The 112438-nt window shown below is 74.7% G+C and carries 110 protein-coding genes and 1 pseudogene (2 of these 111 cut by a window edge); 52 read left to right on the top strand and 59 right to left on the bottom strand.

Annotation, left to right across the window (positions count from 1 at the left end; genetic code table 11):
* On the top strand, positions 1-855 hold the 3' portion of the coding sequence (locus tag OU787_RS28510) for a TerD family protein (RefSeq protein WP_268661075.1). Its footprint begins 333 nt before the window's first position; 855 of the gene's 1188 nt are visible here — the last part of the coding sequence; its start codon lies beyond the left edge, outside the window; the stop codon is at positions 853-855.
* Positions 856-957: 102 nt separating this feature from the next.
* Positions 958-1899 (top strand): DMT family transporter, encoded by a 942-nt coding sequence (locus OU787_RS28505; RefSeq protein WP_268661074.1) that lies wholly within the window; start codon positions 958-960, stop codon positions 1897-1899.
* 67 nt (positions 1900-1966) lie between these two features.
* Here OU787_RS28505 and OU787_RS28500 read toward each other — a convergent pair whose 3' ends face one another.
* The 3 genes from OU787_RS28500 to OU787_RS28490 all read right to left on the bottom strand — a co-directional run bounded on the left by OU787_RS28500 (position 1967) and on the right by OU787_RS28490 (position 4847).
* Complete coding sequence (locus OU787_RS28500) at positions 1967-3076, bottom strand: hypothetical protein (protein WP_268661073.1); 1110 nt, start codon at positions 3074-3076, stop codon at positions 1967-1969.
* Positions 3077-3177: 101 nt separating this feature from the next.
* Positions 3178-3912 (bottom strand): aminoacyl-tRNA hydrolase, encoded by a 735-nt coding sequence (locus OU787_RS28495; RefSeq protein WP_030463160.1) that lies wholly within the window; start codon positions 3910-3912, stop codon positions 3178-3180.
* 17 nt (positions 3913-3929) lie between these two features.
* Entirely contained in the window at positions 3930-4847 is a 918-nt protein-coding gene (locus OU787_RS28490; RefSeq protein ID WP_051817634.1) for a hypothetical protein, read from the bottom strand.
* Between the two features lie 142 nt (positions 4848-4989).
* Here OU787_RS28490 and OU787_RS28485 point away from each other — a divergent pair, with 142 nt between their 5' ends.
* On the top strand, positions 4990-5361 hold the full coding sequence (locus OU787_RS28485; protein WP_268661072.1) for a YbjQ family protein: 372 nt from the start codon (positions 4990-4992) through the stop codon (positions 5359-5361).
* A 99-nt stretch (positions 5362-5460) separates the two neighbouring features.
* Here OU787_RS28485 and OU787_RS28480 read toward each other — a convergent pair whose 3' ends face one another.
* Positions 5461-6600 (bottom strand): vWA domain-containing protein, encoded by a 1140-nt coding sequence (locus OU787_RS28480; RefSeq protein ID WP_268661071.1) that lies wholly within the window; start codon positions 6598-6600, stop codon positions 5461-5463.
* A 160-nt stretch (positions 6601-6760) separates the two neighbouring features.
* Positions 6761-7252, bottom strand: coding sequence for a hypothetical protein (locus OU787_RS28475; RefSeq protein WP_268661070.1), 492 nt, complete (start codon positions 7250-7252; stop codon positions 6761-6763).
* Between the two features lie 245 nt (positions 7253-7497).
* On the opposite strand from OU787_RS28475, the gene OU787_RS28470 reads away from it, so the two are divergent.
* Positions 7498-8397, top strand: coding sequence for an ATP-grasp domain-containing protein (locus OU787_RS28470; RefSeq protein ID WP_268661069.1), 900 nt, complete (start codon positions 7498-7500; stop codon positions 8395-8397).
* The gene (locus tag OU787_RS28465; protein ID WP_268661068.1) at positions 8394-9518 is read left to right on the top strand and encodes an NAD(P)-binding domain-containing protein; all 1125 of its coding nucleotides are present in this window, start codon (positions 8394-8396) and stop codon (positions 9516-9518) included. Before OU787_RS28470 ends, OU787_RS28465 begins: the two co-directional genes overlap by 4 nt.
* Positions 9519-9893: 375 nt before the next feature.
* Here the strand turns inward: OU787_RS28465 and OU787_RS28460 are convergent, their stop codons facing one another.
* The 12 genes from OU787_RS28460 to OU787_RS28405 all read right to left on the bottom strand — a co-directional run bounded on the left by OU787_RS28460 (position 9894) and on the right by OU787_RS28405 (position 19201).
* A complete protein-coding gene (locus tag OU787_RS28460) occupies positions 9894-10538 on the bottom strand; it encodes an L-threonylcarbamoyladenylate synthase (protein WP_268661067.1) in 645 nt (214 codons plus the stop codon).
* Positions 10539-10596: 58 nt separating this feature from the next.
* Positions 10597-11343, bottom strand: a complete 747-nt coding sequence (locus tag OU787_RS28455; protein WP_268661066.1) for a phytanoyl-CoA dioxygenase family protein — start codon at positions 11341-11343, stop codon at positions 10597-10599.
* 179 nt (positions 11344-11522) lie between these two features.
* The gene (locus tag OU787_RS28450) at positions 11523-12158 is read right to left on the bottom strand and encodes a creatininase family protein (protein ID WP_268661065.1); all 636 of its coding nucleotides are present in this window, start codon (positions 12156-12158) and stop codon (positions 11523-11525) included.
* Positions 12155-12946 carry a class I SAM-dependent methyltransferase gene (locus OU787_RS28445; RefSeq protein ID WP_268661064.1) on the bottom strand — a complete coding sequence of 264 codons (792 nt, stop codon included), beginning with the start codon at positions 12944-12946 and terminating at the stop codon, positions 12155-12157. Before OU787_RS28445 ends, OU787_RS28450 begins: the two co-directional genes overlap by 4 nt.
* On the bottom strand, positions 12943-13608 hold the full coding sequence (locus OU787_RS28440) for an HAD family hydrolase (protein ID WP_268661063.1): 666 nt from the start codon (positions 13606-13608) through the stop codon (positions 12943-12945). The genes OU787_RS28445 and OU787_RS28440 overlap by 4 nt, the downstream gene beginning before the upstream one ends.
* Positions 13605-14045, bottom strand: coding sequence for a hypothetical protein (locus OU787_RS28435; protein ID WP_268661062.1), 441 nt, complete (start codon positions 14043-14045; stop codon positions 13605-13607). The genes OU787_RS28440 and OU787_RS28435 overlap by 4 nt, the downstream gene beginning before the upstream one ends.
* On the bottom strand, positions 14042-15082 hold the full coding sequence (locus tag OU787_RS28430) for an enolase C-terminal domain-like protein (RefSeq protein ID WP_268661061.1): 1041 nt from the start codon (positions 15080-15082) through the stop codon (positions 14042-14044). The genes OU787_RS28435 and OU787_RS28430 overlap by 4 nt, the downstream gene beginning before the upstream one ends.
* On the bottom strand, positions 15079-17124 hold the full coding sequence (locus OU787_RS28425) for a hypothetical protein (protein ID WP_268661060.1): 2046 nt from the start codon (positions 17122-17124) through the stop codon (positions 15079-15081). Before OU787_RS28425 ends, OU787_RS28430 begins: the two co-directional genes overlap by 4 nt.
* Positions 17118-18155, bottom strand: coding sequence for a hypothetical protein (locus OU787_RS28420; RefSeq protein WP_268661059.1), 1038 nt, complete (start codon positions 18153-18155; stop codon positions 17118-17120). Before OU787_RS28420 ends, OU787_RS28425 begins: the two co-directional genes overlap by 7 nt.
* Before the next feature lie 366 nt (positions 18156-18521).
* Positions 18522-18749 (bottom strand): hypothetical protein, encoded by a 228-nt coding sequence (locus OU787_RS28415; protein WP_268661058.1) that lies wholly within the window; start codon positions 18747-18749, stop codon positions 18522-18524.
* The gene (locus OU787_RS28410; RefSeq protein ID WP_268661057.1) at positions 18746-18883 is read right to left on the bottom strand and encodes a hypothetical protein; all 138 of its coding nucleotides are present in this window, start codon (positions 18881-18883) and stop codon (positions 18746-18748) included. Before OU787_RS28410 ends, OU787_RS28415 begins: the two co-directional genes overlap by 4 nt.
* A 36-nt stretch (positions 18884-18919) precedes the next feature.
* Positions 18920-19201, bottom strand: coding sequence for an ATP-binding protein (locus OU787_RS28405; protein ID WP_268661056.1), 282 nt, complete (start codon positions 19199-19201; stop codon positions 18920-18922).
* Between the two features lie 242 nt (positions 19202-19443).
* Here OU787_RS28405 and OU787_RS28400 point away from each other — a divergent pair, with 242 nt between their 5' ends.
* The 3 genes from OU787_RS28400 to OU787_RS28390 all read left to right on the top strand — a co-directional run bounded on the left by OU787_RS28400 (position 19444) and on the right by OU787_RS28390 (position 21954).
* On the top strand, positions 19444-20661 hold the full coding sequence (locus OU787_RS28400; protein ID WP_268661055.1) for a helix-turn-helix domain-containing protein: 1218 nt from the start codon (positions 19444-19446) through the stop codon (positions 20659-20661).
* Positions 20662-20688: 27 nt separating this feature from the next.
* Positions 20689-21162, top strand: coding sequence for an NUDIX domain-containing protein (locus tag OU787_RS28395; RefSeq protein ID WP_268661054.1), 474 nt, complete (start codon positions 20689-20691; stop codon positions 21160-21162).
* A 288-nt stretch (positions 21163-21450) separates the two neighbouring features.
* On the top strand, positions 21451-21954 hold the full coding sequence (locus tag OU787_RS28390; RefSeq protein WP_268661053.1) for a hypothetical protein: 504 nt from the start codon (positions 21451-21453) through the stop codon (positions 21952-21954).
* A 182-nt stretch (positions 21955-22136) separates the two neighbouring features.
* Here the strand turns inward: OU787_RS28390 and OU787_RS28385 are convergent, their stop codons facing one another.
* The gene (locus OU787_RS28385) at positions 22137-22442 is read right to left on the bottom strand and encodes a hypothetical protein (protein WP_268661052.1); all 306 of its coding nucleotides are present in this window, start codon (positions 22440-22442) and stop codon (positions 22137-22139) included.
* A gap of 60 nt (positions 22443-22502) precedes the next feature.
* Complete coding sequence (locus OU787_RS28380) at positions 22503-23465, bottom strand: helix-turn-helix transcriptional regulator (protein ID WP_268661941.1); 963 nt, start codon at positions 23463-23465, stop codon at positions 22503-22505.
* 247 nt (positions 23466-23712) lie between these two features.
* Here OU787_RS28380 and OU787_RS28375 point away from each other — a divergent pair, with 247 nt between their 5' ends.
* Positions 23713-24399, top strand: coding sequence for an alpha/beta fold hydrolase (locus OU787_RS28375; protein WP_268661051.1), 687 nt, complete (start codon positions 23713-23715; stop codon positions 24397-24399).
* An 88-nt stretch (positions 24400-24487) separates the two neighbouring features.
* Here the strand turns inward: OU787_RS28375 and paaE are convergent, their stop codons facing one another.
* The 11 genes from paaE to OU787_RS28320 all read right to left on the bottom strand — a co-directional run bounded on the left by paaE (position 24488) and on the right by OU787_RS28320 (position 33691).
* Complete coding sequence (gene paaE / locus OU787_RS28370) at positions 24488-25564, bottom strand: 1,2-phenylacetyl-CoA epoxidase subunit PaaE (protein WP_268661050.1); 1077 nt, start codon at positions 25562-25564, stop codon at positions 24488-24490.
* A complete protein-coding gene (gene paaD / locus OU787_RS28365) occupies positions 25564-26103 on the bottom strand; it encodes a 1,2-phenylacetyl-CoA epoxidase subunit PaaD (protein WP_268661049.1) in 540 nt (179 codons plus the stop codon). Before paaD ends, paaE begins: the two co-directional genes overlap by 1 nt.
* Positions 26097-26978, bottom strand: a complete 882-nt coding sequence (paaC, locus tag OU787_RS28360) for a 1,2-phenylacetyl-CoA epoxidase subunit PaaC (RefSeq protein WP_268661048.1) — start codon at positions 26976-26978, stop codon at positions 26097-26099. Before paaC ends, paaD begins: the two co-directional genes overlap by 7 nt.
* A 32-nt stretch (positions 26979-27010) precedes the next feature.
* A complete protein-coding gene (gene paaB, locus OU787_RS28355; protein ID WP_030913761.1) occupies positions 27011-27304 on the bottom strand; it encodes a 1,2-phenylacetyl-CoA epoxidase subunit PaaB in 294 nt (97 codons plus the stop codon).
* Positions 27301-28293, bottom strand: coding sequence for a 1,2-phenylacetyl-CoA epoxidase subunit PaaA (gene paaA / locus OU787_RS28350; RefSeq protein ID WP_268661047.1), 993 nt, complete (start codon positions 28291-28293; stop codon positions 27301-27303). Before paaA ends, paaB begins: the two co-directional genes overlap by 4 nt.
* 252 nt (positions 28294-28545) lie before the next feature.
* Positions 28546-29724: a M20 family metallopeptidase gene (locus tag OU787_RS28345; protein ID WP_268661046.1), complete on the bottom strand. Its 1179-nt coding sequence runs from the start codon at positions 29722-29724 to the stop codon at positions 28546-28548.
* A 671-nt stretch (positions 29725-30395) separates the two neighbouring features.
* Positions 30396-30662: a GlsB/YeaQ/YmgE family stress response membrane protein gene (locus OU787_RS28340; protein WP_268661045.1), complete on the bottom strand. Its 267-nt coding sequence runs from the start codon at positions 30660-30662 to the stop codon at positions 30396-30398.
* A gap of 183 nt (positions 30663-30845) precedes the next feature.
* The gene (locus tag OU787_RS28335; RefSeq protein ID WP_268661044.1) at positions 30846-31895 is read right to left on the bottom strand and encodes a terpene synthase family protein; all 1050 of its coding nucleotides are present in this window, start codon (positions 31893-31895) and stop codon (positions 30846-30848) included.
* Between the two features lie 283 nt (positions 31896-32178).
* The gene (locus OU787_RS28330; protein WP_327059430.1) at positions 32179-32382 is read right to left on the bottom strand and encodes a hypothetical protein; all 204 of its coding nucleotides are present in this window, start codon (positions 32380-32382) and stop codon (positions 32179-32181) included.
* A gap of 112 nt (positions 32383-32494) precedes the next feature.
* Positions 32495-33109 (bottom strand): RNA polymerase sigma factor, encoded by a 615-nt coding sequence (locus tag OU787_RS28325; RefSeq protein WP_268661043.1) that lies wholly within the window; start codon positions 33107-33109, stop codon positions 32495-32497.
* Positions 33110-33322: 213 nt separating this feature from the next.
* Positions 33323-33691 carry a VOC family protein gene (locus tag OU787_RS28320; RefSeq protein ID WP_030464114.1) on the bottom strand — a complete coding sequence of 123 codons (369 nt, stop codon included), beginning with the start codon at positions 33689-33691 and terminating at the stop codon, positions 33323-33325.
* A gap of 145 nt (positions 33692-33836) precedes the next feature.
* On the opposite strand from OU787_RS28320, the gene OU787_RS28315 reads away from it, so the two are divergent.
* The gene (locus tag OU787_RS28315; RefSeq protein ID WP_268661042.1) at positions 33837-34253 is read left to right on the top strand and encodes a DUF4440 domain-containing protein; all 417 of its coding nucleotides are present in this window, start codon (positions 33837-33839) and stop codon (positions 34251-34253) included.
* Positions 34254-34280: 27 nt separating this feature from the next.
* Here OU787_RS28315 and OU787_RS28310 read toward each other — a convergent pair whose 3' ends face one another.
* Entirely contained in the window at positions 34281-35510 is a 1230-nt protein-coding gene (locus OU787_RS28310; protein ID WP_268661041.1) for an MFS transporter, read from the bottom strand.
* Positions 35511-35676: 166 nt separating this feature from the next.
* Here OU787_RS28310 and OU787_RS28305 point away from each other — a divergent pair, with 166 nt between their 5' ends.
* The 4 genes from OU787_RS28305 (at position 35677) to OU787_RS28290 (ending at position 40186) form a co-directional block, all read left to right on the top strand.
* The gene (locus OU787_RS28305; RefSeq protein ID WP_268661040.1) at positions 35677-36285 is read left to right on the top strand and encodes a TetR/AcrR family transcriptional regulator; all 609 of its coding nucleotides are present in this window, start codon (positions 35677-35679) and stop codon (positions 36283-36285) included.
* A gap of 352 nt (positions 36286-36637) precedes the next feature.
* A complete protein-coding gene (locus OU787_RS28300) occupies positions 36638-37336 on the top strand; it encodes a response regulator transcription factor (RefSeq protein WP_268661039.1) in 699 nt (232 codons plus the stop codon).
* Complete coding sequence (locus OU787_RS28295) at positions 37333-38787, top strand: sensor histidine kinase (protein ID WP_268661038.1); 1455 nt, start codon at positions 37333-37335, stop codon at positions 38785-38787. The genes OU787_RS28300 and OU787_RS28295 overlap by 4 nt, the downstream gene beginning before the upstream one ends.
* A gap of 172 nt (positions 38788-38959) precedes the next feature.
* The gene (locus tag OU787_RS28290; protein WP_268661037.1) at positions 38960-40186 is read left to right on the top strand and encodes a glycosyltransferase; all 1227 of its coding nucleotides are present in this window, start codon (positions 38960-38962) and stop codon (positions 40184-40186) included.
* Between the two features lie 22 nt (positions 40187-40208).
* Here the strand turns inward: OU787_RS28290 and OU787_RS28285 are convergent, their stop codons facing one another.
* Complete coding sequence (locus OU787_RS28285) at positions 40209-40529, bottom strand: hypothetical protein (RefSeq protein ID WP_268661036.1); 321 nt, start codon at positions 40527-40529, stop codon at positions 40209-40211.
* Positions 40530-40881: 352 nt separating this feature from the next.
* Here OU787_RS28285 and OU787_RS28280 point away from each other — a divergent pair, with 352 nt between their 5' ends.
* The 9 genes from OU787_RS28280 (at position 40882) to OU787_RS28240 (ending at position 48897) form a co-directional block, all read left to right on the top strand.
* Positions 40882-41265, top strand: a complete 384-nt coding sequence (locus OU787_RS28280; RefSeq protein ID WP_030463579.1) for a hypothetical protein — start codon at positions 40882-40884, stop codon at positions 41263-41265.
* Positions 41262-41531, top strand: coding sequence for a hypothetical protein (locus OU787_RS28275; protein ID WP_268661035.1), 270 nt, complete (start codon positions 41262-41264; stop codon positions 41529-41531). The genes OU787_RS28280 and OU787_RS28275 overlap by 4 nt, the downstream gene beginning before the upstream one ends.
* 395 nt (positions 41532-41926) lie before the next feature.
* On the top strand, positions 41927-42478 hold the full coding sequence (locus tag OU787_RS28270; protein ID WP_268661034.1) for a cysteine dioxygenase: 552 nt from the start codon (positions 41927-41929) through the stop codon (positions 42476-42478).
* A complete protein-coding gene (locus OU787_RS28265; RefSeq protein WP_030463576.1) occupies positions 42472-42870 on the top strand; it encodes a rhodanese-like domain-containing protein in 399 nt (132 codons plus the stop codon). The genes OU787_RS28270 and OU787_RS28265 overlap by 7 nt, the downstream gene beginning before the upstream one ends.
* 130 nt (positions 42871-43000) lie before the next feature.
* Positions 43001-44173 (top strand): ABC transporter ATP-binding protein, encoded by a 1173-nt coding sequence (locus OU787_RS28260; RefSeq protein ID WP_268661033.1) that lies wholly within the window; start codon positions 43001-43003, stop codon positions 44171-44173.
* On the top strand, positions 44160-44822 hold the full coding sequence (locus tag OU787_RS28255) for an ABC transporter permease (RefSeq protein ID WP_030463574.1): 663 nt from the start codon (positions 44160-44162) through the stop codon (positions 44820-44822). The genes OU787_RS28260 and OU787_RS28255 overlap by 14 nt, the downstream gene beginning before the upstream one ends.
* Positions 44819-45601, top strand: coding sequence for an ABC transporter permease (locus OU787_RS28250; RefSeq protein WP_232795185.1), 783 nt, complete (start codon positions 44819-44821; stop codon positions 45599-45601). Before OU787_RS28255 ends, OU787_RS28250 begins: the two co-directional genes overlap by 4 nt.
* Positions 45598-46524 carry an ABC transporter substrate-binding protein gene (locus OU787_RS28245; RefSeq protein WP_268661032.1) on the top strand — a complete coding sequence of 309 codons (927 nt, stop codon included), beginning with the start codon at positions 45598-45600 and terminating at the stop codon, positions 46522-46524. Before OU787_RS28250 ends, OU787_RS28245 begins: the two co-directional genes overlap by 4 nt.
* A gap of 330 nt (positions 46525-46854) precedes the next feature.
* Entirely contained in the window at positions 46855-48897 is a 2043-nt protein-coding gene (locus OU787_RS28240) for a glycosyl hydrolase family 18 protein (protein ID WP_268661031.1), read from the top strand.
* Between the two features lie 84 nt (positions 48898-48981).
* Here the strand turns inward: OU787_RS28240 and OU787_RS28235 are convergent, their stop codons facing one another.
* The 3 genes from OU787_RS28235 to OU787_RS28225 all read right to left on the bottom strand — a co-directional run bounded on the left by OU787_RS28235 (position 48982) and on the right by OU787_RS28225 (position 52201).
* Complete coding sequence (locus OU787_RS28235) at positions 48982-50253, bottom strand: multidrug effflux MFS transporter (RefSeq protein WP_030463570.1); 1272 nt, start codon at positions 50251-50253, stop codon at positions 48982-48984.
* An 89-nt stretch (positions 50254-50342) separates the two neighbouring features.
* A complete protein-coding gene (locus OU787_RS28230) occupies positions 50343-50810 on the bottom strand; it encodes a hypothetical protein (protein WP_268661030.1) in 468 nt (155 codons plus the stop codon).
* 203 nt (positions 50811-51013) lie between these two features.
* Positions 51014-52201, bottom strand: coding sequence for an acyl-CoA dehydrogenase family protein (locus OU787_RS28225; RefSeq protein WP_030463568.1), 1188 nt, complete (start codon positions 52199-52201; stop codon positions 51014-51016).
* Between the two features lie 173 nt (positions 52202-52374).
* Here OU787_RS28225 and OU787_RS28220 point away from each other — a divergent pair, with 173 nt between their 5' ends.
* Positions 52375-53814 (top strand): class II fumarate hydratase, encoded by a 1440-nt coding sequence (locus tag OU787_RS28220; RefSeq protein WP_268661029.1) that lies wholly within the window; start codon positions 52375-52377, stop codon positions 53812-53814.
* A 27-nt stretch (positions 53815-53841) separates the two neighbouring features.
* On the opposite strand, the gene OU787_RS28215 is transcribed toward OU787_RS28220, so the two are convergent.
* From OU787_RS28215 to OU787_RS28200, 4 genes are all read right to left on the bottom strand, one after another.
* Positions 53842-55191 (bottom strand): lanthionine synthetase C family protein, encoded by a 1350-nt coding sequence (locus tag OU787_RS28215; protein WP_268661028.1) that lies wholly within the window; start codon positions 55189-55191, stop codon positions 53842-53844.
* 250 nt (positions 55192-55441) lie between these two features.
* Positions 55442-58537 carry a lantibiotic dehydratase gene (locus OU787_RS28210; RefSeq protein ID WP_268661027.1) on the bottom strand — a complete coding sequence of 1032 codons (3096 nt, stop codon included), beginning with the start codon at positions 58535-58537 and terminating at the stop codon, positions 55442-55444.
* A 93-nt stretch (positions 58538-58630) separates the two neighbouring features.
* Positions 58631-58786 (bottom strand): SCO0268 family class II lanthipeptide, encoded by a 156-nt coding sequence (gene lanA, locus OU787_RS28205; RefSeq protein WP_063765064.1) that lies wholly within the window; start codon positions 58784-58786, stop codon positions 58631-58633.
* A 434-nt stretch (positions 58787-59220) separates the two neighbouring features.
* Complete coding sequence (locus tag OU787_RS28200; RefSeq protein ID WP_232795118.1) at positions 59221-59637, bottom strand: SPW repeat protein; 417 nt, start codon at positions 59635-59637, stop codon at positions 59221-59223.
* A 172-nt stretch (positions 59638-59809) separates the two neighbouring features.
* Between OU787_RS28200 and OU787_RS28195 the strand changes: the two genes are divergently transcribed.
* The 8 genes from OU787_RS28195 to OU787_RS28160 all read left to right on the top strand — a co-directional run bounded on the left by OU787_RS28195 (position 59810) and on the right by OU787_RS28160 (position 68188).
* Entirely contained in the window at positions 59810-61114 is a 1305-nt protein-coding gene (locus tag OU787_RS28195) for a phosphoribosyltransferase family protein (RefSeq protein WP_268661026.1), read from the top strand.
* Positions 61115-61247: 133 nt separating this feature from the next.
* Positions 61248-62459, top strand: coding sequence for a 4-hydroxyphenylpyruvate dioxygenase (gene hppD / locus OU787_RS28190; protein ID WP_030462495.1), 1212 nt, complete (start codon positions 61248-61250; stop codon positions 62457-62459).
* 34 nt (positions 62460-62493) lie between these two features.
* Positions 62494-63681, top strand: a complete 1188-nt coding sequence (locus OU787_RS28185) for a homogentisate 1,2-dioxygenase (protein ID WP_268661025.1) — start codon at positions 62494-62496, stop codon at positions 63679-63681.
* Entirely contained in the window at positions 63660-64472 is an 813-nt protein-coding gene (locus tag OU787_RS28180) for a hypothetical protein (RefSeq protein WP_232795119.1), read from the top strand. Before OU787_RS28185 ends, OU787_RS28180 begins: the two co-directional genes overlap by 22 nt.
* Positions 64469-65689 (top strand): fumarylacetoacetase, encoded by a 1221-nt coding sequence (gene fahA / locus OU787_RS28175; protein ID WP_030462498.1) that lies wholly within the window; start codon positions 64469-64471, stop codon positions 65687-65689. The genes OU787_RS28180 and fahA overlap by 4 nt, the downstream gene beginning before the upstream one ends.
* Positions 65690-65936: 247 nt before the next feature.
* Complete coding sequence (locus OU787_RS28170; protein ID WP_030462499.1) at positions 65937-66119, top strand: hypothetical protein; 183 nt, start codon at positions 65937-65939, stop codon at positions 66117-66119.
* A gap of 128 nt (positions 66120-66247) precedes the next feature.
* Positions 66248-67303, top strand: coding sequence for an enoyl-CoA hydratase/isomerase family protein (locus OU787_RS28165; protein WP_268661024.1), 1056 nt, complete (start codon positions 66248-66250; stop codon positions 67301-67303).
* Positions 67304-67411: 108 nt separating this feature from the next.
* Positions 67412-68188 carry an enoyl-CoA hydratase gene (locus tag OU787_RS28160; protein ID WP_030462501.1) on the top strand — a complete coding sequence of 259 codons (777 nt, stop codon included), beginning with the start codon at positions 67412-67414 and terminating at the stop codon, positions 68186-68188.
* A gap of 168 nt (positions 68189-68356) precedes the next feature.
* On the opposite strand, the gene OU787_RS28155 is transcribed toward OU787_RS28160, so the two are convergent.
* The 3 genes from OU787_RS28155 to OU787_RS28145 form a co-directional block, all read right to left on the bottom strand.
* Positions 68357-69427: a hypothetical protein gene (locus tag OU787_RS28155; RefSeq protein WP_268661023.1), complete on the bottom strand. Its 1071-nt coding sequence runs from the start codon at positions 69425-69427 to the stop codon at positions 68357-68359.
* A gap of 135 nt (positions 69428-69562) precedes the next feature.
* Positions 69563-70606 (bottom strand): hypothetical protein, encoded by a 1044-nt coding sequence (locus OU787_RS28150; RefSeq protein ID WP_268661022.1) that lies wholly within the window; start codon positions 70604-70606, stop codon positions 69563-69565.
* Between the two features lie 263 nt (positions 70607-70869).
* Complete coding sequence (locus tag OU787_RS28145; RefSeq protein ID WP_268661021.1) at positions 70870-72705, bottom strand: NAD-binding protein; 1836 nt, start codon at positions 72703-72705, stop codon at positions 70870-70872.
* A gap of 178 nt (positions 72706-72883) precedes the next feature.
* Here OU787_RS28145 and OU787_RS28140 point away from each other — a divergent pair, with 178 nt between their 5' ends.
* Entirely contained in the window at positions 72884-73483 is a 600-nt protein-coding gene (locus OU787_RS28140) for an HdeD family acid-resistance protein (RefSeq protein WP_268661020.1), read from the top strand.
* 150 nt (positions 73484-73633) lie between these two features.
* Positions 73634-73972 (top strand): hypothetical protein, encoded by a 339-nt coding sequence (locus OU787_RS28135; protein WP_268661019.1) that lies wholly within the window; start codon positions 73634-73636, stop codon positions 73970-73972.
* Positions 73973-73994: 22 nt separating this feature from the next.
* On the opposite strand, the gene OU787_RS28130 is transcribed toward OU787_RS28135, so the two are convergent.
* A complete protein-coding gene (locus OU787_RS28130) occupies positions 73995-75326 on the bottom strand; it encodes a lipase family protein (protein WP_268661018.1) in 1332 nt (443 codons plus the stop codon).
* A gap of 156 nt (positions 75327-75482) precedes the next feature.
* Between OU787_RS28130 and OU787_RS28125 the strand changes: the two genes are divergently transcribed.
* The gene (locus OU787_RS28125) at positions 75483-76748 is read left to right on the top strand and encodes a PucR family transcriptional regulator (protein WP_035956600.1); all 1266 of its coding nucleotides are present in this window, start codon (positions 75483-75485) and stop codon (positions 76746-76748) included.
* Positions 76749-76755: 7 nt separating this feature from the next.
* Here the strand turns inward: OU787_RS28125 and OU787_RS28120 are convergent, their stop codons facing one another.
* Complete coding sequence (locus OU787_RS28120) at positions 76756-77646, bottom strand: hypothetical protein (RefSeq protein ID WP_268661017.1); 891 nt, start codon at positions 77644-77646, stop codon at positions 76756-76758.
* Positions 77647-77721: 75 nt separating this feature from the next.
* Complete coding sequence (locus OU787_RS28115; protein ID WP_442788573.1) at positions 77722-78198, bottom strand: LysE family translocator; 477 nt, start codon at positions 78196-78198, stop codon at positions 77722-77724.
* Between the two features lie 277 nt (positions 78199-78475).
* Here OU787_RS28115 and OU787_RS28110 point away from each other — a divergent pair, with 277 nt between their 5' ends.
* The gene (locus OU787_RS28110; RefSeq protein WP_030462510.1) at positions 78476-78931 is read left to right on the top strand and encodes an Lrp/AsnC family transcriptional regulator; all 456 of its coding nucleotides are present in this window, start codon (positions 78476-78478) and stop codon (positions 78929-78931) included.
* A gap of 89 nt (positions 78932-79020) precedes the next feature.
* Here OU787_RS28110 and OU787_RS28105 read toward each other — a convergent pair whose 3' ends face one another.
* Positions 79021-79359 carry an antibiotic biosynthesis monooxygenase family protein gene (locus OU787_RS28105; protein ID WP_051817396.1) on the bottom strand — a complete coding sequence of 113 codons (339 nt, stop codon included), beginning with the start codon at positions 79357-79359 and terminating at the stop codon, positions 79021-79023.
* A 168-nt stretch (positions 79360-79527) separates the two neighbouring features.
* Between OU787_RS28105 and OU787_RS28100 the strand changes: the two genes are divergently transcribed.
* A complete protein-coding gene (locus tag OU787_RS28100) occupies positions 79528-79785 on the top strand; it encodes a hypothetical protein (RefSeq protein WP_030462512.1) in 258 nt (85 codons plus the stop codon).
* 55 nt (positions 79786-79840) lie between these two features.
* On the opposite strand, the gene OU787_RS28095 is transcribed toward OU787_RS28100, so the two are convergent.
* From OU787_RS28095 to OU787_RS28080, 4 genes and pseudogenes are all read right to left on the bottom strand, one after another.
* Positions 79841-82216, bottom strand: coding sequence for an ATP-binding protein (locus OU787_RS28095; protein WP_268661016.1), 2376 nt, complete (start codon positions 82214-82216; stop codon positions 79841-79843).
* A gap of 90 nt (positions 82217-82306) precedes the next feature.
* Positions 82307-83452 carry a cytochrome P450 gene (locus OU787_RS28090; protein WP_268661015.1) on the bottom strand — a complete coding sequence of 382 codons (1146 nt, stop codon included), beginning with the start codon at positions 83450-83452 and terminating at the stop codon, positions 82307-82309.
* A 75-nt stretch (positions 83453-83527) separates the two neighbouring features.
* Positions 83528-84493: an EI24 domain-containing protein gene (locus OU787_RS28085; RefSeq protein ID WP_268661014.1), complete on the bottom strand. Its 966-nt coding sequence runs from the start codon at positions 84491-84493 to the stop codon at positions 83528-83530.
* 118 nt (positions 84494-84611) lie between these two features.
* A pseudogene (locus tag OU787_RS28080) lies at positions 84612-85886 on the bottom strand (MFS transporter); the annotation flags it as partial.
* A gap of 78 nt (positions 85887-85964) precedes the next feature.
* Here OU787_RS28080 and OU787_RS28075 point away from each other — a divergent pair.
* Together OU787_RS28075 and OU787_RS28070 are read left to right on the top strand one after the other, a co-directional pair.
* Positions 85965-86726, top strand: coding sequence for a DeoR/GlpR family DNA-binding transcription regulator (locus OU787_RS28075; RefSeq protein ID WP_030462517.1), 762 nt, complete (start codon positions 85965-85967; stop codon positions 86724-86726).
* A 94-nt stretch (positions 86727-86820) separates the two neighbouring features.
* The gene (locus tag OU787_RS28070; RefSeq protein ID WP_035956603.1) at positions 86821-87282 is read left to right on the top strand and encodes a nucleoside deaminase; all 462 of its coding nucleotides are present in this window, start codon (positions 86821-86823) and stop codon (positions 87280-87282) included.
* A gap of 81 nt (positions 87283-87363) precedes the next feature.
* Here OU787_RS28070 and OU787_RS28065 read toward each other — a convergent pair whose 3' ends face one another.
* Together OU787_RS28065 and OU787_RS28060 are read right to left on the bottom strand one after the other, a co-directional pair.
* Entirely contained in the window at positions 87364-89208 is a 1845-nt protein-coding gene (locus tag OU787_RS28065; RefSeq protein WP_268661013.1) for a hypothetical protein, read from the bottom strand.
* Between the two features lie 253 nt (positions 89209-89461).
* Complete coding sequence (locus OU787_RS28060; protein WP_268661012.1) at positions 89462-90973, bottom strand: lipase maturation factor family protein; 1512 nt, start codon at positions 90971-90973, stop codon at positions 89462-89464.
* Between the two features lie 246 nt (positions 90974-91219).
* Here OU787_RS28060 and OU787_RS28055 point away from each other — a divergent pair, with 246 nt between their 5' ends.
* Together OU787_RS28055 and OU787_RS28050 are read left to right on the top strand one after the other, a co-directional pair.
* Positions 91220-92215, top strand: a complete 996-nt coding sequence (locus OU787_RS28055; protein WP_268661011.1) for an EamA family transporter — start codon at positions 91220-91222, stop codon at positions 92213-92215.
* Positions 92216-92376: 161 nt separating this feature from the next.
* On the top strand, positions 92377-93471 hold the full coding sequence (locus tag OU787_RS28050; RefSeq protein ID WP_030462522.1) for a sugar ABC transporter substrate-binding protein: 1095 nt from the start codon (positions 92377-92379) through the stop codon (positions 93469-93471).
* Here the strand turns inward: OU787_RS28050 and OU787_RS28045 are convergent.
* Positions 93465-94952: an MFS transporter gene (locus OU787_RS28045; RefSeq protein ID WP_081967167.1), complete on the bottom strand. Its 1488-nt coding sequence runs from the start codon at positions 94950-94952 to the stop codon at positions 93465-93467. The two genes, OU787_RS28050 and OU787_RS28045, sit on opposite strands and share 7 nt — an antisense overlap.
* Before the next feature lie 143 nt (positions 94953-95095).
* Between OU787_RS28045 and OU787_RS28040 the strand changes: the two genes are divergently transcribed.
* Both OU787_RS28040 and OU787_RS28035 read left to right on the top strand, forming a co-directional pair.
* Positions 95096-95659: a hypothetical protein gene (locus tag OU787_RS28040; protein ID WP_051817399.1), complete on the top strand. Its 564-nt coding sequence runs from the start codon at positions 95096-95098 to the stop codon at positions 95657-95659.
* Positions 95660-95715: 56 nt separating this feature from the next.
* Positions 95716-96186 (top strand): hypothetical protein, encoded by a 471-nt coding sequence (locus tag OU787_RS28035; protein WP_051817400.1) that lies wholly within the window; start codon positions 95716-95718, stop codon positions 96184-96186.
* On the opposite strand, the gene OU787_RS28030 is transcribed toward OU787_RS28035, so the two are convergent.
* Positions 96147-97115, bottom strand: coding sequence for a DMT family transporter (locus tag OU787_RS28030; RefSeq protein ID WP_051817401.1), 969 nt, complete (start codon positions 97113-97115; stop codon positions 96147-96149). The two genes, OU787_RS28035 and OU787_RS28030, sit on opposite strands and share 40 nt — an antisense overlap.
* Before the next feature lie 57 nt (positions 97116-97172).
* Between OU787_RS28030 and OU787_RS28025 the strand changes: the two genes are divergently transcribed.
* On the top strand, positions 97173-98600 hold the full coding sequence (locus tag OU787_RS28025) for an aminotransferase-like domain-containing protein (protein WP_030462527.1): 1428 nt from the start codon (positions 97173-97175) through the stop codon (positions 98598-98600).
* 7 nt (positions 98601-98607) lie between these two features.
* Here the strand turns inward: OU787_RS28025 and OU787_RS28020 are convergent, their stop codons facing one another.
* Complete coding sequence (locus OU787_RS28020; RefSeq protein ID WP_030462528.1) at positions 98608-99456, bottom strand: DMT family transporter; 849 nt, start codon at positions 99454-99456, stop codon at positions 98608-98610.
* 252 nt (positions 99457-99708) lie between these two features.
* On the opposite strand from OU787_RS28020, the gene OU787_RS28015 reads away from it, so the two are divergent.
* The 4 genes from OU787_RS28015 (at position 99709) to OU787_RS28000 (ending at position 103021) form a co-directional block, all read left to right on the top strand.
* Positions 99709-100641, top strand: coding sequence for a 1-phosphofructokinase family hexose kinase (locus tag OU787_RS28015; protein WP_030464002.1), 933 nt, complete (start codon positions 99709-99711; stop codon positions 100639-100641).
* A 145-nt stretch (positions 100642-100786) separates the two neighbouring features.
* Positions 100787-101482 (top strand): alpha/beta hydrolase, encoded by a 696-nt coding sequence (locus OU787_RS28010; RefSeq protein WP_035957377.1) that lies wholly within the window; start codon positions 100787-100789, stop codon positions 101480-101482.
* 351 nt (positions 101483-101833) lie between these two features.
* Positions 101834-101971 (top strand): hypothetical protein, encoded by a 138-nt coding sequence (locus OU787_RS28005; RefSeq protein WP_232795221.1) that lies wholly within the window; start codon positions 101834-101836, stop codon positions 101969-101971.
* A gap of 105 nt (positions 101972-102076) precedes the next feature.
* The gene (locus tag OU787_RS28000) at positions 102077-103021 is read left to right on the top strand and encodes an ROK family protein (protein ID WP_030464004.1); all 945 of its coding nucleotides are present in this window, start codon (positions 102077-102079) and stop codon (positions 103019-103021) included.
* 94 nt (positions 103022-103115) lie between these two features.
* On the opposite strand, the gene OU787_RS27995 is transcribed toward OU787_RS28000, so the two are convergent.
* Positions 103116-104066: a hypothetical protein gene (locus OU787_RS27995; protein WP_157852578.1), complete on the bottom strand. Its 951-nt coding sequence runs from the start codon at positions 104064-104066 to the stop codon at positions 103116-103118.
* A 240-nt stretch (positions 104067-104306) separates the two neighbouring features.
* Here OU787_RS27995 and OU787_RS27990 point away from each other — a divergent pair, with 240 nt between their 5' ends.
* On the top strand, positions 104307-105146 hold the full coding sequence (locus OU787_RS27990; RefSeq protein WP_030464006.1) for a helix-turn-helix domain-containing protein: 840 nt from the start codon (positions 104307-104309) through the stop codon (positions 105144-105146).
* A 134-nt stretch (positions 105147-105280) separates the two neighbouring features.
* Entirely contained in the window at positions 105281-106000 is a 720-nt protein-coding gene (locus OU787_RS27985) for a class I SAM-dependent methyltransferase (RefSeq protein ID WP_035957379.1), read from the top strand.
* 85 nt (positions 106001-106085) lie between these two features.
* Here OU787_RS27985 and OU787_RS27980 read toward each other — a convergent pair whose 3' ends face one another.
* Both OU787_RS27980 and OU787_RS27975 read right to left on the bottom strand, forming a co-directional pair.
* The gene (locus tag OU787_RS27980; RefSeq protein WP_030464008.1) at positions 106086-107078 is read right to left on the bottom strand and encodes a YdcF family protein; all 993 of its coding nucleotides are present in this window, start codon (positions 107076-107078) and stop codon (positions 106086-106088) included.
* Between the two features lie 178 nt (positions 107079-107256).
* Positions 107257-109320 carry an MDR family MFS transporter gene (locus tag OU787_RS27975; RefSeq protein ID WP_030464009.1) on the bottom strand — a complete coding sequence of 688 codons (2064 nt, stop codon included), beginning with the start codon at positions 109318-109320 and terminating at the stop codon, positions 107257-107259.
* Between the two features lie 110 nt (positions 109321-109430).
* On the opposite strand from OU787_RS27975, the gene OU787_RS27970 reads away from it, so the two are divergent.
* Positions 109431-109958, top strand: coding sequence for a SigE family RNA polymerase sigma factor (locus tag OU787_RS27970; RefSeq protein WP_030464010.1), 528 nt, complete (start codon positions 109431-109433; stop codon positions 109956-109958).
* 65 nt (positions 109959-110023) lie between these two features.
* The gene (locus OU787_RS27965) at positions 110024-111223 is read left to right on the top strand and encodes a hypothetical protein (protein WP_030464011.1); all 1200 of its coding nucleotides are present in this window, start codon (positions 110024-110026) and stop codon (positions 111221-111223) included.
* Between the two features lie 24 nt (positions 111224-111247).
* Here OU787_RS27965 and OU787_RS27960 read toward each other — a convergent pair whose 3' ends face one another.
* Positions 111248-112438 carry the 3' portion of a serine/threonine-protein kinase gene (locus OU787_RS27960; protein ID WP_051818022.1) on the bottom strand. 432 nt of this gene lie beyond the right edge of the window, so only the last 1191 of its 1623 coding nucleotides appear in the window; the start codon falls outside the window, past its right edge; it ends in the stop codon at positions 111248-111250.

Below are 112438 nucleotides of genomic sequence, written 5' to 3'. Positions count from 1 at the left end.
GGCGACTACGTCTCGGCGCCGCCGCCGAAGGGCGCCAGCGAGTTCGTCGACCTGGACTTCGCCGCGCTGGAGGCCGCCGGGGCGCGCTACGCGGTGATGGTCGTGTTCAGCTACAACGACGTGCCCTTCGACCGCCTCCCGGAGGCGTTCACCGGCTTCGCCGGGCTGGACGACGCCCGCCCGGGCGGCAGCCCGCTGTCGGCCCGGGCCGTCCGCCAGCGGATGGACCTGACGGGGGACGCCAAGGTGTCCGTCCCGCTGATCGTCGACCTGGCGGAGCGCCGCTTCACCTGGACCGACCTCAACACCACGGCCACCAGCGGCTACCACAGCGTCGCCCGGCACGGCGACACGATCGCCGCGCTGTGCGGCGACGTGCTCGACCACTTCGCCCCGGACCGGCGCGCCACCCTGTGGGACGTGGCCTGCGCCCGGGCCGCGCACGCCACCGGCGAGGTGCTGGTCCGCGGCCTGGACGGCGCCGTCCGGCGGTGGCGGCGCGAACCGGCCGAGCCGGTGGGCGGGTTCGCCGAGCGGCTGCGCCTGCGGCACGCCCCGGACGGCCCGCCGGTCACCGTCCCGCTGCCCGAACTGCTGGCCGGGCGGCGGGCGTTCCTCGCCCTGCTGGACGCCGACCTGCCGGTGCCCCCGGCCTCCACGGCGAGCTGTACCGCCTGCACCCGGGCCCGCTGGACGCCGCCCCGGACGCCCTGCGCCGCCTCGCCGCGGGCGACCTGGTCGCCACCCTCGCCCCGGCCCCGTGAGCCGGGGCGCGCGCTCGCGTACAGTGGCGGGCATGCATCGCGGCGTCCTGCCCCCTCCCGCTCGCTGAGCGGGCGGCCGGCCACTTCCTGAGCCCGCCCGGGCCCGTCCCCTCCGTGGACGTCCGCCCCGGGCCGGTCGGTGCTGCCCGCTTCCGTGGCCCACCGACCATGACGGCTTTCCGGGAGTCCACCCGTGTCCTCGTTGCATTCCTCCGCCCTGCCCGCGCGGCGGGGCCTGCTGTACGTCGCCCTCGCCGCCACCGCCTGGGGCACCGCCGGGGCGGCGGCCGCGCTGCTGTTCCGGCACAGCGGCCTGGGCCCGCTCGCGCTGACGTTCTGGCGCTCGGTCGGCGGCGCGGCCGTGCTGCTGGCGCTGCGCCCGTTCACCCGCCGGGCGGGGCGCCCCGCCGCGCGCCCGGCCGCGGGCCGGATCCTGCTCAACGGCCTGGGGCTGACGCTGTTCCAGAGCGCGTACTTCCTGGCCGTCCGGCACACCGGGCTGGCCGTGGCCACCGTGGTCACCCTCGGGTCGGCGCCGGTGCTGGTGGCGCTCGGCGGGCGGCTGCTGATGGGCGAACGGCTGGGCCGGGCCGGTCTGGCCGCCGTCGCCGGGGCGCTGCTCGGCCTGGGCGTGCTGGTGCTGGGCGGCTCCGGCGACGGCGGCCCCGGCGGCAGCGGCGGTGCCGAACCGGCGGGCCTGGCCTGGGCGTTGGCCTCGGCGGCGGGCTACGCGGCGATCACCGTCGCCACCCGGCACCGGGCCGCGCGCACCGGCGCCGCGGACGACCCGGCGGCCACCACCCTGTGGTCGTTCGCGGTCTGCGCGGTCTGCCTGTTCCCGTTCGCCCTGGCCGAGGGCCCGCTCCCGGCCGCCGGTTCGCTGCCCTCGACGCTGCTGCTGCTCGGCTACCTCGCCACCGTGCCGACCGCCCTCGCGTACGCCCTGTACTTCGCGGGCGCGGCGGTCATCCGGGCCGCGACGGCCTCCGTGGTCGCCCTGATCGAACCGCTCAGCGCCACCGTGTTCGCCGCCGCCGTCCTGGACGAACCGCTCACCCCCGCCGCCCTGCTCGGCACCGCGGTCCTGCTGCTCTCGGTGACGGCCCTGGCCCGGACCGAACTGCGCGCGCACTGACCGCCGGCCCGGCCGCGCGGCACCCGGGACGGGGGAGGTCGGCGGCCGGGTCGCCGCCCGGCCGGAGTCAGTTCTCGCCGGCCGGCTTCCACAGGTGCACGGACGTCCGGTCCTCGGAGACCGTGTACCACGCGCCGTCCCCCGCGGAGCGGACGGGACCGGAGACGGGGAAGGGGTAGGAGACCTCGCCGCGGAGGGCCGTTCCCCGTGCGTCGACCAGCCAGTGGCGGGCGGCGCCGTACCGGGCGGCGCACTCGGAGGTCCCGGCGACGATGGTGTCCTGGTCCACGAAGGCCGCGTCGCAGTCCCAGTACACCCTGCCCTCCCCGGTGCTTCGCGGGTGCGGCGGCACCGCGTCCCGGGCGTCCAGCTCCCGGAGGAGCGAGCCGTCCTCCGCCCGGTGCAGGGAGAGCGACCACTGCCCGACGTCGACGGTCAGGAGGTGCCCGCCGGACGGGCTCACCGCGAGGAGGACCAGTTCGGTCCCGATCTGCACGGCGGTCAACCGCTGCCCGTCCCAGCGCCCCCACAGCGCGGGCGAGCCTTCTTCGCCCTCGCCGACGCTCAGTCCCATCCGCGTCGGGTCGGGATGCGGCGTGTGCTCGGAGCCGGAGGCCGCGGTCATGGTGTCCACCCGCCCCAGGACCCTTCCGTCCGCGGCGTCCAGGACCGCCCACAGTTCCTGGTCGCCCTCCGCGCCCGCGTCGCCGCCCAGCGGGGCGCGGACGTGGGCCCAGACGAGCCCGCCGTCCGCACCGACGGCGACCGAGCCGCTGTCGGCGTAGCGGTGGTCCTCGTCGAGCGCGTACTCGTCGAAGGACGAGTGCGCGAGGGAGCAGCCGCCGTACCAGCAGCCGTGCCGCACCTCCCAGCGCGTCGCACCGCTCGCCTCCACCGAACGCACCGCGTGCACACCGGCGAACACCGCGGCGTCCCGCCCCGGCGACACCGCCACCGTGCCGAAACGGCGCGGCCAGGGCGCCGGGAAGCGGACCTCGGAGGCCCGACCGGCCAGGCACGCGTCCAGGTCGAGGGCCACCACCTCGGTGTCACCACGCTGCACGAGCAGCCTGCGGCCGGGCCAGTGCAGGACCCGCGGGGCCTCCGAGGACGCCGGATCCAGCGGAGCGGCAATGGTGGTGACGAGACGAGCAGCGACGACCACAGTTCTTCCCACCACCCTTCCGACCACGGACGACGAACGATGCGGGAGCCTGACGCCCCGTCCCGCGGGGGAACGACGACGTCACCGGGCGGACCGGCAGCACGCTTTCGAGCTCAGTGGCGGGTGCCGACCTCGGCGACGACGGTGCAGCTGCCGGGGGCGATCTCGGTGAAGCCGGCGTCGCGGACCACCGGGAGGCGGCCGTCGGTGAGGGCGGGCCAGGCGGCGGCGGGGGCGGTGCGGACGGCGAGGGGGAAGCCGTCGGCGGCCCACTCGGCGCGCTGGTCGTCGTCCAGTTCCCACCAGGCGAGCTGGGCGGCGTGGCCGGTCTGGGCCATGGTCTTGCCGGCGCTCATCTCGAGGTCGGGGTTGAGCCAGAGCACGGGGCGGCCCTCGGGTGCGGGGCCGGGCGGTTCGGGGTCGTCGAGGTCGGTGCCGGAGACCTGGAGCTTGGCGAGTTCCTTGGGCCAGCCGTCCAGCGGGATCGGCGGGAAGACCCGCACCTCGGCGCCGTGCTCGCCGGTGACGGTGATGCCGGGCAGTTCGCCCGCCCTGCGCCACTCGCCGCCGCGGGCGCGCCGGACCACCTTGCGGATCCGGGCGTCCTCCCAGGCGGCGACCCGCTCGGCCCACTCGCCGTCCGGCTCGGTGACCCGGGGGTCGGCGAGCAGGGTGAGGACGGCGCGCGCCGAGGTCTCCAGCGCGTCGGTGCGGGCGGGCGGGTCGGTCCGCTCCAGCCGGACCACCAGCGGCAGGACGTACTGCGGGCGGGTGTCGCGGTCCTCGGCGTGCCCGCCCACGGCGGGGGCGGCGGGCTGCTGAGGGGGGAGGTCGAAGGGTGAGCTCACCCCCTCAGCATGCCAGTTCAGCGGCGGTAACCGCGGCCGGGGTCGCGTTCCTCGGCGTCCTCGTAGCCGAGGAACCAGCCCTCGGGGTGGGTGGCGGCGAGGAGTTGGTCGATCCGCTGGCCCGCGTCGAGGTCGCCGTCCTCCTCGTCCGGGCCGTAGACGCCGAACAGTTCGTCCGCGCAGCCGTCCCAGTCGTAGTCGTACAGGTCGGCGGGCAGGTCGCCCATCATGTCGGCGACCGACTCGGGCTGGGCACCGAGCAGGGCGCGGGCGTCGGCCAGGGCCAGCCGCAGCGCGACGTCCTCGGCGGGGCAGCGGGGCAGCGGCCACTCGCCGATGGCGAGGTCGTCGGCGAGGTCGTCGAAGGCCCGGGCGAAGGCGCGCCGCCAGCCGCGGTGCAGGTTCCAGGTGCGCTGCTGGAGGCGGCCGAAGACCGTCCAGTCGCCTTCGTCGGCGACGGTGACGGGGTCGTCGCCGTGGTCGTCGAGGTCCTCGTAGGCGGCGTCGGAGAGGCTGATCAGCTGGGTGTGCAGCAGGCAGGCGGTGCGCGGGGTGAGGGTCCAGTCGCCGGTGTCGCCGTCGTCGTCGAGCGGGAACAGCTCGGCGAAGTCGGGGGCGAAGTCGTCGGTGACGCTGATCTCCAGGGTGCCGCCGAGCGCCTCGATGCCGGGCAGCGACGCCACCAGCCGGTCGGGGTGGAGCAGCGCGCCGAGGGCCGCGTTGGGGTCCTCGGCGACCTCGCGCAGCAGTTGGGCCCGCTGGCCCTCGGGGTCGATGCCGTCGAACTCCAACTCCTCGACGGCCGCCCGCGCGGCGGCCCGCAGCGCGGGCCAGTCGGTGATCCGCAGGCCCAGCACCACCGTGGCCTCGATCTCCTGCGCGCCGGACTCCTCCGCCGCGTGCGGCCCCTGTGGCTGATCGTTTCGCTCGCCCATGCGACAAGGTTGACAAACCCGGTGCCCGGTGTCCATCAGCTCCGGTGATCCGGTGTCCGCCGGCGGTGGCGCGCGGGCGCGGAACGCGGCTCCCCGGCGCGCCGGGGCGGGCGGCGGGCCGGTCGGGCGGGAGGCTGGGGGCATGAGCGAACTCAACGACTTCGGCGGCGGGCAGGACCCGGCCGGCGGCGTGCTGGTGGTGACCACGAACGACGTGCCGGGACACCGGGTGGTCCGGGTGATCGGCGAGGTGTTCGGCCTCACCGTGCGCTCCCGGCACATCGGCTCGCAGATCGGCGCCGGCTTCAAGTCCCTGATGGGCGGCGAACTCAAGGGCCTCACCAAGACCCTGGTCGAAACCCGCAACCAGGCCATGGAGCGCCTGGTCGAACAGACCAGGGCCCGCGGCGGCAACGCCGTCCTGATGATGCGCTTCGACGTCACCGAGGCCGCCGACGTCGGAACGGAGGTCTGCGCCTACGGCACCGCCGCCGTCATCGAACCCCTCGCCTGACCTCACCCGCCCGCCCCGGGCACCGCCGCAGGCCCCGGACGTCCACCGCCCGGGGCCTGCCACCCGCCACCTGCCACCCGCTACTTGCCACCTGCGCGGCTACAGCATGACGAGCACCTGGGTGCCCGGCACCAGCTTGCGGTTGACGGAGGTCGACTGGACGAACACGGTGTACGTCGGATTGTCGCCGGGCTTCACGGTGCTCTCCGCGGCGGGCAGGCCGAGCAGGCCGCGGGCGGCCGGGCCGGCGAACACCCGGCCGGTCATCAGGCCGGTGGCAGGGTCCTTCTCGGCGACGGCGATCTGCTTGGTGGCCTGGATCTTCTCCCGCTTGGAGAGCTCGTAGTAGGAGCAGCCCGTCCGGTACGGGTGCCCGGCGCCGGTGACGAACTCCCGGATCGGGGCCTGCCGGTCGACCGGGACGAGGGCGTAGGCGGCGGTGTCCAGCGCGTCGAGGTTGGCCTTCACGTCGTCCGCGCTCAGGTCCTTCCCCATGGTGAACAGCGACCGGGTGCCGCGCACGCCCTTCTCTCGGCCGCGCAGGAAGCTGGTGGCGGCGGTCTTGACGGTGCCGATGGCCTCCTCGACTCCGCCGCTGGAGTCGGCGTCCCAGATGGCGATGTTGCCCGCGGGGAAGCCGTACTCCTGGGCGGTGCGCTTGGCCAGCGAGTTGGGCACCAGGATCGCCGACGTCCAGTGCTCGGGGAGGTCGGCCATCGCGCCGCGGATGCGGTCCATCCAGCCGCGCAGCGCGGCAGAGCCCTCGGCGGCCTTCATCCGGGTGTGCATCGTGCCGGTCTCCGAGTAGCCGGAGGCGTTCTCCTCGCCGTCGGTGACCACGACCTGGAGGAAGGAGTGCTCCCCGTAGCCCTCCCAGATGTTCTTCAGGTCGTCGACGGACTTCACGGCCGCCTCGATCAGCGCCGTCGCCCCGTTGTCGACCGCGTAGAGGCCCTTGAGGGACGGCAGGTGCTTGACGTCCATGTCCCAGACCAGGTTGTGCACTTCGTGGTCGAAGGCGTAGAGGCTGATCCGGGTCTCGTGCCCGAGCCGGTCGGACTCCTCCTGGAGCCCCTTCACGAACTCGTCCACCACCCGGACGAGTTGCGCCTCGTGCCGGCGCATCGAACCGGACTTGTCGACCACCAGCGAAACGTGGTTGACCTTGTGGTGGATCCTGTTCGCAGAAACGTTCCCGGAGACATTCCCGGAAACGTTCGCAGCAGCGTTCGCGGACATGATTGCGCCCCTTTTCCCACGCCCTTATCGGCACCTTTCCCGGCGCCCCCTCCAGCGTTGTTCCCACACTACGGCGCCCCACTGACAATTCCGCCGGTCCCGACGCCCCGTCAATTCCGCCGCCCCGCACCGTCCGCCGCTGCCGGGAAATTCCCGGCCGCTACCCGGAGAAATCTGGCGAGGCGAGGTCGAGGGTGAGTGACCGGCCGCAGTTGTTGGTGAAGGTCGCCAGCGGCCAGTCGACGGCGATCCGGACGAACTCGTTGGACCGGCCGAGGTGCATCAGCCAGACCACCGACCCGTCGGCACCGAGGCGGGCCAGGAAGCCCTCGGACCCGTGCGACCCGCCGCCGCCGACCACCCGCCCCGCTCCACCCGGCAGTTCCGCCTCGACGTGGATGTCGGCCGGTACCGGCTCGTCCAGCTCGTCCGGTTCGTCCGGCTCGTCAGGCCCGTCCGGCTCACCCGGTTCGTCCGGCCCGTCCCCCGCTCCCGCCTCCCCCGCGCCGTCCAGGTCGATCGGCCCGCCGAGCCGGAAGTGCTCCAGGTCGGCCCCTTCGACGGCCGCCTCGCGGGAGCGCCCGTCCGCCCGGAACAGGCCGTCCCGGAGCGGCATCCGGCCCGCGGCCCACAGTTCGTCCAGCCGGTTCATCCGTCTCCCCTTCCACCGGTCCGTCGCCGGGCGTGAACCTACCGGGCCGCGGGCCCGGGCGGCGGCCGTTCCCGGGCGGTCACGTTCCGGAGGCGTCCGGGCACTCGGGCGGTCATCTCGTCGGCCGGTCCGAAATAACGATTGACACTGGTCAGGGCCCCGTACGACGCTCACTGCGCAGCCCTCCCCGGCACCCCCTGCCGCCCCCGGCACCCCCTGCCGCCCCCGACACGCCTGGAGCCTCCGTGAGCACCGCCCTGCACCCGCCCGTCCGCCGGCCCGCGAGGGTCGCGTACGCCACCTGCCGAGGGGTGGAGGACGTGGAGGTGCTGCCGGTGCTGGCGGCGTTCGCGCGGGCGGGGGTGAGTGCGGAGGCGGTGTTCTGGAACGACCCGGAGGTGGACTGGGCGGGGTACGACCTGGTGCTGATCCGCAGCGTCTGGGACTACATCCTGTACCGCGAGGAGTTCCTGGCCTGGACCCGCCGGGTCTCCGCGCTGACCCGGCTGGCCAACCCGGCGCGGGTGCTGGAGCGCAACACCGACAAGACGTACCTGCGCGCCCTGGCCGCCGCCGGGGTGCCGGTGGTGCCGACGCTCTGGGTGGCGCCCGGCGATCCGGTGGAGGAGGTCGCGGCGGTCGACTGGCCGGAGCTGGTGGTCAAGCCGACGGTGTCCTCCGGCGCCCGGGACACCGTGCGCACCGCCGACCGGGCCGCGGCGCTGGCGCAGGTCGCGGCGCTGACGGCGGCCGGGCGGACGGCGATGGTGCAGCCGTACCTGGCGATGGTGGAGGACGAGGGCGAGACCTCGCTGCTGTACCTGGGCGGGGAGTTCAGCCACGCGGTGCGGCGCGGCCCGATGCTGGGCGGCGGCTTCGCGGACGTCGCGCGCGAGCCGGACGCGGACCAACTGGCGCTCGCCGAGCGGGTGCTGGCGGTGGCCGCGGAGCCGGGCGAGCTGCTGTACGCCCGGGTCGACCTGGTGCGGCTGGCGGACGGCTCGCCGGTGCTGATCGAACTGGAGCTGACCGAGCCCCGGCTGTTCCTGGACCTGTGCCCGGACGGCCCGGACCGGCTGGCCGCCGCGACCTCCGCCCTGCTGCCGGGGAACACCCGGTCGCGCCCCGGTGTTTCACCGGCGTGACCGTTGAACGTGCAAGCACCCACGGGGACGGCCCCGTCCGCGAGGTCGACGCCCTGGTGATCGGCGCGGGCCAGGCCGGCCTGTCCGCCGCCTACCACCTGCGCCGCCGCGGCTTCGCCCCGTACACCGGCTTCGTGGTGCTGGACGCGGACGACGCCCCCGGCGGGGCCTGGGCGCACCGCTCCCCCTCGCTCACCATGGCGACGGTGCACGGCTTCCACGACCTGCCGGACTTCGAGCTCCCCGCCACCGACCCGGCCACCGAGGCCCGGGTCGCCGTGCCCGGCTACTTCGCCGCGTACGAGGCGAAGCACGCGCTGCCGGTGCTGCGCCCGGTGAAGGTGCTCGCCGTGCGCGAGCGGCCCGACGGCCGGCCCGACGGCGGCCCCGACGGGCGGCTGCTGGTGGAGACCGACGCCGGCCGCTGGGCCACCCGCGCCCTGCTGAACGCCACCGGCACCTGGACCCGCCCGTTCCTCCCCCGCTACCCGGGCCGCTTCGCCGGGCGCCAGCTGCACTACGCCGACTACCGCGGCCCGACCGCCTTCGCCGGGCAGCGGGTGGTCGTGGTGGGCGGCGGCGCCTCCGCGGTGCAGGTGCTCTCCGAACTCGGCGCGGTCGCCGAGACGGTGTGGGTGACGCGCACCCCGCCGGTCTTCCACGAGGGGCCGTTCACCGAGGAGTTCGGCCGCGAGGTGGTCGCCAAGGTCGACGAGCGGGTCCGGGCCGGCCTGCCGGTGCGCAGCGTGGTCTCGGTGACGGGCCTGGGCCCGAGCGTCGCCTACCGCCGTGCCGAGGAGCTGGGCGTGCTGCACCGCCGCCCGATGTTCGACCGCCTCACCGAGCGCGGGGTCGCCTGGGGCGACGAGGAGCTGCCCGTCGACGCGATCGTCTGGGCCACCGGCTTCCGGGCCGAACTCACCCACCTCGCCCCGCTCGGCCTGCGCACCCCGGGCGGCGGCATCCGGATGGACGGCACCCGGGTCGCCGACGACCCCCGCATCCACCTGCTCGGCTACGGCCCCTCCGCCTCCACCGTCGGCGCCAACCGCGCGGGCCGCACCGCCGTCAACGAGGTCCTCCACCTCCTCCACCCCACCCCGCAACCCGCCACGGCCTGAGGGCCGCTCCCCCCGCGAAGGCCCGGTGCCGACGTCGACCGCCCCGGTGGCCGGAACACCCCTGCCCCTGTCCTGACGCGCAGGAACGCGATACGCCCGCCAGGGGTGCGTTTGTCCAGCATCCTTGGAACCAGGTGGAATCAGCCAGGCAGTGGAGGCCGACGCGGAGACGATCCGTGCAGCCCAGATCGTCGCCCAGCACCTCAACCGACTTCACGGAGTGTCAGAAAGTGCAACCCCCGGCGCGTAACGCACTTGCTCGGGCCCAGCGGACCGCCGTCCACCTTGCGATGCGCGACGCCTACATGCTGGACGACCCGGAGTTCATCACCCGGAAGGGCGGCAAGCGGCTGGACCGAGCCCGACCGTACGAAATCACAGCACCTGGTGCCCGAGGACAGCGGCAAGCGCCCGCTCGTGAACGAGGCCGGGGCGGACGAGGCGTGCGGCGGGCGCCGAGCAGTCGACGATGGTGAGGTGATGCGCGGCCGGCGAGACCCCGCCGTCGAGGAGGACCGTCACCCTGACACCGGTGAACTCCAGGAAGCCCCGGACCTCCTTGGCCGTGATCGCCGGGCCCGGCGCGTCGGTACCCGCGTCGCCCGAGATGTTGACAGTCGTCGCGGCCACCAGGGTGCGAACCGCCGCTGCGAGGGCGCCGAGCGGGCCGGAGGAGAGGGTGGTGAGCGCGGGCGACCCGACGGCGGGGTGGTGTTCGCCGATCTCGGTGCTGCGCCAGGGCAGGAGCATGGCGAGGTTGCCCGGCCAGAAGGCGTCGGCCAGTTGCCGGGCCTCGGGGTGAACGACGAACTGCTTCTCGCACTCCTCCATGGAGGGGAGTACGAGTACGAGGGACTTGGTGCGGGGGCGCTGCTTGCCGTCGAAGATGCTGTTGCAGGCGATCGGGTTCGTGGCGTCGGCACAGATCATGTACCAGCGCTCGGTGGGCACGACGACGAGTTCTCCAGCCTCCAACGCGCGGGCTGCGGCGTCGAGTTGTTCTGCTGGGATCGGTCTCACAGGGGTCCCTCCGTCTCGGGAGTCAGTGGATGGGCTCGGTTCCGGCCCTGCTCGGCGTTCACGCCGCCTGCGGCAGTCCCTGGTAGTCGAACCACGGGTTCTGCAGCGCCTGCAGCCGTCGCCGCGCATGGTCGGGGTGCTCGACGCGGAAGTACGCCATGAGCCGGGGCTCGGGGCCGAGGTTGCGGCCGACGGCGTGGGGGACGAGGTGGTGCATCAGCAGCAGGTCTCCGGGGCGGCCGAGGAACGGGGTGCCGACCTGGGCGTCGAGGTCCGGCGGGACCTGTTCGGTGATGCCGAGCGACCACTGGGTGCGGAACCACTCGGCCATGGCCAGGTGGCCGCCCGGCTGGTAGCGCAGGGCGCCGGCCTCCGGGTCGGTGATGTCGGACAGCACCACGCCGACGAGCAGCGAGAAGGTCCGCAGTTCCTCGGGGTCGAGGTGCGGGCAGGCGACGCCGTCCACGTGCATTGCTTTCTCCGGCTGGCCCTGCTCGAACTGGCCGTCGGGGATGCGGATCTGGAGTTGGACGGTGGAGACGGGCCGCACGTCGCCGAGCAGGTCCTGGGCGAGTTCGGCGGCCGGGGACTCGGCGAAGAGGGCGAGCAGGTCGGGGTGGCTGCCGAGTTCCGGGGCGAAGGTCCGCTGCGTGTAGGCACTGATGAGTTCGGGGTTCATCGACTCCCGGTACCAGGTGGTGACCAGATCGCGGGCCCGGGCGATCCGGTCGGGGGCGACGGCACCGCGCTTGATGTGCAGGCCGTCGCGCATGAAGTCGCGCTTCTCGGCTGAGGTGAGGGCCACTGGGTCTCCAGGTGGGCGTAGGACTGCTACTGGTGGCGATCGGTCAGGTGCGCAAGGACGGGCCCGGCCGCGTCGAGGGCGCTGTCGAGGACGGCCCGGCCTGCCTCGGCGGTCGCCTCGCGGGGGTCGCCCCCGATGACGCCGCAGGTGGCAATGCGGCTGTCCTCGGACGTCCACGGTCAGGTCGTGCCGCGCTCCATGACGAGCCGCTGCACGTCGCTGCCGCTGGCGGTGAAGTCCGCCGGGAGGCGGTGGAGGTGGACGTCGTCCGGGGCGAGTTCGAGCATCATGGCCGTCTCCCGGATGCCCGCGTGCACCTCCGGGGCGGTCCTGCTGGCTGCCAGACCGGGAGACAGCGACGTCGGATGGATGACGCAGGCGGAGAGCGCGTGCGTGCGTTCCAGCTCGTAGAGCGCGGGCTCCAGGATTCCCCGGTTGCCGCCGTGGCCATTGACGATCAGGAGCCTTCGGGCCGGGGTCGCCCGCAGGTACTCGGTGACCACGGCTTCGAGCAGAGACATGAAGCTCGCGATCCGTAGCGACACGGTGCCTGGCGACCAGGCGTGTTCGAGCGAGAGCCCGTACGGGACGGCCGGCAGTGCCCACAGGTCGTGCTGTTCGCCGTACCGCTCGATCAGCAGGCGGGTGAACTGCTCCGCGATCACGGTGTCCGTGTTGAGCGGCAGGTGGGGGCCGTGCTGTTCGTGGGAGCCGATGGGCAGGCAGAGCACGGACTCGGCGGTGAGCTCGGTGAGGACCGCGAGTGCGGCCAGCCGCCCGAACTGGCGGGCGACTGGTCCTCCGTTCGGTATCACTCGGTGCCCCGCCGACCGATCCGGATGAGGAACTCGTTGTCCTCCGGGAACACGTCCTCGGTGCTGTGCTGCGCGAGGGCCTTCTCCACGGCCGCCTCGAACTCGCCGAGGCGGTCGCCGAAGAGGTGCGGCGCGGCGAAACTGGTGGAGTAGAGGTAGCCGAGGATGCCCTTGGTGCTCCACGTCCGGTGGACGGGTACCCGGACCTCCTCGACCCGGTTGAAGGGCGACTCCTCCATGATCTCGCTGTAGGGCCGGTCGTGGTGCTTGAAGGTGCTGTTGCCCGCACGCCGTTCCTCGCCGAGGAAGCTCTGGACGACCGCGCGCACGGACTGCTTCCAGGGGCTGTCGGCGGCCCAGAAGCTGTTGTCGCCGAAGATGGCGACGGCGCCGCCGGGGGCGACCTGCTCGTCGAGGAGGGCGAGGACGGTGGCCTGGTCGAGCCAGTGGAAGGCCCGGCAGATCGTCACGAGGTCGGCCTGCCAGCCGGCCGGTGGCTTGAAGTCCTCGGCCGTCGACTCGACGAGCACCAGGCTTGCTCCGCCGGGGAGTTGGGGCCGGAGGGCTTCCTCGGCGGCGGCGAGCATGTCGGGGTCGTTGTCGATGGCGATGATGTCGTCGAACTGGCCGAGGAGGGCCTCGGCGACGAGTCCGGTGCCGGTGCCGACGTCCAGGAGCCGGCGGGGCCGACCGGGCGCGACGGCCCGGTCGAGGACGGTCGCGACCTCCTCGGGGATGCCGGGACGGTACTGGCGGTAGTAGCTGGAGGTGCCGGCGAACAGGCTCATGGGTGCCTCATGTCGAGTAGGTGGCGGACGTGCTGGACTGCGTCGGTGAGGTCGTGGGCGACGAGTACGTCGTGCTCAACGAGGTCGTGTTCGTCGGGGACCGCGCGGCCGTGCGAGAGCCAGACGGCGGCGAATCCGGCTGCCGCAGCGCCGCGGATGTCGCACTCCCAATCGTCGCCGACGTGGACCACGTCCGAGGCCGGGACCTGGCAGGAGTCCGTGACGGCCCGGAACGCGCGGTGGTCGGGCTTGGCGAAGCCGGTGCGGCAGGAGGGGAAGTGGGCGCTGACCCACGGGGAGAGCAGGGCGAGGAGCCGATCGGGGTCGGCCTCGGTGCAGGTGACGTTCGAGAGCGTGACCACGGTGGCCCAGCCGCTGAGCTGCTGGAGCGCCTCGACGACCCCGGGGAACAGGACGAGCGGGGGGACGGGCAGGTCCGTCGGGAAGTCGGACGGGTCGATGCCCAGCGCGGCGCTGACCTTCTCGATCACGTCCTCGGTGATCTCGGGGGCCGTGTGCAGGCGGTCCCGCATGACGCGCCGGGCCTGCTGCGGCCCCAGCGGCGAGAGGGCCGCGAGTCGAGCCGCGAGGCCGGGGCCCTGTGCGATGCCCAGCGTTCCACCGATGTCCAGGCTGACCAGGGGACGGATGGTCTCCCTCATGCCGCCTCGCCTTCCACGGTGGGCAGAGCGGAGACGATGACCTCGACCCGGGCGATGCGGATCTGCTCCGTGGTGGACTCGCCCAGGAAGGTCAGCGCGTACCGCAGCTCGGCCGCGTCGAGCGCGTCCAGGTCCCGGTGGGTGGTCCGGGCGGCGTCGGTCAGGTCGCCGGGGATGCTGCGCGGGCGAAGTCCGTGCGGGAGGTGGAGAGTTCCGGCCCAGGATGGGGTGGTCACCTCGATCGTCTCCATCGGGCGGAGGACAGTAACGTCGTCGAGGGTGATGATCCTGACGGCCGCCTGCCCCTGGCCGAGGTCGAGACGACCGGACAGGAAGGTGTCGTGGCCGTCGAGCCGGTGGTCCAGGACGAGCAGCAAGCCGTGTTCGTCGTGGCGGGTCGTTCCGTGAACGGGGAAGTGGTCGGTGGTTCGGGTCATCGGGTGCTCCGGGGTTGGGTGCCGAGCCCGGGGGCCTCGGGTGCGGGGAATCTGCCGTTCTCGGGTATCCACGGTTCGGCATAGAGGAGCTGCCGGCGCGGCTCCCACTGGTGGCGGTACTCGACGGCTCGAACCGCGTCGGGGAACGCCGTCGCGAGGTGGATGCCGGGCACCATCGAGCGGCCGTGGGGGTAGACGGGAACGCCGACGCCGTGACTCGCTGCGGTGATTTCGGCGGCGCGGGTGAGGCCGCCGCAGCCGACGACGTCGATGGTCAGCGCGGTGGGCCGGGCAACGCCGAGGAGGGCGCTCAGATCCTCATCGGGCCTGATGCGTTCACCGAGCGCGATCGGCACTCCGGCAGCGGCCAACTGGCTGTAGGTGCGCAGGTAGTGATCCGGCAGGGGATCCTCCAGCCAGGCGAGGTGCGGCTGGCCCAGGAGGGGCACGACAGCGGCAGCGAGTTGCGGGCTCCAGGTGCCCACCGCGTCGACGGCGAAGGGCGCGTCGATGACCGAAGCGGCGCGCTCCAGTGCCTCGACCAGGTCTCTGGCCTCGGCCGCGATGCTCGGCCCCGGGCGGCGGCGCAGTCCCCACTTGGTGAACGCCCATCCCTCGTCGAGGACTTGAGTGAGCGCACTGCGGTTGGCGGGGCCGCTGAGGTCCGTCCGCAGCCAGGAGGCGTACGCCGGTACGGCCCGCGCCTTCCGTCCCGGTGCGAGCAGGTCGGCCACCGGCCAGCCGACCAGGCGGCCGTGAAGGTCCCACGCAGCGCAGTCGATTGCTCCGACCGCCCAGTCCGAGACTGCGGGGGCGCTGGCCCGAAGTCGCGGCCGGAGAGCGTGGTGGTCGAGCAGGGAGGCCCCTGCAACTGCGGGCCCGATCGCTTCCACCGCCTGGGCGACTGCCAGGCCCACGGGCCCGTACCACCCTGTCTGCCCGCCGCCGTGGACCGCGACGAACACGGTGTCGTCCCCGGTCTCCGTCCCGCCACTGGTCAACAGCGTCTCGACCTTGTCGATGAGCAGGTCCGTCATCGCGCTGCCTCCGACCTGCCGGTCAGCCGACGGGCTGCCTGGAGCAATCCCTCGGCGTCGAAGCCGAGTTCATGCGCGAGCACGTCCTGCGGCATCGGTCCGGAGGGCTCCCGCCAGCCGATCACCTCGACCTGCCGCCGCAACCGCCCCGCCAACAGCCCCCACACCGCTGCCGGATGTCCGAGCGTGACGACCAGAAGCGCAGCACGCTCGCCGAAGTAGTGATCGGCCTCGGCCTCGTTCAGGCCCTTCGGCCAGTGCAGCGGATCACCGAGGACGGTCAGGTCGAGAACACCCACGACCCTTACCCGGCAGCCCAGTTGGGCGCGGATAAGAGGTGCCGCCGCCGTGACCACCTCGGCCGAAAGGTCCCCGGCCGCGACGATGGTGAGGTCGGGCGCCTCCTGATCGCTCAGGTGCGGCCAGATCGCGAGCCCCCGCCCCAACTCCTGCTCGACGGTCTCGTAAGGAAGTTGCAGTTCGCCGTGCTTGCCCGCGATCAGCACGTTGACCTGGCCCGTCGAGTTCAGCGCCGCGTCGAGCACGGCGGCGGTGCGCCGAGCATCGGCCGGCGCCAGCACACTCACCGCGGGGTCTTCCGTCGCGAGGAGCGCGGTCGACAGCGACGAGTCGCCGTGGGTGAAGACGTTGTGCCACCCGTACGAGGTCAGCAGCAGGTTGAGGCTCGGGGCCTCCTGTTGCCCTGCGAGCCGCCGGTGCTTGAGATGGCCGACGACCCCGGAAGTCATGAGCGGCGCGAACGCCTCGTAGGACACCAGCACACCGCGACGGCCGCTGCTGATCCAGCCGGACAACCAACCCAGGAGCACCTCCTCGGCCAACACCTCGGACACCCACGGCTCGTCCCGCAGCGCGTCGAGGCGGTTCGAAGAGAACTCGTCCGGACTGAAGACCCGGAAACCGCCGGCCTCGGCGTGCCTGCGGAGCACACCGCCCACCGCTTCACCGAACCGGTCGGCACGAACGGGCACGACCTGCCTCGGCGCTTCGAGCGTGGCGCGTCCGGCGCCTTCGGCGGAGTGCCAGGCGGCCGAGTCGATGGCTTCGGCCAGTGCGCCGATCGGCCGAGCGTCGCGGTCGAAGAGTTCGGCAGGCCGGTACGACGCCAACCACCCTTCCAACTGGGCACGTTGGCCTTCGTCCGAGTGGGCGCCGCCGAGGGGCGTCTTGTGCGCCGCAGCGGTACCGAGCACCGGCCGTCCGCCGACCGACTCCGGCCCGCTCCAGCCCTTCACGCAGCGCAGGAACACGGCCGTCCGCGCGCCGTCGGCAACCGCATCGGCCGCCCCTGCCAAGGCTTCCCGGAACGCCTCGTGCGCGTCCACCGTGGCCACCTCGACATACACGACATGGGCGCGCCACCCCAACCCGGCTGCATAGGCGACGAGTTCGGAGTCCGTCATCATCCCGAGCAGCGATCGGGCACCCATCCGGAAGCCGTTGACGTGCACGATCGGGAGGACCGCACTCGACTCCAGGGCCCGGGCCGCGAGCCACGAGGCCGCCGTCGTAGGGGTCTCGCACTCGCCGTCGCCGATGATCGGCACGACGATCCGCCCGGGCACGTCGAGCGCCAGGCCGTGGCTGAACGCGAGTGCACTGCCGAGGCAGCCTCCGGGCGCCGCTCCCGCCACCAGCAGAGGGTGGGTCTCGGAGCCGAGGCCGTCGACGTGCGGGAAGTCGCGGGCGAGGCGGCGCAGCCCTGCCGCGTCACGGGAGTACTGGGGCCGTACGGAGGCCAACTGGCCGCTGAGCCAGGCACAGGCCAGTTGGACCACCCCGGCGTGGCCGGCCCCGATCACCGGGACCAGCTCACGACCGGGCCCCACCTCACCGGCGGCGAGAACCGTGTGGACGAGCGCCCATGCCGTACCGGGAACGGTGCCCCAGTGCCCTGCTGGACGGGGCTTCACGTGCTCGGCCTTGAGCGGTTCGGCCAGCAGCTGGTTGTCGTCGAGGTGCAGCAGCGCCACCGCCACGTACGTGGCGGCCCTCCACAGCGCATCGGCGCGGTTCAGCACGGCGGGACCAACTGTTCCTCGCCGAACGTGAAGTACCACAGCGGCCGGTAGCACTCCCACGCCACGGGACGAAGGCCGGTCGGACCGACTATCTCCTCGATGTCCCGACGCGCCCGCAGGTAGTAGTCCAGGGACTCGGACCCGCCGGTTCGAAGCCCCGCCATGATCGAGTTGTGCGCCTGGTACACCTGGAAGTTGGGGAACTCGGTGACGAACGGCATCAACTCAGCTACTCCGGCGCGGAGTTCGGTGAGCCTGTCCAGGCCGACGATGTAGGTGAACGAGGTCGCGTGGCCGGCACGCATCGCCCGTTCCAGGACGTGCGGCATCTCCTGAGCGGTGAGGGCCGCCTTGCTGGCCTTGAGGAGGAGGTCGCGTCGGCTGAAGCACTCGGCGGTGAGCCGCAGCACCAACGGGGCGACGCGCTCGGCCAGTTCCTCGAACGCCCCGATGCTGTGGATGACCGAGGTGAGGAACCCGATCCGGGCGCCGATCCCATGGGCGGAGAGCACCTCGCGGAGCCCTGTCAGGTGGTCGACCGCCGCTCGCTCCCGCTCGAAGCACCCCGTTGACACGGTGACTTCCTGGAGCTCGGTCAGGTCGTGGCGGGGGTGCTGCTCGACCAGCGCGGCCAGCAGCTCGTTCAGCTCCCGCTCCTCGGCGAGCCGCGGATCGGCAGCAGTCTCCAGGGTGTTCGGGCAGAACGCGCACCCCACACAGCGGCTCCGGGCGTTGGGGTTGAGCGTCGCGGCCCGCCCGCCGTCCCGGAAGTACCCACCGACCGCCTCGTCGGCGGCGACCCGGTCGATGGTGCCGACGACCTCGTGGCCCAGCGACAGTTCCTCACCGATCAGGCGGAACAGGGATGCCTCGGCGTTGAGCGGAACGATCACCATCCAGGCGACGTCCGGCCGGGTTGCGAGGCGGACGGAGATCCGGGCCCGGTGCCGGCCGTGGACGGAAGAGATTCCGTACAGGTTGATCGCGATGAGCAGGGAGTCCTCCACCGGCACCCCGTGCTGCTCCGCCATCTCCCTGACGGTCGGCAGTGTGAGCACCGCTGCCGGTGTGCCGTCGAGCGCCGCCTTCATGATCCACTCTCCGTAGCTGTCTCGGCCGGGCGATGCCGCCACGGGCGTTCTTCTCTGCTGGTCTGTCGTGCTTCCCCTGCGATTCGGTCCGGGGCTGGGCCGGGTGGGCCTGCCGACATCCGTCCGGCAGGCCCACCCGGTTCCTCCGTTCAGCGCCCCGGATAGGGCGGGGTCGGTGGAGTCGGCGGCGGTGGGGCCGGAGGGGGCGGATGGGGTGGCTGTGGCGTCCGAAGACGCGCGGTGAGCAACAGGGCGGTGCTCCCTTCTCTTCGGTGGCGCATGTGCTGACGAGGCGTGAGTCCGTCGTCAGGTCCCGTCATCGGCTGCGGCGCAGTCCTCGAAGCCGCAGTCGGACTCGTGGTCGGCCGCCAAGGCGGGGCCGAAGCGGTCGAAGGTGAGTTGGTGGTAGGCCGTCACACCGAGCAAGGCGAAGACGATCAGGTGGCCGAGGCCCCAGAGCCAGGTGAGTTTCTGGTCGAACGAATCCTGGCCGGTCCGACGATGAATGCCGTGGTGCAACTGGTAGTCAGTCATGCCGCATCGGTCCTGAGCTCGGCCCAGACCACGGTGCCGTTGCGGGTCTCCTCGACGCCCCAGTACTCGCACAGGCAGTCGACGAGGAGCAGCCCCCGACCGCCCTCGGCCGTCGGCGAGCACTCCGGTTGCACGACCGCCGTCCCGGTCCCCGCGTCCGCGACCTCGATTCAAAGCCCGTTGAGCTGCGGCACCAGCCGAACGTCGAAGCACCCAAGGCTCGACATCACGCCGTGGAGCACCGCGTTCGTGGACAGTTCGGATGCCACGAGTTCGATGTCCTGAACGAACAGTTCGCCGAAGTCCCAGATGCCGACGATTCCCCGAACCAACGTCCGAACCTGGGGCACCGAGGCAGGAGCGCGCAGGAAACTCATCTGCACCGCCGTGCAGGCGACCGCCCTGGCACCGGCTACCTCGGACTCGCCGGTGCGCGGCGGGGCTGTGCCCACACCACTGTCCCGAGGGGACACTGTGCGAAGACGGTCGGCGGATGCCGGTCTCTCCTCGGTGGTCGCACCGACCCGCAGATACTGAGATACCACGATGATCACCCCTCCGCATCGCTCAATGCCCCATCAGGCAGAGATGCTTGATGGCACGTCAGAACGCTAGGAGGATGCGGGGAAGGGAACCCGGAAAATCCTTCCGGGGTAAGGAGCCGAGCTTCCCCGAGGCTGGGAGCATGCGAGGGATGACGGAGACGCTGACCATCGGCGAGCGCGTCGGCTGGTACCGCCGTCGACGCGGCATGCCGCAGGAGGTCCTGGCCGGCCTGGTCGGGCGGACGGCCGACTGGCTGAGCAAGGTCGAGAACGGCCGGATCGAACTCGACCGGCTCACGGTCATCAAGTCACTCGCGAGCTCACTCGACGTCCAACTCGGCGACCTACTGGCCGAACCGTCGCTCCTCGACGGGGCCGCCGACTCCCAGGGCGGGGCGGTCACGAAGCTCCGCGAAGCGCTCATGGACTACAAGCACATGTCGCCGCTCCTCGCCGCCGACGACGTCGAGCAACCACCCGACCTCGACATCCTGCGCGCCGAGGTCGGCTCCGCCTGGTCCGCCTACCAGGACGCCAGGTACTCCCGGGCCACCAGGCTCGTCCCCGACATCCTCGCCCAAGCCCAACGCGCGGTTCGCGTGCACGAGGGCGACCAGCAACTCCAGGCCAAGGCCCTGCTCGCCATGGCCTACCAGGGCGCCGCCATGGTCCTGACGAAGATAGGCGAAGCCGACCTCGCCTGGATCGCCGCCGACCGCGGCCTCACGGCCGCCCAGGAGTCGGGCAACACCGTCGTCACCGGCTCCCTCTTCCGCTCGGTCGCCCACTGCCTGCTCACCAATGGGCGCCTCACCGCAGCCCGCGACCTGGTCGTGGACTCCGCGACCTACCTGGAAGCCGGCCTCGACGACGCCTCCCCGACCTACCTCTCGATCTACGGCACCCTCTTCCTGGTCGGGTCGATGGCCGCCGCCAGGACCGAGGACCGCAGCACCGTCCACGAGTTCCTCGCCGAAGCGAACAGGGCCGCGCAGCGCCTCGGCCACGACGCCAACCACATGTGGACCGCCTTCGGCCCCACCAACGTGGCCATCCACCGGATCTCGACCGCGATGGAACTCGGCGACGTCCAGATCGCCGCCGACCAGGGCCCCCGCGTGGACTCCTCGACCCTCCCGCTCGAACGCCGCGTCCGGCACACGCTCGAAATCGCCCGCGCCTACAGCGCGCAGAACCGCACGGACGAGGCGCTCGCCCTCGTCCTGGACGCCGAGGAACTCGCTCCAGAACAGGTCCGCTACCACTTCATCCCGCGACACCTCGTCACCACCTGGGTACGCCAACAACGAGGCAGGCCGAGCCACTTGCTCGCCGGCGTCGCCCAACGGCTCAGCATCGTCGCCTGACCCCGGCGGACGACTACAGTCGTCGCCATGAGCGACTCCCAGTCCCAAGAGGTCGTAGCCCAGCCCCGCACCGCCGCCGGCGTGCTCTTCTTCGACGAGGACGACCGCGTCCTGCTCGTGAAGCCGACCTACAAGCCCGGCTGGGAGATCCCCGGCGGCTACCTACGCGCCGGCGAGACGCCGAGTGAGGGCGCGGCCCGGGAAGTCAAGGAAGAACTCGGCATCACCCCGCCGATCGGCCGCCTCCTGGTCGCCGACTGGGCCCCCCACCCCACGGAGGGCGACAAACTCCTCTTCGTCTTCGACGGCGGAGTCCTCCCGACCGACGAACTCGACCGCATCACCGTCGACCAGGTGGAGATCGGCGAGTACGCCTTCCACTCCAGCGACCAGCTCGACACACTCCTCATCCCACGCTTGGCCCGCCGCATCCACGCCGCCTGCACCGCCAAGACACAGTCCGAAACTGTCTACCTGGAACACGGAGTGACACACCCATAAGCCCAAGTACCGTCTTGGTCATACATCCGGGCGCCGCAGCGGCGCTGCCAGCTACTTGCTGAAGAGCCGGCTGTTATCCCGCTTAATACCGGCGCAATCCGTTTCACGCGGACAAGCCGATGGAGGCACACAACCGTACCGGCCGGGCATCCGTTCGCCGGGTCTCGTGCTGGAGCGGTGGTCAGTCTTCCGAATCAGAGCAGATCTTCCTCCGTCGACTGAACCAGCCGACGCCCGTCGTGCTGTAGCCAAGGTCCGCAGCAGGCCCTGGCCCGCCTCGGCGCTCGCGTGACGGGCGTGTTGGGGGTGCGGATCGCGCCGAGCGCCGCCACGATCCGACGAGTCGTCAGTCTGGCCTGTCCCGGCGGCCTGGCCGATCTGACCGGGGTCACCGTCACCGCCGACGCCCTGCATACCCAGCGCGACCACGCACGCTTCCTCGTGGAGGAGAAGAAGGCCCACTACCTGCTGGTGGTCGAGGCCAACCAGCCCGAACTCCACCGGCGACTGCGATCACTGCCCTGGAAGGACGTCACCGCCCGCCGCTACGACCGCGAGATCGGCCACGGCCGCCGGGAGGCCCGAGCCAACCAGGGCACTCACCGTCACCGGTCTCGGGCTGGACTTCCCCACGCCGCCCAGGCCGTACGCATCCTGCGGCACCGTACCGATCCGGCCAACGGCACGGTGAGCCGCCAGACCATCTCCGCGATCACCGGCCCGAGCTCACAAAAGCGTCGCCCCAGTGTCTGGAACGACTCGCCAGGTCACAGTGGATTATCGGGACTTTGAAACAGCCCTGCCCCAGCGGCAGGGTAGCCTCTCGAAAGCTCTATCGGGCACTGCCCGGCGGAATCATCCCACTTGAGCGTTCCGCTTCCCAAGCTCAGGTCTCTGCTGAGGCGGGCGGAACCAGTTGACGCCAACCGACCTGGCCTGTGACGTCCACCGTCGGCTCTCCACGGACGACAGAATCATTCAAACAGGGATATCTCGACACCGGGCTCGGCCTGGACGGCGTACAGCGGTGCCAGCCGGGCCCGGTCGGCCGGGTGGGCGTGCGGCAGCCGGGCGGCCCGGCTCACCAGGGCGTCCAGCAGACCGGTCCGGCGGGCGCCGGTGAGCCGGTCCAGCAGGTCGAACGACTCGGCCAGCAGCGGGGGCAGTTCGGGCGAGCCGTCCCACCCGGGGAGCTTCGGCCAGTCCTGCTCCCGGCCCCGGTCGGCGGTCGACTCCCGTGCCCGGTCGGCCGGTTCGCCCGGCGGCTGCTCCTGCGTCACGATCGACAGCGTAACCGGGCGGTCGGCGGCTCAGCCCGGGGCCACCGGCTCAGCCCGGGGTCACCGGCCCCCGGCTCGGCCCGGGACGTCCGCTTCCCCCGCCGGCCCGGCTGCCGCCGCGAAGCGGGAGGCCAACGCGGCCACCGCCTCCCGGAGTTCGGGGCCGTCCAGGATGCGGAACGGGAAGGGGACGGCGGCCAGCCATTCGCCCGCGTACATCGCCGGGTTGCGGGTGCTGCCCTCCAGCAGGCAGCGTTCGCCCGCCGGTTCGAGGCGGCCCATGGTGGGGCTGATCCAGGGGGCGACCCGGTCGAGCGGGGCGTCGAACAGGACGCGGGTGCGGAACGCCCAGCCGGTGCCGAGGTGGTGTTCGAGGACGGCGACGGGGTCGAGGCCGTCGGGCGGGTCGAACGGCACGGTGGTGCGTTCGGCGGCGCGGACCCGGTCGATCCGGTAGGTGCGGACGGCGTCGGCCCGGTGGGAGTGGCAGAGCAGGTACCAGCGGGAGCGGCGCACCACCACCGCCCACGGGTCGACCTCCGCCCGCCACTCGCTGCCGCCGGCGCCGCGGTAGGTGATCACCGCCCGGCGGCGGGCCGCGATCGCCTCCACCAGCGTGCTGGCGACGGCCGGGTCGGGGTGCGCCGGGTACGGGTCGGGAGCGGCGGCGGCGTGCGCCCGCAGCGCGGCGGCCTGCCGTCCGATCGGTTCGGGCAGGGCCCGGACCACCTTGCCGAGCGCGGAGCCCACCAGGTCGTCCGGGTCGGTGGCGGCGGGCCGCCCGTCCAGCACCGCCATGACCAGCCCGAGCGCCTCCTCCTGGGTGAAGGACACCGGGGCCAGCCGGGCGCCGCGCCCGAGCCGGTAGCCGCCGTACGGCCCGCGCTCGGACTCCACCGGCACCCCGGCCTCGCGCAGGATCGCCACGTAGCGGCGGGCGGCCCGGTCGGTGACCCCGAGACGTTCGGCGAGCTGCTCCGAGGTCACTCCGGGCCGGTCCCGGAGGATCTCCAGCGCGCGCAGCGCGCGGGCGGTCGGACTGGTCGGACTGGTCGGACCGGCCGAGCCGGTCGGACTGGTCGGGTTGGTCGAGTCGGTCCCTGTGGTCGGCACGTCCGACAGCCTAGGGAACCCCGGGCAGGCCGATTTCCGATGGCCGGTAATTCAGGAAGTATTTCGTCCGGAACCATCCCTAGCATGGGCACTGACCTGCTCGAACGGGCTGCGGCGCACGATGCCCGCGGCCCCTGTGCGCAAAGGGGTTCCCCTCATGGACGTCCTGTTGATCGGTGGTCTCTGGCTGGACGGCAGCGCCTGGGACGCGGTGCTCCCGGCGCTCGCCGAGCGCGGCCACCGCCCGGTGCCGCTGACCCTGCCCGGCCAGGGCGACGGCCGTTCCTCGGCCACCCTGGCGGAGCAGTTGGCGGCCGTGGTGGCGGCCGTGGACGCGGCGGCGGGCGAGCCGCTGGTGGTGGCGCACTCGGCGGCCTGCACGCTGGGGTGGATGGCGGTGGACGCCCGCCCGCAGGGGGTCGCGGGGCTGGTGCTGGTGGACGGCTTCCCGCACGCGGACGGGCAGCCGTACGCGGAGTGGTTCCCGCCCCGGGACGGCGCGGTACCGTTCCCCGGCTGGGAGCCGTTCGAGGGGCCGAGCAGCGCCGACCTGGACGATGAGCTGCGGGCCCGGATCGCCGCGAACGCGGTCCCCGTCCCGGCGGACGTCGCACTGGCGCCGGTCCGGCTGGCGGACGAGCGGCGCTACGGCGTGCCGGTGACGATGCTGTGCGCGGAGGCGTCGCCGGAGGACGTCCGGGGGTGGGTCGCGGCGGGCGCGGCCCCGGAGGTGTCCCGGATGGAGCGGATCGAGTACGTCGACCTGGACGCCGGCCACTGGCCGATGTTCAGCCGGCCCGCCGAGCTCGCCGCCCTGATCGACGCGGCGGCCGCCCGCAACTGACGCGCCGCCCACCCGTCCACCCGTCCCCTGTCCACCCGGCCCCCGCCTCCCGGAAGCAGCCCACCGGCTCCCGGAAGCGATCCGCCGCCTACCGGTCGTAGTCCACCGTCACCCGGTCGGAGACCGGCCGGGCCTGGCAGGTGAGGACGTAGCCGGCTGCCAGTTCGGCCTCCTCGAGGGCGAAGTTGCGCCGCATCTCGACCTTGCCCTCGCAGACCAGGGCCCGGCAGGTGCCGCAGACGCCGCCCTTGCAGGCGAACGGCAGGTCGGGGCGGGCCCGTTGGGCGCCGTCGAGGATGGCCCGGTCGCGCGGCAGGGCCAGGGTGCTGGCGCGGCCGTCGAGGACGAGGGTGACCTCGCTGGCGGCGGCGTCCGGTTCCGGCTCGGGGTGCCGCTGCTCGACGATGCCGTCCTCGTCGTCGTCCGCGTGGAACAGCTCCTGGTGCACCCGCCCGGCGGGAACGCCGAGTCCGGCCAGCAGCTGCTTGGCGCCGGTGACCATCGCGTAGGGGCCGCACAGCCACCAGTGGTCGACGGCGGGGGTGTCGACCAGGGCGGCCAGCAGGGCGGCGACCCGCTCGGGGTCGAGGCGGCCGCTGAGCAGTTCGGCGTCGCGGGTCTCCCGGGAGAGCACGTGGACGAGCTGGAAGCGTTCCAGGTAGCGGTCCTTGAGGTCGGCCAGCTCGTCGGCGAACATCACCGTGTCGCTGCGCCGGTTGCCGTACAGCAGGGTGACGGTGGAGTCGGGGTGGCCGGCCAGGACGGAGCCCGCGATGGAGAGCATCGGGGTGATGCCGGAGCCGGCCGCGAGCAGCACGTGCGTGCCGGGCACGGCCGGGTCGGCGGTGAACGCCCCGGAGGGGGGCAGCACGTCGACGGTCTCGCCGGTCTTCGCCTCGCCGACCAGCCAGTGCGAGAACAGCCCGCCGGGCACTTCGCGCACCGCGATCCGCAGCGGTCCGCCGACCGGGGAGCAGAGCGAGTAGGAGCGGCGCTCGTCGGCGCCGTCGACGATCCGGCGCAGGGTCAGGCTCTGGCCGGGGCGGAAGGCGTACTCCTCGGCCAGGTCGGCGGGGACGTCGAAGGTGACCGCGACGGCGTCCTCGCAGAGCCGTTCCAGGGTGCCGATCGGCAGCGGGTGGAACCGCGGGCGGCGGACGGCCATCAGATCTCCTTGATCCGGTCGAAGGGTTCGCGGCAACTGCGGCACCGCCACAGCGACTTGCAGGCGGTGGAGCCGAACCGGGAGAGCTCCTCGGTGTCCTGGGACCCGCACTGCGGGCAGGCCACCACCCGCCGGGTGGGGCCGAGTTGCAGCACCCCGCCGGACTGCCGCATTCCGTCGGACTGCCGCATCCCATCGGGTTGCCGCATCCCGCCGGGCACCGGCGGGGCGATGCCGGCCGCGGCGAGCTTGCGGCGGCCCTCGGCGCTGATCCGGTCGCTGGACCAGGGCGGGTCGATCCGCAGCCGCACCTCGACCCGGTCGAACCCGGCGGCCCGCAGCCGGCGGGACACGTCGGCGGCCATCTCGGCGATGGCCGGGCAGCCCGAGTAGGTGGGCGTCAGCCAGGCGGTGACCGCCCCGTCGGCCTCCTCGACGTCGGCCAGCACGCCCAGGTCGGCCAGGGTCAGCATGGGCAGTTCGGGGTCGGGCACGGCGGCGGCGACCTCCCGGGCCCGCTCCAGCACGGTGCTCACCACGTCGCCCCCGGGTGCGCCCGGGCCACCACCTGCAGCTCCGCGAGCAGCGGCCCCAGCGCCTCGGTGTGCACCCCGTGCCGCCCGGCCCGCCCGTCCACGTACGCCCGGCCCGCGGTCTCGGGGACGGGCAGCGTCGCCTCGGCCAACACCCGCTCCAGGGAGGCGAGTACGGGCGCGCGCAGCTCCGACGGGTCGACGCCGAGCCGCAGTTCGACCTCGTGCGGGGTGAACAGCTCCTCCAGCCACGGCCACAGCGCCTCCAGCGCGGCGAGCATCCGCCGGTGCGACTGCTCGGTGCCGTCGCCGAGCCGCACCGTCCAGGAGCTCGCGTACTCCCGGTGGTACGCCAACTCCTTGACGCCGAGCGCCGCGACGGCCGCCAGCACCGGGTCGGCGTGGTGGGCCAGCCGCCGGTACAGCTCCTCCCGGGCGGTGGCGAACAGCAGCAGCCGCACCACGCACTGCGCGAAGTCGCCGTTCTCCAGCTCCACCAGCCGCACGTTGCGGTAGTCGAAGTCCTCCCGCCAGTAGGCGAGTTGGTCCTCGCCGCGGCCGCTGCCGTCGAGCTGTCCGGCTCGGGTGAGCAGTCGGCGGGCCTGGCCGAGCAGGTCGAGGCCGAGGTTGGCGAGCGCCACCTCCTCCTCCAACTCCGGTGCCCGGGTGATCCATTGGATCAGCCGCTGGGAGAGCACCAGCGCGTCGTCGCCCAGCATCAGGCAGTACGCGGCGAGGTCGGCCGGGTCGATCCCGGCCGGCGGCGCGGCGTCCACCCCCAGCAGCGGATCGGCGAACCCCGTGCCGTACGCCCAGCGGGCCTCGCCGTCCGGCTCCGGGCCCGCCTCGGCCAACGAGAGGTACACGTGTTCGTCGGTCATGTCGCCTTCCCTGCCAGTTCGTTGACGGTTCGTCAGATGTGCGGGACGTCCTCGGGGATCGGGTAGAACGTCGGGTGCCGGTACACCTTGTCGCCGCTCGGCGCGAAGAACGGGTCCTGCTCGTCCGGGCTGGACGCGGTGATCGCGTCCGAGCGGACCACCCACAGGCTCACCCCCTCGTTGCGCCGGGTGTACAGGTCGCGCGCCGCGAGCAGCGCCATCTTGTCGTCCGCCGCGTGCAGCGATCCCACGTGCACGTGGTTCAGCCCGCGCCGGGGCCGCACGAACACCTCGTACAGCGGCCAGGAGGCCCGCTCCCCGCTCATCCCTCGTTCTCCTTCCGCGCCGCTCGTCCGGCCTGCTTGGCCGCGTACGCCGAGGCCGCCTCGCGCACCCAGGCGCCGTCCTCGTGGGCCGCCCGCCGCCGCTCGATCCGCTGCGCGTTGCACGGGCCGCCGCCCTTGATCACCTGCTGGAGCTCCGACCAGTCCGGCTCGCCGAAGTCCCAGCTGCCGCGCTCCTCGTTCCAGGCGAGCGCCGGGTCGGGCAGCGCCACACCCAGGTGCTCGGCTTGCGGGACGGTCATGTCGACGAAGCGCTGGCGCAGTTCGTCGTTGCTGTGCCGCTTGATCCGCCAGGCCATCGAGCGCTCGCTGTTGGGCGAGGCCCCGTCCGGCGGGCCGAACATCATCAGCGACGGCCACCACCAGCGGTCCACCGCGTCCTGCACCATGGCGCGCTGCGCTTCGGTGCCGGCCATCAGCGTCATCAGCAGCTCGTAGCCCTGCCGCTGGTGGAAGGACTCCTCCTTGCAGATCCGCACCATCGCCCGGGCGTACGGCCCGTAGCTGCACCGGCACAGCGGCACCTGGTTGCAGATCGCCGCGCCGTCCACCAGCCAGCCGATCACGCCGACGTCGGCGAAGGTCAGCGTCGGGTAGTTGAAGATCGACGAGTACTTCTGCCGCCCGTCGATCAGCTTCTCGGTCAGTTCCGCGCGGTCCACCCCGAGGGTCTCGGCCGCCGCGTACAGGTACAGCCCGTGCCCGGCCTCGTCCTGCGCCTTGGCGAGCAGGATCGCCTTGCGCCGCAGCGAGGGCGCCCGGGTCAGCCAGTTGCCCTCCGGCTGCATGCCGATGATCTCCGAGTGGGCGTGCTGCGCGATCTGCCGCACCAGCGTCGCCCGGTACGCCTCCGGCATCCAGTCGCGCGGCTCCACCCGCGCGTCCGCGGCGACCACCGCCTCGAACCGCGACTGCGCCTCCGTGCTGGCCTCCACCGCCCACCTCCCGACTGACCGTTCGGTCGGTTCCATTCTGTACACAGGGACCGGGCGGTGGCAAGGAGGTCGGGGCCCGGTGATCGGGCACAGCAGGCACGGTGATCGGGAGCGGCAGACCCTGTGATCGAAAACAGCCGCCCCGGTGATCGGACACAGCAGGCCCCGCGATCGGGAGCAGCCGGCCCGGTGATCGGGGAGACAGCCGGAGGCGGCGGCCGACGACCGGGGCCCGGGGGACGTGCCCCCGGGCCCCTGGTGCGGTCGGCCGCCGCCTCCGGCCGGTCCTCAGCGCTCGCGCAGGCGCGGCAGCGGCACCGCCAGCAGCGCGGCCAGCAGGGCGATCCGCGGGCCGAGTTGGTCGACCCGGAGGTGTTCGTGGCGGGCGTGCGGACCGGCGCCGACCGCGCCGAGGCCGTCCAGGGTGGGCAGGCCCCGCGCGCCGGCCAGGTTGGTGTCGCCCGCCCCGCCGGCGGGGGCGCCGTCGAGGTGCTGGCCGAGGGCGGCGGCCAGCGAGCGGACGTGGCGCAGCAGCAGGTTGCCGGAGCGCTCGGGCCAGGCGGGGCGGCTGGAGAGCACCTCGGTGCGGACGTCCGCGCCGGGGCGGGTCGCGGTGAGGTGGGCGAGGGTGTCGAGGGTGCGGCGCTGGGCCTCGGTGGTGGCGAAGCGCAGGCCGAGTTCGGCCTCGGCGTGGCCGGCGATGACGTTGGCGCGGGTGCCGCCGTCGATCCGGCCGGTGTTGAGCTCGGTGCCGGGCTGGCGGGCCAGGCCGCGGACGGCGATCAGCTGGTCGACCAGTTCGTCGATCGCGGAGAGGCCGTCGGCGGCGTCGAGGCCGGCGTGGGCCTCGCGCCCGGTGACGGTGAGCCGGACCCGGGTGGAGCCGCGGCGGGCGGTCTTCAGCCGGCCGTCGGGGTGGCCGGGTTCGAGGCCGAGGACGGCGGCGGCGCCGCGCAGGTGGCGCTCGACCAGGCCCCGGCCGTCGGGGCTGCCGATCTCCTCGTCCGAGACGATCACCATCCGGACCGGGCGGTGCGGGCGCTGCCCGAGGTCGGCGAGCAGCGCGAACGCGCCTTCCAGCAGGGCGAGTCCGCCCTTCATGTCGAGGATGCCGGGGCCGCTGAGCCGCCCGTCGCGCTCCTCGACCGGCCAGTCGGCGAGGGTGCCGACCGGCCAGACGGTGTCGTGGTGGCCGACCACCAGCAGGTGCGGGAGGTCCTCCTGCTGTCCGGGCCAGTCGAGGACGAGGTGGTCGCCGTGCTCGCAGGGGTGCCGGACGGCGGTGGCCCCGGTCGCGGCGTAGCCGGCGGCGAGCTCTTCGGCGAGGGCGTCGAGCCGGGGGGCGTCACCGGAGGGGGATTCGATCCGGGCCAGGTCGGCGCAGCGCTTGCGGACGGCCGCGGTGAGGGTGCGGGCCCGGCTGGTGAGGGTGCGCGGCAGGCCGGGCAGGGCGGCGGTCGGGGTCACCGCCGGTGCGGCGGCGGGCAGTTCGGCGGCGGGGGCGCCGCTGCGGTGGCGGCGGAGGTGTCCGCGGCCGCTGTGGCGGGTGGTTCGGCGGTGTCCGCGGCCGCCGTGGCGGGGGCTCCGGCGGTCACCGCGGCGGACGTCCCGGTGGGATGCGGCTCGGGGGCCACGGTATGCGGACTCACCGTTCACCTCCGGCGGGTCGCGGGGCACTCGGCGGTATCGGCGGGGCGGGCGTCCAACGGCTCCTGCCCGGGGTCGGGCTCGGTCGCGGCGTACGGTACGACCTGGGGCTGGGCAACACTGCGTCCTCCTCGCTCGGTCCACGGCTCCGGCTCGGCCCGGGGCGCGGGGACATCGGTCTTCTGTTCCTCGGCACGGGCGGGCACCGTAACAGGGGGCCGATGAGCGAGCCTAGAAGATTGGTTCGCCTCCCTGCGAGGTGGCCTGCCGCTCAGCGCGCCGCGGCGGGTCCGGGTGCGTCCTGCTCCTACCTTGGACCCCCGGGGGAGGTTCGGCAGCGCGAATCGCCCACGATCGAGCGAACCCCGCCCGATGGGTGACCGTGAATCAGCCTTTGGTACCAGTCGGGGCGTCCGCGGCCGGGCGCGCCGGAGCCCCCGCCGCCGCGTCGAGCGGGGGCAGGGGCTCCGGGCGGGCCGTGAACGGCCCGGTCAGTCGCGGGACTTGCCGAACACCAGCCGGTAGGCGATCAGCAGGACGAGTGCGCCCGCGATCGCGGAGATCCAGGTCGGCAGGTCGAAGAAGTGCACGTTCACCGACTTGTGCAGGATCTTCGAGGAGAGCCACCCGCCGATGAAGGAGCCGGCGATGCCGATCAGGGTGGTGACGATGATGCCGCCCGGGTCCTTTCCGGGCAGCAGGAGCTTGGCGATGGCTCCGGCGAGGAGCCCGAGGATGATCCAGCTGACGATTCCCATGGCCTTCTCCTGCCCTCCGTCGCGGCGGGCAACCTCCCGTGCCCGCTCACCGGGGGTGACGCTCGTCTCCACCCACCCGGTTCCGGCCACCGGCGCGACGGGCCGTGCCACCGGGCCGTGGCACTCCGCGGCTCACCGAGCCGTGCCACCGGACCGTGCCACCGGGCCGGGACGCTTCGCGGCTCAGCGGGCCCGGGGCAGCGGCACCGCCTCGGGGCGGTAGCGGACGGTGGTCGCCATCCAGTGCAGCAGCGCGTGCGCGAAGCGGACCAGCGCCCGCACGTAGCAGCGCACCTGGGGCGGCCAGTGCGAGCCGCGGGCGATGCCCTCGGCCAGGAACTCCAGGGTGGTGAGCTCGGCCCCGCAGAGCGCGGCGACCTGGGCGGCCGCGGCGGCCTGCGGCAGCCGCTCGTGCACCTCCAGCGCGCACAGCAGGTTGTTGCCGTGGCCGGTGGCGGTCTCGGCCCGGTACGAGCAGAGGTCGTTGGCCCAGCCGACCAGGTGGTCGAACCGGCTGCGCAGGTCGACGAGTTGGGGGTGGTGGTGGAACTGCTCGGGCAGGTCGAGGCGGTGCGCGAGCTCGACCGTGCCGGCCGCGCAGCGGGTGGCGCCGCCCCGCTCGCGGTGCGAGAGGTACTGCGGCACGGTGGGGGTGGCGCCGCGCAGCCGCAGGAAGTCCAGCGAACTCTCCAGGTAGCAGCGGAAGTCGGCGGTCTGCCGGGCCCGCCAGGCCGGTCCGGTGAGGGCGACGCTGTCCTGCCAGAGGGTGCGGAAGGCCCGGGCCAGGGCGGTCCGCGGGGCGGGCGCGACGGCGTCGGGGGCGAGTTCCGGGGCGAGCAGCGCGGCGAGTTCGCGGACGGTGCGGTCGGCCTCGTCGGACGGGTCGCCGAGCCAGTGTCGGTCGAAGTGGTCGTCGAGGATCCAGCCGAGCAGCAGCCACTGGGTGGCGGTCCGCAGCCCGGGCCCGGCCGGGAGGTCGCCCCAGCAGCGCGAGGCCAGCTCCAAGTGGCCCTGTTCCAGCAGGCGTTCGGTGCCCTCGTGGTCGAGCAGGCCGGTGCCGGCCAGCCAGTGCGCGAGTTCCTCGCGCAGCGCGTCGGCGTGCGGGTGCGGCGCCGGGACGGGGATCCGGTCGAGCAGGCCGGCGAGCGGCCCGCCGGACGGCCCGGCCGACGGTCCGGCGGGCTGTCCGCCCGGTTGTCCGGCCGGGAGGCGCTGCGCGGTGGCTCGGCTCATGGCGGGATCCTCCGGTCCGCTCGGGTGCGTGGTCGCCGCGTCCGGGATCGCCGGGCGCGAACGGGGCGGGCCGCCGCGGACGCGCCCGGGCCGGCGGGCCGCCGGAGCGCACGCACCGGCCGAACGACCGGGGCGCGCGTCAACTTCCCGCCGGGGCACGCGTCAACCGTCCACCAGGACGGACCGGCCGCCGACGGGACGAGTCTGCTGGAACACCGGGCCCGGGCTCCGCAGAACCGTCGGCCGTTCCCCCGCCCGGCGGATACCACCGCTCATCCGACGATCAGCCCGCGACCCGCCCCCGGGGCACCCGCTCCAGGGTGCACCGGCCGTCCCGGCAGGTCCGCCGCAGCCGCCCCCGGGAGAGCAGTTGGAACAGCCCGACCGTCCAGCACAGCGGACAGCCCCGCAGCGCCACCAGCCCGACCGGCACGGCGAGCAGCACGACCGGCCCGAACACCGGCAGCAGCCCGAACCCGGCCGCCACCGCCCCGAACCCGACCGCGCCGCGCAGCAGATGGCGCGGCAGGGTCGCACTCGCGTAACCGTCCCGCCCGACCCCCGCACCCCCGCACCCCCGGCGCCCCCGTCCCGCCCGCTCACCGGACACCGCCGCGCCGGACGGCCGGGCCGCCGAACATCCGCCCGGCCTGGCCGGTGCCGCGCTCGAACTCTCCGGCGCTTCCGCCGAGTTCGGCCCGGACGGCGGCCCGGGCCCGGTGCAGCCGGGACTTCATCGCGGCCGGGCTCAGCCCGAGCGCCTCGGCGACGGCCCGGCCGCCGAGGCCCTGCAGGTCGCGCATGATCAGCACCCGGCGCTGGTCGGCGGGGAGGGCGGCGATCGCGGCGGCGACCCGTTCGGTGTCGAGCCGCCGCAGCGCCTCCTGCTCGGCGGAGTCCGCCGTCCCCTCCGGGGGTTCGGCGGCGGCCGCCGCGGGCCGCAGGGCGCGGGCCCGCCGCAGGCACTCGTTGCGGACGATCCGGAACAGCCAGGACGCGAGCGCGCCGGTGGCCCGCAGCATGCCGATCCGCCGGTACAGCACGATCAGTGCCTCCTGCGCGGCGTCCTCGGCGTCCTCGGGGCCGGGGCACAGCGTGTACGCGAAGCGCCGCACGTGCGGGTCCGCCCCCGCGACCAGCACCGCGAGCGAGTCGCGGTCCCCGTCGCGGGCCGCCGCGACCACCTCCGCGCCGGGCCAGCGGGTCTCAACCACGGCTCCCCCGCCTCCGCTTGAGCACCAGCAGGCAACTGCACAGCAGCACCGCGCCCGCACCGGCACCGACCAGAACCGCGACCATCATGGCCTCCTCGGGACTCGCCCCGTCCGGCTCGGTCCGCCCGACGGGATCGCCCATAAGAGCCCCGGCCCGCCGGAAAGGATTCACCCCTGTTCCGGCCGCGCCCGCTCCCCTCCCCCGACGGGGCGTCAGCCGTCGATCTCCGCCCGGCTCCGCTCCACGCAGAACTCGTTGCCCTCGATGTCCGCGAGCACCACCCAGCCCGTCCCGTCCGGCCGCCGCTGGTCGGCCACCCGGGTCGCGCCCAGCCCGACCAGCCGCTCGACCTCCTCGTCCCGGGTCCGCCCCTGCGGCTGGAGGTCGAAGTGGATCCGGTTCTTGCCCGCCTTCTCCTCCGGCACGGTCACGAACAGCAGCCCCGCGGCCTCGATCAGCGCCTGCGGGTCACCGGGGAAGTCCTCCTCGTGCAGCGGCTGCCCCAGCACCTCCGACCAGAAGGAGGCGAGGCGGTAGGGGTCGAGGCTGTCGATGGTCACGTGCTTGATCACAGAAGTCATGCGGGGGATTCTCGACTGCCGGAGTAAGGAGTGGCAACCCGATTCCCTCCTGTCGCCGCACTCGGCGACCGGGCCCGGCGACCGGCCCCCTCGACACTCTCGGCACCCTCCCGCCCGACGGGGGCGCGGTGTTACGGTGCGGATCATGTCCGAGAGCCTCTCCACCGCCAAGGCCGAACTCGACCGGCTGACCGCCGAGTTCTTCGGCGCCTTCGACAACCGGCACGGCGGCCCCGCCGACGTGGGCCGGCTGCGGCGGCTGATGCTGCCCGGCGGGGTGATCGTGGTGACGGCGCCCCGGTACGCCGCGTACGGCGTCGAGGAGTTCATCGGCCCGCGCGAACTGCTGCTCTCCGACGGGCGGTTGACCGACTTCCACGAGTGGGAGGTCGACGAGCGCACCGAGATCGCCGACGGCGTGGCCTGCCGGATCGGCACCTACCGCAAGTCCGGCCTGCTGAACGGCGAACCGTACGAGGGGGGCGGCACCAAGACCTTCCAGTTCGCCCGCACCCCGGACGGCTGGCGGATCACCGCCTTCTCCTGGCACGACGAACCGTAACCGCCCCTCGGACCCGGGCGCCCGGCCTCACCGCACCGCCCCCGACGGGGCCTTCGCCGCGCGGGCCGTCCCCGTCACGGCCGTCACGGCCGTCATGGCGAGGGCGAGCAGGGCGAGGCAGGCGACGGCGGCGCCGTAGAGGGTGGTGGTGGGGAGCAGGCCCAGGTGCGGGGCGGCGAATCCGGCGGCCACCGCGGGGGCGCTGAAGGCGAGGTAGCTGAGGACGTACACGGCCGCGAACAGTTCGGCGCGTTCCGCCGGGGCGGCCAGCGGGGCGATGCCGGAGAGCGCGCCGAGGAAGGTCGCGCCGAAGCCGAACCCGGCCACCGCGGTCATGACGAAGAACAGCGGCGTGTCGCGGGCCTCCAGCGCGGCCAGGGTGCCGAGCACGCCGAGGGCCAGCGCGACCGTCCCCGCCCGGAGGGCCGTACGGGCGGGGCGGCCGCGCAGCAGCAGCGAGCCGAGCGTGCCGCCCGCGGTCATGGTGGTCACGACCAGGCCGCCGACCAGGTGGTTGTGCAGGTGCAGCACGCCGACGGCGAGCGAGGGGCCGAGCGAGAGGTAGAGGCCGCCGAGCGACCAGACGGCGATCAGCGCGGGGGACGCGGCGGCGAAGGCCCGGCGGGCCGCGCGCGGGACGCGGGCCCGCGGCACCAGCGCGAGCAGGGCGCCGGGGCGCCGCTCGACCGTCTCGGGTATCAGGGACAGGGCCGCGGCGGCCAGCAGGAACCCGGCGGCCAGCAGCGCGAAGACCAGGACCCGCGGGGCGGGGCCGTACTGCACCAGCAGGCCGGAGCCGAAGGCCCCCACCGCCAGGCCGAGCGTGGACGCGGCGCCGTTGACCAGCGCGCCGAGCCCCGGGGAGCGCTGCGGCTGCAGGTCGACCAGGGCCGCGGAGAGCGCGCCGGTCGCGGCGCCGGTGGCGAAGCCCTGGACGGCGCGGGCCACGAGCAGCGTGCCGACGCCGTCCGCCCCGGTGAACAGCAGCATCGCGGCCGCCTCCAGCAGCAGCGAGCCGTAGAGCAGCGGCTTGCGGCCGAGGAAGTCGGACAGCCGGCCGACGGTGGTCAGGGCGAGCAGCAGGAACACCGCGTAGACGGCGAAGACCACCGTGAGCGTGCCCGAGGAGAAGCCCCAGGCCGCCTGGTAGACGACGTACAGCGGGGAGGGGGCGGCAGCGGCGAAGGTCAGCAGCAGCATGGCCGCCGCGACCAGCCAGAAGGCCGGAGTGCGGGACAGCCGGCGGGAGTTCGGCATCGGGAACCTCGGTGGCAGGGCGGTCGGGGCCCGGAAGCACGGCCCCTTAAGGCGAAAGGGTTGGCTTTAGTGGATGCTAGGCGACCACCTGGCACTAAAGCCAATCGTTTTGCCTTAACATGGCGTTTCCGCCGGGAGCCCGGACCCGGAGCCTTAGCATGGGAGGGTGAACAGCCAGCCCCCGGCCCCGCCCCCGCACCCGGCCGAACCCGTCCGCCGCACCGGCGGACGCAGCGCCCGGGTGTGCGCCGCCGTGCACCAGGCCGTCACCGAACTGATCGCCGAGAACGGCGCGGAACAGGTCACGATCCCGGCCGTCGCGGCCCGGGCCGGCGTCAACCCCACCTCCGTGTACCGGCGCTGGGGCGACCTCAACGGCCTGCTCGCCGACGTCGCCAGCACCCGGCTGGCCCCCGACGACCCCCCGCCGGACACCGGCACCCTCCGCACCGACCTGCTCCAGTGGGCCGAACGCACCCGGGCCGCCGTCACCACCCCGGAAGCCCGCGCCCTGCTCCGCCACTCCATCGGCCAACTCGCGACCTGCCCCGGCACCACCCCCCGGATGGCCGCCCGCGAACAGCAACTCGCCACGATCCTGACCCGCGCCGAGGACCGCGGCGAACCCACCCCCACCCTCACCCAGGCCGTCGACCACCTGATGGCCCCGCTCTACTTCCGCGTCATCCTCAACCTCGGCCCCGTCGACCCCGCCGACACCCGCCGCCTCGTCGACGACCTCCTCCACCACCACACCGGCCGATGCCCCACCTGACCCCACCGGGCCCCACGCGACAGCCGATGCCCCTACCTCTCCCCCGCCGCCGGGCCCCCGCACCTCCACCTCTGCGACAGCCGAAGCCCCTCCCTTCCCCCCGCCCTCCCGCCACCGGAACCCTCCCCCTTCCCCCGCACGCCCACCTCTGCGGCAGTCAAAGCCCTTCCCCCTCCTCCCTCTCCCCACCTTCCTCCCGCCGCCGGAACCCTCCCCCCTCCCCGCACGTCCACCTCTGCGGCAGCCAAAGCCCCCCTCCCCCTTCTCCCCACCTTCCTCCCGCCGCCGGAACCCTCCCCCCTCCCCCGCACGTCCACCTCTGCGGCAGTCCCAACGGGCGGAGGTGCGGCAGGTGAGCGGGCGGGTGCTGGTGGTGGACGATGACGCGGCGATCCGGCGGAGCCTCGAACGGGGCCTGCGGCTGAGCGGCTTCCGGGTCGCGGTCGCCGCGGACGGCACGGCCGCGCTGGCGGCTCTCGCCGCGGAGCCGCCGGACGTGCTGGTGCTGGACGTGGGGATGCCGGGCCTGTCGGGGACGGAGGTGTGCCGGACGTTGCGGGCGCGGGCGGACGACACTCCGGTGCTGATGCTCTCCGCGCTGGACGAGCTGGCCGACCGGGTGGCCGGGCTGCAGGCCGGTGCGGACGACTACCTGGTGAAGCCGTTCGCCCTCGAGGAGCTGGTGCTGCGGCTGCACGCGCTGCTGCGCCGCCGGCCGCCGCAGCCCTCGGACCTGATCCGGGTCGGCCCGTTGCGGATCCACCCGGAGACCCGGCAGGCATTCTGGGACGAGGACGAACTCCGGTTGACCAGGCGGGAGTTCGAGCTGCTCGCGCAACTCGCCCGGAACGCCGGGATCGTGCTGTCCCGGGAGGTGCTGCTGGACCGGGTCTGGGGCTACGACTTCGAGGTGCGCAGCGACGCCGTGGACACCTTCGTCTCCTACCTGCGCCGGAAGCTGGAGGCCGGCGGCCGCCCCCGGACGGTGCACACGGTGCGCGGGGTGGGTTTCGTGCTGCGCGTCCCGGACGAGGGCGGGGCCGGGCGGTGAAGCTGTCGACCCGGATCGCGCTCGGGGCGGCGGTGCTGGTGCCGCTGCTGGTGGCGGCCGCGGGGGTGCTGCTGCTGCCGCTGGTCAGCACGGACCTGCACCGGCGCCAGGACGACCGGTTGAACGCCCGGGCGGCGGCCGTCCTGCCGAACGCGAAGGCGCTGCTCGCGGCCGACAGCCGGGGCCGTCCGAAGGCGGAGCAGAACCAGCAGCGCAAGCTGATGGACGCGGCGCTGGACGCGGGCGTCCGGGTGGTCGCCGCGGACGGGACGGTACTGCTCGCGGCGGGTTCGCAGCCGGACGACCCGTCCCGCCTCCCCACGGCCCCGAGCGGCGGGCCGGTGACTGTCCGTCAGAACGGCTCGTCCTGGCGGGCGTTGGCGGTGAAGCTGGACGGCGGGAGCACCACCGGGACGCTCTGGGTGCTGGCCCCGGCCGGGGAGCCGGCGGACGAGTTGCGGGCGGTGCGGCGGCGGGTGCTACTGGTGGCGCTGGTCGCGGCGCCGCTCTCGGGGCTGGTCGCCTTCGGCCTCGCCGAGCGGGCCACCCTTCCGCTGCGCCGACTGGGCCGCCGGGCGGCGGCGCTGGATCCGGGGGCGGGGCACACCGCGTTCGCGCCCGCTCGGACGGGCACCACCGAGGTGGACGAACTCTCCGGCGCGCTGGCCCTGTTGCTGTCGCGGTACGACGAGCAGGCGGCCCGGACGGCGCAGGCCCTGGACACCGCGCGGTCGTTCTCCTCGGCGGCCTCGCACGAGTTGCGCACCCCGCTGATGAGCCTGCGCACCAACCTGGACGTGCTGGCCGCGCACCCGGACCTCCCGGCAGGCGAACGGGCCGAGGTGGTGGCCGAGTTGCAGCAGGACCACGCCCGGATGCTGGACCTGCTGAGCGCGCTGTCCGCACTGGCCCGGGGCGACCTGGTGGAGCTCTCCGCGTTCGGCCCGGTCGACCTCGCGGAGCTGGTGGACGCCGCCGTCGCCGAGGCCGCCCGCCGCCACCCGGACGCCGTCTACCGGACCGAACTCCCGCCCGAGGCAAGGGTGTTCGGCTGGGACGCGGGCCTGCGGATCCTGCTCGCCAACCTGCTGGGCAACGCCGCCGTGCACGGCCGCACCGCCGACCGCCCGGCCCGGGTGGACGTCCGGCTGCACGTGACGGGCGGCACGGCCCGCCTCACCGTGGACGACACCGGCCCCGGCGTCCCGCCCGCCGAGCGCGCCGCCGTCTTCCACCGCTTCCACCGCCGCCCGGACAGCCCCGGCTCCGGCCTCGGCCTGACCCTGGTCGCCCAACAGGCCGCCCTGCACCGCGGTTCGGTCACCGCCACCGACCGCCCGGACGGCCCGGGCTGCCGCCTGGAGGTCGTCCTGCCGCTGCTGCGCCCCGACACCCCGGCCGTCCGGCTCCCCGCCGCCCGCGACTGGCTGAACGGGGAGGAGCAGCACTGAAGGGTCCGGCCACCGAAGGGTCCGACCACTGAAGGGGCCGACCGGAGCGAGGGGAGTTCCACCCTCCTCCACTTCCAAGGTATACCGCCCCCGGGGGCTTGCGGCAAGGCCCCCAGGAGGGCGGAGAATCGACGACTCAATCCCCCCTGACCTGCGGAAACGAGAGTCGAACATGCGCGTGGTACTGACCTCCTGGGGATCCCGGGGAGACATCGAGCCGCTGGCGGCACTGGCCGCGGAGCTGCGGGCCCGCGGCGCGCGGGTGGTGGTCTGCGCCCCGCCGGACGAGGACTTCGTCGCGCTGCTGGACCGGGTCGGCGTGCCGCTGGTGCCGCTCGGGCCGACGGTGAAGTCGATCGTCGCCAACCCGAAGCCGCCGACCGGGCAGGACGCGTTCAAGCTGGCCCCGGCGCTGGTCGAGGCGCGCTTCGAGACGCTCGCCGCGGTGGCCGCGGAGGGCTGCGACGCCGTCCTGGCGACGGGCCTGATGCCGGCCGGGGCGCGGGACGTCGCGGAGAAGCTGGGCGTCCCGTACGTGCTGGCCTGCTTCCACGTCATGGGGCTGCCGTCGCGGCACTTCCGGCCGGGCCGCCGGCCGGGCACGCCGTCCGCGGCGGACGAGACGGACTACGAGGTGCTGTGGAAGCAGGACGCCGAGCGGGTGGACGCGCTGTACGGCACGGCCGTCGACCGCGGGCGGGCGGCCCTCGGGCTGCCGCCGGTGGACGGCGTCCGCGACCACGTGTTCACGCGGCGGCCGTGGCTGGCGGCGGACCCGGTGCTGTGCCCGTCGGCGGGGATGACCGAGCTCGACCCGGTCCAGACCGGCGCCTGGATCCTGCCGGACACCCGGCCGCTGCCCGCGGACCTGCGGGCGTTCCTGGACGGCGGCGAGCCGCCGGTGTACGTCGGTTTCGGCAGCATGGCCGCGTACGCGCCGGAGGGCGTCGCGCGGGCGGCCGTCGAGGCGGCCCGGGCGCACGGGCGGCGGATCGTCCTCGGGAGCGGGTGGGCCGGACTGGGCGCGGTGGACGACGGTGACGACTGCTTCGTGGTCGGCGAGGTCAACCAGCAGGCGCTGTTCCGCCGGAGCGCCGTCGTCGTGCACCACGGCGGCGCCGGCACCACTACGACCGCGGCCCGGGCCGGGGCCCCGCAGGTGGTCGTGCCGCTGATCGCCGACCAACCCTACTGGGCGTCCCGGATCGCCGAGTTGGGCATCGGGGTGGCCCACCCGGGGCCGGCGCCGACGGTCGCCTCGCTGACGGCGGCCCTGGGGACCGCCCTGGACCCCGGGGTGCGGGCCCGGGCGGAGGCGGTCGCGGCCACCGTCCGGACCGACGGCGCCGCGGTGGCCGCCGGACTCCTGCTCGACCTGGCCGGACGCCCCCGCCCGTAGGGCGCCCCCGACCGGCCGCGCCTCACGGACCGGGCAGGCCGAGGACGGCGGCGGCGAGGCGCTCGCGGAACCAGTGGTGCGCGGGGTCGCCGTCGTTGCGAGGGTGCCGGGCCATGCCGAGTTCCATCGGCGGGAGCCGCAGCGGGATCGGGAAGGCCCGCAGGCCGAGGGCCCGGACGGCGGCGGGCAGCCAGTCGGCGAGGCCGAGGGCGATCAGGTCGGCGTCGCGGGCGAGCAGCATCACCGCGGTGTGGCCGGGCACCACGACGGACACCCGCCGCCGCAGGCCGAGTTCGGCGAGGGGGCGCTCGGCTCCGGCCCGGGCCGCCGACTCCCGGGCCACCAACTCCCGTGCCGCCTCACGGTGTTCGACACGCTGACGGGCGAACGCCGGGCCTCGCTGGAGACCGGCCGCTTCCCCGGACGGCCGGCTCGGCTACCTGGCCGCCGTGGAGTCCTCCACCTCGGACGTGGTCGACCTGGAGACCTTCGAGTTGCCGGCCCGGCTGGACGTCCCCAGGCGCGGCGAGCCCGGCGCCCGGCCTGAGCGGCTCTGCCCCGACCCGCCCGTCCGTCCGCCCGTCCGTCCGCCCGCCCGCCCGGCGGCCGGTTCCACAGGGTTTCCACAAGAAGCCTCCGTACGGTCCGTGGTGGCCGGGGAGACCGGCCGGGATTCGGAGTGGAAGGGGAGACCCATGCGCATCAACCGGGCGGCGGCCGCCGTCGGAGTGCTGGCGTTGGCGGGCGCGTTCCTGGCTGCGGGGCCCGCGCAGGCGGCGGGCGGGGCGCCGAAGGGGGACGGGGCGAAGGCGGTCTGCAAGCGGCTGCCGAAGACCCAGGAGCGGATCGACAAGGCGCTGGACCGGCTGAACGGCGACGCCACCGTCAGCGGTTCGGTGGCCCGGCTGCAGCAGCGGGTGGACAACGCCCACAAGGCGGGGCACGCCGAGATCGAGAAGTACCTGAACGACCGGCTGACCTTCCGCCGCAGCCTGCTGCCGACGCTGCAGACCCGCAAGGCGGACCTGGCCGCGGTGGCCGGCTGGTGCGCGAAGAACGCCCCGGCGGCCGGGAAGTGACCCGTCGGCCCGCCGCCGCGCGAGCCGCCCTGGCGGCCCTGGCGCTGGCCTCGGCCGCTCTGCTGACGGCCTGCGGCCCGACCTCCGGCGCCGCCGGGGGCGGCAGCGCGCCCGACGACGCCCAGCAGGTCCAGCAGATGCAGCAGAAGGTGGACGCCGCGGACAGCGCCGCCGCCCAGGCCGACTCCGACGCCGCCCAGCCGGACACCGACACCGGCCCGAGCACCGGTACGGGCACCGGCACCGGCACCGGCACCGGCAACTGAGAGAACGCCCCCGAGAACCCCGACGGCCCGCGCCCTCCCCGGAGCGCGGGCCGTCGGCATGCCCGGGAAATGAGACGGATGCGTCCACGATCCGACCACCGGCGTGGCGGAACTTGACGCGCCGCCGCCGGGTCGTGAACCATCGGCGGCATGAACTCCGGCACCTTCCTGGTCTGCCGCCTGCACGTCGATCTGCGACGCCAGGCGAGCGACATGTGTGCCTGCTGTTGACGCTCTTCGCGTAACCTCCGTGCGCGCCCGGTGAGTTGACCCGGGGCCTCGCACCCCCCTCGCGTCACCCTCCCCTTTCCCCCTGCCGTCCCGCGTCCCCACCGCCCGTGCCCCGGCACGCGCACCGGCGCTGGCGGCCGCCCCGGCACACCCCGGAGGAACCCATGAGCATCGACCTGGCCACCGTCCCATCCACCGCCACCACCACCCCGCCGACCGCCGCCACCGCCGCGACCGCCCCGCCGACCGCCGCGCCCCGCCCCCCGCTCTCCCCGAACGCGCTGCGCCGGATCGTCCGCGACCTGGCCGAGCGGCCCGAGCGCTGGCTGCACCGGGTGCGGCTGTCCGCGGAGGAGCGCTGGTACGAGCGGCTGGAGCTGGCGGAGGACTACGAGGTGTGGCTGATCAGCTGGCTGCCGGGGCAGTCCACCGGGTTCCACGACCACGGGGGCTCGCGCGGGGCGTTCACGGTGGCGCTGGGCGAGTTGGAGGAGCTGGCGCTGGCGGGGCCGGAGCACGGGCTGACGGTGCGCAGGCTGGCGTCGGGCACCGAGCGGGCGTTCGGGCCGCAGTACCTGCACGACGTGCGCAACACCGCGCAGGGCCCGGCGGTGACGCTGCACGCGTACTCGCCGCCGCTGAGCGAGATGGCGCACTACGAACTGCGGGCCGGCGGCCTGGTGCGGACCTCCACGGAAGGTGCGGAGCAGTGGTGACCACGGTGGACCAGTTGGTGGCGGCGGCCCGGGCGGGCCTGGACCGGCCGGACCCGGCCCGGGCCTGGGCCGAAGTGACCGCCGGGGCGCAGCTGGTGGACATCCGCCCGGCCGCGCAGCGGGCCCGCGAGGGGGAGATCCCGGGGGCGCTGGTGATCGAGCGGAACGTGCTGGAGTGGCGGCTGGACCCGACCGGCAGCCACCGGATCCCGGAGGCGGTGGACCACGGGGTGCGGTGGATCGTGGTGTGCTCGGAGGGGTACGCGTCCTCGCTGGCGGCGGCCTCGCTGCAGGCGCTGGGGCTGCACCGGGCGACCGACCTGGACGGCGGTTTCGTGGCCTGGGCGGCGGCCGGGCTGCCCACCCGTTCGGTTGATCAAGGTTTGCGGTGATCCCCCCGAGGGAAGCCGGTCAAGCGACGCATTCAGACCACTGTTCGATAACTGCGCCCGCCCCGAGCGGCGGGCGCAGTGCCGTTCCGGCCGATCCAGCCGATCCGGCCGACCCTCCGAGGACCCTTCCGTGATCAGATTCGAGGGCGCCGCCAAGCGCCACCCCGACGGCACGGTCGCCGTCCGTGGCCTGGAACTGGACGTTCCGGCGGGCCGGACCACCGTGCTGGTCGGGCCGTCCGGCTGCGGCAAGACCACCATCCTGCGGATGGTCAACCGGATGGTGGTGCCCACCGCCGGCCGGGTGCTGCTGGACGGGGCCGACGTGGCGGGGCTGCCCGCAGCGCAACTGCGGCGCGGCATCGGGTACGTGATCCAGCAGGCGGGCCTGTTCCCGCACCGCCGGGTGATCGACAACGTGGCGACGGTGCCCCGGCTGCTCGGCTGGGACCGCAAGCGGGCCCGGGCCCGGGCCGCCGAACTGCTGGAGCTGGTCGGCCTGCCGCCGGAGACCGCCCGCCGGTACCCGGCGCAGCTCTCCGGCGGCCAGCAGCAACGGGTGGGCGTGGCAAGAGCGTTGGCGGCCGACCCGCCGGTGCTGCTGATGGACGAGCCGTTCAGCGCGGTCGACCCGCTGGTGCGCGCCGGTCTCCAGGAGGAACTGCTGCGCCTGCAGGCCGAGTTGGGCAAGACGGTGCTGTTCGTGACGCACGACATCGAGGAGGCGGTCCGGCTCGGCGACCGGGTGGTGGTGCTCCGCGAGCACGGCGAGATCGCCCAACTCGCGGATCCGCACACCCTGTTGACCGCCCCGGCGGACGCCGGCGTGGCGGCCTTCCTGGGCCGCGACCGCGGCCTGCGCGGGCTGGGCCTGCGCCCGGCCGGCGCCGTCCCGCTCGAACCGCTCGAACCCTCGTACGGCGACTGGCAGTTGGCGCTCGACCCGGAGGGCCGCCCGGAGCACTGGGTGCGCGGCGCCGAGCGCCACCCGGCCCCGGTGTTCGCCCCGTCCCGGGACTCGCTGCGCTCCGCGCTGGACGCGGCCCTGCTCGCCCCGTCCGGCCTGGCCGTCGCGGTGGACGACGCGGGCCGCGCGGTCGGCACCGCGAGCCGCGCCGCCGTCGTCGAGGCACTGGCCCGGTCCCAGGAGGCCGCACAGCCCCAGGCGAAGGCCCCGGAGACCGGCCCGGCCCCGCAGACCGGTAGCACCCCGACGACCCCGGAGACCGGGAAGACCCGGACGGCGACCCCGGCGACCCCGGAGGCCCCCGACGCTGCGCAGGTGCCGCATGCTGGACGGTGAGCCGCTGATCCGCTGGCGCTGGCTCGGCGACCACCTCGGCTACCTGGGCGACCTGACGGCCGACCACGCGGTGATCGCCCTGGTGCCGGTGCTGCTGGCGCTGCTGCTGGCGGTGCCGCTGGGCCTGGCCTGCGCGCGCTTCCCGCGGCTGTACCAGCCGCTGGCGGCGGTGTTCAACGTGGTGTACGCGCTGCCCTCGCTGGCGGTGTTCGTGGTGCTGATCCCGTACACGGGGCTGGCCACCCGGGAGACCGTGATGGTGCCGCTGACCTGCTACGCGCTGGCGGTGCTGCTGCCGACCGCGGTGGACGGGCTGCGGGCGGTGCCGGAGCCGGTGCGGCAGGCGGCCACCGCGATGGGCTACGGCCCGTGGCGGCGGCTGGCGGCGGTCGAACTCCCGGCGTCCGTGCCGTACTTGATCGGGGGGCTGCGGGTGGCCGCGGTGTCCTCGATCTCGCTGGCGGCGGTGGGGGCGCTGGTCGGCCGGGGCGGCCTGGGCTACCTGTTCGTGGACGGCTTCCAGCGGACCTTCCCGACGCCGATCCTGGCCGGGATCGTGCTGGTGGCTCTGCTCGCGCTGGCCGCCGACCTGCTGCTGCTGGCGGCCCGCCGGGTGCTGGCGCCGTGGTCGCGGGGGGTGGCGCGGTGAACTGGCTGGGCTGGCTGCACGACTTCTTCGCCGATCCGGCGCACCGCTCCGGGCCGGACTCGATCGTCCACCGGGTGCTGGAGCACCTGGCGTTCTCCGCCGAGGCGCTCGGCCTGGCCGCGCTGGTGGCGCTGCCGCTGGGCCTGCTGATCGGCTACTCGGGGCGCGGGCTGTTCCTGGTGACGGCGCTGGCCGGCGTGGCGCGCGCCCTGCCGACCCTGGGCCTGGTGACGCTGGCGGTGCTGCTGGCGGGCGTCGGCGAGACGGCGGTGCTGCTGCCGCTGACCGCGCTGGCCGCGCCGCCGATGCTGGTGGCCGCCGCCGAGGGGGTGCGCGGCACCGACCCGGACGTCCGGGACGCGGCCCGCGGCATCGGCCTGACGCACCCGCAGACCCTGCTGCGGGTGTGCGTGCCGGCCGCCGCGCCGACCCTGCTGGCGGGGGTGCGGACGGCGTCGGTGCAGGTGATCGCCACCGCCACGGTCGCCGCGTACGTCGGCCTCGGCGGGCTGGGCCGGTACGTGATCGACGGGCTGGCCACCCGGAACTACCCGACCACGGTCGGCGGCGCCCTGCTGGTGGTGCTGCTGGCGGTGGCCGTCCAACTGCTGTTCGCCCTGTTCGTCCGGCTCGCGTCGCCGCCCGGCGCGCGACCGGTCCGTGCCGTCCGCCGTGTCCGTGCCGCCGGTTCCGCCGGTGGCGGGGGCGCGTCCGCGGGCGGCTCCGCTCCCGACGACGATCCCGCGGGCTCCCCCGCTCTCGTGAAGGAATCCCCATGACGACCCGTCCGGTCCGAACCGCCCTCGCCGTCCTCCTGCTGGCGGGCGCGGCGGCCTGCTCCTCCTCCGGCGGCGGCGACCCGCTGGCCGCGAAGTCCTCCGGCCCGGCGGCGTCCGCCCCGGCCGGGGGCTCCGGGAAGACCGTGGTGGTCGGCTCGGCGAACTTCCCGGAGAACGTGCTGCTCGCCTCGATCTACTCGCAGGCCCTGAAGGCCAAGGGCGTGCCGGTGGAGGAGAAGTTCAACATCGGCAGCCGCGAACTGCTGTACGGGCAGCTGCAGTCGGGTGCGCTGACGGTGCTGCCGGAGTACAACGGCGCGCTGCTGGGCTACCTGGACGCCAAGTCGACCGCCACCGGCAAGGACGCGGTGAACACCGAGCTGAAGGCCAAGCTGCCGGCCGGGCTGGCGATCCTGGACTCCTCGGCCGCCGAGGACAAGGACTCGCTGACGGTCACCCAGGAGACCGCCGACAAGCTGGGCGTGAAGTCGATAGCCGACCTGGCGGGCAAGGCGCAGGACCTGGTGGTCGGCGGCCCGCCGGAGTTCAAGTCCCGCCGCGAGCAGCAGTTCAAGGACGCCTACGGGCTGACCTTCAAGGAGTGGAAGCCGACCGGCGACACCACCGCCAACGCGCTGAAGGACGGCACCGTCCAGGTCGGCAACGTGTTCACCACCGACCCGAAGCTGGTCCAGCTGAAGCTGGTGTCGCTGGCTGACCCGAAGAACGTGTTCAGCGCGCAGAACGTCACCCCGCTGGTGAACCAGGCCGGTCTGGACGCCACCGGGACGGCCGCGCTGAACGCGGTCTCGGCGAAGCTCGACACGGCCGGGCTGACCGCGCTGATGAAGCGCGTCGCGGTCGACAAGGAGGACCCGGCGGCGGTCGCCGCGGCCTGGCTGAAGAGCAGCGGCCTGAACTGACCCGCGCCGCCCGTCGGCCCCGCACCGAGCAGTCGGGTGCGGGGCCGACGGCACGTCAAGGCCCTGATGTACAAGGCTTGGTAAAGCTCTCCGGGCCTGCTCCGACCTGTGCTCCAGTGAACTGTAAAGAGTCTTGACAGACGCAGTGGTCCAGACCAACCATGAGTCCGCTGTACTTCCCGACCGGAACGCATCGTGGGGGTGTGACCACCGGCCGGGGCAAGCAGTACTGCCCCGCACCACCCCGGCACTCCCTGTACCAGGCCAGACCCACGCCCCGTGCCCGAACACCGGCACGCGGGCCCTCCTCCCATGCCTGATGGAGACTCGATGCGCCTTCACCGACCACTCCAAGCGCTGCTCGCCACCGGCGCGATGGCGGCCGCCTCGCTGGGGCTGATCTCCGCCCCCGCGCAGGCCGCCACCCCGCTGCCGCAGCACGTCTTCGCCCCGTACTTCGAGGCGTGGACCGGCGACAACCCGGCCACCCTGGCCGCCCAGTCCGGCGCCAAGAACCTGACCATGGCGTTCCTGCAGGCCGCCACCAAGGGCTCCTGCACCGCGCTGTGGAACGGCGACACCTCGATGCCGGTGTCCAACTCGGTCTTCGGCGCCGACATCGCCACCATCCGCGCCAACGGCGGCGACGTGATCCCGTCCTTCGGCGGCTACACCGCCGACAACACCGGCACCGAGATCGCCGACTCCTGCACGGACGTCAACCAGATCGCCGCCGCGTTCGAGAACGTCATCACCACCTACGACGTCTCCCGGATCGACCTGGACATCGAGGACAACTCGCTGACCAACACGGCCGGCATCGACCGCCGCAACAAGGCGATCAAGATCGTCGAGGACTGGGCCGCCGCCAACGGCCGCAACATCCAGTTCAGCTACACCCTGCCGACCACCACCAGCGGCCTGGCCTCCAGCGGCCTCGCGGTGCTGAAGAACGCGGTCAGCAACAACGCGCGGATCGACGTCGTCAACATGATGACGTTCGACTACTACGACAACCAGCCGCACGACATGGCCGCGGACACCCAGACCTCCGCCCAGGGCCTGTACAACCAGCTGGCCAAGCTGTACCCGACGAAGACCTCCACCCAGCTGTGGAACTCGATCGGCATCATCGAGATGATCGGCATCGACGACTTCGGCGCCGCCGAGACCTTCACCGTCGCCAACGCCAACACGGTCTACGACTGGGCCGTCTCCAAGGGCATCAACACCCTGTCCTTCTGGGCGCTGCAGCGTGACAACGGCGGCTGCGCGGGCACCGCCGGGTCGGACAGCTGCTCCGGCATCGCGCAGGGCACCTGGGACTTCAGCCACATCTTCTCGAAGTTCACCAGCTCCTCCGTCCCGGCCAACGACTTCTCGGTGTCGCTGAGCCCGGCCACCGGCTCGGTCACCGCCGGCGCGTCCACCTCGGCGACCGTCAGCACCGCGGTCACCTCCGGCTCGGCGCAGAGCGTCAACCTGTCGGTCACCGGCGCCCCGGCGGGCGTCACCGCCTCGCTGAGCGCCTCCACCGTCACCGCGGGCGGCTCCGCCACCCTGAACGTCGCCACCACCGCGGGCGTCGCCAACGGCAGCTACCCGCTGACCGTGACCGGCACCGGCGCGAGCGGCACCCACTCGGCGACCTACACCCTGACCGTCACCGGCGGCACCACCGCCTCCGACTTCTCGGTCGCGCTCGCCCCCGCCGCGGGCTCGGTCCAGGCCGGCTCAGCCGCCTCCAGCACCGTGAACACCGCGGTCACCTCCGGCACCGCCGCGACCGTCAACCTGACCGTCTCCGGCGCCCCGGCGGGCGTCACCGCCTCGCTGAGCGCCTCCAGCGTCACCGCGGGCGGCTCCGCCACCCTGAACGTCGCCACCACCGCCGCCGCGGCCCCGGGCACCTACACCCTGACCGTCACCGGCACCGGCGCGGGCAAGACCCACACCGCCACCTACGCGCTGACCGTCACCGGCACCACCCCGACCGGCGGCCTGGTCAACGGCGACCTGGAGGGCGGCCTCGCCCCGTGGACCTGCCAGAGCGGCGGCGGCGTGGTCTCCACTCCGGTGCACGGCGGCTCCAAGGCCCTGCAGGCGGCGCCCACCGCCGGCACCACCGGTGAGTGCGACCAGACCGTCACCCTGGCCCCGAACCACGCGTACACCCTGACCGCCTGGGTCCAGGGCCCGTACTCGTACGTCGGCGTCAGCGGCGGCGCCACCGCCTCCACCTGGGCCAACGGCTCCTCCTGGACCAAGGTGAGCGTCCCGTTCACCACCGGCGCCAACGGCACCGTCACGGTCTACCTGCACGGCTGGTACGGCCAGGGCTCGGTCTACGGCGACGACTTCTCGATCGCCTGACACCCCCCGCTCCACGAACCGGGCCCGGCCGGTGGCACCCGCCACCGGCCGGGCCCGGCCGCTTCCTCCCCCGTCCCCGCGGTCTCAGCGCCCCCGGCACAGCGGCAGGAAGGATCCCAGTGCCAGCAGCGCGCAGCCCAGCACCACCGCGCCGAGCACCGTCGCGGACGGGTGCCCGCCCAGGCTGCTGAGCGGGGCGACCACCGCGCCGCACAGGTAGGTGCCGGTGCCCAGCAGCGCGGACGCCGACCCGGCGGCGTGCGGGGCCATGGTCAGCGCCTGCCCGTTGGCGTTCGGCAGGATGACGCCCATCGCGCCCATCAGCACCGTCAGCGCGGGCCACACCCCGGCCAGCCCGGTGTCCCACACCGTGGTGCACAGCACCACGGCGGCCCCGGCCAGCGCCGCCGCGCCCAGGCCGCAGACCAGCAGCGTCCGCTCCGAGTAGCGCTGCACCAGGAACCGCCCGTTGAACTGGGTGACGGCCAGCAGCGAGACCGAGTTGACCGCGAACACCAGGCTGTAGGTCTGCGGGGTGATCCGGTACACCTCCTGCAGCACCACCGAGGAGCCGCCGACGTACGCGAACAGCGCGCCGAACGCGAAGGTGCTGACCAGCAGGTAGCCGAGGAACACCCGGTCGCGCAGCAGCCCGCCGATCGCCCGGACCGTGGTGCCCAGCCCGCCGCCGTGCCGCCGCTCCGGCGGCAGCGTCTCCCCGATGCCGAACCCGCAGGCCACGGTGAGCACCGCGCCCAGCAGCGCCAGCGCGACGAAGGTCCCGCGCCAGTCGGTGACGTGCAGCAGCTGGGCACCGGCCAGCGGCGCGACGATCGGGGCCAGGCCGGAGATCAGGCCCATGGTCGCCAGGAACCGGATCATCGCGGTCCCCTCCAACCGGTCCCGGACGGTCGCCCGGGCGATCACCAGCGCGGCCGAGCCCGCCGCGCCCTGCACCACCCGGCCCGCCACCAGCAGCGGCATCGAGTCGGCGAACGCGCACAGCAGGCTGGCGGCGGTGAACGCGGCCAGGCCCGCCAGCATCGGGCGGCGGCGGCCGAGCCGGTCGCTGAGCGGGCCGAACAGCAGCTGGCCGAGCACCATGCCGAGCAGCGAACCGGTCAGGGTGAGCTGGGCGGCCGCGGCGGTGGAGCCCAGGTCCGCGGTCAGGTCGGGCAGCGCGGGCAGGTACAGGTCGGTGGTGAACGGCCCGAGCGCGACCAGGCAGCCCAGGGTGATCACGGTGGCGGTGGCGAACGGGGCACGCTGCGGGGCCTGCGCGGCCTCCTGCGCCGGACGGAGCGGGACGTCGGGTGCGGTCTGGTCGCCGTCGGGGTCGACGGTCGGGCCTGGCATGGGGCTCCTCACGGATGGCGGGGTGTGCGCACCGTCCTATCCCATCCGCCCGCCGCCGGGGAAGCCGACCCCCGCCCGGGGCGCCCCCGTCAGCCGGTCGGACCGGCGGTGCGGGCCCCGGCGGCGGCCGGGGCGCCCCGCCAGCCGTAGAGCTGGTCGCCGACCAGCGCGACGTCGTACTGCCCGCAGTGCGCGGTGGCCCGCCGCGGGGTGTCGGTGGGGAACCAGTGCGCGCGCAGGTGCGGGTCGTCCAGGGTGTGGCCGGTGGTGGTGCAGGCCGTGGGCAGCGCCCGGTCCGGGACGGTGGCCCGGATCAGCCGCTCGCCCCCGTCCCCGGACGCCAGGAAGGCGATGCCGGTGGCCGAGTCGGGCAGCCAGCGCGGCACCTCGGTCCGGTCGGCCTTGGCCGCGGACCCGTTGGGGTAGCGGACGGTCTGGTCCAGCCGGTCCTGCACCCGCTGGATCGCCGCCGGAGCCACCATCACCAGCAGCATCGCCGCGGCCGCCCCGCCGACCACCACCGTCGCCGCCGCCCGCCTGCTCCGCTCGCCGCCCATCGCCCCGCACCCCTTTTCCGCCGCTCCGAACCCTTACCCTCCATCCTCGGCGCGCCCGTCCCCCGGATCCATGCGCACCAGGTACCGACCCGGGTCAGCCGGAAGTCGGACCCCGGCCCCCCGACCCCCGACTTCCGGCGGACCCGCCCCTCCCGGCAGGAGGACCGAGCGGTGGGAGCGGGCGGTGGGACCGGGCCGGGCGATCAGCGGTAGGCGGACTCGCCGGTGATCGCCTCGCCGAGGACCAGGGTGTGCACCTCCGAGGTGCCCTCGTAGGTGAGGACCGATTCGAGGTTGTTGGCGTGCCGGAGCACCGGGTAGGCGGTGGTGATGCCGTTGGCGCCGAGGATGGTGCGGGCGGTGCGGGCGATCTCCAGCGCGGTGCGGACGTTGTTGAGCTTGCCGAAGGAGATGTGCGCGGCCTGGGCGCGGCCCGCGTCCTTGAGCCGGCCGATCCGCACCGCGACCAGGTAGGCCTTCTCCAACTCCAGGGCCATGTCGACGAGTTTGGCCTGGGTGAGCTGGAAGCCGCCGATCGGGCGGCCGAACTGGACCCGGTCGCGGGCGTAGTCGACGGCGGCCCGGTAGCAGTCCCGGGCGGCGCCGACGGTGCCCCACAGGATGCCGTAGCGGGCCTCGCCGAGCGAGGCCAGCGGGGCGCGCAGGCCGCGGGCCTGCGGGAGCTGCGCGTCGGCGGGCAACCGGACGCCGTCGAAGGCGAGTTCGCTGGTGACGGAGGCGCGCAGGGAGAGCTTGCCGGGGATGTCGCGGGCGGTGAGACCGGGGGTGCCGCGCGGGACGAGGAAGCCGCGCACGCCGTCCTCGGTGCCCGCCCAGACCACGGCGACGTCGGAGACCGAGCCGTTGGTGATCCACATCTTGGCGCCGTCCAGGATCCAGTCGCCGCCGTCGCGCCGGGCCCGGGTGCGCATCGAGGCCGGGTCGGAGCCGGCCTCCGGTTCGGTGAGGCCGAAGCAGCCGACGGCCCGTCCGGCGGCCAACTCCGGGAGCCAGTGCCGCTTCTGCTCCTCGGAGCCGTAGGCGTGGATGGAGCGCATGGCGAGCGAGCCCTGCACCGAGACGAAGCTGCGCAGCCCGGAGTCGGCGGCTTCGAGCTCCATGCAGGCCACCCCGTACTCGGTGGCGGTGGAGCCGGTGCAGCCGTAGCCCTCCAGGTGCATGCCGAGGACGCCCAGCTTGCCGAGTTCGGGGGCGAGTTCGCGCACCGGGAAGGTGCCCCGCTCGTACCAGTCGGCGAGGTGCGGGCGGACGTGCCGGTCGGTGAAGGCCCGGACGCTGTCGCGGACCAGCCGCTCGTCCTCGGTGAGCAGTTCGTCGACGCCGAGCAGGTCGAGCGGGTCGGGTCGGCCGGCGGGTGCGGCGGTGGCCATGGGCGGGCTCCTCGGAGGGTGTGGGCAAGGGTGGTGCCACCGCTGTCCCTACCGGTCGGTACGCCGCCCGGTCAAGGGCGCCGCGGCGGCGGCCGTCGGCGACACGCGGTCCGGCCGGGCCGGGAATGCCGGGCGCCCGTGGAAGGCTGACCGATCCAGGAGGTGTACCGACCATGGCGGACGGACAGCAGGACCGGCAGCACGGGCAGCAGGACGGGCAGCAGTGGCGGACCGAGCACGACTCGATGGGCGAGGTCAGGGTCCCGGCGGCGGCCAAGTGGCGGGCGCAGACCCAGCGCGCGGTGGAGAACTTCCCGGTGTCGGGGCAGCGCCTGGAGCGCGCCCACATCGCGGCGCTGGCCCGGATCAAGGCGGCCGCGGCCACCGTCAACGCCGGGCTGGGGGTGCTGGACGAGGAGACCGCGGCGGCGATCCGGTCGGCGGCCGAGGAGGTGGCCGAGGGCCGCTGGGACGACCAGTTCCCGGTGGACGTGTTCCAGACCGGCTCCGGCACCTCGTCGAACATGAACGCCAACGAGGTGATCGCCACCCTGGCCGCCGAGCGCCTGGGCCGCCCGGTGCACCCGAACGACCAGGTCAACGCCTCGCAGTCGTCGAACGACGTCTTCCCGTCCTCGATCCACGTGGCGGCCACCGGCGCGGTCCTGCACGAGCTGGTCCCGGCGCTGGAGCACCTGGCGCGGGCGCTGGAGGCCAAGTCCGCCGAGTTCGCGGGCGTCGTCAAGTCCGGCCGCACCCACCTGATGGACGCCACTCCGGTGACGCTCGGCCAGGAGTTCAGCGGCTACGCGGCCCAGGTCCGGTACGGCGTCGAGCGCCTGCGCGCCACGCTCCCCCGGGTCGCCGAACTACCGCTCGGCGGCACGGCGGTGGGCACCGGCATCAACACCCCGCCGGGCTTCTCGGCGGCCGTCATCGCCGAGGTCGCCCGCGCCACCGGCCTGCCGCTGACCGAGGCCCGCGACCACTTCGAGGCCCAGGGCGCCCGGGACGGCCTGGTCGAGCTCAGCGGACAGCTCCGCACGATCGCCGCCGGCTTCACCAAGATCGCCAACGACCTGCGCTGGATGGGCTCCGGCCCGCGCACCGGCCTCGCCGAGATCAACCTCCCCGACCTGCAGCCCGGTTCCTCGATCATGCCCGGCAAGGTCAACCCGGTGCTGCCCGAGGTGGTCCTGATGGTCGCCGCGCAGGTGATCGGCAACGACACCACCGTCACGGTGGCCGGCGCGAGCGGCAACTTCGAGCTCAACGTGATGCTCCCGGTGATCGCCCGCAACGTGCTGGAGTCGGTCCGCCTGCTCACCACCTCCGCCCGCCTGCTGGCCGACCGCACCGTCGACGGCATCACCGCCAACGCCGAGCGCACCCGCGAGTACGCCGAGTCCTCGCCCTCCGTCGTCACCCCGCTCAACCGCTACCTCGGCTACGAGGAGGCGGCGAAGGTCGCCAAGCAGTCGCTGGCCGAGCGCCGGACGATCCGCCAGGTGGTCCTCGACCGCGGCTACGTCGAGCGCGGCCTGCTCACCGAGGCCCAGCTCGACGAGGCGCTCGACGTCCTGCGGATGACCCGCCCGCAGGACGCCGACTGACGCCGACTGACGGCCGGTCAGGGCCGGTCAGGACAGCAGCAGCGGCATGTCCCAGTCGTGCGGGGTGCCGCCGGCCGCGTACGAATCGAGGGCGAGCGCGACGCCGGCCGCCCCGTCCAGGTAGCCGGAGACGTCGCTGGCGAACGGCCTGCGGGTCATGGTGAAGCGCAGGCCGAACGGGGCGTCCGGGTCGTGCCCGGCCAGCAGCCGGGCGGCGGTCTCGTCGCGCCGCCGCTCGATCCGCTCCTCGCCGAAGTGCTCGTTCAGCCGCCCGAGTTGGTGCAGCGCCCCGGCCCAGCCGTGGCACAGCGCGTGGTCGGTGACGCCCCAGTCGTCGAGCGGCACCCGCAGCAGCCGCTCGACCGAGTCGCGAGCGACGGCCGTCCACTCCGGCCGGCCGAGCGCGGCCCCGGCGGTCTGCAGGGCGCGCGAGACGCCGGGCGCGCCGTAGCACCAGGACGGCCAGCCGGCGGGTTCGCGGTACGCGTCGGGCCCGGCCAGGTAGGCGTCCAGGCCGAGGTAACCGGGCCAGTAACTGCCGTGCTCGTCGCGCACCGCCCAGCGCACCAGCAGGTCGGCGGTGCTCTCCAGGGCCTCCCGGTGGCCGGGCAGCCGGACGCCGTCGCGCCAGGCCAGCGCGAGCAGCATCAGCGGGCCCGCGACGCCGTGCGAGAGGCCGAGGTTGAGGTGGCCGTCCGGCAGCAGGTGCTCGGAGCCGATCCGGGGCGCGTCCAGCGCCCACCAGCGCGGGACGCGCGCCCCGCGGTGCGCGGTGGTGCCGCGGGCCAGCTCGATCAGGTAGCCGAGGACCAGTTCCAGCTCCTCGCCGCAGCTCTCCGCGCGGGCCAGCAGGTACCGGCCGACGCCGGTCATCCCGCGCACCACCTCGTAGTGCCCGATGGTGGCCAGCGGCCCGTCCGGGACGGCGGGCAGCGCGGTGCGCACGAGTTGCCGCTGGTAGGCGTCGAGCCGGTGCAGCGCCCCGGTGTAGCCGCCGGTGGCGCGGTGGGCGGCCAGCACGGCGAAGGCCAGCGCACCGGGCCCCTTGAAGATCCCGCTGGGCACGGTGTCGCCGGCCCCCGCGGCCCGGGTCGCCACCGCCAGGTACCCGTGCGCCCGGGCGGCCCGCTCGGTGCCCGGCCGGGCCCCGCCGCTGAACGCCAGCGACAGCCCGGGGCTGCCGCTGCCGAGCGTCAGTTCCGCCCAGACGTTCTCGGCCACCCCGTCGTCGGCGGCCTCGGCGGGGATCCGGGTGGCGGCCACGGTCGCGGCCGGGTCGGCGAGCCGGTCCAGGATCAGGTCGGACAACTGCCCGGCGGCCGCCCGCAACCGGGCCCGTTCCGCGGAAACGGCAGTCGCCTGCACGGTGTCGGTCATCGGGGGCTCCGGTCGGTGGCGGTTCGGACGGACGGGAACTGGCGCCCCACCTGCCCGGCTCGGCGGCGGGACGGACGGGCGGGAACCGGCGCAACACCGCACCTGCTCCGGCCCGCGCAGCAGCAGCGGCAGCCACCGGGGCCCGGACCGATGACGGCTCGCCCGGACGGGAACCGGCACGACGTCGCCCCGCCGCTCCGTCCGCGGCCCCGGTCGGCGGCCGGGCGGACCGGAAGGAACTGAGGCATCGTCACTTCCCTTCCCCTGCATGTGACTTGCGCCCGATCAGGGCCCTGGCCGCGCCGCGCAGGACGGCGTAGCCGCGGGCCTCGGCGGCCGGGTCGATGCCGAACAGGCGGTTGTGCCGCATGTGCAGCAGCGACATGAGGGCCTCGTCGCGGTCGGCCTCGGGTGCGGCGAGCAGCAGCCGGCCGAAGTCGCGCGGGGCGGGGGTGTCGGTCCAGAGCGGGGCGAGGTCGGGGATGCCGAGGTGTTCGGCGGCGTGCCGGGCGGTGTCGTCGGGGCGGATCAGCCGGTCGGCGAGGGCGCGGTGGCGCTGGTGGGCGCGGTGGTCGGCGCCCTTCTCGAAGAGGTGGACCACCCAGGCGCACCAGTCCCAGTCGCCGAGCGAGTCCAGCAGCACGGCGTGGCCGGTGGCGGCGAGGACCTCGTCGGGGACGGCGGCGGCGCCGGCCCGGCGGGCGCGCAGCTGGAGCAGCGCGGAGCGGCTGTCGGTCTGGAAGAGCCGTTCGGCGGCTTCCTGGGCGCCGGGGCCGAGGTAGCGGTCGGTCTCGGGCCGGTAGGTGTCGAGCGCCGTGGTGCGCAGCGCGCCGGTCCCGACGAGCCGGCGCACGTGCCGGGCGAGGGCGGGCAGGACGTGGCCGGCCAGGGCGGCGGGGTCGCCGTGCAGGCGCAGCCGCAGGTGGGGTTCGGGGTCGCGGTAGCGGAGGAAGAACCAGCGGTCGACGTGGGGTTCGACGTCGGCGAGCAGGGCGGGCAGGTGGTCGGCGAGCAGGGTGTCGTGGGTGCCGGGTTCGGCGTACAGCTTGGCGAACAGCCAGTCCTCGCCGGGCAGGTGGATCCGGGTGGGGGCGGTGCGGACCGCGGACCTGGCCAGCGGGGGGCGGGTGCCGGCGGGGGCGGGGCGGGGGGCGCGCAGCAGCGGGACGACGATCTCGGTGCTGCGGCCGTGGTTCCAGCCGAGTCCGGCGCCGTCCGCGGTGAGGTCCTGGAAGAGCTGGAACCGCGGTTCGGGGGCGGTGAGTTCGGCGCGCAGCAGGTCGGTGTCCCAGTCCTCGCGCAGGTCGATCGGGAACATCCGGTCGTTGCTGGCGATCTGCAGCCGGTCGGGCACCCGGTAGCGCTCGCGCCAGGTCCGCAGGCCCTCGGTCCAGGCGGCGGGTCCGGCGGTGCGGGCGGCGTCGCGCAGGCGGCGGCCGGGCAGCCAGCGGCGCGGGGCGGCGAGGACCCGGCCGTGGCGGACGGCGGGCAGGTAGGGCAGGGTGTCCAGGCCCGCCCAGTCCCAGCCGGACCAGACCCGGGGGCGGGCGGCGGCCAGGTCGGCCAGGAAGCGGGCGACGGGCGGGGCCTGGGCGTCCAGGGCGAGCATGTGCGGGAAGACCGGGACGACGGGGCGGCCGGTGTCGGGGTGGAGCAGGCGCAGGCCGTCCTCGCCGGCGGCGACCAGCAGGGTGCGCCAGTCCAGGCAGTGCGGGTCGCCGCGGTCGGCGGCGACGCCGATCGGCAGGCGGTGCGGGAGCAGTGGCGGCACCTGGACGATGTTGAGCGAGCGCGGGTCGCGCGGGGCGAGTTCGACCTGGACGGGCAGGGCGCCGTCGTCGGCGGGTCCGGCGGCGAGGGCGGCCAGGTCGGCGGTGAGGCCGGTGAGGTCGGCGAACCGGCCGGCGGTGGCGCCGGCCGTCCAGGAGCCGGTGTGCGGGCTGCCGAGCAGCAGGAACTCGCCGCGGTCGAGGGCGGCGGCGGAGTCGGCGAGGAGTTGGAAGCAGAGTTCCAGGGTGCGCGGCGGGCGGCTGCTGCCCGGGGTGTGGCCGGCGGCGTCGGCGAGCCGGGCGAGGTCGGCGTCGTCGAGGACCAGGTCGGTGCCGGCCAGCACGGCCTGCTGGACGAGTTCGGCGACGGCGTTGCGGCGCGGCCGGTCGGCGTCGTCGCCGGGGCCGGAGCGGGAGTGGGCGGGCGCGGCGCCGCCGTACTCGGGCGGCAGGCCGAGGCCGCGGTGCGGGTCGGCGAGGTCGGCGAGCGGGACGGCGCTGGCGGTGCCGTAGTGCTCGACGAAGCGGTCCCGGTAGTCGCGCAGGTGGTCGAGGGTGGTCCACTCGGGGGTGATCGCCCAGATCGCGGCGGCGTAGCGGCGCACCTCCTCGCCGACCGCGGCGGGCAGCACCAGGTCGGCGCCGGTGCGCAGGTCGACCTGGACGGGCGGGCGTTCGCCGGCCCGGTCGTCGGGGTCGAGGGCGCGGACCTGTTCCAGCAGGTGCCGCCAGGAGGCGAGTCCTTCGCCGGGGCGGTCGCGTTCGTGGGCGGTGGCGGCGGCGCGGACGGCGCGCAGTCCTTCGGCGGCGGCGGGGACGGCGCCGTCGAGGGCGGTGTCGATCCGGTCCAGCAGGGCGTCGTCGACGCGGTGCGGGGTGAGCGAGGTGAGCAGGAAGCCGTGCTGGACGAGTCCGGCGAGCAGGCCGTCGATCCGTTCGGGGGCGACGGCGGGGAAGCGCGCGGTGAGGTCGGCGAGCAGGTCGGCGTACCCGACGGGGCGGGCGGCGGCCTCGCGGACCCGGGTGACCAGCGGGTTGTCGCGCACCGAGACCTCGCGTTCGCCGGTGTGCCGCAGCAGGCGGCCGTCGCGCAGCACGGTCAGGTCGTCGAGGACGACGTCGACCCGGCGGCGGACCTCGGGCACGGCGAGCCAGTCCAGCACCCGGCGGTGCAGCCAGCCGCCGTCGAGGCGGACCCTGACCTGTCCGGGGCCGGGCGGCGGGACGTCGGCGGCGGCCCCGAACCGGGCCCGGCCGACGCCGGCGAACAGGCCGAACGGGGTGGGGCGGCCGCCGGAGCGGCGGGCGTAGCGGGTGAGGGTGCGGGCGGCGCTGGCGGTGCGCTTGCGGCCGAGGGCGGCGGCGCCGCCGGGTTCGCCGAGCCGTTGCAGGCTGAGCGCGAGGCTGCCGCTGGCGACCTCGACGGCCTGGCGCAGCAGCGGGTCGGCGGCGAGGCGGCGCGCGCCCGGGACGGGGTCGGCCGGGTCGATCCGGGTCTCGGTGCCGGTCCGCGGGGTGCCGGCCGTCCGGACCAGGACCGGTTCCCGGACGTCGAACGGGTCGGGCTCTGCGCGCACGTTCGTCGGGCTCCTCGGGTTCGCGGGTGGGGAGGGAGCGGAGAGCGCGGGGCGGGCCGCAGCCCGCCCCGCGCGAGGACTACCGGGGGCCGGTCAGCAGCAGACCGGGCAACGGGTGCCGATGGCGTAGCTGCTCGGCGAGGTGTAGGTGCCCCGGCCGAACTCCTCGGTCTGCTCCGCGACGTCCGCGATGCGCAGGTCCAGGTCGAAGTCGGTGGTGTCGGACTGCACGGTGGTCTCGGTGCGCATATCCCCTCCTGAGGGCTCGTGGGTCCGCCCGGACGGTGGTCCGGGCCGCGGCCGGCTCGAACGGTTGTCCGGTCCGGCGCGAGGCACCACTGTTCCCCGGCTTCCCACGATGTGGTGAGTGCCGTCCCGGCCAACCTCCGCCCCACCCGTACCGCTCCGCCCCCGGCGCCCCCGGCCTGCACTTCCGTCCCTCGCGCCGCGTCCGGGGGGTGTCCGTTCCCGGTGACCGGACCGGTTCGGGGTTTCAGTACCGGAAACCGGGATCACCACTGCTCCCGGCCGCGCACGAACCACTTCGGGGGCGCGCGCGACGGGTGTCCACGACCGCGGCCGGCGGCTTGACCGAAACTTGACGAAAACCTGTCACTGCACGGCGGCGGGACCCCGTCCGGGGTCCCGCCGCCGTGGGGGCCTCCGGGCCCCTGCGCCGTGCCCTACCTGCGGCGTGCCGTCATGCCCGCGAAGACCATGCCGACCGCGGCCAGGGCCAGGCAGGTCATGACGCCGCCGGTGATGACGTTGGTCAGGATGGTCCGGCGGACGTGCGCACCGCCGTTGACCGCCCAGGGGGCGATGACCGTCCAGGCGCCGATCGCCACGCACGCCCAGGCCCGGGCGTGGGTGCGGCCGAAGGCGGAGCCGTAGCCGGCCATCAGGACGGCGTAGGCGATGCCGAGCACCAGGTTGCTGATGGCCAGCCCGGTGAAGCCGGAGAAGCCGACCACCCAGGGGGAGATGGCCAGGAAGAGTCCGGCGCAGACGGCGAGTGCTTCCGTCCCCTGTCCGGCGGTGGTGGATGTGACGCGCTCCGCGTGTTCACGCAGGGCCAGGATGTCCGGATGGTGTTCCATGCCCGAGGGCGTGTGGGTCGACACCGGGACCACCTCCTCGTAGTCAGGACATGCGAGCCAATTGGTCGCTACCCGCCCTGGGCGGTAAATAACGCTACCCACCGGTTTGTCCTTATTTTTTTCTTATGCCCCGGAACGGGCGCGTACCGTGGGAAGTGGAGAGGTTCCCGCCATGCACTTCACCGACCGGGCCGACGCGGGCCGCCGCCTCGCCGCGGCCCTGCTGTCCGAGGCGCCCGAACTGCGCGGCGCCGTCGTGGTCGCGCTGCCGCGCGGCGGCGCGCCGGTGGCCGCCGAGGTGGCGGCCGCGCTGGGCGCGGAGCTGGACGTGTGCGTGGTGCGCAAGGTGGGGGTGCCGGGGCAGCCCGAGGTGGCGATGGGGGCGGTGGGCGAGGACGGCGCCCGGGTGGTGAACCAGCAGGTGGTGGACGCGGCGGGCGTCCCGCCGGAGGCGTTCGCGGCGGCCGAGGCCCGGGAGCGGTCCGAGCTGGCCCGGCGCGCGGCGCTCTACCGGGGCGGTCGGGCGCCGGTGCCGCTGGCCGGGCGGACGGTGCTGGTGGTGGACGACGGGGTGGCGACCGGCGCGTCCGCGCGGGCGGCCTGCCGGATCGTCCGGGCCCGCGGCGCCGCCCGGGTGGTGCTGGCGGTGCCGGTCGCCCCGCCCGGCTGGGCCCGGCAGTTGGGCGACGCGGCGGACGGCTACCTGGCGGTGGACACCCCGGACGGGTTCGCCGCGGTCGGCGCGTTCTACCGGGACTTCCGGCAGACCACGGACGCCGAGGTGCTGGCCGCGCTCGACCGGGCCGGACCGCCGAAGGCAGCCGGGCCCGCCGGGCAGGAGCTCCGGCTCGGCACCGGGGCGGCCGACCTCGCCGTGCCCGAACACCCGCGGGGCGTCGTGCTGTTCGCGCACGGCAGCGGCTCGGGGCGGAACAGCCCGCGCAACCGCGCGGTCGCCGCGCACCTGCACCGGGAGCGGCTGGCGACCGTGCTGTTCGACCTGCTGACGCCCGGCGAGGCGGACGAGCGCTGGAAGGTGTTCGACCCGGGCCTGCTGGGCGGGCGGCTGGCCGGGGCGACCCGGGAGGCGCTGCGCCACCCGGCGCTGGCGGGCCTGCCGTACGGCTGGTTCGGGGCGAGCACCGGCGCGGCGGCGGCGCTGTGGGCGGCGGCCGAGCCGGACAGCGCCCCGGCGGCGATCGTGGCCCGCGGCGGCCGGCCGGACCTCGCGGAGGCCCGGCTGCCGCTGGTGACGGTGCCGACGCTGCTGATCGTCGGCGGCGCGGACCAGGAGGTGCTGGAGTGGAACCGGCAGGCCCGGGCCGAACTGGGCGGCGAGAGCGCCCTGCAGGTCGTCCCGGGCGCCGGCCACCTGTTCGAGGAGCCCGGCGCGCTGGAGGCGGTCGCCGCACTGGCGGCGGGCTGGTTCGTCCGGCACTTCCCGCCCGGCCGGGGAGGCGATCGGGTGGAGCACTGAGCAATCCGTACAGCCCGGACCCGGTCCGGCTGCTCATCTTGTACACATTGAGCAGCCGGAATCGGACCTGTTGCCCACCCCACCGAGCAGGAGCAAGCTCTGCGCAACCGACCTCGACGTGGAGGAATGCCCCATGACCGCCGACGCCGCTGTTGAACTGACCCCCGAGGAGCTGCAGGCCGGTCTGACGGCCGAGCAGCTGCGCACCCTGGTGGGCCTGGTGGAGTACGACGCCTCGACCGACCCGTTCCCGGTGACCGCCCAGGACGCGGTCGTCTTCGTGGTCGGCAACGCGACCCAGACGGCGCAGTTCTACCAGGCCGTGTTCGGCATGGAGCTGGTCGCCTACTCGGGCCCGGAGACCGGCCGCCGCGACCGCAAGTCGTTCGTGCTGCGCTCGGGCTCCTGCCGCTTCGTGATCGAGGGCGGCGTGACGCCGGACAGCCCGCTGCTGGACCACCACCGCCGGCACGGCGACGGCGTGGTCGACCTGGCGATGGAGGTCCCGGACGTGGACAAGTGCATCGCGCACGCCCGCGCCCAGGGCGCCACCGTCCTGGAGGAGCCCAACGACGTCTCGGACGAGCACGGCACCGTGCGCCGCGCGGCCATCGCCGCGTACGGCGAGACCCGGCACACCCTGGTCGACCGCTCCCGCTACACCGGCCCGTACCTGCCCGGCTACGTCGCCCGCGAGTCGACGGTGGTCCGCCCCGAGGGCGCGCCGAAGCGGCTGTTCCAGGCGCTGGACCACGCCGTGGGCAACGTGGAGCTCGGCAAGATGGACGAGTGGGTGTCGTTCTACAACCGGGTGATGGGCTTCGTGAACATGGCGGAGTTCGTCGGCGACGACATCGCCACCGACTACTCGGCGCTGATGTCGAAGGTCGTGGCGAGCGGCAACCACCGGGTGAAGTTCCCGCTGAACGAGCCGGCGATCGCGAAGAAGAAGTCGCAGATCGACGAGTACCTGGAGTTCTACACCGGCCCGGGCTGCCAGCACATGGCGCTGGCCACCAACGACATCCTGACCACCGTGGACGTGCTGCGCTCGCGCGGCGTCGAGTTCCTCTCCACCCCGGACTCGTACTACGAGGACCCGGAGCTGCGCGAGCGGATCGGCCACGTCCGGGCGCCGATCGAGGAGCTGCAGTCGCGCGGCATCCTGGTGGACCGCGACGAGGACGGCTACCTGCTGCAGATCTTCACCAAGCCGATCGGCGACCGGCCGACCGTCTTCTACGAGTTCATCGAGCGGCACGGTTCGCTGGGCTTCGGCAAGGGCAACTTCAAGGCGCTCTTCGAGGCCATCGAGCGCGAGCAGGACCGGCGCGGCAACCTCTGACGGAGAGTCACGGACGACAGGGAGAGACAGGGCGATGGCGTACTACCGGCAGCTGGGCTCGGTGCCGCCCAAGCGGCACACCCAGCACCGCACCCCCGAGGGGGGCCTGTACTACGAGGAGCTGATGGGCGAGGAGGGCTTCTCCTCGGACTCCTCGCTGCTGTACCACCGGTACATCCCCTCGGCGGTGACGGCCGCCGCGGTGTGGGAGCTGCCGAGCCAAGCGACCACCGCCAACCTCCCGCTGCTCCCCCGCCACCTCAAGCTGCACGAGCTGTTCCCCGGCGAGGAGTGGAAGTCGGCGGACGCCGTCACCGGCCGCCGGCTCGTCCTCGGCAACGCGGACGTCCGGATCTCCTACGTCGCGGCGGGCGCGCCCAGCGAGCTGTACCGCAACGGGCTCGGCGACGAGTGCGTGTACGTGGAGTCCGGAACGGCCGTGCTGGAGACGGTGTTCGGGACGATCGCGGTCGGGCAGGGCGACTACGTGCTGATCCCGCGGGCCACCACCCACCGCTGGGTGCCGACCGGGGACGCCCCGCTGCGCGCGTACTGCATCGAGGCGAACAGCCACATCACCCCGGCCCGCCGCTACCTGTCGAAGTTCGGCCAGCTGCTGGAGCACGCCCCGTTCTGCGAACGGGACCTGCGCGGGCCGCAGGGCCCGCTGCTGGTCGAGGGCGGCGAGGTGGACGTGCTGGTCAAGCACCGCGGCCCGGGCGGCGTGGTCGGCACCCGCTACACGGTGCCGAACCACCCGTTCGACGTGGTGGGCTGGGACGGCTGCCTGTACCCGTACGCGTTCAACATCGCGGACTACGAGCCGATCACCGGGCGGGTGCACCAGCCGCCGCCGGCCCACCAGGTGTTCGAGGGCAACAACTTCGTGATCTGCAACTTCGTGCCGCGCAAGGTGGACTACCACCCGCTGTCGATCCCCGTGCCGTACTACCACGCGAACGTGGACAGCGACGAGGTGATGTTCTACTGCGGCGGCAACTACGAGGCCCGCAAGGGCTCCGGCATCGGACAGGGGTCGATCTCGCTGCACCCCGGCGGCCACACCCACGGGCCGCAGCCGGGCGCCTACGAGCGCTCGATCGGCGTGGAGTTCTTCGACGAGCTGGCGGTGATGGTGGACACCTTCCGCCCGCTGGAGCTCGGCGAGGCCGCCACCGCCAGCGAGGACCCGAACTACGCGTGGACCTGGGCGAGGCGATGAACGTACCCGAGCTGTACCGGGGGCTGTTCGACGACGCGGCGGTCTTCCCGCCCGGCGACCTGCCGCTGGCCGAGGCCGTCCCCGCGCACCGGGCGCACCGCGCCGCCCGGTACGCGGCGGCGGTCGGCCCGCTGCTCGCCCCCGTCGACCTGCTGGCCGAACTGCGGGAGCTGGAGCCGGAGTTCGAGGTCGGCCTGGTGGTCGGCCCGGGCCGGCTGGCCGAGGCGCTGAAGGCCGCGGACGGCCTGCGGGTCGCCACCGTCGAGTACGCGCCGGGCCCGGACGTCCGGGCCGCGGTCGCCGAACTGGACGCGCTGCTGCCCGAGGGCGTCGGGGCGGCCGTCGAACTGCCCCGCTCGGAGCGGCTGGAGGACGGCCTGGACGCCCTGGCCGGCACCCGCTACCGCGCCAAGTACCGTACCGGCGGCCTCGGTTACGCCGCCTTCCCGTCGGTGACCGAGCTGGCCGGCTTCCTGCGGGGCTGCGCCGAGCGCGCCCTGCCGTACAAGTGCACGGCGGGGCTGCACCACGCGGTGCGGCACACCGACCTGGGCACCGGCTACGAGCACCACGGCTTCCTCAACCTCCTTCTGGCGGCCGGGAGTCCGAGCCGCGAGCAGGCCGTCGAGCTGCTCGCCGAACGGGATGGGGCCCGACTGGCCACCGCCGTCGAGTCGCTGACGGAGCGTCAGATCCTCGACATCCGCGCCTCTTTCACCTCGTTCGGCACCTGTAGCATCACCGAGCCGCTGGAAGACCTCGCCCGACTCGGCCTCCTGGAGACCCCTTGAGCACCACCGCCACCTGGCTCGACCTGCCCGCCGACTCCCCGTACGGCGTCCACAACCTCCCCTACGGCGTGTTCACCGCCGCCGACCGGCCCGGCCGGCGGCGGATCGGCGTCCGGATCGGGGAGCTGGTGCTGGACGCCGGGGCGGCCGCCCGGGCGGTCGGCGCGCCGTCCGCGCTGCTGGACGCGGAGAGCCTCAACCCGCTGATGGCGTCCGGCCGTTCGACCTGGCGGGCGGTGCGCGCGGCGCTCACCTCCTGGCTCACCGACGAGGCGCACCGGGACGCCGTCGGGCCCTGCCTGCTGCCGCTGGCGGACGTCCGGCTGCACCTGCCGTTCGAGGTCGCCGACTACGTCGACTTCTACGCCTCCGAGCACCACGCCACCAACCTCGGGAAGATCTTCCGCCCGGGCCAGGAACCGCTGACCCCGAACTGGAAGCACCTGCCGATCGGCTACCACGGCCGGGCCGGCACCGTGGTGGTCTCCGGCACCCCGGTGGCCCGCCCGCACGGCCAGCGCAAGGCCCCCGCCGACGCCGCGCCGAGCTTCGGCCCGTCCCTGCGCCTGGACATCGAGGCCGAGGTCGCCTTCGTGGTCGGCACGCCCAGCGAACTGGGCCGGCCGGTCGCGCTGGACGGCTTCGCCGAGCACGTGTTCGGCGTCTGCCTGCTCAACGACTGGTCCGCGCGCGACCTCCAGGCCTGGGAGTACGTGCCGCTCGGCCCGTTCCTCGGCAAGTCCTTCGCCACCTCGGTCGCCCCCTGGGTGGTGCCGCTGGAGGCGCTGGAGCACGCCCGGGTCGAGCCCCCGGCCCGCGACGTGGAACCGCTGCCCTACCTGGACGACCGCAAGGCCGAGCCCTGGGGCCTGGACCTGGCGATGGAGGTCTCGCTGAACGGCCACCCGGTCTCCCGGCCGCCGTTCGCCGGCATGTACTGGACCGCCGCCCAGCAGCTCGCCCACCTCACCGTCAACGGCGCCAACCTGCGCACCGGCGACCTGTACGGCTCCGGCACGGTCTCCGGCCCCGAGCCGGAACAGCGCGGCTCGCTGATCGAGCTGTCCTGGAACGGCACCCGGCCGCTCGAACTGCCCGACGGCACCAGCCGCACCTTCCTGGAGGACGGCGACGAGGTGTCCATCACCGCCACCGCCCCCGGGCCGGGGGGCCTGCGGGTCGGGTTCGGCGAGGTCACCGGAAGGATCACCGGCTGACCCGCCGACCGGGCGATCGGCCGACCTGACAGCAGGCCGGTCGTCCGGCGTGCTGCGGAAGCGTCAACGGCGCGTCCGCAGCACGCCGCCGAACGGGTGAGGTTCCGGGGCCGCAAACCCCTCCGCCACTAGAAGTTGACCCGACGAAAACCCCGCGGCCGCCCCCGAGCCGGGCCTCCCACGCCCGGCGCCGAAGGAGCGGACCGCGACCGTTCGCGGACAACTCTCTTCCCCGGAGGAACCCCCGATGATGAAGCTGCGCACCCTGGTCTGCGGAGCCGCGCTCGCCGCCGCCAACCTGCTGCTGCCCGTCCCCCAGGCCCAGGCCGCCCCGCTGACCCCGCACCCCGTGATGCTCTGCGGCTTCGCCCCGCGCCCCGCCGTCCCCGCCGCCCCCGTGCTGCTCGCCACCCCGCTGCGCCCCTGCTGACCGGCCCCGTCCCCGCCACCGCCGCACCCGGGCCCGCCGACCTGCCCGGCGGGCCCGGTACGGTGCACCGAAGGATCTTCGTACTTTCCGGACGGACGGGAGCGGTGGGAGCGATGGGAGCGGTGGCGATGGGAACCCCACAGGGCGGGCAGGACGTGCTGATCGGGCGGGCCGGCCCGCTCGGCCGGATCACCCTCAACCGGCCGCGCGCCCTCAACTCCCTCACCCGCCCGATGCTGGAGACCGTCCGCGCCGCCCTGGACGCCTGGGCCGCCGACGACACCGTGACGGCCGTCCTGCTCGACGGCGCGGGCGAACGCGGCCTGTGCGCGGGCGCCGACATCCGGGCCATCCACGACGACGCCAAGCACGGCGGCGCCGGCGGCCGGGCCTTCTTCCGGGTCGAGTACCCGCTCAACGAACTCGTCTCCCGCTACCCCAAGCCGTACGTCGCCCTGATGGACGGCATCACCATGGGCGGCGGCGTCGGCCTCGCCGGACACGCCGGCATCCGGGTCGTCACCGAGCGCTCCGCCGTCGCCATGCCCGAGACCCGGATCGGCCTGGTCCCCGACGTCGGCGGCAGCCGGCTGCTCGCCCTCGCCCCCGGCGAACTCGGCACCCACGTCGCCCTCACCGCCGCCACCATGACCGCCGGCGACGCCCTGCACTGCGGCTTCGCCGACCACTACCTGCCCTCCACCGACCTGCCCGCCCTCACCGACCGTCTCGCCGCCGGCGACACCCCCGCCAAGGCCGTCGCCGAACTCGCCGCCCCCGCCCCGCCCTCCGCGCTCGCCGAGCAGCACGAGTGGATCGACCACTGCTACGCCGCCGACAGCGTCGAGGAGATCCTGGAACGCCTGCACGCCACCGGCCTGCCCGCCGCCGCGGACGCCGCCGCCCAGCTGCGCGCCAAGTCCCCCACCATGCTCAAGGTGACCCTGGCCGCGCTGCGCCGGGCCCGCACCCTGCCCTCGCTGGCCGCCACCCTCGACCAGGAGTACCGGATCTCCTGCGCCGCCCTGGCCCACCACGACCTGGTCGAGGGCATCCGCGCCCAGGTCGTCGACAAGGACCGCGACCCGCACTGGTCCCCCGCCACCCTGGCCGAGGTCACCCCCGCCGACGTGGCCCGCTTCTTCGCCGCCCCCGAGAGCGGCGACCTGCACCTGGCCGGATGACACCGGGGTGACCATCGTCTCGCCTGTCGAGACTGGCATCCGGCGCGGCGTTCGGAGATCGTATCCAGCGGCAGAGGTTCCGCTCAGCGTGGAGAGGAAGAAACGGCGATGACCGAGTACGAGACGATCCTGGTCGACCGCAAGGGCCGGGTCGGCATCATCACCCTCAACCGGCCCAAGGCGCTCAACGCGCTCAGCACCGAACTCATGAACGAGGTGGTGGCGGCCGCCAAGTCCTTCGACCGCGACCCGGAGATCGGCGCCCTGGTGATCACCGGCTCCGCCAAGGCGTTCGCCGCCGGCGCCGACATCAAGGAGATGCAGGACAACCGCTTCCCCGAGGTCTACCTCGACGACTGGCTCGGCCCCTGGGACGAGCTCGGCCGCCTGCGCAAGCCGGTCATCGCCGCGGTCGCGGGCTACGCGCTCGGCGGCGGCTGCGAGTTGGCGATGCTCTGCGACATCCTGATCGCCGCCGACACCGCGAAGTTCGGCCAGCCCGAGATCACCCTCGGCGTCATCCCCGGCATCGGCGGCTCCCAGCGCCTGACCCGCGCCGTCGGCAAGGCCAAGGCCATGGACCTGTGCCTGACCGGCCGCACCATGGGCGCCGAGGAGGCCGAACGGGCCGGCCTGGTCTCCCGGATCGTCCCCGCCGACCAACTCCTCCCCGAGGCCCTCGCCACCGCCGAGAAGGTCGCCGCCATGTCCCTCCCCGCCGCCGTCATGATGAAGGAATCCGTCAACCGCGCCTTCGAAACCACCCTCGCCGAGGGCGTCCGCTTCGAACGCCGCCTCTTCCACGCCGCCTTCGCCACCGCCGACCAGAAGGAGGGCATGACCGCCTTCGCCGAGAAGCGCCCGGCCTCCTTCACCAACAAGTAACCCCCGCAGGGGAAAGCCCCGCAGGGGAAACCCCCGCAGGGGAAACCCCCGCAGGGGAAACCCCCGCAGGGGAAACCCCCGCAGGGGAAACCCCCGCAGGGGAAACCCCCGCAGGGGAAAACCCCGCAGGGGTGCCGGTGGGGGCTCCTGCGGGGTTCTGGTGGGGGGTCAGCTGTTGCGGGTGGTGAGGGCGGTGGTGATCGCCTTCAGGGTCGGCTTGTAGGTGAGCGTGCCGGCGAGGCGTTCCAGTTCGGTGCGGGCGTCCGGGCCGCCGAGGGCGGTGAGGGCGCGGATGGTGGCCGCGGCGGTCAGGGGGGAGCGGGGGCCGAGGCCGCGGCAGCGGATCAGGGCGGTTTCGGCCAGGGTGGCGAGGGCCCGGGCGGTGTCGGGGTGCGGTGGGGTGAGGGCGAGGAGGGCGGCGAGCCCTTGCAGGGCGCGCCAGTTGAACGGGTCGGGGTCGTGCAGGGCCGGCCCGGAGCGGTGGAAGGACGCGACCGCGTCGCGTCGCGGCTCTCCGGTCAGGGCGAACCACTCCACGGCGGCCGCGCGCAGCCGTTCCGGCCCGACGGCGTCCACCAGCGGCTGTCCGGCCCGCAGCCATGTCGCGGTGGGCTTGGCCCCGGTCGCGGTGGCGGCGTGGGCCAGCAGTTCCCGCCAGCCGGCCCGGGCTCCGGGCCCGGCGGCGGCCAGGTCGGCGAGCGCCCGGTCCGCCCACGGCTCGCCGGGGTTGACCGCAGGTTCGGTGAACTGCCGCGCCAGCGGCGGGAGTTCGGCCGGGTCGGAGGCCAGGACGGCCGAGCGCCGGACGGTCGCCACCACCGCGTCGGGCAGCTGCCGCCCGGCGGCCAGTTCGATCTCCACCAGGGCGGTCAGTCGCCAGCCTTCCCACAGGGCCAGCCGTCCGGCCGCCTCGGCCAGGAACGGTTCCCGCCAGGGCGCCAGCTGCCGGGCCGAGAGCCCTTGTGCCAGCAGCACGTTGAGCGCGGCCAGGCCCCGGCACTCCGGCGGGGCGTGCACGGCGGTCTCCTCCAGCCCCTCGCTCAGCCGGACCAGCAGGCGCACCCGGCGTTCGGCCGGCCAGTCCTGGAGCTCCCGGACCAGCCCGCCGCCGTCCAGCGTCCAGTCGCCGCGGTGTTCGGCGTTGCGCCGGTGGAGGCTGCGGGCGACGGCCTCCAGGTCCCGGGAGTCGACGAGTTCGCGGACGGCGGTCGGCCGGCCGTCGGGCTGGTGCTGCGGCATGGGGGTGCGGTCCTCCACTGGGTGGGTCCTCCGGATGGTCCTCCGGGTGGTCCTCGCGGCGATCACGGGCACCCTACGCGGCGCCACCGACGGCCCCGGCCGGACCGGGACCGCCCCGCGCCCCGCCGTCCCCGGTCAGTTCGGGAGGCCGAACCGGACCGGTCGGCCGGCCGAGTCGACGTCCAGCGCGGGCGTGTTGGGGCCGGTGCCGTAGGTGAAGCGGTGGCTGCCGTCCTGCCCGCCGCCGGGGATGACGGTGGGTTCGATGCCGGGGGCGAGGTCGGGCAGCCAGCGGGCGGCGAAGGCGTCGGCGGCCGGGCGGACGGCCCGCGCGGCCGCGGCGGCCTGTTCGGCCGGGACGGCGGGCGGTTCGGTGTCTGGGCCTGCGGAGACGGTCTCGAAGTCGCGGAGCCGTCCGGAGGGCCAGTCCACCGTGAGGAAGCCGCGGTCGACGGTGACCGACAGCTGGTCGACCCCGGGGGACAGGAAGCGCTGGGTGTGGATCACCCGGGCGTCCGGCCCGAACAGCAGCGCGGCGTCCTGCCGGGCCAGCCGCTGCTGTTCCGCGTCGGCCTCGACCGCGCCGGTGGCGACCGTCGGGGACAGCACCGCGGACTGCAGCAGCAGGACGGGGACGCCCACCGCGGCCACCAGCAGGCCGGTCAGCCGCCACTCCCGCCGGTCCGGGGCGATCCGGCGCCGCCGCGCCAGCAGCACCGCGCAGCCGAGCAGGACGCCGAGCAGGCCGCCGGCCGCGTTGCAGGCGAAGTCGCCGCTGTCGCAGGCCCGGCCGATCGAGGGCAGCATGCCCTGGGCGGTCTCGGTGGCCGCGCCCAGCGCGAGCACCCCGCCGGCGGCGGCCAGCGGCCGGCCGAAGGCGGGCACCGCGAACAGGCCGATCGGCAGGTACAGCAGGAAGTTGAGGCGTCCCTGCTCGGTGCGCAGGGCCAGCCACGGGTCGCCGCTCCAGGCGCACACCCGGGCGGCGCCGCCACCGGTGGCGGTCGGGTAGAGCGTGACGGCGAGTTCCCCGGCCAGCGCGACCGCGAGCAGCAGGACGGCCCAGCGCGGCAGGCCGTGGCGCCGGGCCGCCAGGTGGCCGGCGGCGCCGAGCAGCAGGGCGAGGACCAGGAAGGCCGGGATCATCCCGGTGTTGCCGTGCAGGGCTGCGCGGATCATCGGTGCTCCGTCGGGGTGGGCGCGGCGCGCGCGGCCGGATCGGCGCGGATCCCCCCGCCCTCCCCTGACGGCACGTCACCGATCGGTGGGGAGCGGGGAGTTGCGGCGCGGACGTCCCCCCGTCGGCGCCGTCACGGCCCCCGCTCCGTCGTCGGACGATCCGTCACTGTACACACTGTGCCCGGGCCGCACCGCCGCTTCGGGCGGTCACCAAATCACCGGATCGCCAAATCACCGGATCACCGGATCACCGGATCACCGGATCATTGGATCACCCGGGCGAGTCCGGACCGGGTGGCGGCGACCACCACCCGGTCGCCGGGGGCGAGCCGCCGGGAGCGGTCGGCGAAGTTCCACTGGTAGTCGTGGACGCGCCGGTGCAGCCGGACGGCGAGCACCCGGACGCCGCCGGGGCCCTCCAGGTCGCCGGTGTTGCGGCCGTCCAGCGCGGAGCCCTCCTCGACGGCGAGTTCGGCGATCAGCAGGACGTGGCGGAAGACCGAGAGGGTGCCGAGCACTTCGCGCCCCATCAGGGCGGCGGCGAAGGCGGGCGCGGCCAGGTAGGAGACCGAGCGGGAGGCGACGTTGCCCAGCGTGGCGTACACGTGGTGGGCGAAGTCGTCGTCGAACAGCCGCACCACGATCCGGACTTCGGGCCGCACCGCGCGGGCCTCCAGGGCGGCTTCCAGGTTGGCGGCGTCGTCGGAGGTGACGGCGACCACGGCCCGGGCGTGCTTGACCCGGGCCTGCTTGAGCTGGGCCTCCAGCGGGCCCTCGCCGATCAGCACCGGGATGCCCAGGGCACGGGCGGCCGCGATGCCGCGGGCCTGCGGGTCGCGCTCCAGGCAGACCACGGGCAGGCCGGTGGCGTGCACCAGGGCGGCGACCCGGGTGCCGACGTTGCCGAGGCCGACCACGATGACGTGGTCCCGGGTGCGGGCGCCGGGCGGGCGGGGCAGGCCGCGGCGGCCGCTGGCCAGCGCCTCGACCACGATGGCGGTGGCGACGGGGACGAAGGTGATGCCGCAGAAGGTGATCAGCACCTGGGCGACCCGGGCCCAGGAGTCGCCGAGCACCTGCTGGCCGGGGACGTCGGGCTGCACCGCGCCGGCCGCGTCGAGCAGCGTGAAGTACACCGTCCAGCCGATCCCGCCGGAGTGCGTGGTGTGGGTGGCCAGTACCGCGCCGCCGATCACGATCGCCGCGAACGCGGTGATCAGGATCATCCGCAGCCGGGTGTTGGTGAAGTACTTGAGGCTGTCGAGCAGCCACCACTTGAGCCGCTTGCGCAGCGGCTGGCGCAGCGGCGGTTCGGTGTCCAGGCTCTGCAGCGCGGCCAGGCCGCCGGGGCTGTGGTCGAGCGCCGGGTCGGGCCGGGCGACCGGGCCCAACGCTTCGCCGCCACCGAGGAGTTCGGCGATCCGGATGAAGTCGGCGGCCCGGCCGCCGGTCTCCGGCAGCAGCCGGAGCCGGCCGAGGTCCTGGCGGTCGATCCGGTCGGCGACCAGGCAGATCTGGTTGGGGCGGATGTCGGCGTCGTAGGCGACGTACAGCTGCCGCCCGCCGACGTCGACGGTGTGCGGGCGGCTCAGGGCGCCGTTGGCGAAGGCGGGCGCGGCGGTGGCGGAGCCGGAGAGCGCGGCGCAGTTGGGGAGCAGCTTCTCCAGGTGCTCGCCGAGGCGCTGGTTGAAGATCCGCAGCACGATCCGGACGCCGGGGTTGCGGTTCTCGGCGGCGAGCGCGGCGTGGATGTTCTCCTGGTCGGTGCCGTCCATCAGCGCGATGCCGCGGGCCTGCTCGATCCGGGCCGCGCCGAGCGCCTCCCCGGTCACCGTGGAGTACTCCAACACGGCCGTCACGCCGGGTATTTGGGCGATCGCCGGCCCGTGCTCCCGGGACCGGTCGGGCACCACGGCGACGACCGGCACCTCGTACTGCTCGGTGAGCTCCAGGATCAGCCGGTGCGCGAGCGAGTTGCCGCCGCACACGATGTAGTGCCCGCCCGGCCCGGCCTCTTCCGTCCCCGGCCCGGACGTTCCCGTCCCCGGCTCGACCGTCCCCGCCCCGTCCTCCGGGCTCCCCCGCCCCTGGTCCGTCATAGCGTCAGATGGTAGACGGCCCGTCAGGACGCGTGGGTGAACGGACGGTATCGGATCCGGGTGCGGGCGGGGCGGTCCGTTCGTCCGTCCGGCGGAGCCTGCCGCGCCCCGGGGGTGGTGGGGCGCGGAGGCTGGTGGGTGTGTCCTGTCCGTTCCGTCCCGCCCCCTCGGAGGAGCCATGAGTGCCCCGTACCGGATCGACTCCCGCAACGACCTGCCCGGCCCGTTCCAGCAGCTGGCCCGGCTGGCCTGGCAGGCGGTGCTGGCGGGCGGGCTGATCTCGCTGGCGCTGGGGATCGTGGTGCTGGTGTGGCCGAAGCAGACGCTGTGGGTGATCGGCGTGCTGTTCGGCCTGTACCTGCTGGTGATCGGCGTGGTGCAGCTGGTCGGCGCGTTCGGCACGCACGCCTCGACGGCGCTGCGGGTGCTGGCGTTCGTCAGCGGGGCGATCTGCGTGCTGCTGGGCCTGCTGTGCTTCCGTTCGGCGGCCCAGTCGGTGCTGCTGCTGGCGCTGTGGATCGGGATCGGCTGGCTGTTCCGCGGCATCACGCAGTTGGCGGCGGTGGCGTCGGACCCGATGATGCCGGCCCGCGGCTGGCAGGGCTTCGTCGGCAGCCTGGGCGTGCTGGCGGGCGTCGTGCTGATGGTCTGGCCCGCGCACTCGATCACCGCGCTGGCGATCCTGGCGGCCTGCGGCCTGCTGGTGATCGGCGTCACCGAGATCGTCGCGGCGCTGCGGATCCGCAGCGGCGCCAAGCTGTACCCGCACGACCTCTGACGCCCCGTCCGCCCGTACGTCGAAGGGGCCCCGGGCCGGTGGTGTGACGCACGTCTCGCCACCGGCCCGGGGCTTCGATGTCACGGATCCGGCCGCCGGCCGCTCTCAGTCCCGGAAAGTGTCCACCGGTTCTGGAGAGAGATCACTGGCATGGAGATCCTGCGGTACGTCCTCCTCGTCTTCCACCTGTTCGGCTTCGCCGCGATCCTGGGCGGGATCTTCTACCAGTTGCGCGGGAAGGACCCGGTGGTCGGCGGCTACGTGCTGACCAGCGCGGTGGTGCAGTTGGTGACCGGCGCCGGGCTGATCGCGGTCCGGCACGCCCTGGACCTGCCGGTGTCGGACCCGAAGATGGCCGTCAAGCTGGCGCTGGACGTGCTGATCGCGGCGGTGGCCGTGGCCGGCGTCCGCAACCGGAAGGCGTGGGCGTTCTTCACGGTGGCCTCGCTCACCGCGGCCGAGGTGGTCGTCGCCGTCGCCTGGACGTGACGGCCGCCCCGGCCCCGGCGGCTCAGCTCCCGACCGGGGCGGGCCGCTCGGGGGCGAGCGAGTTGCCGGCCGGGATGCGGCCGCAGTCGGACGGGGCGGTCTTCCCGGCGAACCGGTCGTTCAGGTAGAGCACCGCGGTGGGCGCCCACGGGACGGCCGCGCCGAGGTGGCTGAGCAGGTCGTACTGCTGGTACTTGATGCTGCCGTTGCCGGTGGCGCAGTACTGCCGGGCCAGCGCGCGGACGTCGCCGGCCACCATCACGCCGTCGCCGGTGCCGATCCCGGAGATGTTGCTGAAGGTGCCTTCCAGGACGCCGCCGTTGCCCTGGGCGAGGTAGCCGGGGACGGTGGGGGTGGCGGCCGAGCCGAGGTTGACCTTGTTGACGGCGTCCAGGTACTCGGGGATCGAGTTCGGATCGGCGTAGGCGGGCTTGGCGAGCTTCTGCCAGGTCAGGCCGGGGTACTGGCCGAGCGCGTTGACGATCGAGGCGTCCTGCATCCTGGCGAACACCTGCTTGCCGTAGTCGCTCAGGTAGGGCTGCAGGTCGAAGCCGTAGGCGCGGGCCACGCCGGTGATCGCCATCGGGATGACGCCGGGCCACACCACGCCCCCGGCCACGTACTTCAGGTTGTGCGCGGGGTCGACCAGCAGGCCGCCCTCGGCGAAGCCGACCAGGCGGCGGTTGACGTCGGGGGCGTAGGAGGGGGCGAGGGCGGCGGCCCAGTTGGTGGCGATCGCGCCGCCGGAGTAGCCGAGCAGGCCGAACCGGGTGTCGGCGTCCATCCCGGTGGCGGTGGAGGCGGAGGCGGCCCGGATCGAGTCCAGCGTGGTGGTGCCGTACTCGGGTCCGGCGGCGAAGTCCGCGGTCTGCCCCTCGGTGTCGGGGATGACCACGTCGTAGCCCTGGAGCACGAACGGGACGACGAACAGCGCCTCGGCGTTGGCGATCGCGCCGCCCAGGCTGACGTCGCCGGCCACCGCCCGGGAGGGGGCGTGCTCGGGGTTCAGCGAGTCGTAGAAGGACTGGTACGAGACCGCCCTGCTGCCGTCGCTGCCCAGTCCGCGCACCACGGTGGTGACGCCCGCGCTGGGGCGGCCCTGCGCGTCGGTGGTGCGGAACAGCAGCTGGACGGCCTGCACGGGGGTGGGCAGGCCGAGCAGGTGGTAGGAGAGGGTGCGGGTCTTGAGCACGGTGCCGGGTGCGATCGAGGACAGCGGGGTGCTGCCGTCGTAGCGGTAGAACGGGTCGGCCGCGGTGGTGGCGGCCGTCGCGGTGGTGGTGGCGACGGGGGCTGCGGTGGCGAGGGCGGCGGCGGCGAGGGCGGTGGCGATCAGCCGGGCGGCTCGGTTCATGGCGGTTCCCGTTTCTGCGTGGGGGCGGTGGCGCGACCTGGAGAACGGTGGGGGATCGCGGGAGTTACCTACGGGTAGGTAACCTCCGGGGACCATGATGACCGCGCCGCCCGGCCCCGTCGCCGGGTCGTCGCCCAGAGATTCACGAGGTGGATTGTGACCGCGTCCAACGCCGGGCCCTCCGGCGAACTCGCCGCCGGCGGGCCCCGGTTCGGCGGCCGCCCGGTCCACCTGCGGCTGCTCGCGCTGGCGCCCGTGCTGGCCGCCGAGGTGATGGTCCGGCTGCTGGACCGGCTCCCGGCCTACCACGCGCTGCCGCCCGAGCAGTTGCGCGGCGAGATCACCCGTCAGGTCGAACGCGGCATCCGGGCGTTCGTCGAGGTGATGCGCACCGGCGTGCTGCCCGGCGAGGCCGAACTCGCCCGGATCCGCGAGTCCTCGGCCCGGCGCGCCGACGAGGGCGTGCCGCTGGAGTCCGTGGTCGGCGCCTACCACCTGGGCGCCCAGCTCTGCGCGGCCCGCCTGCTGGCCGAGGCCGACCCCGCCGACCTGCCCGACGTCGCCACCGCCCAGGACCGGCTGCTCGGCTACCTGCGGGTGGTCAGCTGCGCGGTCGCCGCCGGGTACGTGCAGGAGCGGCAGACCGCGCTCGGCGACGAGCAGGTCTCCCGGCAGGCCCTGCTCTCCCGCCTGCTGGAGGGCGGCGACCCGCGGGCCGCCGCCGACCGGGCCGGCATCCGGCTGCCCGCCCGCTACCTGGTGCTCTCGCTGGCGATCGGCCCGCACCCCGACGAGTCCCGCCCCGGTGTCAACCGCTCGGTCGTCGCCCGCCGCAAACTCCGGCGCCTGCGCACCGAGTTGGAGCGCCACACGGACGGGGTGCCGCTGGCCTCGCTGGCCGCCGGCGGCGGGCCGGTGCTGCTCCCCGACGACTCCCCCGACCCGGCCCCCGACCGCGCCGCGCTGGCCGCCCTGCTCGACCGCCTCGCCCGCGCCTGCGGCGCCGACCTCACCGCCGGGGCCGCCACCGCCGCCCCCGAGGAGGTCGCCGGGGCCGCCCGGCTGGCCGCCGACGTCCGCCAGGTCGCCGAGGCCACCGGCCGCGGCCCCGGCCTGCACCTGCTCGACGACGTCCTGGTCGAGTACCAGCTCAGCCGCCCGGGCCCGGCCCGCGAAGCCCTCGCCGCCCTGCTCGCCCCGCTCGCCGGCCGCCCCGAACTCCTCACCACCCTGCGGGCGTTCCTCGCCTGCGGCCTCGACCGCCGCCGCACCGCCACCCGCCTCCAGATCCACCCCAACACCGTCGACTACCGCCTGCGCCGCACCGCCGACCTCACCGGCCTCGACGCCGTCCGCGGCGCCGACCTGCTCACCCTGCGCGCCGCGATCGCCGCCCACGACACCGCGACGGCCCTGCCCTGACGCCCGCTCAGGACAGTTTCACCGTCACGTCGAACAGCAGGTAGCCGGCGAGCTGCCCGACGACCCCGTCCTGCTGCTCCCCGATCAGCGCCCCCGTTCCGTCCGCGAGCCCGGCCCCGCCGCCGTTCACCGGCACCCCGCCGCCGGGCGTGCGCACCGTCACCAGCCGGGCCGAGCCCGGCACGTAGCGCAGCAGGACCTTGCGGGCGGCGAAGAAGTCGCAGGAGTCCCAGACCTCCTGGGCGTTGTCCGCCGTCAGGTAGCCGGTCAGCCCCGGGTTGTACAGCGGTTCGGCGGGCAGTTCGACGTGCGCCCGGGCGTTCTGCAGCTTCGCGGCCGCGTTCCCCCGCGCGCCTTCGGCCGGCGAGGCCATCGAGTCGAAGTTCGCGGCGACGGCGTTGTTGTAGAACAGGTACACCTGGTAGGTGTGCCCGTCGAGGGCCACCACCTGCTCGCCGAACTTCGCGTCCGACTGCTTGTCCCGGCACTGGACGAAGTTGCGCTCGTCGCCCTGGACCGGGTCGTCGGTGATGGAGTTGAACACCGGATAGGTGGCCGGGGACGACATCAGGAAGGTGGTCCGGTCCGGCCCCCACCCCCCGCCGTTGTCGATCCGCTCGCCCGCCGGGGCGGACACCGCGGGCGCCGGGCCGGGCGTGACGGCGGCCGCCGCCGTCGCCCCGGCCGCCGGGCCCGCGGCGTCCTTGCGCTGCGCGGCGGTGTGCAGGACGTAGGCACCGCCGCCGCCGAGCAGGGCCGCGGCCAGCGCCACGGCGATCCACCGCGCCCGGTACCGCCGGGGCGGCGGCTGGGGAGCGACCTGGACGACGGTCGCCGAGGCGGCCTGGACGACCGGCCCGTGGAAGGTGCCGCCCTCGATCCTGTTGCTGTTCTCCATCGCCGCCCCGCCCGTCCGGTCCGCTCCCGGCGGACAGTCAGAACGTACACCTGGCACGGCAGTTGGGACATGCGTTCACGCCGTCGCCGTCACCCCCGCGACCGCCAGCAGCAGGACCGCCGAGACCGCCGAGAGGCGGCGGGCCGCGGCCGGGGTGGCGCCGAAGCGGTGGCCGAGGCGGGCCGCGCCCAGGGCCACCGCCGAGTAGACGGCCGCGCAGCACAGCACGTTGACCGCGCCGAGGGCCGCGACCTGGCCGCCGACCGGGAGGGGGCCGTCCGGGGTGACGAACTGCGGGACCAGCGACAGGTAGAGCAGCAGGCCCTTCGGGTTGAGCAGCGCGGTCAGCAGGGACTGCCGCAGCACCGTCCGCGCGGGCTGCGGCCGGGCCGCGGCCAGGGCCCGGGCGCCGTCGCCGCGGCGCAGGGCCAGCAGCATGCCCGCGGCGAGCAGCACCAGGTAGCCGGCGCCCGCCAGCCGCAGGACGGGCAGCAGGGCGGGGACGGCCCGCAGCGCGGCGGCCAGTCCGGCGGCGGAGAGCAGGGTGTGCACGGCGTAGCCCGCGCAGACGCCGGTGACGGCGGTGAGCGCGGCGCGCCGCCCTGGCCGAGGCCGCGGGCGGCGATGTACAGCCAGTCGGGGCCGGGCGTGCAGACCAGCAGCACGTCGACGCCGAGGAAGAGCAGCAGGGCGTGCGGGTCCATGGGCACCTTCGGGACGGCCCCGGGAAGGGGCGGAAATCTCAACCCCTGGACGCTAGCCGTCCACCGTTGGCAGCCGATGTCCCGTTTTCGCTGGTCAACGCCCCGCTCTGGCAGAATGTTGCGCCATGGACCGCCTTGACCGCAGAATCCTCCACGAGCTCCAGCAGGACGGCCGGATCAGCAACGCCGACCTGGCCGACCGGGTCGGCCTGACGCCGTCCCCGTGCCTGCGCCGGGTCCGGCACCTGGAGCAGCAGGGCGTGATCCGCGGCTACCGCGCCCGGCTCGACCCGGCCGCCGTCGGCCGCGGCTTCCAGCCCTTCGTCACGGTGGTGATGCGCCACGAGGACCGGGCCACCGTCGCCGAGTTCGAGCGCCGGGTGGCCGAACTGCCGGAGGTGGTCGAGGCGCACCGCCTGTTCGGCGACCCGGACTACCTGCTGCGGGTCGCGGTGGCCGACCTCGCCGCGTACGAGCGCTTCGTCACCGACGTGCTCTCCGGCCTGCCGGGCATCGCGCAGGTGCACTCGCACCTGACGATGAAGCAGGTGAAGGCCGACACCGGCATCCCCGTCGGCTGAGCCCCTGCCGCCCCCGTCGGCTGAGCCTCTGCCGTCCCCGTCGGCTGAGCCCCTGCCGTCCCCATCGGCTGAGCCCGACCGGCGCCCGTTCAGACCGCGGCCGCGGGCTCCCCGGGGACGTGCTCGATCCGGCGCAGCGAGTGGAAGTGCACCACCGTCGGCGGGTGCTCCAGTTCGTTCAGCTCGCCCTCCGACCAGACCGGCCGGAACCGCCACATCGGGCCCGCGTACGCCCGCAGGGCCTCCTCGTCCCGCCAGCGGGTGATCATCTGGACCCGGTGGTCCCCGTCGGCGCAGGCCCGGAGCAGTTCGCCGCCGAGGAAGCCGTCCCACCGGCCGAGGCCGGGCAGCACGGTCGAGGCGAGCCTGGCGCAGAAGTCCTCGGCCCGGTCCGGGGCGACCTGCGCCTCCCAGATTCGGATGATCATCTCGGCCTCCTCGGCTGAACACCGGACCCTGCTGCCCATTATCGGACGACCCCTCTCCTTTTCCTCCCGCTTCCTCCGCCTTTCTCCGTTCGGACCGCCGCCGATTGCCGCCCGCCCCTCCCGGGCCAAGACTCGGCGGTGAACCCGTTCGACGAGAGGAGCCCCGACATGGCGGTCTGCGTGGTGTGCCAGAACGACTACTGGCTGTCCTTCGAGATCAAGACGATCACCGGCGACACCTACGTCTTCGACAGCTTCGAGTGCGCGATGGAGAAGCTCGCCCCGCGCTGCGAGCAGTGCACCGTCCGCATCGTCGGCCACGGCGTCGAGGTCGCCGGCCGCTTCTTCTGCTGCGCCCACTGCGCCCGCGCCAACAGCGTCCTGGGCGCGGAGGTCCGCGACGCGGTGGGCAGCCACCCGTCCTGACCCCGGCACCGACGAGGGGCGGCCACCGCAGCGTGCGGCGGCCGCCCCTCGTCCGTCACCGGCCTTCGCCGAGCAGCGCGTCGACCGCCGCCTCCGCAGTACCGGCGATCCGGAAGGCCGCGGCGGCGGCCGCGGTGTCCTCCCGGGCGCCGACCGCGTCGCCGAGCGCCTGCCGGGCCCCGGCCCGGCGGCCGAGGCACCGGCCCCGCCGGTCGTGGTCGCCGAGGACCAGGCAGCGGTCGGCCGCCCCGGTCCAGTGCTCGGCGGCAGCCGCGTACCGCCCCGAGCCGTGGAGCAGGATGCCCGCGTTCTCCAGGGCCGTGCACTGAAGGTCGAGGTCGCCCAGTTCGTGGCCCACCCGCAGGACGGTCTCCAGCACCTGCAGCGCCTCGTCCGGGCGGCCCGCCTTGACCAGCGCCGTGCTCCGGTGGAGGCGCACCTGGGCCGCCATGTAGGTGTCCCCGAGTTCGTCCATGCTCTCGACGGCCTCGGCGAGCCGATCGACGACCTCCTGCGGGTCGTCCTCATCGGCCAGCCCCCGGAGCAGGGTGAGGTTGGCGCCGACCCGGACGGCCAGGTAGTGGTCCAGGGAGTCGTGCGCGGCCCGCAGCGCCGACTCGAAGGCTTCTGCGGCCTCGGCCCGCAGGTGCTGGTCGCGCAGCACCATGCCGAGGTTGTTGAGCGTGATCGCTTCGCCGTGTCGGTCGCGGATGGCCCGGCAGACGACGAGGTCGGCCCGGTACGCCTCGGCCGCCTCGGGCAGCCGCCGCAGCTGGTGCAGGGCCCGCCCGAGGTTGGTGTACGCCATGCCGCGTTCCCGCAGGCTCCCGTCCGGCGGGTACATCGCCAGTGCTTCGTGCAGCACTTGCACGGCTTCGGCGCACCGGCCCATCTGCTGGTACGTCAGCCCGAGGTTGGTCAGGACCGCGGCCTCCAGTTGGGCCTCACCGCGTTCGGCGCACAGTTTCCGGGCCCGTCGGTAGGACGCCTCGGACTCCGCGAAGCGGCGCAATTCGCGCTGGGCCGTGCCGAGGTTGTTGAGGATCTCGGGCTCGGCCAGCCTGATCAGCGGGTCGCGCGCGGTGCTGGCGGTGTCGAGGGCCTTCCGGGCGATGGCCTCGAAGTCCTCCAGGTGCCGCCGCAGGCTCTGGTGGTCGATCAGCAGCGCGTGCAGCACCACGGTGATGTCGGGGCGCCCGAGTTCGGGCGCGGTCAGGGCGGCGGCCCGGAGGTTGGGGTACTCGGCGTCCAGCCATGCCAGCGCGGCGGCCCGGCCCGGGAAGCGCCGACCGGGTGCTTCGCCGGGCTGGAGCTGTTGGTCGGCGGCGGCCGCGAGGTCGCGGTAGAGCATCAGCATCCGCCCGGTGGCGGCGGTCCGGGCCGCCGGGGTGTCCTTCTCCCGACAGAGTTCCTCGGCGTACAAGCGCATCAGGTCGTGCATCCGCCAGCGGTCGTGCACGGCGGCGGGCTGGACCAGGTGGGCGCGGGCCAGGGCGTGGGTGAGCGGCTCAGCGTCATCGGGCGGCAGGTCGGCGAGGTGGGCGGCGGTCTCGGTGGACAGGTCGGGACCGGGGTTGAGCGACATCAGCCGGAACAGACGGGCCTGGTCGGGCGGCAGGTGGCGGTAGGAGAGCTGGAAGGCTGCGCGGACGGCGAGGTCCTCGCGGGCGAGCCGGGCCAGGCGGCGCCGGGTGTCGCGCAGTGACTGCGCCATCGCGGACATCGGGCGGGCCGGGAGGTCGCCGAGCAGGGCGGTGACCACGGCGAGGGCGAGCGGGAGGCCGCCGCAGAGTTCGGCGGTCTCCCGAGCGGCGTCGGGCTGGTCGGCGACCCTCCGGTCGCCGGGGTGCAGCCGGTCCAGCCCTCGGGCGAGGAGCGTCACGCCGTCGTCGGCCGCCAGCACCGGCAGGTCGAGCACGGGCAGTTGGAGGTCGCTGAGGGTGTGCCGGGAGGTGACCAGCAGCGGGATGCCCGGCACGTTGGGCCGCAGCGGGTCGACCTGGGCGCGGGAGCCGGCGTTGTCGAGCAGCACCAGCAGCGGCTGCTCGCGCGCGTATGTGCCGAGCACGGTGCGGTAGAGCGCGGTCCGCTCCGCGGTCTCGGCGGGCACCTGCCCGTCCGGGACGCCGAGGGCCCGCAGTAGCGAGCCGAGAGCGCGGTGCGGGTCGACCCGGCGGTCCTCGTCGTAGCCGAACAGGTCGAGGAACAGCACCCCGCCCGGATAGCGGCCGGGCAGTGCCAGGGCTCGGTGGACGGCGTGTACGGCGAGTTCGGTCTTGCCCGCGCCCGGTAGGCCGGTGATCAGCCGGCCGGCCGGGTCGGGTCCTTCCAACTGCTCTACCAGTTCGGCGAGTTCGGCGTCCCGGCCGACCAGCACCGGGGACCGGGCAGGCAGGCCCCCGAGGGCCCGCAACTGCGGTGCGGGCGGCAAGAAAATGGCCTGCTCCGCCTGAACGGCCGGCCCGAAGAACGTCCCGCCGTTGATGCTGTTCCGGTTTCCCACGGTCCCCCCGGTGGTGCGTCAGAAGGTGAACCTTAGCCCGGCCGGGGACGGGGCGGTGGTGGCGCGGATCTCCGGGAGGCGGGTGAGCAGTTCGCGCAGCAGGATCCGCAGGTGCCGGCGGGCCAGGTGGGCGCCGAGGCAGAAGTGCGGGCCGCCGCCGCCGAAGCCGAGGTGGGGGTTGGGCGAGCGGGTGATGTCGAAGGTGTCGGGGGCGGCGAAGACCGTCCCGTCGCGGTTGGCGGAGCCGTGGCAGAGCAGCACCCGGTCGCCCGCGGCGAGCCGGATGCCGGACAGCCGGTGGTCGACGGCGACGGTGCGGTGGGAGCGGGCGAACGGGGCGGCGCAGCGGGCGATCTCCTCCACCGCGCCGCCCAGGTGCGCGTCCGGGTCGGCGAGCAGGAGGGCGCGCTGGGCGGGGTTGGCGGTGAGCAGGTGCAGGCCGTGGGTGAGCGCGTCGCGGGTGGTCCGGGCGCCGTGGGTCAGCAGCAGGGAGCAGAAGGCGGCCAGTTCGCGGGTGCCGGGGCCGCGGCCGTCCGGGGCGGGGGCGGCCAGCGCGGAGAGCAGGTCGCCGGTCGGCCGGCGGCGGCGTTCGCGGACGGCGGCGGAGACCGCCAGCCGGAGGGCCAGCCGGGCCCGCGGGCCGTCGCCCCCGGTGGGCGCCGCGGTCCGGTGCAGGCGTTCGGGCGGCAGGCCGAGCAGGGCGCAGAGCGCCCGGTGCGGGAACTCGGCAGCGACGGCGGCCACGAAGTCGGTCGGGCGCTCCCGTTCGACCCGGTCGACCAGTTCGGCGGCGAGGGCCCGGAGGTCCCGCTCGGCGTCGGCGGCGGGCCGGGGCGGGAACGCCCGGCCGACCGCCCGGCGCAGTTCGGCGTGCCGGGGGCCGTCCAGGTCGAGCAGCGAGTCGCCGAACAGCGCCCGTGCCACCCACCGGGACGGCCCCGGCCCCGACAGGTACACCTCCGGCGCCCGGCCAGCCGCCGCCACGTCGGCGTGCCGGACCAGCGCCCAGCAGCGCCGCCCCGTCGCCCGGTCGGTGAACCCGACCGGGCCGGGGCGCTCGCGCAGGCGGGCGAACGCCACCGCCCGCGCCTCCTCGGGGAGCCGCCAGAACGCGGGGTCGCCGAGATCGATGCCGCGCGGGGCGGCGTCCACGGATACGGCCATGGGGACGTTATCGCGCAGGCCATGACGCTACGTCAAATCGCCGTCACCGTAGGCGACCGCCCCGGGCACCGGACGTCACACCTGCGGGTCGGTGGCGTACGGGTTCCGGCCGTGGGGCTGCTGGCCGTACGGGTTCTGGCCGTACGGGTTCTGTCCGTACGGCTGCTGGCCGTAGGGGTGCTGCCCGTACGGCGACTGTCCGTGCGGCGGCTGGCCGTACGGCGGCTGGCCGTACGGCGGCCGGTCGTCGCGTTCCGGCTCCGGGTCGTCGTCCGTCGGCTCCGGGTCCGGCGCGTCCTCGGGCTCGTACGGGGCGAGTTCGCGGGCCAGCAGGGTCGCGCCGGCCACCGCGCCGGGCATCGCCAGCACCGTCACCACCGGGACCAGGAACAGCAGGGCCAGACCGGCGCCGAAGCCGAGCGTCATCGGCAGCCGGGAGCGCAGCAGCCGCAGCCGCTGCTTCTGGGTCAGGCCGCGCTTCTGCAGCGGCGTGCCGGTCAGTTCGACGGCCAGGTAGAAGCCGGAGACGCAGAGCGCCACCACCGGGACGACGGTCTGTCCGAGCACCGGGACGAACCCGCACAGGAACAGCACGATCCCGAACGCGGCCGCCCGCAGCAGCACCGCGAGGCTGTCCCGGGCGGCGGTCCACAGCTGCCGCCAGAGCGGGACGTCCGGTTCCGGCGGGCCGCCGCCCTCGGTCTCCTCGACCTTCGCCGACAGCGACTCGTAGAACGGTTCGCCGATCAGCAGCGCCACCGCCGTGAAGGTCAGCATCGCCAGCAGTCCGCCCGCGCCGACCGCCACCACGGCGAGGACCGTGCGCACGACGTCGCGCCACAGTTCGCTCCAGCCGTCCGCGAACGGCGTCGCCCAGGCGGCCAGGTCGCCCGCGTAGACGATCAGCACCGCCAGCGCGGCCACGTAGCCGACCAGGGCGATCAGCGCCGGGATCATCCCGAAGCCCCACCAGCGGCCGTGCCGCGCCACCCATCGCTGCCCGTTGAACAGGAACCGCAGTCCCGCCCCGAAATCTCGCATTCCCGAACCTTAAAGGAACCGTCAAACCGGCCGGGCGCCCACCCGTCGCCGCCCCGTCGGCCGTTCCGGCCCGTGCGGCCCCGGCCCGGGCCGCACGGGCGGTCTCAGGGGTGCCGCCGCCCGCCGGGGCGGGGACCCGGTCGGTGGTGGCGGCGGCGGGCCGGGCGGCGCCGCGCAGGATCCCGGCGGACGCGGCGGCGGTGGCGCACAGCAGGGTGAGCAGCAGGAAGGCGTGGTTCAGGGCGGTCAGGTGGGTGAGCCAGCCGATGACGGCGGGGCCGGCCAGCATGCCGAGGTAGCCGAGCCCGGCGACCCGGGAGACGTTGGCGCCCGCGGCGGCGGGGTCGGCGTGCCCGGCGGCGCTGAACAGCTGCGGGACGCACCCGGACAGGCCGAGGCCGAACAGCGCCCAGCCGAGGAACGCCGCCCACACCCAGGGCGTCAGCGCGGCGACGGTGATGCCGAGCGCGGCCGTCGCCGCCCCGTACCGCAGCACGGCGGTCGCCCCGTGGCGGGCCGCGAACCGGTCGGCGAGCAGGCGGCCGGCGGTCATCGCGGCCGCGTAGGTGCCGTAGGCGAACGCGGCGGTGCTCGCGGGCGCGCCGAGCACGTCCTTGAGGTGCAGGGCACTCCAGTCGTTGGCGGCCCCCTCGCTGAGCATCACCATCAGCGCCAGCACGGCGAGCACCCGGATCCGGCGGCGGGCGCCGTGGTCGGCGGGGGCGGCGCTGCTGGTAGGGGCTGCGCTGTCGGCGGGGGCCCCGCTGTCGGCGGCCGCGGGGGCTCCGGCCGGCGTCCCGTCGGGCGCGTCGGCGGGCGCCGCGGTGCCGGGCAGCAGGCTGCGGGCGGTCAGCAGGGCGGCGGCGAGGCCGGCCGCGCCGAGCAGGGCGAGGGTGGCGGCCGGGCCCAGGCCGGTGGCGGCGGCCGCGGCGGCGGCGCCGGCGGCGATCACCCCGCCGACCGAGAAGGTGGCGTGGAAGCCGGACATCACGGGGCGCCCGTACGCCTGCTCCACGTGCACGGCGTGGGCGTTCATGCTGACGTCCAGGCAGCCGTTGGCGAAGCCGAAGACCAGCAGCGCGCCGGCCAGCGTCCACGGGTTCGAGGCCAGGCCGGGCAGCACCAGCGACGCGGCGCACAGCGCACCGGAGGCCGGGACGACGGTGCGCGCGCCGAGACGGTCGGTCAGGCTCCCGGCCGCCCGCATGCCCGCGAAGGCGCCCAGGCCCAGCAGCACCAGCAGGCCGCCGAGCGCGGCGTGGCCGATGCCGACCCGGGACTCGACCGCGGGGATGTGCACCACCCAGGCGCCCATCAGGGTGCCGCACAGGACGAAGTAGACGTAGGTCGCCACGCGGGCGGCTCGGAGCCGGTGTTCCATGCCGACGACCATAACGAACATCTGATCTGTTCGAAAGTGGGCTCAACGAACAGATTGCCTGTGCGTTGCGGGGTGCGGTTCAATCTCGGTATGAACAACTCGGAGCGGCACGCCCTGATCGCCCAGACCGTCCGGGACGCGGGCAGCGCCACCGTCCCGGAGCTCGCCGCCCTCACCGGCGCCTCCGAGATGACCGTCCGCCGCGACCTGGACGCCCTCTCCGCCCAAGGCGTGCTGGAACGCTTCCGCGGCGGCGCCCGCACCCTGCTGCTGCGCGGCGAGGAACCCCCGTTCGCGCTGCGCGCCCGCGAGGCCGTCGACGCCAAACGCCGGATCGCCGCCGCGATCTCCGCGCTGATCGCCGACGGCGAGACCGTCGTCCTCGACAGCGGCACCACCTGCCTGGAACTCGCCCGCCTGCTGCGCGAACGCCCCGTCACCGTGATGCCGCTCTCGCTGCCCGCCATCCACGTCCTCGGCGACGCCCCCGGCCCGGCCACCCTGATCGTCCCCGGCGGACAGCCCCGCGCCGCCGAGGGCGCCCTCACCGGCCCGCTCACCCTCGCCTCGCTCTCCGCCCTGCGCTTCGACACCGCCGTCGTCGGCTGCTGCGCGCTCAGCGCCGCCGACGGCCTGACCGCCTACGACCTCGACGACGCCACCGTCAAGAAGGCCGCCACCGCCGCCGCCCGCCGCACCGTCGCCGCCGCCGACGGCGGCAAACTCGGCCGCACCGCCTTCGCCCGCGCCGTCCCCACCGACCGCATCCACACCCTCGTCACCGACCCCACCGCCCCCGCCGCCGAGATCACCGCCCTCGAGGACGCCGGCGTCACCGTCACCCTCGCCTGACCCGGCGCCCCGCCCGGCGTGCCGCGACCCCCCGGCGCGGGTACCCGGAGAGGGTGGACGGCACGGACCCGCGACAGGACGACGGAGGTGGCCGGTGAACGGTCGGGTGACGGCGGAACAGGCCCGGGCATGGCTGGACGTCGCGGTGGCCGAGGCGGAAGCCGGACTCGCGGAGGGCGGCATCCCGATCGGGGCCGCCCTGTTCCGGCGCGACGGGCGGCTCCTCGGCCGCGGACACAACCGCCGCGTGCAGGACGGCGACCCCTCCCTGCACGCCGAGACCGCCGCGTTCCGCGCCGCCGGCCGGCTGCGCGGCTACCGCGACACGGTGATGGTCACCACCCTCTCCCCCTGCTGGTACTGCTCGGGCCTGGTCCGCCAGTTCGGCATCGGCCACGTGGTGATCGGCGAATCCACCACCTTCACCGGCGGCCACGACTGGCTCGCCGCCCACGGCACCGGCATCACCCTGCTCGACGACCCGCACTGCGTCCGCCTGATGGCCGACTTCACCGCCGCCCGCCCCGACCTCTGGTCCGAGGACATCGGCGAATGACCCCGCCCCCACCGGAACGGCACCGCCCGCCGCCGCGCCCCGGGCGCAACGACGGGCGGACGCCCCACTCCTGACGAACCGTCAGCCGCGCACGGAAGCCACCGCGGCCCCCAGCGCCTCCTTGATCCGCGGCCCGAGCCGGGCGAACCCCAGCTCCTTCATCGCCGCCCGCAGCAACTCGTCGTCACTGCGCTTCTCCCCGTCCGAGTCCAGCCAGCCCACCAACGCGACCAGCTCCTCCGCGGAGTACCCGGTGATCGGCTTCCCCGGCACCAACTCGGGCTTCGCCCACCCCGCCGCCACCGAAACCGGCGCCGGCTCCTCCAGCACCACCTCCGACACGACCACGGGCTCAACGGCAACCGGCTCAGGCTCCGGCTCCGGCTCCGGCTCAACGGCAACCGGCTCGGGCTCGGGCTCGGGCTCGGGCTCGGGCTCAACGACCTCGACGGCTTCCGGCTCGGGTTCAGTCACCGGCTCGACAACAGCCTCGGGCTCCGGCGCCTCGGCAACGGCCTCAGGCTCGGCCTCGACCTCAACGGCCTCCGGCTCCTCGACGGCAGCCTCAACCTCGGGCTCAGCAGCTTCAGCGACCTCAACGGCCTCCGGCTCAGCCACCGGCTCCTCAGCAACCTCGGCAACCTCCGGCTCGACGGCCTCCGGCTCCTCGGCGGCAACCTCGGCCTCCGGCTCCGGCTCAGCCACCGGCTCCTCGGCCACAACCTCGACCTCGGGCTCGGCCTCGACCTCGACGGCCTCCGGCTCCTCAACGGCAGCCTCGACCTCGGGCGCAGTCTCCTCCGCCTCGGGCTCGACAGCCTCGGTCTCCTCGACCACCGGCTCCTCGACGGCGACCTCAGCCTCGGCCTCGACCTCAGCCTCGGCCTCCTCGACCACCGGCTCGATCTCGGTCTCGGTCTCCACCGCAACAACCTCGGCCTCGGCCTCGACGGCCTCCGGCTCCTCCGCGGCGACCTCGTCCTCCGCCGCCGGTCGCGGTCCCCCCGCCAGCGCGGTCTTCGCGGCGACGTGCCGGTCGTACGCCGCCAGCGCAGCGTCCTTGTCGGCTTGGCGCTCGTGCAGCTCCGCCAGCAGTTCCGTCAGTCCCTGCTCGGCGAGTTCGAGGCGGAGCTGGCGGAGGGCGGAGAGGCGGTAGAGGGTGCCCTCGTCGGCGGCGAGGCGGTCGACGAGGTCGGCGAGTTCGGTGAGCGGCAGGGAGTCGAGGGCGCGCTCGGGGAGGAGGCGGGCCAGCGAGCGGACGGCGTCGGCCAGGGATTCGACGACGCCGGCGGTCTCGGTGAGCAGGGCTCCGTCGACGGGCACCGAGGGGCGGGAGGACGCGCCGGAGAGGGCGGTCCAGTCGCGGTGGGCGGCCGCGGCGGCGACCAGCGCGGTGTGCAGGTCGGCGCGGCCGGGGCGGGTGCCGGCGGTGGCGAGGGCCCGGGCCTGGGCGCGGAGCTGGCGGCGGCGGTTCCAGCCGAGCTTGGCGCCGGCGTCCTTGCGGTAGGCGGAGTTGCCGGTGGCGGCGGCGAGTTCGGCGAGGTCCTGTTCGTAGGCCTCGGTGCGCAGCGCCGCGGAGGTGGCGTGGACGCGCTGGAGGAGGTCGAGCAGGGTGGTGAGGCCGCCGAGGGTGTCGGGGATGTCGAGGCCGGCCTTGGCGGCGATGGCGTTGGCGGCCTGGCCGACGGCGCGGGTGTCGCGGCTGCGGAGTTCGGCGAGGACGGTGGAGGCGGCGCGGGCGTCCTCGGGACCGGTGAGGGTCTCGGCGGCCTCCAGCCAGGGGTTGGCGTCGGCGGTGAGGGCGAATCCGCCCTGGTCGGCGAAGCGGCCGAGTTCCTCACGGGTGCTCTGGCGGGTCTCGCCGTCCGTCGCGGACGCGGTCTCGGACGCCGCGTCGTCGGCGTCGTTCAGGGTGCGCACTGTCATGTGAAGTCCGGTTCGTGGCGTTTGGCTGGCAGAGGGACTGGCGGGGCGGGTGGGGTGGGTGCGGCGGCAGTGGCGTCGCGGGAGGCCAGAATACGGGTGCGCGTTCGAGCCGCGCACGCACCGGCCCTCCGTGAAATGCCGGGCCGCGGCGGACCGGTGGCGGCGGGCGCGGGGCCCGTCCGCGTGGTCCGTACGGTAGGGAGCGGCACCGACAGTACGCCCCGGCGGGGTGGGGGGCGGGAGTTGGGTGGGGTCATCGGTCCTCTCCTGGGTGCCGGGCGGGGTCCCGGGTGGGGGGCCGGCCGGCGGGCCGGGCGGTGGGGTCGGGGGGTGCGTGGCGGCGCAGGGCGGCGAGTCCGACGGGGGGCTGGTGGTCGCGGACATGCTCGCGGTGCCACCAGGCGCCGGTGGCGCGCAGTTCGGGGCCGTCGGTGAAGCGGTAGCGGTACAGGCGGGCCCGGACCAGGGCGGGCGGGGTGTCGGGGAAGGGGTTGCGGCGCAGCAGGCGCAGGGTGTCGGGGTCGTTGACGAGCAGGCGGGCGAGCAGCGGGAGGAACCAGGGGCGGCCGTAGGAGGGGGAGATCGCGGCGAACCACATCAGCCAGTCGAGGCGCAGGTGGTAGGGCGCGAACTGCCGTGGCAGGCGGCGCAGTTCGCCGGGCTTGCCGGGGAATTCGTACTCCTGCCAGCCGTCGGTGCCGTGAACGTCGCGGGTGCCTTCGAGGACGATCTCGTACCGGGTCCGGTTGACGGAGCCGAACGCGCCGTAGCTGTTGACCAGGTGGAGGCGGTCCCAGGAGCGGTTCATCTGCTGGCGCGGGGAGACCAGGTTGCGGGCGGGCTGCCAGGAGCGGGCCAGCACCAGCAGGGTGTAGGCGGCCACCAGCACCTGGTACCAGACGGGTTGGCCGGGGTAGTCGGGGTCGGGGCCGATCGGCAGGACGCGGCGCAGCGTGCCGGTGTCGAGGACGGCCAGGGCGAGGGCGACGGTGAGCCAGTTCAGCCAGGCGAAGTTGCCGGAGGCGATCAGCCACAGCTGGGTGGCGATCATCAGCAGGGCGGCGTCGGAGGCGATCGGCTGCGGGAGGAACAGGCCGAAGGGGACGGCGAGTTGGACCACGTGGTTGGCGGCGGCCTCGGCCTTGTGCAGCGGGCGGGGCAGGTGGTGGAAGAACCAGCTGAGCGGGCCGGGCATGGGCTGGGTCTCGTGGTGGTGGTAGAGGCAGGTGAGCTTGCGCCAGCAGGCGTCGCCGCGCCACTTGATCAGTCCGGCGCCGAACTCGACCCGGAACAGCAGCCAGCGCAGCAGCCACAGCACGAGCAGCGGCGGGGCGACCCGGTCGTTGCCGAGGAACACGGCGAGGGCGCCGGCCTCCAGCAGCAGGGACTCCCACCCGAAGGCGTACCAGGTCTGCCCGGTGTTGACGATCGACAGGTAGAGCGCCCAGAGCAGCGCCCACAGGGCCATCGCGGCGCCGAGCGGCAGCAGGTTCGCCGCCCCGGCGAGCAGGGCGGCGGACAGCAGCAGGCCGGTCCGGGCGACGGCGGCGTACAGGCGGTCGCTGTAGTGCCAGTGGAACAGGCTGGGGGCGCGGCGGAACGGGACGCGGGCCAGGAAGCGCGGGATCGGGAGCATGCCGCGGCTGCCGAGCAGGGCGCGGAACTGGCGGGCGGCGACGAGGAATCCGCAGCAGTAGACGAGGGCGAGCAGGCGCAGGAACAGCTCGCGGGCGAGCCGGTACTCGGGTGCGGCGAGCCATGCCATGCGGCCGCTCCTTCGGTCGGCTGCGCTCGGGGCCGCCCCCATGCCTACCATCCGGCGCGGCCGGGGCGGCCCGGCCGGGGGCGCGGTGGTGCGCCGGTTCATCCGGTCGGCCCTGCCCGGCGTGCGGCGGGGGGCGTTCGCGCGTAGTGACCCGTCCCCGGTCCGGAAACCCCCTGTCGGCCGCGGACGGAGTGTGGTGTCATTCCGCCGAACACACCCTGTCAGGACCAAGACCAGGAGACGCCCATGTCCGCACCCTCTCCGCAGTCCCCGGCCGACGCCGGCCCCGACTGTCCGCCCCCGCCCTCCCGCTCCGGGACCGCGGCCGGGAAGGCACCTGCGACCGGGAAGGTGCCCGCGGCCGGGCTCGGGGCGGCGGTGTGGGCGGCGCTCGGCATCGTGTACGTGGTGTGGGGGTCGACCTACTTGGCGATCCGGGTGGTGGTGGAGACCATGCCGCCGCTGCTGTCGGGCGCGCTGCGCTTCGGGGCGGCGGCGCTGCTGCTCGGCGCGGGCCTGGCGGTCCGTCAGGGGTGGCGGGCGCTGCGGGTGACGTGGCGTCAGTTCGCCTCCGCCTTCCTGGTGGGCGTGCTGCTGCTGGTCGGCGGCAACGGCCTGGTGGTGCTGGCCGAGCGGACCGTCCCGTCGGGGCTGGCGGCGCTGATGGTGGCGAGCGTGCCGCTCTGGGTGGTGCTGCTGCGCCGGGCGTTCGGGGCCCGGACCGGCCGGACCACGCTGGCGGGGGTGCTGGTCGGGCTGGTGGGCCTGGTGGTGCTGACCGCGCCGGGGCTGACCGGTGCGGTCGGGCTGTCCGGCCTGCTGCTGGTGGTGGGTGCGGCGGTGGTGTGGGCGCTGGGCTCGGTGCTGGCGGGGCGGCTGCCGATGCCGGCCGATCCGTTCGTGGCGAGCGTGTACGAAATGCTGGCGGGTGCGCTGGGCGCGCTGGCGCTGTCGTTCGCCCGGGGCGAGCCGGGCGGGTTCGATCCGGGGGCGGTGTCCGCGGGGTCGTGGGCGGGGCTGGTGTACCTGGTGCTGTTCGGCTCCATTGTCGCGTTCACGTCTTACGCGTGGCTGTTGCAGCGCGCGCCGCTTCCGTTGGTGGCGACCTATGCGTACGTCAATCCGGTGGTGGCGGTTTTCCTCGGCTGGCTCTTCCTCTCCGAGGCGCTGACCTGGCCGATCATGGTCGGTGGGGCGATCGTGGTCGGCGGGGTGTTCCTGGTCGCACGGAACGAACGATGAGAGCTCCGTGGACGAACCTCCCGGGTTGAATTCAAGAAGGTAACGAGTTGGTCGAATCGCCCCGACCAATGATTTACTTCTTGACGACACATGACGGGTGGGCTTGACTCCCCTTCACCTCGCCGTAGGGACACGGCGCTGTCAGGGAGGCACCACCCACCATGAACTCGATGACGCGTCGACTCGTCATCGGCACGGCCGCCGTGTCGATGACGCTGTCGCTCGCCGCCTGCGGGGACGACAAGTCCTCGTCCTCGGGCAACCAGTCCATCGGACTGCTGCTGCCCGAGCGCTCCTCGTCCACCCGCTACGAGGCGTTCGACAAGCCGTTGATCCAGACCTCGGTCGAGGGGCTGTGCACCAAGTGCACCCTCGACTACGCCAACGCCGACGGCGACGAGAAGGTCCAGAAGCAGCAGTTCGACGCGCTGCTCTCGCGCGGGGTCAAGGTGATCCTGCTCGACCCGGTGAACGCCGCCGTCACCGCGCCCTGGGTCGAGGAGGCCAAGAAGAAGGGCACCAAGGTCATCGCGTACGACCGGCTGGCCGCCGGCGACGTCATCGCCTACATCTCCTTCGACAACCAGCGCACCGGCGAACTCCAGGGCCAGGCCCTGCTGGACGCGATGGGCCGGGCCGGCAAGAAGCCCGCCGACTCCGAGATCCTGATGATCAACGGCGCGGAGACCGACCCCAACGCCGGCGCCTTCAAGACCGGCGCGCACCTGGCACTGGACGGCAAGGTCAAGCGGATCGCCTACGAGCAGTCCGGCGAGTGGAAGCCCGACGTCGCTGCGTCGAAGATCGACGAGGCGGTCTCCAAGCTCGGCAAGAACGGCTTCCAGGCCGTCTACTCGGCCAACGACGGCATGGCCGGCGCCATCATCGACGCGCTGCACAAGGCCGGCCGCACCGACGTGCCGGTCGGCGGGCAGGACGCCTCGCTGGACGCGATCCGCCGGATCCTCACCGGCGAGCAGGCGTACACCATCTACAAGCCGTACCAGCCGGAGGCCGAGGCCGCCGCCAACATGGCGGTCTACCTGGTCAAGGGCATCGACATCACCTCGGTGGCGGCCGCCGTCACCCAGTCCGGCGACAAGCAGATCCCCTCGATGCTGCTCACCCCGGTCGTGGTCACCAAGGACAAGATCGCCGAGACGGTCATCGACGGCGGCCTCTACAAGGCCGAGGAGATCTGCACCCCGCAGTTCGCCAAGGCCTGCAAGGACGCCGGCATCCCCGGCTCCTACTGACCGGAGCGGGCGGCGCGACGCCTTGTGCGGGGGTGCCGCCCCGCCCGCTCCACCACCGGCCGCTCCGGCCCTTCCGGCCCCGGCCGTTCGACCCCGGGCTGCTCCGTTCCGGGCTGCTCCGTTCCCGGCCGCTCCGGCGGTTCGACCCCGGGCTGCTCCGCTCCCGGCTGCTCCGCTCCCGGCTGCTCCGGCGGTTCGACCCCGGGCTGCTCCGCTCCCGGCTGCTCGGCGGTGACGGCCCGCCAGACCGGGACGGCCAGCACCACCATGCCGGCGCCGAACAGCAGGAAGGTGCCGGGCGTGCCCAGCAGCCGCTGGAGCAGCAGGCCGACGGCCGCGCCGGCCGGCATCGCGCTCATGATCGCCGCCCGGTAGGCGCCGCCCACCGCGCCGCGGATCCGCGGCGGGGTCAGCCGCTGGCGGATCGTCACGGTGAGCACGCCCCACATGCCGCCCAGGCAGCTGCCGACCGTCATCGCCGCGAACAGCGCCGGGCCGTGCAGGAACACCGGCGCGGTGAACACCAGCCCCCAGCCGAGCCGGGTCGCGCACAGCACCGGCGCACTGCCGAAGCGGCGTTCGGCCCGGTGCGCGGTGAGCGAGCCGATCGCGGTGCCGACGCCCACCGAGCTGAGCAGCACGCCGTAGCCCGCGTCGCCGAGGTGCAGCGGGCCGCCGGTCGCGTACACCACGAACAGCGCCAGGAACGAGGTGTTCGCCAGCGTGGTGAGCACCCCGGCCAGCGTGATCACCCGGATCACCCGGTTGCGCAGCAGGAACGCCGGACCGTCCCACACCCCCGACCGCCCGGCCCCGCCCTGTTCTGCCGCTGCCCGTTCTACCGCTGCCCGTTCTGCCGCTCCCCGTTCTGCCGCTGCCCGGTGCGCCCGTTCCGGGTCCGGGACGCGGCCGGTCCCGGGCGGCAGGGCGGTGAGCCGCAGCATCGAGCCCAGGTAGCCGGCGCCCGCGACCAGGAAGGTGGCGGGGGCGGCCAGCGCGGTCAGCCAGCCGGCCAGCGCGGGGGCGACGAACTGGCCGGTGACCCGGACGGTGGTGGCGAGCTGCCCGTTGGCCCGGGCCAGTTCCGCGGCGGGGACGACGGTCGGCAGGACGGTCTCGCTGCTGGTGTTGAACACCGTCTCGGCGGTGCCGACCAGGAACGCCAGGGCGAGCAGCAGCGGCAGCGACAGCGCCCCGGCCCAGGCTGCGGCCCCGATCCCGAGGATCAGCAGCGCCCGCGCCCCGTCCGCGGCCACCATCAGGCCCTTGCGCCCGGCCCGGTCGGCGAGCAGCCCGGCCGGGATGCCGAACAGCAGCCACGGCACCGTGCTGACCGCCATCACCAGCGACGAGGCGTTCACCGACCCGGTCAGGTGCGCCACCACCAGCAGCAGGCCGGTGCGCAGCACGCCGTCGCCGGTGTTGGCCAGCACGGACGCGCCGAGCAGCACCCGCAGCGGCCGGTTCCTCCGATCTCCCACGGCCGAAAGCTAGTACCCGAACCGCCGTGGCGGTGCGTCCCGCTGACGACTGGGAGGGAGATCACAGGACGGTGACCCGGTACCCGCGACGGCACGGGCTGTGATGCACTGGGCGCCTGCCGAACGATGGGGAGCGTGGCGACATGGACTTGCAGACCGACTACTTCCGGGCCGAGGACGAGGCCGCCGTGCGCAAGGTGATGGCGAGCGGGACGCGCCCGGCCGCCGAGGCGTTCGAATCGGTGCGGGCCCGGGGCATCGACCCGACCGTGGTCCTGCCGCGCCTGGTGGCCGCGCTGCGCGAGGAGAGCGACTCGGCCCAGGCCCAGGCGCAGTCCCCGGTCCAGACCCCCGACCTGGCCCCGGCCCCGACGCCGGCCCCGGCGCCGGTCAAGGACGGCCCGGACCGCTCGGTGTGGCCGACCGGCCTGGAGCCCTGGCACGAGGAGGGCCCGGGCGCCGCCGTCGACTTCGAGGACCCGTGGATGACCGGCCCCTGGGTGGTCGAGCTCCCCGACGAGACCCGCGACGCCCTGGCCGGCATCCAGCGCAAGCGCCTGCCCCGGCTCACCAGCCAGTGGGCCCGCACCGAGGAGGTGAAGAACGTCGAACGGATCGAACTCATGAAGCTGATCCACCAGTTGGGCGTCCTGGCCCGCCGCGCGAAGCAGGACGGCCAGCACCTCTACTGCGCCCTGACCGCCTGAACCGCCCGGCCTCCCGAGCGTCCGGCCTCCCGGCCCTCCGGCCTCCCGACCGCCCCGTGCGCTACGCCTTCTTCCGCGCCCCCGGCCCGGCCGCCGTCCTGGCGGCCTTCGCGGCCGGACCGGCCCGGCACGATCCGGCCGCCGCCTTCGACACCCGGTACCCGTCGGGGGCGGGGGCCGGCGACGTCCTCGAACTGCTCGACGAACTGCTCCTCCCGCTCCCGGACACCGGCCTGGTCGAGCGCACCGTCTGGCCGCCCACCACCCGGCCGCCCACCTGTTTCGCCGTCCCCGGCGACCCGTGGACCACCGGCCCCTGGGCCCACCAGCTCTCCCCCGCCGCCCGCGACCTCCTCGCCCGCTCGCCCGCCGGGGTCCTGCGGGCGCTGCGCCCCTACGGCCAGGCCCCGCCCGCCGCCGCGCTCGCCGTCCTGCCCGTCCTGGCCGCCCTGGCCCGCCGCGCGGCCGCCGCCGGGGAGCAGCTCTACTACTGGCTGGACGCCCCGCCCCCGTCCCCGCCGGACTGACCTCGACTCTTTCCCGTCCCCTTCCCGGCCCGCTGGGTCGCCGCGATGCAGGCGACCACCGCCAGCGCGGTGGGCACGGCGGTGGCGGGCAGCGTCTCGGCGAGCAGCAGGACCGCCCAGCAGAGCGTCAACAGGGGCTGGGCGAGCTGGAGTTGGCTGGCGCGGGGCACGCCGATCGCGGCCATGCCCCGGTACCAGACGACGAAGCCGCCGAACTGCGAGACCGCCGCCAGGTAGGCGAGGCCGGTGAGGCCGTGCCAGTTCCCGTGCACGGGTTCGGCGGTCAGCGCGAGCGCGCCGGTGAGGGCGTTGACGGGCAGCGCGGCGACCACGCCCCAGCCGATGACCTGCCAGCCGGGCAGGTCCCGGGCGAGGCGGCCGCCCTCCGCGTAGCCGAACGCGCAGACCAGCAGCGCCCCGAACAGGTAGAGGTCGGCGGTGGTCAGTCCCGCGCCGCCGCTCTGCTGGACGGTGAAGGCGAGGACGACGGCGGCCCCGGCGAGCGCGGCGAGCCAGAACGCGCGCGGCGGACGGGCCCCGGCCCGCAGCCCGCCGACCCGCAGCGCGCCGACGGCGGCGGTGGCCAGCGGCAGCAGGCCGATGACGACCGCGGAGTGCGCGGTGGAGGAGAGCCGCAGCGCGAGCGTGGAGAGCAGCGGGAAGCCGACCGCGCAGCCCACCGCGACGGCCGCCAGCCCCGGCCAGGCCGAGCGGGGCGGGACGCGGGCACCGGCGGCCAGCAGGCAGACCCCGGCGAGCAGCCCGGCGAAGGTGCCGCGCAGGCCGGTGACCGTCCACGGCCCGAAGCCCTCCAGGGCCCAGGCGGTGGCGGGGAAGCTGAACGAGAAGGCGAACACCCCGAGGGCGGCCTGGGCGGTGCCGCCGACCGCTATCGGGCGGAGCATGGTAGCGCTATCGTGTGCTGACATACAGGACGGTAGCAGTTGCCGCCCGCCCGCCGGAAGCATCCCTGAGAGGTAGGGCCGATGACCGTCCAGGAGCTCACCGACGTACTGCGCAGCACGGTGTTGCGCTACTCCCCGGGCGAGCGGATCCCCAGTAGCAGGGAGCTGGTGGAGCGCTACCGGGTCAGTCCGGTGTCGGTGTCCCGGGCGATCCGGGAGCTGGTCGCGGAGGGCGTGGTGGTGTCCCGGCCGGGGGCGGGGGTGTTCCGGGCCGAGCCGCGGCCGGGGCCCGCCGCGCGGGGGGACTTCTCCTGGCAGGAGGTGGCGCTCAGCGCGGAGGCGGGGGCGCCGCCCGCCCGGGTGGTGGACGCCTCGGGGGTGCTGGCGGCGCTCGCGCTGGCCCCGCCGGAGGTGGTCGACCTGAACAGCGGCTACCCGCACGCCTCGCTGTTGCCGGAGCGGGCGCTGGCCGGCGCGCTGGCCCGGGCCGCCCGGCGGCCCGGCGCGTGGGGGCGGCCGCCGCTGGAGGGGCTGCCGGAGCTGCGCGGCTGGTTCGCCCGCGAGGCGGGCGGCGGGGTGACGGCGGCGGAGGTGCTGATCACCGCGGGCGGGCAGAGCGCGTTGACCTGCGCGCTGCGTTCGCTGGCCCCGCCGGGCGCGCCGGTGCTGGTCGAATCCCCCACCTACCCGGGCCTGTTGGCGATCGCCCGGGCGGCCGGCCTGCGCCCGGTGCCGGTGCCGGTGGACGCGGACGGGGTGATCCCGGAGCGGCTGGACGAGGCGTTCGCGGTGTCGGGGGCGCGGCTGTTCGTCTGCCAGCCGCTGTTCCAGAACCCGACCGGCACCGTTCTGCCCGCGGGGCGGCGGCGGGCGGTGCTGGCGGCCGCGAAGCGGGCGGGGGCGTTCGTGGTGGAGGACGACTTCGCCCGGCTGCTGGCCCACCCCGGCGCGGGCGAGTTGCCCGCGCCGCTGGTCGCCGACGACCCGGACGGCACCGTGGTGCACGTCCGCTCGCTGACCAAGGCGGCCTCGCCGAGCCTGCGGGTGGGCGCGCTGGTGGCCCGCGGACCGGCGCTGGCCCGGCTGCGCTCGGTCCAGGCGGTGGACTCGTTCTTCGTTCCCCGGCCGCTCCAGGAGGCCGCCCTCGAACTGGTCACCTCCGCCGACTGGCCGCGCCACCTGCGCGCGCTGGCCCGGGAGTTGGCCGACCGGCAGCAGCTGTTCGCCGCCGCCCTGGCCCAGCGCGCCCCGGCCCTGCTGCCGCCGCTGCTCCCCCGCGGCGGGTTCCACCTGTGGCTGCCGCTGCCCGCCCAGCTCGACCCGGCGGCGTTCACCGCCGCCGCGCTGCGCCACGGCGTCGCCCTCTCCCCGGGCCGGAACTACTTCACCGCCGAGCCCGCGCCCCGCACCCGGGTCAGTCTCGCGGCCGCCGAGACCCGGGCCCAACTCGCCACCGCCGTCGACCGGTTGGCCGCCGCGCTGGAATCGCTCGACCTACCGCCGTCCTGACGGGCAGTCAGTGCGCGAGCTCCAGCAGCGCGATGCCGGCCAGCACGGTGGCGCTGGCGGCCAGCCGCAGGGTGCCGAGGCGTTCGCGCAGCACCAGGGTCCCGATCAGGGCGGCGATGACGATGGAGGTCTCGCGCAGCGCCGCGATGGCGGGCAGGTCGCCGACGGTCTGCGCCCAGACCACCAGCCCGTACGCGGTGAGCGACATCAGCCCGCCGCCGAGCCCGACCACGGGGTTCGCCCGCAGGGCGGGCAGCAGGGTGCGGCGGCGGACGGCGGCCACCGCGACGAGCACCGCCAGGCCCTGCAGGACGAACATCCAGGCGATGTACCCGGCGGCCGAGTCCGCGGCCCGGACCCCGCCCGCGTCCACCACGGTGTAGCCCGCGATCAGCACACCGTTGCCCAACGCGGCCCCGATCGCCGGGAGTTGCCCCCGCCCGGGGAGGCCGCCGACCAGCGCCAGCCCGGCCAGGCCGAGTGAGATCACCGCGACGGCGGCGAGCTGTCCGGCGGGCAGCGGGCGGTGCAGGACGGTGGCGGAGAGCAGGGCGACCACGGCCGGGGAGGTGCCGCGGGCGATCGGGTACAGCTGTCCGAAGTCGCCGAGGCCATAGGCGCGGGCCAGCAGCAGCTGGTAGCCGGTCTGGAGCGCGGCGGAGGCCAGCAGGTAGGGCAGCGCGTCCGCACCGGGCGGCGGGACGAACAGCGCGAGCAGCACGCCGAAGGCCACGAACACCAGGTTCATCTGCGCGATCCCGGCGATCCGGTCGCGCACCCCGTGCACCAGCGCGTTCCACACGGCGTGCAGCAGCGCGGCGGCCAGCACCACGAACGGGACGGCGCCCTGGGTCACCGCTCCCCCCTCCACAGCAGTCGAACCCCGAAAGATGTACAGCCAACTTAGCGCCTGTCATCGCCCCACCCACCCCCGCCCCCGAACGTTCCGCCACCCGTCGACCGGCGTTCGGCCCGCCGACGCCTCGCCACCGCCCCCCACTCATGCTCGAAACTGCGCGAAACCCGATATGATCGCGCAGATTCACTCACACCTCTCGCTGTTCGCCCCGGCCGGCGAACCGCGACGACCACCCTGGGGGCGTCCGCCGTGATCCTCACCGTCACACCCAATCCGGCGCTGGACGTCACCTACACCGTCCCCGGGTTCCGACCGCACACCAGCCACCGGGTCACCGAGGCGGCCGCCCAGGCGGGCGGCAAGGGCGTCAACGTGGCCCGGGTGCTCACCGCACTGGGCCGCCCCGCCCGCTGCGTCCTGCCGCTCGGCGGCCCCACCGGCGACGCCGTCCGCGCCGACCTGGCCGCCGCCGGACTCGACCACGCCGAAGTGCCGATCGGCGGCGACACCCGACGCACCGTCACCATCGCGGACGGCACCGACGCCACCGTCCTCAACGAACCCGGCCCCGCCCTGACCCCCGCCGAATGGGACGCCCTGCTCGACGAGACCGCCCGCCACCTCCCGCAGGCCGCCGTCCTGGTCCTCTCCGGCAGCCTCCCGCCCGGCGCCCCCACCGACGGCTACGGCCAACTCGTCGCCCTGGGACGCCGGTTCGACCTCCCCGTGGTCCTCGACGCGGACGGCCCGGCCCTGCTCGCCGCCCTCCCCGCCCGCCCCACCGTGATCAAACCGAACGCCGCCGAACTCACCGCCGCCACCGGCCTCCCCGACCCCCGCGGCGCCGCCCGGGTCCTGCTCCGCCGCGGCGCCGAATCCGTCCTCGCCTCCCTCGGCCCCGCCGGCCTGCTCGCCGTCGACCCCCACGGCACCTGGCGCTGCGCCCCACCCGCCCCCGTCCCCGGCAACCCCACCGGCGCAGGCGACGCCACCGTCGCCGCCCTGGCCGCCGGCCTCTCCGGCAACGCCGGCTGGCCCGCCATCCTCCCCGACGCCGTAGCCCTCTCCGCCGCCACCGTCCACCACCCCCGCGCCGGCCACTTCCACACCCCCACCTACCACCACCTCCGCGCCACCCTCACCGCCACCCGCCTCGACCACACCACCTCCCTCACCCCCTGACCCCGCACTGACCCGAAGCCGCACCTGCGACACCGGCTTCAGGAGAGCCGTGCTCACCCGAAGCGCATCCGCCGCACCCCGGGAACCTCTCAACTCCCGCTCCTCACCGGCCCGTCCGGGCCCGCCGCATGGCATCGTTCGTCCCGTGACCACGACGACCACCCACGTCTACGGCCCCGAGCGCAAGGCCGTCGACGTCCACCGCCCCGACGGCCCGGCCGGGCCGCGGCCCGTCGTGCTGCTCTGGCACGGCCGCGGGCCCGACGAGCGGGAGGTGCTCGCTCCGTTGGGCCGGGCCGCCGCCGCGCTCGGGGTGCTGGTCGTCGTACCGGACTGGCGCTCCGACGCGGCCGACGGCGGGCGGGGGCACCTGCTGGCCTCGGCCGGATTCGCCCGGGAACTGGCCGGGCCCGCACCGCTGGTGCTGGCCGGGTGGTCGATGGGCGCCCGGGCCGCCGTCGCCGTCGCGCTCGGCCCCGGCGCGTTCGACGGGTTCCGGCCGCACGCGGTGGTGGCGCTGGCGGGCTCGTACGCCACCGCGGCCGCGAGCACCGGGACCGTCCCGCTGGACGACCTGCGCACCGCCGCCCGCGACGTCCCCGTCCACCTGCTGCACGGCACCGCCGACACCGTCGTGCCCGCCGAACGCTCCCGCGATCTGCACGCCGCCCTGCGGGCCCGGTCCCACCCCGCCACCCACCGCGAACTGCCCACCGACCACGCCGGGTTGGTCCTCACCGCCTACTCCCCCGCCGCCGACCGCTGCCTGCCCACCACCGCCCCGCACGCCCTCGCCGCCGGCCGGGCCGCCGCCCAGGCCCTGGCTGCCGCGGCCCGCTGATTGCGGTGCGGGGCGGGCGGATCGCTCGGACGACGGCCGCCATGGTCCTGGACGACCGGGCCGGGCGCGGCGGGCTGATCGGACTCGGTGGCGGCGGGGAGGTGTGGTGCGCGGACAGCGGGGGTGGCGGGCCGGCGCTGGTGCTGCCGCATCCGGGGGTGGGGGATTCGCGGGTGTGGGACGCGGTGCTGCCGGGGCTGCTCGGGCGGTTGCGGGTGGTGCGGTACGACGTGCGCGGGTACGGGCGCGGCTGCGTTCGGTCGCGCCGGCCCGGCCGGCGGAGGACGTGCGCCGGCTCCCCGGCCCGCCGGTGTTCGACCGGCTCGGCGCACTCGCGGGCCTGCCCGCCCGGTGCTGGGCGGCGGCCTGGACCTGCCGCCCGCCGTCGACTGCGCGGAGCGCACCGCCGAGCGGCTGGGCTGCGAACTGCTCCGGCTCCCGGGCCTCGACCGCCTGCTGCCGCTGCGCGCCCCCGCGGAGGTCGCCTGAAGACAGTACGGCGGCCCCCGCCTCCGAGCCGCCGACCTGCGCGTTCCGGTAGCCTGGCCAGTCCGACAAGTCACCCCGAGTCGGACATGTCAGGAGGTGCGCGCCGTGGCTGCCGTCCCGTCCCCGTCGCAGGTGGTGGCCGCCGTGGACCTCGGCGGGACGAAGACCGCCGGTGCGATCGTCACCGGTGGCGGCGAGTTGCTGGCCCGGACCGAGCGGCCGACGGCGGCGGGCGGGGACGCCGAGGCGGTGTTCGCGGGTGTCGCGGGCGTCCTGGACGAGCTCGCCCGGCATCCGGCCTGGCCGGTCGTCACGGCGGTCGGGGTGGGCAGCGCGGGGCCCGTCGACACCGCGGCGGGCACGGTCTCCCCGGTCAACATCCCGTCCTGGCGCGGTTTTCCGCTGGCCCGGCGGATCGCGGAGCGCACCGCGCTGCCGGTGCGCCTGCTGGGCGACGGGGTCGCGCTGGCCGAGGCCGAGCACTGGCTGGGCGCCGCCGCCGGTTACCGTGACGCGCTCTGCATGGTGGTCTCCACCGGTGTCGGCGGCGGCCTGGTGCTGGGCGGCCGGGTCCATCCCGGCCCGAGCGGGAACGCCGGGCACATCGGCCACCTGAGCGTCCAGTGGGACGGCGAGCCCTGCCCGTGCGGCGGGCACGGCTGCCTGGAGGGGCTGGCCAGCGGACCGGCGATCGTCCGCCGCGCCCTCGCCGCCGGCTGGCGTCCCGTCGACGGCACTCCCCGCACCGCCCGCGCGGTCGCCGACGCGGCCCGCGGCGGCGACCGGGCCGCCCGCACCGCCTTCGACCTCGCCGCCCGGGCCCTGGCCGCCGCGATCGCCGGCACCGCCGCCCTGGTCGAGCTCCAGGCCGTGGTGATCGGCGGCGGCGTCGCCCAGTCCGGCCCGCTGCTACTGGACCCGCTCGCCCGCCACCTCCCCGACTACGCCGGCCTGCCCTTCACCCACGGCATCGCCGTCCACCCCGCCCGTTTCGGCCCGGACGCCGGCCTGGTCGGCGCGGCGGCAGCGGCCCTGCGCGCCCAGCGGTGAGAGCCCCGACGGCAGCCCTGCGCGCCCAGCGGTGAGAGCCCCGACGGCAGCCCTGCGCGCCGAGTGGTAAGAGCCCCGGCGGCGGCCTCCGGCCTCACCAGCTCGGGTACTTGCCGTGCCCGATCCGGTAGACCTCGTTCTTGATCCCGGCCGCGGCCGACGCCAGTTTCCGGATCTGGTCGGCCTGGTCGGAGCTGGGCGCGGACAGTCCTGCCGCCGCCACGCTTCCGCTGACGGCCCTCGGCAGGTCGGCCATCGCGGTGGCGATCCGGTCGCGCGACTGCCCCAGCGTCTGGTCGAGTTGGCCGACGGCGCTCGTCACGGACTGCTTCATCCCGTTCACCGCCTGCTCCAGGTTCGCGAATCCGGCGATCACTGCGGCGGTGGTGCGGCGCTGTTCCCAGATCTGGGCGAAGACCGGGTGCATCTGGGCCTCGTAGGTCAGCGAGGCGAGGGCTTCCACGGCCCCGTTGGCGGCGCCCAGGGCGGTCTCCCGGTCCAGTTGCACCGGGAATTCCGAGATCGTCTTCGGGTCCCCGCCGTTCCTCGCGAAATTCTCCAGTTCGAGGGCGTGCTTGGCCGCCTCGCGCCCGATCGAAGAAATTTCGTCGCGGTAGACGCCGACGCAGTGGTAACCGGTTTCGATGGCGGACCAGAAGGGCGAGAAAGCGCCGTTCGCTTTGTGGGTCCGCGCGTTCTGGATCCATCCGTGGCCGTTGTCCAGGTGGCCCGGCGCCCGCTCGAACGCCGCGACCGCCCGCTGCGCGGCGGCGACCGCGGCCCGCGCGGCGCTCTCCCTCCGCTCCGCCGTTTCCCGGACCTCCCGGTCGGCCTCCGCCTTCCGGCTTGCGAGCGCCCTCCGCGCGCGCACCCGGCGCTTGTGCCACGCCCCGATCCCGACCCGGACGAAGAGTCCGGCGATTCCGCCGAGGACGGAAATGAGTCCGGTCAGGGCCGGCTGGTCCTGATAGATCCCGACGAAGAACTTGGAAATGATCCACATCGTGACGGCAATACCCGCCACGACCCCTATCACCCCGAACATCTGGCACCCCTCGAAGCAGAAGATCCGAAAAAATCGGAAAGCGAATCCGCCGGTTCGACCTCCCCCGCCTCGCCCCCGGATGCCCGCATCATAGCGGCACGCTTCCGTTTCCGGAATGCTCCGGAATTGACATGGGGCGGTCACCGGAAGGGCCGTCGCCGCCCGAATTCCGCGCGCCGGGAAAAGGAAGTACCCGGACTTTCCGGTGACCGCCCGCCCGCCCGGCCGTACGCTGAGGTCATGCAGTCGGTCGAGGGGGCGGTCGATCCGCTCGCGTTGTGGGAGATCGCCACTCCGTCGCGCACCTGGCGGCTGCCCGGGGTGGCGATGGCCGGGTTCCGGGCGCGCGGGGCGGCGGATCTGGGGGTGGTGCCGTTCCCGGCGGTGACGTTGGCGATCGATCTGGGGGCGCAGCCGCTGGTGGTCGCGGACGGCGGGCGGCGGGTGGCCGGGAGCGCGGTGGTGGGGCTGGCGCCGGAGGGGTTGCGGGGCGGCGGGCGGGACGTGGTGTGCCTGCAGGTGCGCCTGTCGCCGGTGGTCGCGCACGCGGCGCTGGAGGGCCTGGCGGCGGAGGGCGGCCCGCTGCTGGCCCTGGACGAGCTGTGGGGGCGGGACGCGGCCCGCTGGGAGGAGCGGCTGCGGGCGGCGCCGTCCTGGGAGTCCCGGTTCGGCCTGGTGGCCCGGGCGTTGGCCGCCCGGCTCGCGCAGGGCCGCCGGGTGGATCCGGAAGTCGCGTACGTGTGGGCCGAGTTGACGCGTTCGCACGGGGCGGCGCGGGTGGACGGGCTGGCCGCGGAGGTGGGGTGGAGCCGCAAGCGGCTGTGGTCGCGGTTCCGGGCGCAGGTGGGGCTGTCCCCCAAGCAGGCGGCCCGGCTGGTGCGGTTCGACCACGCGGCGCACCGGTTGGCGGCGGGGCAGCGCCCGGCGGCCGTCGCGGCGGAGGCCGGCTACGCGGACCAGTCGCACCTGCACCGGGAGGTCGCCGATTTCGCCCGGGTGACGCCGTCGGCGGTGGCCCGCGAGCCGTGGCTTTCGGTGGACGGGGTGGCCTGGTCCGCCCCCGGCTACCTGCACGGCTAGCGCCCCGGGAACAGCCGCGCCACGATCGCGGGGCACCCGCAGAACTGCTGCGATCGCGGGGCACCCGCGGAACGGCTGCGGTCGCGGAACATTCGTCCAAGACCGGTCCCGGGCCGGGCGGCGAGACTGCGGGCATGACCGAGAACCTGTTCACGTCCCTGTCCCGGTACGGCGTCGACGCGCCCGGTTTCGTCGCCTCGACCTCCGCGCTCGGCGCGGCCTGCACGCTGGCGGCCGCCGCCCGCCCGTTCCGCGGCCGGGCGGCGGTGGCGGGGCTGGGGGCCGGGCTGCTGGTGCAGGCGGGGGTGTACCTGCACACCACGCTGCACGGCAAGTTCCGGGTGTGGGAGCGGGAGTTGGACGCGCTGGGGCTGCGCGGCGACGAGCGGGCGCTGGACATGGGCTGCGGCCGGGGCATGGTGCTGATCGGAACGGCGCGGCGGCTGCCGCGCGGGCGGGCGGTGGGGGTGGACCTGTGGGCGTCGAAGGACCAGAGCGGCAACACTCCGGACGCGACGCTGGCCAACGCCGTCGCGGCCGGCGTCCGGGACCGGGTCGAGGTGCACACCGCCGACATCACCGGACTGCCGTTCCCCGACGCGGACTTCGACCTGGTCACCTCCGCCCTGGTGCTCCACAACATCCCCACCATGCCTGCCCGGCTGCGCGCCGTGGACGAGGCGCTGCGGGTGCTGCGCCCGGGCGGCCGGCTGCTGGTCGCGGACATCTCCTCGATGGTCCGCCGCTACGCCGCGCACCTGGGCGCGGGCACCGTCCGCGACCTCGGCCCGGCGTACTGGTACGGCGGCCCGTGGCTGCCGGTGTCGATGCTCGAACTCCGCAAGCACGCCTAGAACGAGGACGCCTGGAACGAGGACGTCTGGAACGAGGACGCCTCGGACAAGGACGCTTCGAACAAGGGCTCCTAGAGCAAGGGCTCTAGAAGTTGAGCGACTCGATCACCAGCAGCGCGCCCACCGCGAGGTTGGCCCAGCGGTAGGTGACGAGCACGGCGACGAACTCGCGGATGGTCGCGCTGGGCCAGTAGTACGCGGCGGTGGGCGAGCCGACGACGTGGCCGTTGACGCCCTCGCGGCGGGCGAAGACGGCGGCGCGGAAGGCGTGGAAGTTGTTGGTGACGACGACGCAGCGGTAGTCGGGGTCGGCGGCGGCCATGATCGCGTGGCTGAAACGGAGGTTCTCCTCGGTGGTGCGGGAGCGGTCCTCGCGGATGATCCGGTCGGCGGGGAAGCCCTGTTCGACCAGGTGGTCGGCCATCGCGTGGGACTCGGGGAGCTGTTCGTCGGAGCCCTTGCCGCCGGAGACGACCATCAGCGGGGAGCGGCCGCGGGCGACCTGCCGCTCGTACAGGCGGCGGCCGCGCTCCAGGCGGCTGGCGAGCAGCGGCGGGACGCGGCTGCCGTCGAGCAGGCCGGTGCCGAGGACGACCACGTAGTCGACGTCCTCGCGCGGGGTGAGCCGGCCGTACAGGTAGGCGTAGCCGACGAAGCAGGCGAACAGGAAGGAGAGGTAGCAGGCGAGCAGGAAGACGGTGCGGGCGATCACCACCAGCACCTCGGAGTCGGCCCGGGTCGCGGCCAGCAGCAGGGCGAAGACCGCCAGGATGCCGAGGCCGCACAGCAGGGCGAGCAGGTTGGCGAGGCTGCGGCCCTCCTTGCGGACCATCTTGAGGCCGTTGGCGATGAGCAGCCCCGCGAGGACCAGGCTGCCCAGTGCGGGCGTCAGCACCACCACGATCAGGACGGTCTCGGCGGCGGCCGAGTCGGCCCGGTGGAGGGTGGCGAGCAGCGCGAGGGCGAGCAGGGTGACGGCGAGGCCGAGGCACACGGCGTTGCCGAAACGGCGCCGGTCGCGCAGTACCCCGACGCCGGCCAGCAGCAGGAAGAGGAGCGCGAGGGCGTACAGGAGCATGGCGACAGCCTAGGCAGGAACGGGCCCCGCCCGCCGGTGACCGGGCGGGCGGGGCGGGTGTGCCGGCGTGGTGTCAGCGGCGGGCGGGGCGGGCGTGCCGACGTGGTGTCAGCGGCGGGCGGGGCGGGCGTGCCGACGTGGTGTCAGCGGCGGGCGGGGCGGGTGTGCCGACGTGGTGTCAGCGGCGGCCGGCGAGGGTGCTGCCGAGCACCGGGAGCCCTTCGGCCAGGTCCTCGGCGATCATGCGCTTGGCGATGGCGTCGGCGGCGGCGCGCAGTTCGGCGCTGCGCGGGCGGCCGCGGTCCTCCTCCAGGCGGTGGTTGAGCCAGCCGGACCAGGCGCGGGTGATGGTCGCGGCTTCCTGCTCGCCGGCCGGGGTGTGCTGGTAGAAGCCGTTGTGGGCGTCCAGGAAGCCTTCGACGACCATCCGGTCGAAGACCGGCTGGAGGACCTCCGGGGGGATCCGGCGGCGGGCGGCGATCAGGTTGAGGTTGGCGTGGCCGACGGTGCGGGTGAACAGTTCGACCTGCATGACGGCCCAGGCGCCGGCCACGTCGAGGCGGGTGCCGGAGGAGTTGACGACCTGTCGGGCGGTGTCGAGTCCGGCACTGCCGAGGAGTTTGGCGACGGCGAGTTCGAGGACCCGGGAGGAGTCGCCGGAGGACGGCTGGGCGAAGCCCTCGCCCATGTCGGAGGAGGTGGCCCGGGCGGAGTCGCGGAGCTTGACCTGCTTGAGGAAGAGCGCGACCACGAAGCCGACCAGGGCGACCGGGACGGTCCACAGGAAGACGGTGTGCAGCGAGTCGGCGTACGCCTGGATGACCGGTGCGGCCTGGTCGGCGGGCAGGTCGTGGACGCCGTGCGGGCTCTGCGCGGCGGCGGCGAGCCGCTGCGGGTCGGCGCCGGTGGCCTGGGCGGCCTGGGCGACGCCCGCGGCGAGGTTGGTCTTCAGCGAGTTGGCGTAGATGGTGCCGAACACGGCGGTGCCGAACGAGGAGCCTAGGGTGCGGAAGAAGGTGACGCCGGAGGTGGCGGTGCCCAGGTCGGCGTAGTCGACGGTGTTCTGCACGGCGATGGTGAGCACCTGCATGCACAGGCCGATGCCGGTGCCGAGCACGAACATGTAGAGGCTGGCGAGCCAGGCGCTGGTGCCGACGTCCAGCAGCGAGAGCAGGTAGAGGCCGATGCCCATCACCACCGAGCCGACGATCGGGAAGAGCCGGTACTTGCCGGTCTTGGAGACCACGTTGCCGGAGAAGATCGAGGCGATCAGCAGGCCGAGCACCATCGGCAGGGTGCGCACGCCGGAGACGGTGGCCGAGTCGCCGTCGACGTACTGCAGGAAGGTCGGCAGGAAGGTCAGCGCACCGAGCATGGCGAAGCCGACGATGAAGCTGAGGATCGAGCAGACCGTGAACACCTGGTTGCGGAACAGCCGCATCGGCAGGGTGGGTTCGGCGGCCCGGGTCTCCACCCAGCAGAACAGGGCGAGCGCGACCACGCCGGCCGCGAACAGGCCGATGATCACGGCCGAGCCCCAGGCGTACTCGTTGCCGCCCCAACTGGTGGCCAGGATCAGGGCGCTGGCGCCGATGGCGACCAGCACGATGCCCAGGTAGTCGATGACCGGGCGGGCGGCGGACTTGACCACGGGGATGGTCCGGGCGGCGGCGATCACCACCACGACGGCGATCGGCACGTTCACGTAGAACGCCCAGCGCCAGGACAGGTGGTCGGTGAACAGGCCGCCGAGCAGCGGGCCGATCACCGTGGCGACGCCGAACACCGCGCCGATCGCGCCCTGGTACTTGCCGCGCTCGCGCAGCGGGATGACGTCGGCGATCAGCGCCATCGAGGTGACCATCAGGCCACCGGCGCCGACGCCCTGGACGGCGCGCCAGATGATCAGCAGCAGCATGTTGGTGGACAGGCCGCACAGGAACGAGCCGATGATGAAGACGACCGTGGAGACCTGGAAGACGATCTTGCGGCCGAACAGGTCGCCCATCTTGCCGACCAGCGCCGTGGTGACGGTCTCCGCCAGCAGGTAGGAGGTCACCACCCAGGACATGTGGGAGGCGCCGCCGAGGTCCGCCACGATGGTGGGCAGCGCGGTGCCGACGATGGTCTGGTCGAGGGCGGCCAGCAGCATGCCCAGCACGATGGTGCCGAACACGACGTTCCGCTGCCGCCGGTCGAGGACGGGCGGGGCTGCCTGGCTGACTTCGCTGGAGGTGGTCACCCTGGCATCGTCACACTTCGTCCCGCTTTGTCCGGCTCGACACCCCGTGCCACCCGAGCATGATCAGCCGATGGTGCGACAAGAAGACCGGCCTGTCGCGTTAGAGGGGCATGGAGAGCCCGACGAAGACCGGCACCGACGGCAACCCCCCGGACTTCCGGGACTTCGCCGCCGCCCGCGCCCGCCACCTGGTCCGCACCGCGTACCTGCTGACCGGCGGCGACGCCCACCTCGCGGAGGACCTCGCCCAGGAGGCGCTCGGCAAGCTGTACGGGAGCTGGCGCCGGGTCTCCCGGATGGAGAACCCCGCCGGGTACGCCCGCACCGTCCTGGTCAACACCTTCCTCAGCCACCGGCGCCGGCGCAGCAGCAGCGAGCACGTCACCGACACCTTCGCCGAGACCCCCGCCCCCGGGCCCGACCCGACGCTGCGGATCGCCCTGCTCGACGCGCTCGCCGAACTCCCGCAGCAGGACCGGGCCGTGCTCATCCTGCGCTACTGGGAGGACCTCGGCGTCGAGGAGACCGCCACCGCGCTGCGGATGACCTCCAGCGCCGTCCGCTCCCGCGCCTCCCGCGCGCTGAGCCGGCTGCGCACCCGCCTCGGCGACCAGCTCGACGACCTCGCCCGTCCCTGACCCGCCGCCCGCGCGCCTCCTCCCGTCCCTGACCCCGCCCTCACCGCACGCCACGGAGCCCCGCCATGCCTTCGCCCTCCGAAGAGGACTTCGCCCGCGCCCTGCGGGCCGGCGCCGAACTGGCGCCCGCCGTGCCCGTCGACGAGTTCGCGCTGCGCGCCGAGCACCGCGGCCGCCGCCGCGTCCTGCGCCGCCGCGCCGGCATCGCCTCGGCCGTCGCCCTGGTGGTCGCCGCCGGATTCGTCCCCACCCTGCTGCCCGAGCACCGCGGCGGCACCGCCCCGGTCTCGCCGCCGCCCCGGGTCGACGGCGCGTTCATGCTCGACACCCTGACCGGCCTGCTGCCCCCGGACGGCACCGTCAGCGGCGGACAGGGCACCGGCACCGACCAGCGCGGCCCCGGCCAGCCCCCGCAGGCGTACCTCGACTACACCGACAGCCGCGGCAACAAGGTCCAACTCGCCCTCACCGTCGACGTGGTGGCCGCCCCGGTCACCCGCGACGCCCAGCGCCTGCTCTGCTACGAACCGGTCGTCCCCGGCGACGCCACCTGCGACCCCGCCACCCGCCCGGACGGCTCCGCCCTGCTGACCACCTCCTACGGCAGCCCCGGCTCCGACGAGTTCGACCTCAACGTGGTGCACACCCTGCCCAACGGCCGCCAGGTCCAGGTCCAGGAACGCGCCGCGGACCGCTCCGCCCGTCAACTCCCGCTGGACGCCGCCGCGTTGACCGCCATCGTGTCCGCCCCGCAGTGGCAGCGGGTGTTCGACAGCCTGGGCACCGCCCCCACCCGCCCCCCGGCCCGGCCCGCCCCCGCCGGCGACCGGATGCTCGCCACCCTGACCCCGCTGCTCGACGGCGTCCACCTGGACACCGGCCGCACCGCCACCGACCTGCCCGGCCGGATCCGGGTCGACGTCTCGGCCGACGGCCGCACCAGCACCCTGCTGCTCACCGTCACCCCCGGCTGGCGCCGCAGCTACCCCGCCGACCCCACCGCCTCCTTCCCCACCCTGCACACCATCGGCTCCTTCGACCGCCGCCCCGACGGCACCATGGTGAACACCACCCCGCTCGGCAGCACCCAGTCCCCGTCCAGCGGCGGCTACCTCGCCGACGCCCTGCTCCCCGACGGCACCCGGGTGAGCATCCGGCTCTGGAACGCCACCACCGACCGGGCCGGCGCCCAGCCCGGCACCCCCGTCCTGACCCTCGACCAGCTGTCCGCCTTGGTCACCGCCCACGTCTGGAGCATGATCTGACCCGGCCGCCCGACCGCCCGGCCGCTAGGAACTGCGCTTCATGTCGCCGGAGAAACCCTGCTGGACGTAGTGCAGGGAGCCGTCCTCGTTCGGGGTGAGGACGGCGTCCCCGGCGATCGGGCTGCACCCCGCGCTGACGGTCTCGGGCAGGTTCCGGGCCACCAGCCGGGACTCGGTCGCGGCGACCAGCGCCGCCTCGTTGGTGCACACCACCTGGTGGGTGCCGAGGCCGCCGTCGGTCTCCACGTAGGCGACCGGGTCGCCGACCGCGCCCTGGTGCAGGGTGAACCGGATGACGACCTTCGAACCGTTCGAGGACCGGGCCGTCCCCTCGAAGGTGCCCAGGAACGCGTCCGCGACGGCGTCCGCGCCGTCGGCCGTGTCGGAGGGCGAGGGCGAGGGCGACGGCGGGGCCTCGGTGTCCCCGTCGGTGCTCCCGGTGCTCCCGGTGCTTTCCGTGGTGGTGGGCCCGGGGGTGGGGGAGGTGCCGTCCGAGGCCCGCCCGTGCCCGCCCGGGCCGCCCGTCGCCGCCCACACGCCCAGGCCCGCCAGCGCCGCGGCGACGACACCGGTGACCACCAGCGGCACCACCCGGCGCCGGGCCGGCGGCTGCACGGCCGGGTACGGGTACGGTCCCGGACCCGGCGGGGTGGGCCCGTACGACGGCGGGGGCGGGCCGAACGACGCGGGCCCCGGGTGCGGGACGGTGGGCGCCGTCGCCGGAGGCGCCTGCGTCGGGGCGGCGAGGACGGTGGGCGGCGGCCCCGGGTCGGGGCGCGACTCCAGGTCCAGCAGCGCGACGGCCATCCGCGCCACCTCCTCGGACACCGCGCCGGGCAGCCAGCCCCGCTCGCCGAGCCGGGTCAGCCCCGCGGCGCTGCGCGCCAGCCGCTCCCGGAGCGCGGCCGGGGTCGGCCGGCGCTCCGGCTCCTTGTCCAGGCAGTCCCGCACCAGGGCGAGCAACTCGCCGTCCAGGCCGTCGAGTTGCGGCTCCTCGTGGACGATCCGGTAGAGCAGCCCGGCCGCGCTGTCCTGCTCCCCGAACGGGGCGCGCCCGGTGGCCGCGACGACCAGCACCGCGCCGAGCCCGAACACGTCGCAGGCCGGTCCGGCGGGAAGGCCCCGGGCCTGCTCGGGCGACATGAAGCCCGGCGAGCCGACCACGTACCCGGACCTGGTCAGCGCGGAGGTCGCGTCCAGCGCCCGGGCGATGCC

Origin of the sequence: Kitasatospora sp. YST-16, assembly GCF_026802215.1 — a bacterium.
Taxonomy (GTDB): domain Bacteria; phylum Actinomycetota; class Actinomycetes; order Streptomycetales; family Streptomycetaceae; genus Kitasatospora; species Kitasatospora cineracea.
Note: the sequence above shows the minus strand (reverse complement) of the source record. Positions and strands in the feature narration are given on the sequence as shown.

Excerpts from the sequence above, each read along its gene's own strand:
- OU787_RS28130 (WP_268661018.1), bottom strand. The coding sequence starts at position 75,326 with ATGAACCGAGCCGCCCGGCTGATCGCCACCGCCCTCGCCGCCGCCGCC.
- OU787_RS28135 (WP_268661019.1), top strand. The coding sequence starts at position 73,634 with ATGGAGATCCTGCGGTACGTCCTCCTCGTCTTCCACCTGTTCGGCTTC.
- OU787_RS28085 (WP_268661014.1), bottom strand. The coding sequence starts at position 84,493 with ATGCGAGATTTCGGGGCGGGACTGCGGTTCCTGTTCAACGGGCAGCGA.
- paaC (WP_268661048.1), bottom strand. The coding sequence starts at position 26,978 with ATGACCGACGAACACGTGTACCTCTCGTTGGCCGAGGCGGGCCCGGAG.
- OU787_RS27985 (WP_035957379.1), top strand. The coding sequence starts at position 105,281 with ATGACCGAGAACCTGTTCACGTCCCTGTCCCGGTACGGCGTCGACGCG.
- OU787_RS28480 (WP_268661071.1), bottom strand. The coding sequence starts at position 6,600 with ATGTCCGCGAACGCTGCTGCGAACGTTTCCGGGAATGTCTCCGGGAAC.
- OU787_RS28090 (WP_268661015.1), bottom strand. The coding sequence starts at position 83,452 with ATGGCCGTATCCGTGGACGCCGCCCCGCGCGGCATCGATCTCGGCGAC.
- OU787_RS28310 (WP_268661041.1), bottom strand. The coding sequence starts at position 35,510 with ATGCCGAACTCCCGCCGGCTGTCCCGCACTCCGGCCTTCTGGCTGGTC.
- OU787_RS28050 (WP_030462522.1), top strand. The coding sequence starts at position 92,377 with ATGAACTCGATGACGCGTCGACTCGTCATCGGCACGGCCGCCGTGTCG.
- OU787_RS28040 (WP_051817399.1), top strand. The coding sequence starts at position 95,096 with ATGGACTTGCAGACCGACTACTTCCGGGCCGAGGACGAGGCCGCCGTG.
- OU787_RS27980 (WP_030464008.1), bottom strand. The coding sequence starts at position 107,078 with ATGCTCCTGTACGCCCTCGCGCTCCTCTTCCTGCTGCTGGCCGGCGTC.
- OU787_RS28225 (WP_030463568.1), bottom strand. The coding sequence starts at position 52,201 with ATGGCCACCGCCGCACCCGCCGGCCGACCCGACCCGCTCGACCTGCTC.
- OU787_RS28255 (WP_030463574.1), top strand. The coding sequence starts at position 44,160 with ATGCTGGACGGTGAGCCGCTGATCCGCTGGCGCTGGCTCGGCGACCAC.
- OU787_RS28485 (WP_268661072.1), top strand. The coding sequence starts at position 4,990 with ATGAGCGAACTCAACGACTTCGGCGGCGGGCAGGACCCGGCCGGCGGC.
- OU787_RS28150 (WP_268661022.1), bottom strand. The coding sequence starts at position 70,606 with ATGATCCGCGCAGCCCTGCACGGCAACACCGGGATGATCCCGGCCTTC.
- OU787_RS28030 (WP_051817401.1), bottom strand. The coding sequence starts at position 97,115 with ATGTCAGCACACGATAGCGCTACCATGCTCCGCCCGATAGCGGTCGGC.
- OU787_RS28170 (WP_030462499.1), top strand. The coding sequence starts at position 65,937 with ATGATGAAGCTGCGCACCCTGGTCTGCGGAGCCGCGCTCGCCGCCGCC.
- OU787_RS27995 (WP_157852578.1), bottom strand. The coding sequence starts at position 104,066 with ATGTTCGGGGTGATAGGGGTCGTGGCGGGTATTGCCGTCACGATGTGG.
- paaB (WP_030913761.1), bottom strand. The coding sequence starts at position 27,304 with ATGAGCGGGGAGCGGGCCTCCTGGCCGCTGTACGAGGTGTTCGTGCGG.
- OU787_RS28145 (WP_268661021.1), bottom strand. The coding sequence starts at position 72,705 with ATGACGGACCAGGGGCGGGGGAGCCCGGAGGACGGGGCGGGGACGGTC.
- OU787_RS28155 (WP_268661023.1), bottom strand. The coding sequence starts at position 69,427 with ATGCCGCAGCACCAGCCCGACGGCCGGCCGACCGCCGTCCGCGAACTC.
- OU787_RS27965 (WP_030464011.1), top strand. The coding sequence starts at position 110,024 with ATGCCTTCGCCCTCCGAAGAGGACTTCGCCCGCGCCCTGCGGGCCGGC.
- paaE (WP_268661050.1), bottom strand. The coding sequence starts at position 25,564 with ATGGCCGTCCGCCGCCCGCGGTTCCACCCGCTGCCGATCGGCACCCTG.
- OU787_RS28230 (WP_268661030.1), bottom strand. The coding sequence starts at position 50,810 with ATGGGCGGCGAGCGGAGCAGGCGGGCGGCGGCGACGGTGGTGGTCGGC.
- OU787_RS28415 (WP_268661058.1), bottom strand. The coding sequence starts at position 18,749 with ATGACTGACTACCAGTTGCACCACGGCATTCATCGTCGGACCGGCCAG.
- OU787_RS28315 (WP_268661042.1), top strand. The coding sequence starts at position 33,837 with ATGTCCGAGAGCCTCTCCACCGCCAAGGCCGAACTCGACCGGCTGACC.
- OU787_RS28280 (WP_030463579.1), top strand. The coding sequence starts at position 40,882 with ATGCGCATCAACCGGGCGGCGGCCGCCGTCGGAGTGCTGGCGTTGGCG.
- OU787_RS28435 (WP_268661062.1), bottom strand. The coding sequence starts at position 14,045 with ATGACCCGAACCACCGACCACTTCCCCGTTCACGGAACGACCCGCCAC.
- OU787_RS28185 (WP_268661025.1), top strand. The coding sequence starts at position 62,494 with ATGGCGTACTACCGGCAGCTGGGCTCGGTGCCGCCCAAGCGGCACACC.
- OU787_RS28430 (WP_268661061.1), bottom strand. The coding sequence starts at position 15,082 with ATGACGGACCTGCTCATCGACAAGGTCGAGACGCTGTTGACCAGTGGC.
- OU787_RS28025 (WP_030462527.1), top strand. The coding sequence starts at position 97,173 with ATGACCGTCCAGGAGCTCACCGACGTACTGCGCAGCACGGTGTTGCGC.
- OU787_RS28245 (WP_268661032.1), top strand. The coding sequence starts at position 45,598 with ATGACGACCCGTCCGGTCCGAACCGCCCTCGCCGTCCTCCTGCTGGCG.
- OU787_RS27970 (WP_030464010.1), top strand. The coding sequence starts at position 109,431 with ATGGAGAGCCCGACGAAGACCGGCACCGACGGCAACCCCCCGGACTTC.
- OU787_RS28105 (WP_051817396.1), bottom strand. The coding sequence starts at position 79,359 with ATGATCATCCGAATCTGGGAGGCGCAGGTCGCCCCGGACCGGGCCGAG.
- paaA (WP_268661047.1), bottom strand. The coding sequence starts at position 28,293 with ATGGAACCGACCGAACGGTCAGTCGGGAGGTGGGCGGTGGAGGCCAGC.
- OU787_RS28120 (WP_268661017.1), bottom strand. The coding sequence starts at position 77,646 with ATGGAGAACAGCAACAGGATCGAGGGCGGCACCTTCCACGGGCCGGTC.
- OU787_RS28445 (WP_268661064.1), bottom strand. The coding sequence starts at position 12,946 with ATGAGCCTGTTCGCCGGCACCTCCAGCTACTACCGCCAGTACCGTCCC.
- OU787_RS28220 (WP_268661029.1), top strand. The coding sequence starts at position 52,375 with ATGGCGGACGGACAGCAGGACCGGCAGCACGGGCAGCAGGACGGGCAG.
- OU787_RS28420 (WP_268661059.1), bottom strand. The coding sequence starts at position 18,155 with ATGGCGGAGCAGCACGGGGTGCCGGTGGAGGACTCCCTGCTCATCGCG.
- OU787_RS28340 (WP_268661045.1), bottom strand. The coding sequence starts at position 30,662 with ATGGGAATCGTCAGCTGGATCATCCTCGGGCTCCTCGCCGGAGCCATC.
- OU787_RS28065 (WP_268661013.1), bottom strand. The coding sequence starts at position 89,208 with ATGACAGTGCGCACCCTGAACGACGCCGACGACGCGGCGTCCGAGACC.
- OU787_RS28055 (WP_268661011.1), top strand. The coding sequence starts at position 91,220 with ATGTCCGCACCCTCTCCGCAGTCCCCGGCCGACGCCGGCCCCGACTGT.
- OU787_RS28140 (WP_268661020.1), top strand. The coding sequence starts at position 72,884 with ATGAGTGCCCCGTACCGGATCGACTCCCGCAACGACCTGCCCGGCCCG.
- OU787_RS28475 (WP_268661070.1), bottom strand. The coding sequence starts at position 7,252 with ATGAACCGGCTGGACGAACTGTGGGCCGCGGGCCGGATGCCGCTCCGG.
- OU787_RS28195 (WP_268661026.1), top strand. The coding sequence starts at position 59,810 with ATGCACTTCACCGACCGGGCCGACGCGGGCCGCCGCCTCGCCGCGGCC.
- OU787_RS28270 (WP_268661034.1), top strand. The coding sequence starts at position 41,927 with ATGAGCATCGACCTGGCCACCGTCCCATCCACCGCCACCACCACCCCG.
- OU787_RS28320 (WP_030464114.1), bottom strand. The coding sequence starts at position 33,691 with ATGACTTCTGTGATCAAGCACGTGACCATCGACAGCCTCGACCCCTAC.
- OU787_RS27990 (WP_030464006.1), top strand. The coding sequence starts at position 104,307 with ATGCAGTCGGTCGAGGGGGCGGTCGATCCGCTCGCGTTGTGGGAGATC.
- OU787_RS28160 (WP_030462501.1), top strand. The coding sequence starts at position 67,412 with ATGACCGAGTACGAGACGATCCTGGTCGACCGCAAGGGCCGGGTCGGC.
- OU787_RS28165 (WP_268661024.1), top strand. The coding sequence starts at position 66,248 with ATGGGAACCCCACAGGGCGGGCAGGACGTGCTGATCGGGCGGGCCGGC.
- hppD (WP_030462495.1), top strand. The coding sequence starts at position 61,248 with ATGACCGCCGACGCCGCTGTTGAACTGACCCCCGAGGAGCTGCAGGCC.
- OU787_RS28075 (WP_030462517.1), top strand. The coding sequence starts at position 85,965 with ATGAACAACTCGGAGCGGCACGCCCTGATCGCCCAGACCGTCCGGGAC.
- OU787_RS28110 (WP_030462510.1), top strand. The coding sequence starts at position 78,476 with ATGGACCGCCTTGACCGCAGAATCCTCCACGAGCTCCAGCAGGACGGC.
- OU787_RS28060 (WP_268661012.1), bottom strand. The coding sequence starts at position 90,973 with ATGGCATGGCTCGCCGCACCCGAGTACCGGCTCGCCCGCGAGCTGTTC.
- OU787_RS28290 (WP_268661037.1), top strand. The coding sequence starts at position 38,960 with ATGCGCGTGGTACTGACCTCCTGGGGATCCCGGGGAGACATCGAGCCG.
- OU787_RS28400 (WP_268661055.1), top strand. The coding sequence starts at position 19,444 with ATGACGGAGACGCTGACCATCGGCGAGCGCGTCGGCTGGTACCGCCGT.
- OU787_RS28240 (WP_268661031.1), top strand. The coding sequence starts at position 46,855 with ATGCGCCTTCACCGACCACTCCAAGCGCTGCTCGCCACCGGCGCGATG.
- OU787_RS28215 (WP_268661028.1), bottom strand. The coding sequence starts at position 55,191 with ATGACCGACACCGTGCAGGCGACTGCCGTTTCCGCGGAACGGGCCCGG.
- lanA (WP_063765064.1), bottom strand. The coding sequence starts at position 58,786 with ATGCGCACCGAGACCACCGTGCAGTCCGACACCACCGACTTCGACCTG.
- OU787_RS28490 (WP_051817634.1), bottom strand. The coding sequence starts at position 4,847 with ATGGGCGAGCGAAACGATCAGCCACAGGGGCCGCACGCGGCGGAGGAG.
- OU787_RS28335 (WP_268661044.1), bottom strand. The coding sequence starts at position 31,895 with ATGAGCCGAGCCACCGCGCAGCGCCTCCCGGCCGGACAACCGGGCGGA.
- OU787_RS28100 (WP_030462512.1), top strand. The coding sequence starts at position 79,528 with ATGGCGGTCTGCGTGGTGTGCCAGAACGACTACTGGCTGTCCTTCGAG.
- OU787_RS28200 (WP_232795118.1), bottom strand. The coding sequence starts at position 59,637 with ATGGAACACCATCCGGACATCCTGGCCCTGCGTGAACACGCGGAGCGC.
- OU787_RS28440 (WP_268661063.1), bottom strand. The coding sequence starts at position 13,608 with ATGAGGGAGACCATCCGTCCCCTGGTCAGCCTGGACATCGGTGGAACG.
- OU787_RS28235 (WP_030463570.1), bottom strand. The coding sequence starts at position 50,253 with ATGCCAGGCCCGACCGTCGACCCCGACGGCGACCAGACCGCACCCGAC.
- OU787_RS28395 (WP_268661054.1), top strand. The coding sequence starts at position 20,689 with ATGAGCGACTCCCAGTCCCAAGAGGTCGTAGCCCAGCCCCGCACCGCC.
- OU787_RS28375 (WP_268661051.1), top strand. The coding sequence starts at position 23,713 with ATGGACGTCCTGTTGATCGGTGGTCTCTGGCTGGACGGCAGCGCCTGG.